Annotated in this window: 88 protein-coding genes, 2 tRNA genes and 2 pseudogenes; 57 read left to right on the top strand and 35 right to left on the bottom strand. The window is 73.7% G+C overall.

Annotation, left to right across the window (positions count from 1 at the left end):
* The first annotated feature begins 396 nt into the window (after positions 1–396).
* Together ACFV1W_RS15450 and pepN are read left to right on the top strand one after the other, a co-directional pair.
* Positions 397–2,073, top strand: a complete 1,677-nt coding sequence (locus tag ACFV1W_RS15450; RefSeq protein ID WP_380416704.1) for a PQQ-binding-like beta-propeller repeat protein — start codon at positions 397–399, stop codon at positions 2,071–2,073.
* Positions 2,074–2,217: 144 nt separating this feature from the next.
* Positions 2,218–4,800 (top strand): aminopeptidase N, encoded by a 2,583-nt coding sequence (gene pepN / locus ACFV1W_RS15445; RefSeq protein WP_380416702.1) that lies wholly within the window; start codon positions 2,218–2,220, stop codon positions 4,798–4,800.
* Positions 4,801–4,918: 118 nt separating this feature from the next.
* Here the strand turns inward: pepN and ACFV1W_RS15440 are convergent, their stop codons facing one another.
* The gene (locus tag ACFV1W_RS15440; protein WP_380416700.1) at positions 4,919–5,143 is read right to left on the bottom strand and encodes a hypothetical protein; all 225 of its coding nucleotides are present in this window, start codon (positions 5,141–5,143) and stop codon (positions 4,919–4,921) included.
* Positions 5,144–5,217: 74 nt separating this feature from the next.
* Positions 5,218–7,341 (bottom strand): 4-alpha-glucanotransferase, encoded by a 2,124-nt coding sequence (gene malQ, locus ACFV1W_RS15435; RefSeq protein WP_380416698.1) that lies wholly within the window; start codon positions 7,339–7,341, stop codon positions 5,218–5,220.
* 449 nt (positions 7,342–7,790) lie between these two features.
* Here malQ and ACFV1W_RS15430 point away from each other — a divergent pair, with 449 nt between their 5' ends.
* Positions 7,791–11,717, top strand: a complete 3,927-nt coding sequence (locus tag ACFV1W_RS15430; protein WP_380416696.1) for a beta-N-acetylglucosaminidase domain-containing protein — start codon at positions 7,791–7,793, stop codon at positions 11,715–11,717.
* 326 nt (positions 11,718–12,043) lie between these two features.
* Here the strand turns inward: ACFV1W_RS15430 and ACFV1W_RS15425 are convergent.
* Positions 12,044–12,547, bottom strand: a pseudogene (locus ACFV1W_RS15425) (HNH endonuclease); the annotation flags it as partial.
* A 523-nt stretch (positions 12,548–13,070) separates the two neighbouring features.
* On the opposite strand from ACFV1W_RS15425, the gene ACFV1W_RS15420 reads away from it, so the two are divergent.
* From ACFV1W_RS15420 to ACFV1W_RS15380, 9 genes are all read left to right on the top strand, one after another.
* On the top strand, positions 13,071–14,240 hold the full coding sequence (locus tag ACFV1W_RS15420; protein ID WP_380416694.1) for a mechanosensitive ion channel family protein: 1,170 nt from the start codon (positions 13,071–13,073) through the stop codon (positions 14,238–14,240).
* Positions 14,241–14,483: 243 nt separating this feature from the next.
* Positions 14,484–15,674: an ROK family protein gene (locus ACFV1W_RS15415; RefSeq protein ID WP_380416693.1), complete on the top strand. Its 1,191-nt coding sequence runs from the start codon at positions 14,484–14,486 to the stop codon at positions 15,672–15,674.
* A gap of 97 nt (positions 15,675–15,771) precedes the next feature.
* Complete coding sequence (locus ACFV1W_RS15410) at positions 15,772–17,127, top strand: ABC transporter substrate-binding protein (protein ID WP_380416691.1); 1,356 nt, start codon at positions 15,772–15,774, stop codon at positions 17,125–17,127.
* Between the two features lie 23 nt (positions 17,128–17,150).
* Positions 17,151–18,155: a carbohydrate ABC transporter permease gene (locus tag ACFV1W_RS15405; RefSeq protein WP_380416688.1), complete on the top strand. Its 1,005-nt coding sequence runs from the start codon at positions 17,151–17,153 to the stop codon at positions 18,153–18,155.
* Between the two features lie 31 nt (positions 18,156–18,186).
* Complete coding sequence (locus ACFV1W_RS15400; protein ID WP_380416686.1) at positions 18,187–19,092, top strand: carbohydrate ABC transporter permease; 906 nt, start codon at positions 18,187–18,189, stop codon at positions 19,090–19,092.
* Positions 19,092–20,405, top strand: a complete 1,314-nt coding sequence (locus ACFV1W_RS15395) for a 6-phospho-beta-glucosidase (RefSeq protein WP_380416684.1) — start codon at positions 19,092–19,094, stop codon at positions 20,403–20,405. Before ACFV1W_RS15400 ends, ACFV1W_RS15395 begins: the two co-directional genes overlap by 1 nt.
* 107 nt (positions 20,406–20,512) lie before the next feature.
* Complete coding sequence (locus ACFV1W_RS15390; RefSeq protein WP_380416711.1) at positions 20,513–21,532, top strand: N-acetylglucosamine kinase; 1,020 nt, start codon at positions 20,513–20,515, stop codon at positions 21,530–21,532.
* A gap of 129 nt (positions 21,533–21,661) precedes the next feature.
* A complete protein-coding gene (locus tag ACFV1W_RS15385) occupies positions 21,662–22,300 on the top strand; it encodes a hypothetical protein (RefSeq protein WP_380416682.1) in 639 nt (212 codons plus the stop codon).
* 393 nt (positions 22,301–22,693) lie between these two features.
* On the top strand, positions 22,694–23,803 hold the full coding sequence (locus tag ACFV1W_RS15380) for a hypothetical protein (protein ID WP_380416680.1): 1,110 nt from the start codon (positions 22,694–22,696) through the stop codon (positions 23,801–23,803).
* Positions 23,804–23,980: 177 nt separating this feature from the next.
* Here ACFV1W_RS15380 and ACFV1W_RS15375 read toward each other — a convergent pair whose 3' ends face one another.
* Both ACFV1W_RS15375 and ACFV1W_RS15370 read right to left on the bottom strand, forming a co-directional pair.
* Positions 23,981–24,637, bottom strand: a complete 657-nt coding sequence (locus ACFV1W_RS15375; protein ID WP_380416678.1) for a response regulator — start codon at positions 24,635–24,637, stop codon at positions 23,981–23,983.
* A complete protein-coding gene (locus ACFV1W_RS15370) occupies positions 24,634–25,842 on the bottom strand; it encodes a sensor histidine kinase (RefSeq protein WP_380416676.1) in 1,209 nt (402 codons plus the stop codon). Before ACFV1W_RS15370 ends, ACFV1W_RS15375 begins: the two co-directional genes overlap by 4 nt.
* Before the next feature lie 134 nt (positions 25,843–25,976).
* On the opposite strand from ACFV1W_RS15370, the gene ACFV1W_RS15365 reads away from it, so the two are divergent.
* A complete protein-coding gene (locus tag ACFV1W_RS15365) occupies positions 25,977–26,888 on the top strand; it encodes an ABC transporter ATP-binding protein (RefSeq protein WP_380416674.1) in 912 nt (303 codons plus the stop codon).
* A complete protein-coding gene (locus ACFV1W_RS15360; RefSeq protein WP_380416672.1) occupies positions 26,885–27,745 on the top strand; it encodes an ABC transporter permease in 861 nt (286 codons plus the stop codon). Before ACFV1W_RS15365 ends, ACFV1W_RS15360 begins: the two co-directional genes overlap by 4 nt.
* A 40-nt stretch (positions 27,746–27,785) precedes the next feature.
* Here ACFV1W_RS15360 and ACFV1W_RS15355 read toward each other — a convergent pair whose 3' ends face one another.
* Positions 27,786–28,547: a tyrosine-protein phosphatase gene (locus tag ACFV1W_RS15355; RefSeq protein ID WP_380416670.1), complete on the bottom strand. Its 762-nt coding sequence runs from the start codon at positions 28,545–28,547 to the stop codon at positions 27,786–27,788.
* Between the two features lie 226 nt (positions 28,548–28,773).
* On the opposite strand from ACFV1W_RS15355, the gene ACFV1W_RS15350 reads away from it, so the two are divergent.
* The 7 genes from ACFV1W_RS15350 (at position 28,774) to ACFV1W_RS15320 (ending at position 42,314) form a co-directional block, all read left to right on the top strand.
* The gene (locus ACFV1W_RS15350) at positions 28,774–29,889 is read left to right on the top strand and encodes a PucR family transcriptional regulator (RefSeq protein ID WP_380416668.1); all 1,116 of its coding nucleotides are present in this window, start codon (positions 28,774–28,776) and stop codon (positions 29,887–29,889) included.
* Between the two features lie 206 nt (positions 29,890–30,095).
* Positions 30,096–30,866 carry a hypothetical protein gene (locus ACFV1W_RS15345; RefSeq protein WP_380416666.1) on the top strand — a complete coding sequence of 257 codons (771 nt, stop codon included), beginning with the start codon at positions 30,096–30,098 and terminating at the stop codon, positions 30,864–30,866.
* Between the two features lie 64 nt (positions 30,867–30,930).
* Positions 30,931–32,952 carry a flotillin family protein gene (locus tag ACFV1W_RS15340; RefSeq protein WP_380416663.1) on the top strand — a complete coding sequence of 674 codons (2,022 nt, stop codon included), beginning with the start codon at positions 30,931–30,933 and terminating at the stop codon, positions 32,950–32,952.
* Positions 32,953–32,981: 29 nt separating this feature from the next.
* Positions 32,982–37,688, top strand: coding sequence for a DNA repair ATPase (locus ACFV1W_RS15335; RefSeq protein ID WP_380416661.1), 4,707 nt, complete (start codon positions 32,982–32,984; stop codon positions 37,686–37,688).
* Positions 37,689–37,757: 69 nt separating this feature from the next.
* A complete protein-coding gene (locus ACFV1W_RS15330; RefSeq protein WP_380416659.1) occupies positions 37,758–38,546 on the top strand; it encodes an ABC transporter ATP-binding protein in 789 nt (262 codons plus the stop codon).
* Positions 38,540–41,104 carry an FtsX-like permease family protein gene (locus ACFV1W_RS15325; RefSeq protein WP_380416656.1) on the top strand — a complete coding sequence of 855 codons (2,565 nt, stop codon included), beginning with the start codon at positions 38,540–38,542 and terminating at the stop codon, positions 41,102–41,104. Before ACFV1W_RS15330 ends, ACFV1W_RS15325 begins: the two co-directional genes overlap by 7 nt.
* Before the next feature lie 355 nt (positions 41,105–41,459).
* Positions 41,460–42,314 (top strand): methyltransferase domain-containing protein, encoded by an 855-nt coding sequence (locus ACFV1W_RS15320; protein ID WP_380416655.1) that lies wholly within the window; start codon positions 41,460–41,462, stop codon positions 42,312–42,314.
* A 147-nt stretch (positions 42,315–42,461) separates the two neighbouring features.
* On the opposite strand, the gene ACFV1W_RS15315 is transcribed toward ACFV1W_RS15320, so the two are convergent.
* The 6 genes from ACFV1W_RS15315 to ACFV1W_RS15290 form a co-directional block, all read right to left on the bottom strand.
* Positions 42,462–44,123, bottom strand: coding sequence for an FAD-dependent oxidoreductase (locus ACFV1W_RS15315; RefSeq protein ID WP_380416653.1), 1,662 nt, complete (start codon positions 44,121–44,123; stop codon positions 42,462–42,464).
* Between the two features lie 58 nt (positions 44,124–44,181).
* A complete protein-coding gene (locus ACFV1W_RS15310; protein WP_380416650.1) occupies positions 44,182–45,096 on the bottom strand; it encodes a diiron oxygenase in 915 nt (304 codons plus the stop codon).
* A 235-nt stretch (positions 45,097–45,331) separates the two neighbouring features.
* Positions 45,332–46,588 carry an RNA polymerase sigma factor gene (locus tag ACFV1W_RS15305; RefSeq protein WP_380416648.1) on the bottom strand — a complete coding sequence of 419 codons (1,257 nt, stop codon included), beginning with the start codon at positions 46,586–46,588 and terminating at the stop codon, positions 45,332–45,334.
* Positions 46,585–46,947 carry a YciI family protein gene (locus ACFV1W_RS15300; protein WP_380416645.1) on the bottom strand — a complete coding sequence of 121 codons (363 nt, stop codon included), beginning with the start codon at positions 46,945–46,947 and terminating at the stop codon, positions 46,585–46,587. Before ACFV1W_RS15300 ends, ACFV1W_RS15305 begins: the two co-directional genes overlap by 4 nt.
* A gap of 119 nt (positions 46,948–47,066) precedes the next feature.
* Positions 47,067–48,053, bottom strand: coding sequence for an RNA ligase family protein (locus ACFV1W_RS15295; protein WP_380416643.1), 987 nt, complete (start codon positions 48,051–48,053; stop codon positions 47,067–47,069).
* Between the two features lie 53 nt (positions 48,054–48,106).
* Entirely contained in the window at positions 48,107–48,697 is a 591-nt protein-coding gene (locus tag ACFV1W_RS15290) for a TetR/AcrR family transcriptional regulator (RefSeq protein ID WP_380416641.1), read from the bottom strand.
* A gap of 150 nt (positions 48,698–48,847) precedes the next feature.
* Between ACFV1W_RS15290 and ACFV1W_RS15285 the strand changes: the two genes are divergently transcribed.
* The gene (locus tag ACFV1W_RS15285; RefSeq protein WP_380416638.1) at positions 48,848–50,254 is read left to right on the top strand and encodes an amidase; all 1,407 of its coding nucleotides are present in this window, start codon (positions 48,848–48,850) and stop codon (positions 50,252–50,254) included.
* An 82-nt stretch (positions 50,255–50,336) separates the two neighbouring features.
* Here the strand turns inward: ACFV1W_RS15285 and ACFV1W_RS15280 are convergent, their stop codons facing one another.
* On the bottom strand, positions 50,337–52,904 hold the full coding sequence (locus tag ACFV1W_RS15280; RefSeq protein WP_380416636.1) for an FtsX-like permease family protein: 2,568 nt from the start codon (positions 52,902–52,904) through the stop codon (positions 50,337–50,339).
* A gap of 4 nt (positions 52,905–52,908) precedes the next feature.
* Positions 52,909–53,646, bottom strand: a complete 738-nt coding sequence (locus ACFV1W_RS15275; protein WP_380416633.1) for an ABC transporter ATP-binding protein — start codon at positions 53,644–53,646, stop codon at positions 52,909–52,911.
* A 194-nt stretch (positions 53,647–53,840) separates the two neighbouring features.
* On the opposite strand from ACFV1W_RS15275, the gene ACFV1W_RS15270 reads away from it, so the two are divergent.
* On the top strand, positions 53,841–55,133 hold the full coding sequence (locus tag ACFV1W_RS15270; protein ID WP_380416631.1) for a sensor histidine kinase: 1,293 nt from the start codon (positions 53,841–53,843) through the stop codon (positions 55,131–55,133).
* The gene (locus tag ACFV1W_RS15265; RefSeq protein WP_380416629.1) at positions 55,121–55,783 is read left to right on the top strand and encodes a LuxR C-terminal-related transcriptional regulator; all 663 of its coding nucleotides are present in this window, start codon (positions 55,121–55,123) and stop codon (positions 55,781–55,783) included. Before ACFV1W_RS15270 ends, ACFV1W_RS15265 begins: the two co-directional genes overlap by 13 nt.
* A gap of 310 nt (positions 55,784–56,093) precedes the next feature.
* On the opposite strand, the gene ACFV1W_RS15260 is transcribed toward ACFV1W_RS15265, so the two are convergent.
* On the bottom strand, positions 56,094–56,819 hold the full coding sequence (locus tag ACFV1W_RS15260) for a flavodoxin family protein (protein WP_380416627.1): 726 nt from the start codon (positions 56,817–56,819) through the stop codon (positions 56,094–56,096).
* 132 nt (positions 56,820–56,951) lie between these two features.
* Here ACFV1W_RS15260 and ACFV1W_RS15255 point away from each other — a divergent pair, with 132 nt between their 5' ends.
* Positions 56,952–57,884, top strand: a complete 933-nt coding sequence (locus ACFV1W_RS15255) for a LysR family transcriptional regulator (RefSeq protein WP_380416624.1) — start codon at positions 56,952–56,954, stop codon at positions 57,882–57,884.
* Positions 57,885–57,939: 55 nt separating this feature from the next.
* Entirely contained in the window at positions 57,940–58,152 is a 213-nt protein-coding gene (locus tag ACFV1W_RS15250) for a cold-shock protein (RefSeq protein WP_380416622.1), read from the top strand.
* Between the two features lie 55 nt (positions 58,153–58,207).
* On the opposite strand, the gene ACFV1W_RS15245 is transcribed toward ACFV1W_RS15250, so the two are convergent.
* Positions 58,208–60,283, bottom strand: a complete 2,076-nt coding sequence (locus ACFV1W_RS15245) for a serine/threonine-protein kinase (protein WP_380416709.1) — start codon at positions 60,281–60,283, stop codon at positions 58,208–58,210.
* 319 nt (positions 60,284–60,602) lie between these two features.
* Positions 60,603–60,686: transfer RNA gene (locus ACFV1W_RS15240), tRNA-Leu, on the bottom strand.
* Between the two features lie 171 nt (positions 60,687–60,857).
* Here ACFV1W_RS15240 and ACFV1W_RS15235 point away from each other — a divergent pair.
* From ACFV1W_RS15235 to ACFV1W_RS15215, 5 genes are all read left to right on the top strand, one after another.
* Complete coding sequence (locus tag ACFV1W_RS15235; protein WP_380416619.1) at positions 60,858–61,388, top strand: YcxB family protein; 531 nt, start codon at positions 60,858–60,860, stop codon at positions 61,386–61,388.
* Positions 61,389–61,533: 145 nt separating this feature from the next.
* The gene (locus tag ACFV1W_RS15230; RefSeq protein ID WP_380416616.1) at positions 61,534–62,430 is read left to right on the top strand and encodes a LysR family transcriptional regulator; all 897 of its coding nucleotides are present in this window, start codon (positions 61,534–61,536) and stop codon (positions 62,428–62,430) included.
* 126 nt (positions 62,431–62,556) lie between these two features.
* Positions 62,557–62,739, top strand: coding sequence for a 4-oxalocrotonate tautomerase DmpI (gene dmpI, locus ACFV1W_RS15225; protein ID WP_030287947.1), 183 nt, complete (start codon positions 62,557–62,559; stop codon positions 62,737–62,739).
* A 361-nt stretch (positions 62,740–63,100) separates the two neighbouring features.
* Positions 63,101–63,283: a hypothetical protein gene (locus ACFV1W_RS15220; protein WP_380416614.1), complete on the top strand. Its 183-nt coding sequence runs from the start codon at positions 63,101–63,103 to the stop codon at positions 63,281–63,283.
* A 40-nt stretch (positions 63,284–63,323) separates the two neighbouring features.
* Positions 63,324–64,898 carry an AMP-binding protein gene (locus ACFV1W_RS15215; protein WP_380416611.1) on the top strand — a complete coding sequence of 525 codons (1,575 nt, stop codon included), beginning with the start codon at positions 63,324–63,326 and terminating at the stop codon, positions 64,896–64,898.
* A gap of 275 nt (positions 64,899–65,173) precedes the next feature.
* Here ACFV1W_RS15215 and ACFV1W_RS15210 read toward each other — a convergent pair whose 3' ends face one another.
* Complete coding sequence (locus ACFV1W_RS15210; RefSeq protein ID WP_380416608.1) at positions 65,174–66,133, bottom strand: GlxA family transcriptional regulator; 960 nt, start codon at positions 66,131–66,133, stop codon at positions 65,174–65,176.
* A 71-nt stretch (positions 66,134–66,204) separates the two neighbouring features.
* Here ACFV1W_RS15210 and ACFV1W_RS15205 point away from each other — a divergent pair, with 71 nt between their 5' ends.
* On the top strand, positions 66,205–66,816 hold the full coding sequence (locus ACFV1W_RS15205; protein ID WP_380416605.1) for an isochorismatase family protein: 612 nt from the start codon (positions 66,205–66,207) through the stop codon (positions 66,814–66,816).
* Here ACFV1W_RS15205 and ACFV1W_RS15200 read toward each other — a convergent pair.
* Complete coding sequence (locus ACFV1W_RS15200; protein WP_380416602.1) at positions 66,806–67,327, bottom strand: hypothetical protein; 522 nt, start codon at positions 67,325–67,327, stop codon at positions 66,806–66,808. The two genes, ACFV1W_RS15205 and ACFV1W_RS15200, sit on opposite strands and share 11 nt — an antisense overlap.
* A gap of 219 nt (positions 67,328–67,546) precedes the next feature.
* On the opposite strand from ACFV1W_RS15200, the gene ACFV1W_RS15195 reads away from it, so the two are divergent.
* The gene (locus ACFV1W_RS15195; protein WP_380416599.1) at positions 67,547–68,476 is read left to right on the top strand and encodes a sigma-70 family RNA polymerase sigma factor; all 930 of its coding nucleotides are present in this window, start codon (positions 67,547–67,549) and stop codon (positions 68,474–68,476) included.
* Positions 68,477–68,601: 125 nt separating this feature from the next.
* Here ACFV1W_RS15195 and ACFV1W_RS15190 read toward each other — a convergent pair whose 3' ends face one another.
* Both ACFV1W_RS15190 and ACFV1W_RS15185 read right to left on the bottom strand, forming a co-directional pair.
* Entirely contained in the window at positions 68,602–69,168 is a 567-nt protein-coding gene (locus ACFV1W_RS15190; protein ID WP_380416597.1) for a DinB family protein, read from the bottom strand.
* A gap of 38 nt (positions 69,169–69,206) precedes the next feature.
* Positions 69,207–69,782, bottom strand: coding sequence for a nucleosidase (locus ACFV1W_RS15185; protein ID WP_380416594.1), 576 nt, complete (start codon positions 69,780–69,782; stop codon positions 69,207–69,209).
* 520 nt (positions 69,783–70,302) lie between these two features.
* On the opposite strand from ACFV1W_RS15185, the gene ACFV1W_RS15180 reads away from it, so the two are divergent.
* The 10 genes from ACFV1W_RS15180 (at position 70,303) to ACFV1W_RS15135 (ending at position 83,589) form a co-directional block, all read left to right on the top strand.
* A complete protein-coding gene (locus tag ACFV1W_RS15180) occupies positions 70,303–71,616 on the top strand; it encodes a hypothetical protein (RefSeq protein ID WP_380416592.1) in 1,314 nt (437 codons plus the stop codon).
* Positions 71,617–71,631: 15 nt separating this feature from the next.
* Positions 71,632–72,618, top strand: a complete 987-nt coding sequence (locus tag ACFV1W_RS15175; protein WP_380416590.1) for a glutamate ABC transporter substrate-binding protein — start codon at positions 71,632–71,634, stop codon at positions 72,616–72,618.
* Between the two features lie 242 nt (positions 72,619–72,860).
* On the top strand, positions 72,861–74,249 hold the full coding sequence (locus ACFV1W_RS15170) for a hypothetical protein (protein WP_380416587.1): 1,389 nt from the start codon (positions 72,861–72,863) through the stop codon (positions 74,247–74,249).
* Between the two features lie 5 nt (positions 74,250–74,254).
* Entirely contained in the window at positions 74,255–76,804 is a 2,550-nt protein-coding gene (locus ACFV1W_RS15165; protein ID WP_380416584.1) for a tetratricopeptide repeat protein, read from the top strand.
* Positions 76,805–76,807: 3 nt separating this feature from the next.
* Entirely contained in the window at positions 76,808–78,136 is a 1,329-nt protein-coding gene (locus ACFV1W_RS15160; RefSeq protein WP_380416582.1) for a PP2C family serine/threonine-protein phosphatase, read from the top strand.
* 110 nt (positions 78,137–78,246) lie between these two features.
* Entirely contained in the window at positions 78,247–79,602 is a 1,356-nt protein-coding gene (locus ACFV1W_RS15155; RefSeq protein WP_380416579.1) for a VWA domain-containing protein, read from the top strand.
* 84 nt (positions 79,603–79,686) lie between these two features.
* Entirely contained in the window at positions 79,687–80,868 is a 1,182-nt protein-coding gene (locus ACFV1W_RS15150; protein WP_380416577.1) for an FHA domain-containing protein, read from the top strand.
* A 156-nt stretch (positions 80,869–81,024) separates the two neighbouring features.
* Positions 81,025–81,942: an ABC transporter ATP-binding protein gene (locus ACFV1W_RS15145; protein WP_380416575.1), complete on the top strand. Its 918-nt coding sequence runs from the start codon at positions 81,025–81,027 to the stop codon at positions 81,940–81,942.
* Positions 81,939–83,084 (top strand): ABC transporter permease, encoded by a 1,146-nt coding sequence (locus ACFV1W_RS15140; RefSeq protein WP_380416574.1) that lies wholly within the window; start codon positions 81,939–81,941, stop codon positions 83,082–83,084. The genes ACFV1W_RS15145 and ACFV1W_RS15140 overlap by 4 nt, the downstream gene beginning before the upstream one ends.
* A 100-nt stretch (positions 83,085–83,184) precedes the next feature.
* On the top strand, positions 83,185–83,589 hold the full coding sequence (locus ACFV1W_RS15135) for a globin (protein ID WP_380416572.1): 405 nt from the start codon (positions 83,185–83,187) through the stop codon (positions 83,587–83,589).
* A gap of 8 nt (positions 83,590–83,597) precedes the next feature.
* On the opposite strand, the gene ACFV1W_RS15130 is transcribed toward ACFV1W_RS15135, so the two are convergent.
* From ACFV1W_RS15130 to ACFV1W_RS15110, 5 genes are all read right to left on the bottom strand, one after another.
* Positions 83,598–84,290: a hypothetical protein gene (locus ACFV1W_RS15130; protein ID WP_380416570.1), complete on the bottom strand. Its 693-nt coding sequence runs from the start codon at positions 84,288–84,290 to the stop codon at positions 83,598–83,600.
* Positions 84,291–84,337: 47 nt separating this feature from the next.
* The gene (locus tag ACFV1W_RS15125; protein WP_030289101.1) at positions 84,338–84,781 is read right to left on the bottom strand and encodes a thioesterase family protein; all 444 of its coding nucleotides are present in this window, start codon (positions 84,779–84,781) and stop codon (positions 84,338–84,340) included.
* A gap of 126 nt (positions 84,782–84,907) precedes the next feature.
* Positions 84,908–86,572, bottom strand: a complete 1,665-nt coding sequence (gene ettA / locus ACFV1W_RS15120; RefSeq protein WP_380416568.1) for an energy-dependent translational throttle protein EttA — start codon at positions 86,570–86,572, stop codon at positions 84,908–84,910.
* A 288-nt stretch (positions 86,573–86,860) separates the two neighbouring features.
* Entirely contained in the window at positions 86,861–88,288 is a 1,428-nt protein-coding gene (locus ACFV1W_RS15115; RefSeq protein WP_380416567.1) for a Cys-Gln thioester bond-forming surface protein, read from the bottom strand.
* Between the two features lie 353 nt (positions 88,289–88,641).
* A complete protein-coding gene (locus ACFV1W_RS15110; RefSeq protein ID WP_380416565.1) occupies positions 88,642–89,226 on the bottom strand; it encodes a single-stranded DNA-binding protein in 585 nt (194 codons plus the stop codon).
* 646 nt (positions 89,227–89,872) lie between these two features.
* On the opposite strand from ACFV1W_RS15110, the gene ACFV1W_RS15105 reads away from it, so the two are divergent.
* A tRNA-Arg gene (locus tag ACFV1W_RS15105) sits at positions 89,873–89,948 on the top strand.
* A gap of 339 nt (positions 89,949–90,287) precedes the next feature.
* Here the strand turns inward: ACFV1W_RS15105 and ACFV1W_RS15100 are convergent.
* Positions 90,288–90,896, bottom strand: coding sequence for a TetR/AcrR family transcriptional regulator (locus tag ACFV1W_RS15100; protein ID WP_380416564.1), 609 nt, complete (start codon positions 90,894–90,896; stop codon positions 90,288–90,290).
* Between the two features lie 76 nt (positions 90,897–90,972).
* Here ACFV1W_RS15100 and ACFV1W_RS15095 point away from each other — a divergent pair, with 76 nt between their 5' ends.
* On the top strand, positions 90,973–91,524 hold the full coding sequence (locus ACFV1W_RS15095; RefSeq protein WP_380416562.1) for a GNAT family N-acetyltransferase: 552 nt from the start codon (positions 90,973–90,975) through the stop codon (positions 91,522–91,524).
* Between the two features lie 172 nt (positions 91,525–91,696).
* Here the strand turns inward: ACFV1W_RS15095 and ACFV1W_RS15090 are convergent, their stop codons facing one another.
* A complete protein-coding gene (locus ACFV1W_RS15090) occupies positions 91,697–93,184 on the bottom strand; it encodes an MFS transporter (protein ID WP_380416707.1) in 1,488 nt (495 codons plus the stop codon).
* Between the two features lie 73 nt (positions 93,185–93,257).
* Positions 93,258–93,392: pseudogene (locus tag ACFV1W_RS15085) on the bottom strand (hypothetical protein); the annotation flags it as partial.
* An 83-nt stretch (positions 93,393–93,475) separates the two neighbouring features.
* Here ACFV1W_RS15085 and ACFV1W_RS15080 point away from each other — a divergent pair.
* The 3 genes from ACFV1W_RS15080 (at position 93,476) to ACFV1W_RS15070 (ending at position 95,797) form a co-directional block, all read left to right on the top strand.
* The gene (locus tag ACFV1W_RS15080; RefSeq protein ID WP_380416560.1) at positions 93,476–94,165 is read left to right on the top strand and encodes a TetR/AcrR family transcriptional regulator; all 690 of its coding nucleotides are present in this window, start codon (positions 93,476–93,478) and stop codon (positions 94,163–94,165) included.
* Between the two features lie 34 nt (positions 94,166–94,199).
* Positions 94,200–95,009, top strand: a complete 810-nt coding sequence (locus ACFV1W_RS15075) for an enoyl-CoA hydratase/isomerase family protein (protein ID WP_380416558.1) — start codon at positions 94,200–94,202, stop codon at positions 95,007–95,009.
* Positions 95,010–95,194: 185 nt separating this feature from the next.
* Positions 95,195–95,797: a hypothetical protein gene (locus ACFV1W_RS15070; RefSeq protein ID WP_380416556.1), complete on the top strand. Its 603-nt coding sequence runs from the start codon at positions 95,195–95,197 to the stop codon at positions 95,795–95,797.
* Between the two features lie 25 nt (positions 95,798–95,822).
* Here the strand turns inward: ACFV1W_RS15070 and ACFV1W_RS15065 are convergent, their stop codons facing one another.
* Positions 95,823–97,049 carry an acyl-CoA dehydrogenase family protein gene (locus tag ACFV1W_RS15065; RefSeq protein ID WP_030289122.1) on the bottom strand — a complete coding sequence of 409 codons (1,227 nt, stop codon included), beginning with the start codon at positions 97,047–97,049 and terminating at the stop codon, positions 95,823–95,825.
* Positions 97,050–97,188: 139 nt separating this feature from the next.
* On the opposite strand from ACFV1W_RS15065, the gene ACFV1W_RS15060 reads away from it, so the two are divergent.
* Entirely contained in the window at positions 97,189–97,824 is a 636-nt protein-coding gene (locus ACFV1W_RS15060) for a TetR family transcriptional regulator (protein WP_380416553.1), read from the top strand.
* Positions 97,825–98,023: 199 nt separating this feature from the next.
* The gene (locus tag ACFV1W_RS15055; RefSeq protein WP_380416552.1) at positions 98,024–99,526 is read left to right on the top strand and encodes a cellulase family glycosylhydrolase; all 1,503 of its coding nucleotides are present in this window, start codon (positions 98,024–98,026) and stop codon (positions 99,524–99,526) included.
* Positions 99,527–99,529: 3 nt separating this feature from the next.
* On the opposite strand, the gene ACFV1W_RS15050 is transcribed toward ACFV1W_RS15055, so the two are convergent.
* Positions 99,530–101,554: a M3 family metallopeptidase gene (locus tag ACFV1W_RS15050; RefSeq protein WP_380416550.1), complete on the bottom strand. Its 2,025-nt coding sequence runs from the start codon at positions 101,552–101,554 to the stop codon at positions 99,530–99,532.
* A gap of 175 nt (positions 101,555–101,729) precedes the next feature.
* Between ACFV1W_RS15050 and ACFV1W_RS15045 the strand changes: the two genes are divergently transcribed.
* Positions 101,730–103,442, top strand: a complete 1,713-nt coding sequence (locus tag ACFV1W_RS15045) for a bifunctional 3'-5' exonuclease/DNA polymerase (protein WP_380416548.1) — start codon at positions 101,730–101,732, stop codon at positions 103,440–103,442.
* A 2-nt stretch (positions 103,443–103,444) separates the two neighbouring features.
* Here the strand turns inward: ACFV1W_RS15045 and dhaM are convergent, their stop codons facing one another.
* Complete coding sequence (gene dhaM, locus ACFV1W_RS15040; RefSeq protein WP_380416545.1) at positions 103,445–103,840, bottom strand: dihydroxyacetone kinase phosphoryl donor subunit DhaM; 396 nt, start codon at positions 103,838–103,840, stop codon at positions 103,445–103,447.
* Positions 103,841–103,988: 148 nt separating this feature from the next.
* Here dhaM and dhaK point away from each other — a divergent pair, with 148 nt between their 5' ends.
* The 4 genes from dhaK (at position 103,989) to ACFV1W_RS15020 (ending at position 108,520) form a co-directional block, all read left to right on the top strand.
* Positions 103,989–104,984: a dihydroxyacetone kinase subunit DhaK gene (gene dhaK / locus ACFV1W_RS15035; protein ID WP_380416543.1), complete on the top strand. Its 996-nt coding sequence runs from the start codon at positions 103,989–103,991 to the stop codon at positions 104,982–104,984.
* A gap of 19 nt (positions 104,985–105,003) precedes the next feature.
* Positions 105,004–105,651, top strand: coding sequence for a dihydroxyacetone kinase subunit DhaL (dhaL, locus tag ACFV1W_RS15030; protein ID WP_380416541.1), 648 nt, complete (start codon positions 105,004–105,006; stop codon positions 105,649–105,651).
* A 325-nt stretch (positions 105,652–105,976) separates the two neighbouring features.
* Positions 105,977–106,195 (top strand): heavy-metal-associated domain-containing protein, encoded by a 219-nt coding sequence (locus tag ACFV1W_RS15025; protein ID WP_380416538.1) that lies wholly within the window; start codon positions 105,977–105,979, stop codon positions 106,193–106,195.
* Positions 106,196–106,261: 66 nt separating this feature from the next.
* Complete coding sequence (locus ACFV1W_RS15020) at positions 106,262–108,520, top strand: heavy metal translocating P-type ATPase (protein ID WP_380416536.1); 2,259 nt, start codon at positions 106,262–106,264, stop codon at positions 108,518–108,520.
* Positions 108,521–108,619: 99 nt separating this feature from the next.
* On the opposite strand, the gene ACFV1W_RS15015 is transcribed toward ACFV1W_RS15020, so the two are convergent.
* From ACFV1W_RS15015 to ACFV1W_RS15005, 3 genes are all read right to left on the bottom strand, one after another.
* On the bottom strand, positions 108,620–109,339 hold the full coding sequence (locus ACFV1W_RS15015; protein WP_380416533.1) for an SDR family NAD(P)-dependent oxidoreductase: 720 nt from the start codon (positions 109,337–109,339) through the stop codon (positions 108,620–108,622).
* Between the two features lie 536 nt (positions 109,340–109,875).
* Positions 109,876–111,165, bottom strand: a complete 1,290-nt coding sequence (locus ACFV1W_RS15010; RefSeq protein ID WP_030289141.1) for a citrate synthase — start codon at positions 111,163–111,165, stop codon at positions 109,876–109,878.
* A gap of 225 nt (positions 111,166–111,390) precedes the next feature.
* Positions 111,391–113,706, bottom strand: coding sequence for an ATP-dependent RecD-like DNA helicase (locus ACFV1W_RS15005; RefSeq protein ID WP_380416530.1), 2,316 nt, complete (start codon positions 113,704–113,706; stop codon positions 111,391–111,393).
* Positions 113,707–113,878: 172 nt separating this feature from the next.
* Here ACFV1W_RS15005 and ACFV1W_RS15000 point away from each other — a divergent pair, with 172 nt between their 5' ends.
* Positions 113,879–114,670, top strand: a complete 792-nt coding sequence (locus tag ACFV1W_RS15000) for a VOC family protein (RefSeq protein ID WP_380416528.1) — start codon at positions 113,879–113,881, stop codon at positions 114,668–114,670.
* Between the two features lie 99 nt (positions 114,671–114,769).
* On the top strand, positions 114,770–115,237 hold the full coding sequence (locus tag ACFV1W_RS14995) for a GNAT family N-acetyltransferase (RefSeq protein WP_380416526.1): 468 nt from the start codon (positions 114,770–114,772) through the stop codon (positions 115,235–115,237).
* Positions 115,238–115,343: the final 106 nt, after the last annotated feature.

Raw genomic sequence — 115,343 nt, 5'->3', positions numbered from 1 at the left:
CAGCGCGTCCCTCTCGCCTGGGTCGGGTGTGGGGGGAGGGGGTGGTGGGCGTGGGGGGCGTCGCCCGTGCCCCCGTGGAGGGGGTGGGTGCGTGGGGGCGGGGTGGGTGGAGGGTGAAGGTGTTGCGTGGTCAGGGAGTGTCGGGGTGGGGCGGGTGGTCCTGGCAACGGCTGAAATCCCACTCGCCACTAGCATGGTGCCGAATCTCACCCGTCCCACCGGACCGTGGACGGTACCGGCAGGGGGACGCTTCCAGACATGACGGGGAATCAGATGGCAGGGGATCACCCTACGCCGGGTGCGGGCGACGCAGCCGGCAGCGGCCCGCAGGACAACCGGGGCGTTTCGTTCGGGCGCCCGGCAGGCGGCGTGGATCCCGCCGCCGTCGCGGACCAGATGACACAGCTCGACGGCTCGGCGATCCCGGGTCAGGCCGCGCCCGTCGGCCCGCCGCCGCCGGCCCAGCCGCCCGCGCCGCCGGCCCAGCCGCCGACGGGTGGTGCCGACTACGCGGCGTACGCGCCGACCGCGGCCGGCGGATTCCCCGCGCAGACGCCGGCCGGTGCGCCGATCGGTCCGTACGACCCGGTGCCCGGCGGCGGTTACGGCGCGCCGGACCCCTCCCAGGGCTACAACACCGGCGGGTACGACTACCAGCAGCAGGCCGGGTACAGCTACCCGGGCATGCCGGTACCGGCGGCGCCCAAGCAGCGCAACCCCGTGATGCTGTGGGGCGGGATCATCGGCGGTGTGCTGGCGATCGCCATCGTGATCGGGCTGGTCGTCCTGCTCAAGGGCGACCCCAAGCCCAACCCGGGCCCCGGTCCGGTGGCCGACTCGGGCAACTCCAGCACCAGCACCTCCGCCGGCGGAACCAGCGGGACGACCGGGAACACCACGCCCGACCCGTCCAACGCCACGTACAAGGTCGCCTGGAGCGCCGCCAAGGACCCCAACGCGGACTCGTCCTCGCAGCTGCTCGGTGTCTGGGGCGCCACCTCGGGCTCCGACTCGTTCGCCGTGCGCGCGGACACCACCGGCATCCGGGCGTACAACCTGGCGGACGGCAAGCAGGCCTGGAACATCCCGGTGCCGTCCGGCAGCAAGGAGCTGTGCACCGCCTCCCGCTCGCGCAACGCCAAGAACATCATCGCGGTCTCCTTCAACACCGGTGACTACGACTGTTCCACCATCGGTGCCGTCGACATCGCCCAGGGCAAGCTGCTCTGGAGCGTCAAGGCCACCTCGGACAAGATGTCCAACCCGGCCCTGAGCGTCACCGACAAGGTGGTCGCCGTCGGTTCCCTCGGCGCGCTGAACATCGACAACGGACAGTCCGTCTGGCAGTTCAAGGGGCGCGGCAAGGACTGCACCGTGTACGGCGCCGCGGCCGGCTCCGTGATCGCGGCCAGCGACCGCTGCTACGACAGCGGCCTCCAGAAGTCGGTGCTGCAGGTCGTCAACGCCGAGACCGGCAATCCCGTCAGCCAGGCGATCCCGCTCAACGGCCAGATCGAGCGCATCGACGCGGTCATCAGCACCCAGCCGCTGGTGGTCCTGATGTCCGGCGGCACGAACGGCGACTACATCCTGCCGTTCGACGACAGCTACAAGCCCGGAAACCCGATGTCGACCAAGGAGGCCGGCTCGGACAGCCTGCGCCTGTCCGGCCAGTCCGACCCCATCAGCAACAACGTGGTCGTCGGCAAGACGCTGTACGTCCAGATCGACGGCAGCAAGTCGGGCGTCAACGCGTACGACCTGGGCACCGGCAAGCGCATCTGGTCCGTCAGCTCCCCGTCGTCCACCAACGACATGCGGCTGGTCCCCGGCACCACCAAGGACGGCAAGGTCCGGGCCATCGTCAGCCAGGGCTACGACAAGCCGGCCAAGCTGGTCGCGCTGTCGCCGACCGACGGCTCGATGAGCGACATCGGCACCATGTCGATGCCGAACGGCCTGGACATCGGGATGAGCACGGCCCAGTACTTCATTCCCGACGACAACAGCCAGGTGATCGCCTACCGTCGCACCAGCGGCTACGCGCCGCCACTGACGAAGTGGTCGAAGTAACGTCGGGAGACTGGCTTCCCCAGCAAGGGCGGGGCGGGTCCGGGCCAATGGTCCCGGGACCGCCCCGCCTTCGGCTTATCCGGTCGGGGCACCCCTCGGGCATGCGAGGATTCGGTCCATCAGCCTGACGAAGGAGTGCAGCGAGTGCCCGGCACCAACCTGACCCGCGAAGAGGCCCGCACCCGGGCCGACCTCATCCGGGTGGACGCGTACGACATCGAGCTCGACCTCGGCTCGGCCCGCGAGGGCGGCGGCACCTTCCGGTCCACGACCGTGGTCCGGTTCACCGCCACGACCCCCGGCGCCGACAGCTTCATCGACCTCGTCGCCCCCGGCGTCGAGGAGATCACCCTCAACGGCACGGCGCTCGACCCGGCGAGCTTCGCCGACAGCCGCATCCCGCTGCCCGGCCTGGCGGCCGAGAACGAGCTGCGGGTGGTCGCCGACTGCGCGTACAGCAACACCGGTGAGGGCCTGCACCGGTTCGTCGACCCGGTTGACGGCGAGACCTACCTGTACACCCAGTTCGAGGTGCCGGACGCCCGGCGGGTCTTCGCGAACTTCGAACAGCCGGACCTGAAGGCCACGTTCGCCTTCACCGTGACCGCCCCGACCGGCTGGGTCGTGGTCTCCAACTCGCCCACCCCCGAGCCGGTCGGCGAAGGCGCCACCCAGGTCTGGAAGTTCGAGCCGACCGGCCGGATCTCCAGCTACATCACCGCGCTCGTCGCCGGCCCGTACGTGGGGGTCTTCGACACCTACGAGAAGGGCGAGCAGCGGGTGCCGCTGGGCGTCTACTGCCGCCCCTCGATGCGCGAGTACCTGGACGCCGAGGCGATCTTCGAGGTCACCAAGCAGGGCTTCGACTACTTCCAGGAGAAGTTCGACTACCCGTACCCGTTCGCCAAGTACGACCAGCTCTTCGTCCCGGAGTTCAACGCCGGCGCGATGGAGAACGCGGGCGCCGTCACCCTGCGCGACCAGTACGTGTTCCGTTCCAAGGTCACCGATGCCGCGTACGAGGCGCGCGCCGCGACGATCCTGCACGAGCTCGCCCACATGTGGTTCGGCGACCTCGTCACCATGGAGTGGTGGAACGACCTCTGGCTCAACGAGTCCTTCGCGACCTTCGCCGAGGCCGTCTGCCAGGCGGAGGCCCCCGGCTCCAAGTGGCCGCAGTCCTGGACCACCTTCGCCAACCAGATGAAGACCTGGGCCTACCGGCAGGACCAGCTGCCGTCCACCCACCCGATCATGGCGGACATCAACGACCTGGAGGACGTCCAGGTCAACTTCGACGGCATCACCTACGCCAAGGGCGCCTCGGTGCTCAAGCAGCTGGTGGCGTACGTCGGCCAGGACGCCTTCTTCGAGGGCGTGCGCGCCTACTTCAAGCGCCACGCGTGGGGCAACACGCGGCTGAGCGACCTGCTCGGCGCCCTGGAGGAGGCCAGCGGGCGCGACCTCAAGGCCTGGTCCAAGGCCTGGCTGGAGACGGCCGGGATCAACGTGCTGCGCCCCTCCCTGGTGGTGAACACGGACGGTGACATCGAGTCGTTCGCGGTCCTGCAGGAGGCGCCCGCGCTGCCCGCCGGCGCCAAGGGTGAGGCCGTGCTCCGGCCGCACCGGATCGCGATCGGCCTGTACGAGCTGGTCGACGGCTCGCTGGTGCGCACGGACCGGATCGAGCTGGACCTCGACGGTGCCCGCACCGAGGTGCCGGAGCTGGTCGGGCGCCACCGGCCGGCCGTCGTGCTGCTGAACGACGACGACCTGTCGTACGCCAAGATCCGGCTCGACGAGGACTCGCTGGCCGTCGTCACCGAGAACCTCGGCGGCTTCACCGAGTCGCTGCCGCGCGCCCTGTGCTGGGCCTCCGCCTGGGACATGACCCGCGACGGCGAGCTGGCCGCCCGTGACTACCTGTCGCTGGCGCTGTCCGGCATCGGGCGGGAGACCGACATCGGCGTCGTGCAGTCCGTGCAGCGCCAGGTCAAGCTGGCCCTGGACGCCTACACCGACCCGGACTGGCGCGAGCAGGGCCTCGCCCGCTGGGCCACCGCCTCCGAGGAGCACCTGCGCGCCGCCGAGCCCGGCAGCGACCACCAGCTGGCCTGGGCCCGCACCCTCGCCGCGGTCGCCCGCACGGACGGTCAGCTGGACCTGCTGGCCGGGCTGCTGGACGGCTCGGTGGAGATCAAGGGCCTGGCCGTGGACACCGAGCTGCGCTGGACACTGCTGTCCCGGCTCTCCGCCACCGGCCGCGCCGACGAGGCCGCGGTCGTCGCGGAGCTGGAGCGGGACAACACCGCGGCCGGCCAGGAGCACGCGGCCACCTGCCGCGCCTCCCGCCCGACCGCGGAGGCGAAGGCGCAGGCCTGGGCCTCGGTGGTGGAGTCCGACAAGCTGACCAACTATGTGCAGGAGGCCGTGATCGCCGGCTTCCAGCAGTCGGACCAGCGGGAGCTGCTGGCGCCGTACGCGGAGAAGTACTTCGCCGTGGTGAAGCACATCTGGGAGACCCGCAGCCACGAGATCTCGCAGCAGATCATCGTCGGGCTGTACCCGGCGCTCCAGGTCTCCGAGGCGACGCTGGCCGCCACGGACGCCTGGCTGGCCTCGGCCGAGCCGGCGCCGGCGCTGCGGCGCCAGGTGGTCGAGGCCCGGGCCGGGGTCGAGCGGGCGCTCAAGGCTCAGGTGGTCGACAAGGCGGCCGGGGCGCGGTGACTGCTCCGTTGAGTGCCTGAAGGCCCGAAGGTCCGAAGCCTGAATGCCTGAAACCCCGAAGGGGCGCCGGACGGATCGTCCGGCGCCCCTTCGGGGTTGTGCGGGTCCTGGTGGACGTCTACTTCTTCTTCTTGCCGTACGGCATGGCCGCCAGGCCCGCGATGATCGCGAACGCGGCGAGCGGGATCAGCACGTACAGGCCGATGGTCTGGCCGACGCTCAGCCCGGTACCCGGGTCGTCACCGTCGTCCCTGGTGAGGGCCATGGCGGGCGACGACAGCAGCATCATCAGCGTGACCGTTGCGGTGACCGCGGCGGCTCGCAAAGCGTTCCTCTTGTCCACGTTTCCAACTTACCCGCCGCTTACCGGAGGGCGCGCGTCGGGGTGGGGCCGGTGGTTCCGGTTGCGGGTTCCGGTTAGCTGTTCCGGGGGTTGGGCGGGGCCAGGAGGTGGGCGAGCAGGCGGGCGGCGGGGGTGGTGGCGAGGCGGTCGAGGGTGACCGGGTCGCCCGCGCCGTCGGCGACCGGGAGGCGCCAGTTCGGGTACTGGTCCCAGGTACCGGGCAGGTTCTGCGGGCGCGGGTCGCCGACCAGGTCCGGCAGCCAGACGCCGACCAGCTCCGCCGGGGTGGAGCGGAGGAAGCGGTAGAGCGCCGGCATCGACAGCGGTTCGTCGGGGCCGAGCAGGCCTCGGCTCACCAGCTCGGCCCGCCAGTCGGCCAGCTCGGCGGCGGCCTCCTGCTGCTCCTCGGGGAGGGGGCGGGCCAGCAGGCCGAGGCGGTGGCGCAGCTCGACGTGCTCGCCGGAGAGGCGCGCGGCGGTGCTCGGCAGGTCGTGGGTGGTGAGGGTGGCCAGGCAGCCGGGGCGCCAGCGGTCGGGGGGCAGGATGCCTCCGCCGGCCTGCCAGTCCCGCTCGAACCAGAGCACGGAGGTGCCGAGGATGCCCCGGGCCGCCAGCTCCTCGCGCACGCCCGGCTCGACCGTGCCCAGGTCCTCGCCGATCACCGCCGTACCGGCCCGGTGGGCCTCCAGGGCCAGCACGCCGAGCATCGCCTCGGCGTCGTAGCGGACGTAGGCGCCCTCGGTGGGCGGGTGGCCGTTCGGGACCCACCAGAGGCGGAAGAGGCCCATCACGTGGTCGATGCGCAGAGCGCCCGCGTGGCGTGTTGCCGCCCGCAGGAGTTCCGCGTACGGGGCGTAGCCGGCCGCGGCCAGGGCGTCCGGGCGCCAGGGCGGCAGGCCCCAGTCCTGGCCGTGGGCGTTGAAGGCGTCCGGCGGGGCACCCGTCGAGATGCCGCCGGCCAGCACGTCCTGGAGCGCCCAGGCGTCGGCGCCGTCCGGGTGGACGCCGACCGCGAGGTCGTGGATCAGACCGACCGGCATGCCGGCCTCGCGCGCGGCGCGCTGGGTGTCGGCGAGCTGCTGGTCGACCTGCCAGGCGAGCCAGCGGTGGAACTCGACCTGGGTTTCGAGTTCCTTGGCCGCCCGCTCGATCTGTGGGCCGTTCGGGTGACGCAGGCCCTTGGGCCAGTGGTGCCTGTCGGGGCCGTGCGCCTCGGCCAGGGCGTTCCACAGCGCGTGCCGGCGCAGCCACTCGCCCTCGCGGTGCTGGAACGCCTCGTAGGCCGCCTGGCGGCCGGGGCCGCGGGGGACCTCGTGGAGGAGTCGGAGGGCCTCGCGCTTGAGCGCCCAGACGGCGTCGCGGTCGACCAGGCCGTCGTGGGCGAGGACTTCGTCGCGGAGGCGGGCGGCGCGGCGGGAGAGGTCGTCCGCCTCTGTCCGCTGTTCTCCCGTCAGGTAGGCGTACTCGGGGACGGCCTCGACCCGGAGGTGCACCGGGTCGGCGAAGCGGCGGGACGACGGACGGTACGGGGACGGGTCGGAGGGCGTTCCGGGAAGGGCTTGGTGCAGCGGGTTGATCTGCACGAAGCCCGCGCCGAGGCCGGCGCCGGCCCACTGGACGAGCTCCGCGAGGTCCCCGAGGTCGCCCATGCCCCAGGAGCGGTCGGAGAGCACGGAGTACGACTGGGCGAGGAAACCCCAGCTGCGGCCGGGGAGTTGGGGCAGCCGCTGCGGGGCGACGATCAGCGGCGCCTGCTCCCTCCTGCTGTTGCTCTCCGCCGTGAGGGTGTGTCGCCCGAGCGGCAGGTCGGCGGGCAGCCAGTGCGAATGGCCGCACGGCAGCTCCCAACTGCCGCCGCCCTCCAGCTCCACGTGCAGCCGGGCGTCGGCCGGCACGTCCAGCGCGGTGCGCCGCCCCTGCCGGACCACCACGCAGGGCGGCAGCAACTTCCCGCGCTGCTCGGCACGCTGACGCTCCAGCGCCTCCCGCACCTCCTCCGGCGTCTCCGCCGCCACCCCCAGTGCCCCCAGCACCGCCACCAGCGTCCGCGCCCCCACCACCTGGCCGCCCGCCCCGGGGTAGCGGGTATCCACCCCGTACGCCTGGGCCAGCGCCAGCAGTTCGGCGGGCGGTGGCGGCGCGTCCTGCACCGGTACCTTCAGCCCGTCGGCTCCGTCACTGTCGTGGTAAGCGGCCACTCGCGGCTCCTGCGATGTCTCGGCAACGCCCGGTCAGGACTCCCAAGTCCTACCCGTGTGACGACCCGATGACGCTGCGCGACACGGTGGCGGCCCCACGGGCCTACGCCGGAGGGTCGCTGGAGTGGTAGAGCCGCACCGGAACACCCTACTGACGGACGGAGTAGCCACGCCTGTGACGGCACCGCCGCGAACCACCAGTGGTCCGTTCCGAACCTGCGGACGGCCGTGCCGCCCGCTCCTCCGCGTTCCTGACGTCCGCGTCCTGAGCTGCTGATTCCCGGGCCCGTTCCGCCACCCGGCGGGGCGGGCCCGAGGTGGTGCCGGGGTGGGCCGGGCAGTGGGATGTATTCGGGCAAAGTGGTCATAGCCGCCGGTGACATTGACACCGGGTTGGGTAGCTGGTGGGGTTGCTCGCGTTGTGGTCCAGGCCTGGCGAGGAGGCCCCTGTGCAAGCCCGTGTGTCCGTTGTGGCCGGGCGGCGGCTGCGGCAGCAGTTGGAGCAGACTCCGGCGCTGCGCGAAGTGCTGCACCATCCGGCGGCGCTGGCGGCGCGGCGGGCGACGGCACGGACGTGCCGTCAGCTGGCGCCGCGGACCGCGGACCGGATGATCGCCGATCTGAAGGGGACGGAGCCGCTGTTGGCATCGGTGCGGGCGGAGCGGGCGGCCGGGCGGCCGGGGCGGCGGGCGATGCAGATCGCGGCCGGGGTGGTGACCGCGGCGGTGGTCGGCGGGCTGCTGGCCGGGCCGCTGCCTTCGACGGCGTACGCAGCGACGCCCGGGGCGGACGTGGTGAGCACTGCGCCGCAGACACCGCTGGGCAGCGTGACCGACCCGCAGGTGTTCCCGCACCCGCAGGAGCAGACGGTGGCGGGCAGGGCGGTCACCGTGCCGGCCGCCGTGACGCTGGTGACCGCGCCCAAGGTGGACCGGGGCGCGGTGGACGCCGTCCGCGAGGTGCTGGCCGTCGCCGGGGCCACCGACGTGACCCCGCAGGCGGACGGCGGGACGCCGGCGGCCGGCTCGCTGGTGGTGTACGTCGGCGGCCCCGCCGAGGGCGCCGAGGGCGAGGTGGACCGGACACTGCGCCAGCTGACCGCCGCGGCCGGCGGGAAGGACGGCTCCGCGCCGTCCACCGCGGGCATGCCGCCCGGCGGCTACGTGCTGTCGGCCGGTCAGCTGCCCGCCCAGGGCGGCGGGACGTACGGCGCGGTGGTGCTGGCGGGCGTGGACGCGGCCGGCACCTTCTACGCCGCGCAGAGCCTGCGCCAGCTGCTCGCCGCCGTACCGGCCGGGCAGGGCCAGGGGCCGGGCGCGGCCGGGCTGGGCCTGCCCGGGGTCACGCTGCGGGACTGGCCGAGCGGCGCAGCGGTGCGGGGCACCGCGGAGGCGTTCTACGGCACCCCGTGGACCGCCGAGCAGCGGCTCGACCAGGTGGACTTCCTGGGCCGCTCCAAGCAGAACTTCTACCTCTACGCCCCGGGTGACGACCCGTTCCGGCTCAGCCGCTGGCGCGACGCCTACCCCGCCGACCAGCAGTCCGACCTGCGCGAGCTCGGCGACCGGGCCCGGCTGAACCACGTCACCCTCGGCTACGCGATCGACCCCGGGCAGTCCCTCTGCTTCACCGACGACGACGACGTCGACGCGCTGGTGAAGAAGCTGGACGGGCTGCGCAAGCTCGGCTTCACCGCGTTCCAGCTGCAGTTCCTGGACGTCAGCTACGACGAGTGGCACTGCGGCGACGACCGCGACGAGTACGGCACCGGACCGGCCGCCGCGGCCAAGGCGCAGGCCGCGCTGGTGAAGAAGGTGCAGGACCGGCTGATCGCGAAGAACCCGGGCCTGGCGCCGCTGTCCGTCGTCCCGACCGAGTACCACAAGCAGGGCTCCTCTCCGTACCGCAAGGCACTGGCCGACGCGCTGCCGGCCGGGGTGCAGGTGGCCTGGAGCGGCGGCGCGGTGATCCCGGAGAAAATCACCGGCGCCCAGACCTCCGACACCGGCAGCCTGTACGGGCACCCGCTGGTCACCATGGACAACTACCCGGTCAACGACGCCAGCCCGGACCGGCTCTTCCTCGGCGCCTACACCGGCCGCGACCCCGAGGTGGCGACCCGCTCGGCGGTGCTGCTGACCGGCGCGATGCAGCAGCCGGTGGCCTCCCGGATAGCGCTCGCCACGGCCGGCGACTTCGCCTGGAACCCGGCCGGCTACAAGCCCGACGACTCCTGGCGGGCCGCGGTGCGCTCGCTGGCCGGGCCGACCGGCGCCGCCGCCACGCCCGCCGGGTCGGCGCTGTCCGCCGTCACCGCGCTGGCCGGCAACAGCACCTCCTCGCCGCTGGCCAAGCAGGAGTCCGGCTACCTGCAGCCGCTGCTGGACCAGTTCTGGGCCAACGCCGAGCCCACCTCCGGCGCGGCCCCCGACCCCAACAAGCTGATAGCGGCGGCGGCGCCGCTGCGGGACGCCTTCACCGCGATGGCGGGCGCCCAGCAGACCCTGGCCGGCACCCAGGCCACCGCCCAGCTGGCCGCCGAGGCCGGCCCCTGGCTCGGCCCGCTGCGCGACTACGGGCTGGCCGGGCAGGCCGCGCTGGACATGCTGCTGGCCCAGCACGGCGGCGACGGCGCGGCGGCCTGGAAGGCCCGCGTCCGGCTCAACCAGCTGCGCGCGCAGCTCGCCCAGGCCCCGGCGACCGTCGGCGCGGGCGTGCTCGGCCCGTTCCTGGACCGTGCCGTGCGCGCCGCCGACAACTGGTCCGGCGTGGTCAGCGGCGGAGTAGTCCCGACCGCGAGCATGGGCACCGCCCACGACCACATGCCGGCGCTGATGGTCGACGGCCAGGCCGACACCTTCTACTGGAGCTCCGCTCCCCCGCAGGCCGGCGACTCGGTCGGCGTCGACCTCGGCGCGGGCCGGCCGATCAGCGGCGTCACCGTGCTGATGGGCGGCTGGGGCGACGGACCGGACGCCCAGAACGCCGTGGACGACTACATCCGCGACGGCGTGCTGGAGTACAGCACCGGCGAGGGCGGCTGGAAGCAGCTCGCCGTGGTGAGGAACCAGAAGACGGTCAGCGCCCAGCTGCCGGCCGGCACCGTGGTACGGGCGGTTCGGCTGCGGGCCACCTCCGCGCAGAAGACCGCCGTCGCGGTGCGCGAGTTCACCGTGACCGCCCCGGACGAGTCCCCGGCCAGCGTCTCCGGCGGGCCTGCCGCGTTGCCCGGCTCCTCGGCCGCGGCCGTGCTGGACGGCAACCCGGACACCGCGTACCGCGCCGCCAAGGCGCCCACCGCGCTGGACGAGCCGCTCGTCGTCGAGCTGGGCAGCGCCCGCCCGCTGGACCGGCTCACCGTGCTGACCGACCCGAACGTGCGGGCCACCGCCACGGTCGCGGTGCGCCGTGCCGACGGCAGCTGGGTGGACATCGGCACCGTGCAGCCCGGCTACAACGAGCTGCCGGCCGGCGGACAGGCCGCCGACGCGTTCCGGCTGACCTGGAAGCCCGGCGGCGACCCGCCGGTGGTCAACCAGGTGATCCCCTGGTACGCGGACGCCCCGGCGGCCCGGCTGAGCCTCGCCGACCCGGCCCTGGACGTGGTCACCGGCGCCGCCGCGCCCGCCAAGACCCAGGCCACCGTCGAGGCCGGCCGCCCCGAGGGCACCACCGGCGAGCTGCGCACCGAGGTGCCGGCCGCCGCCAAGGGCCTGACCGTGACCCCGTCCGGCGCGGTGACCGTGCCGCGCGGCGGCCGGGTGGGCGTGCCGCTGCTGGTCACCGCCGCGCAGGGGACGCCCTCCGGGACGTACCAGGTGCCGGTGTCGTTCGTGGCGGGCGGCACCACCGTGAAGCAGGTGCTGCAGGTGCACGTGGTACCGCCGACCGGCGGGCCGGACCTGGCGGTGGGCGCGCAGGCGAGCTCCTCGGGCGACGAGACGCCGAACTTCCCCGCCTCGGCCGTCGCCGACGGCGACCCGAAGTCCCGCTGGTCCTCGCCGGCGAAGGACGACGCCTGGGTGCAGCTGGCGCTGCCGCAGGCGGCCCACCTGGGGGCGGCGGTGCTGCACTGGCAGTCCGCGTACGCCTCCTCGTACAGGATCCAGGTCTCGGCGGACGGCAGCAGCTGGACGGACGCGGCGACGGTGGACAACGGCAAGGGCGGCGACGAGACGGTGCGCTTCGACGCGCCGAACGTGCGGTACGTCCGGATGCAGGGCGTGGCGCGGGCCACCAAGTTCGGCTACTCGCTGTACGGCATCGAGCTGTACGCCGTCACGGCTCCGGCCGCCCCGCCGCAGCCGCCGGCCAACCCGCCGGGGCAGCCGGGGCAGACGGGGGCGCCGGTCGCGCCGCCGACGACGAAGCCGTAGCGGACAGCGGTGGCCGGGGCGTAGCCGTAGCCGCACCGCGCCGCGGCCGTCCCGAGCCGTAGCCGCCTCGAACAGGGGGACATGCGGCGGGCCGCCGGCCCCCCTTCGTGGGGGGCACGGCGGCCCATGAGGCGCGTACCGACGGTGTGACGGGCGGGCCCTTTGTGTCGCTTCGGTCAGGCGGAGAGCGGTTCGGGCTGCTCGCCGCGGCGGACGGGGGCGGGGTGAGCCGGGTGGACGGCGTGCGCCCGGCCGATCGGGACGGAGTGGGTCGGCTCGGTATGGTCGTGGTGCTCGTACTCGCCCCACTGGGGGGCGCGCAGCTGGTCACCGCCGCCGTACGGCTCCAGGTAGGGCCGCCAGCGCGGGTCCTTGATCCCGGTGCCGATGATCCGCCAGGCGAGGCCGCTGGGCGGTGCGGGTGGTCGTTTCATCCGCCAGCCGAGTTCGGTCAGGTGGCGGTCGGCCTTGGTGTGGTTGCAGCGGCGGCAGGCCGCCACCACGTTGTCCCACCGGTGCTGGCCGCCCCGGCTGCGCGGGATGACGTGGTCGACGCTGGTGGCGGCGGCCCCGCAGTAGACGCAGCGGCCGTGGTCCCGGGCGAACAGCGCCCGGCGGGTGAGCGGGACGGGCCCGCAGAACGGGACCCGGACGAACCGGGTCAGACGGACGACGGACGGCGCCGGTAGGGCGCTGGTGGCGCTGTGCAGAGTGACTCCCGTGTCCTCCAGGCTGACCGCCTTGTGGTTGAGGACCAGGATGAGTGCGCGGCGCATCGATACGACGCCGAGTGGCTCGTAGGACGCGTTGAGGACCAGGACATGCGGCACGGATGCCTCCTTGGACGCCTGCGGCGCGTGGCTCGCGCCGGGACGAGCGGTTGGATCCCGCAACGAGTGCGCGATCTCCCCCAGTGTCGCCTTACGGCTTCGTGCGGCGCCACCACTCCTGTGTAACGGACCTGACGTGAACTCCGGGTGTGGTGTCTGTCATAGCCGGTATGCCCGGGGGAAGGTCCGGTTGCACCCGGGTGCCGCCGGGACGGGGGCGGTGGCCGGGCGGGGAGCGCGGCTCGGCCGGACGGAGCAGCCCGCTGGGCCGTACGGCGGCGGGACGGCGGCCGTTCGGGGTGGTGGGGCCGGTGGTGCGGGGCGGTGCGCGCGTGGTGCGCGGTGGTGCCGGGCGGGTGCCCGGGGGGAGCGCACCGGGGCGTTGACGGGGCGTCCGGAGTGGGCCGTACGCCCTGTGCGCGGTCCGGACAGGTGTCCGGCGCCGGATAGGCTAGCCTGCACGGTCCGTGGGCCGCTTGCGCGGCGCGGGCCGGTCACGCCCCCTGCAAGGAAGGTCCCGCACGTGTTCCGCTCCGGTGCCACCGGTCCGATCGACGCGTCCTCGGCGCTCTCCACCCCGACGCCGGTGCCCTCCCCCACCGCGTCCCCCACCGCGCCGGAGCTGCCGCAGCTGCGGATCCCCACCAGCGCGCAGGAGGTCACCGACACCACCAAGCAGGCGGCCAGCTGGTTCGACACCCACTGGCAGAGCTGGCTGGCGGGCGGCCTGCAGATCGTCCTGATCATCGTGCTGGCGCTGGTGCTGCGGGTCGTGGTGAGCAAGCTGATCACCCAGCTGATAGCGCGGATGGCGCGCAGTCACGACCAGCACGAGGAGAGCCTGCTCGGCGGGCTGCTGGCCAACCACGGGGTGGTGAACCCGGAGCGGCGCCAGCAGCGCTCGGAGGCGATCGGCTCGGTGCTGCGCAGCGTGGCGTCCTTCACCATCCTGGGCACGGCGGCGCTGATGGTGCTCTCCGCGCTGGGGATGAACCTGGCGCCGCTGCTGGCGAGCGCCGGCGTGGCCGGTGTGGCGATCGGTTTCGGCGCCCGCAACCTGGTGACGGACTTCCTCTCCGGGGTCTTCATGATCATGGAGGACCAGTACGGCGTGGGCGACGAGATCGACACCGGGGTGGCCACCGGCACGGTGCTGGAGGTCGGGCTGCGGGTGACCAAGCTGCGCGGGGCCAACGGCGAGATCTGGTACATCCGCAACGGCGAGGTGAAGCGGATCGCCAACATGAGCCAGGGCTGGGCGACCGCCTCGGTGGACGTGCAGGTCGGGTACAAGGAGGACCTGCAGCGGGTCGAGGACCTGATCCAGGAGACCGCCGAGGGGCTGGCCAAGGAGGCGCCGTACGACGAACTGGTCTGGGCGCCGGTGTCGATCCTGGGCGTGGAGTCGGTGGCGGCGGACTCGGTGGTGGTGCGGGTCGAGGCCCGGACCGCGCCGGGCAAGGCACCGGTGGTCTCCCGGGCGCTGCGCCAGCGACTGAAGACGGCCTTCGACCGGGCCGGGATCAAGGTCAAGGAGGAGACCCCGGCGGTGGCCACCGGGGTGTCGATCACCGCGGCCGAGCCCGCCCCGCCCTCCGCCCTGTCCGACCCGACCTCGCCCCGCTACCGGGCGACCGAACCGATCCCGCTGCCCAAGCCCCCGACGGACGACCCGACGATCGTGAAGCCGTAGCGGTCCGGTCGACCGCGCCCGTCGGCCGAGAGCCCCGCTCCCACTCCGGTGGGGCGGGGCTCTCGGCTTTCCCCGGGGCGGTCCGGTGTCCCGGTGGCGGTCCGGCCCCCGGTAACGCTTCGGCATCCGGGGCTTCACCGGGCATTGACACCCTGCTGACGGGGACCGTACGGTCCTGTGCCAAGCGACTGGAAAGTTTCCTAACAGTCCACGTCGACCGGTGGGAAGGGGAGGATTCCGGGCATGACCAAGAGCACCGCCAAGGCTCCCCTCGCCGGCACCCCCAGCCTGCTGCGCGCCATCAACGACCGCGCCGCCCTCGACCTGCTGCTGGAGAACGGGCCGCTGTCCCGCACCCAGATCGGCGCACTGACCGGGCTGTCCAAGCCGACCGCCTCGCAGTTGCTGTCCCGGCTGGAGGCGGCCGGGCTGGTCCTGCCGGTCGGTACCACCGAGGGCGGCCCGGGCCCCAACGCGCAGCTGTACCAGGTGAATCCGGCTGCGGGGTACGTCGCCGGACTGGACGTCACCAACAGCGGGATCAGAGTCGCCGTCGCCGACATCACCGGCGGCACGCTGGCCGAGCACAGCGTGTCCACCAGAGGCGTCCCGGCCGCCGGGACCGTGCCGGCGGTGGCCGCCGCCGTCACCGAGGCGGTCCGCGCCGCCGGGCTGCCCCCGGGGAGCCTGCGCACCGCGGCGATCGGCGTCGGCGGCGCCCCCGACCCGGTCACCGGCAAGCTGCACTACGCCTCCCACCTGCCCGGCTGGCACTCGCCCCGGCTGCTGGCCGAGCTCACCGAGGCGATCGGCGCGCCGGTGTCGATCGAGAACGACGTGAACCTGGCCGCGGTCGCCGAGCAGGCCTCCGGCGCGGCGGCCGGCTTCGAGGACTTCGTCCTGCTCTGGGCCGGCGCCGGCGTCGGTGCCGCGATCGTGCTGGCCGGGCGGCTGCACCGCGGCTTCACCGGCGGCGCCGGTGAGGTCGGCTACATGCCGGTGCCCGGTTCACCGGTCGAGTGGGACGCCCGCCGCCGCAAGTTCGGCGGCTTCCAGGCCAAGGTCGGCGCACCCGCCGTCCGGGCCCTGGCGCGCGAGCACGGGCTCGGCGCGCCCACCGCGGAGGAGTCGATCGCCAAGGCCCTGGAGACCCCGGGCGCCGGTGACGCGTTCCTCACCGAACTGGCCGCACGGCTCGCCGTCGGGCTGTCCGTGATCGTCGCCGTGGTCGACCCCCAGCTGGTGGTCCTCTCCGGCGCGGTGCCGAGTGCCGGCGGCGAGCGCCTGCGCGCGCTCGTCGAGGACGAACTGGCCCGGATCTGCCTCGCCCGTCCGGAGATCCGCAGCAGTGCCCTGCCCGGCTCGCCCGTCCTGCTCGGCGCCCTTCAGCGCGCCCTGGCGGACGCCCGTGAGGCGGTCTTCTCCACCCACTGACGCTCCCGCTCCCGCCCCCTGCACCCACCTCTCCCCGATCCCTACGCGGGCCACGAGGCAATGACGCCTGCCCGCGCACCCCCAGGAGGACCTCGAAGTGCACGCCACCACCTCCCGCAGAGGCCGCCGCACGATCGCCGCCGTCGCGGGCAGCGCCGTCCTGGCCCTGTTCGCCTCCGCCTGCACCGGTTCCAGCGAGTCGGGCGGCAACGACGACTCCGCCAGCGGCAAGGACGTCACCATCACCTTCTGGCACGGCTGGAGCCAGGACAGCGAGGTGAAGGCGATCAACGACACCATCGCCGCCTTCGAGAAGGCCCACCCCAACATCCACGTCAAGCCGGTGGGCAACGTCGCGGACGACAAGGTCAACCAGGCCCTGCGGGCCGGCGGCGACGACGCGCCGGACGTGGTGTCCTCCTTCACCACCAACAACGTCGGCATGTTCTGCTCGACCAGGGCCTTCATCGATCTCAAGCCCCTGCTGCAGAGGAGCGGCATCGACCCGGCCAGGACCTTCCCGGCCGCGATGCTCAACTACACGCGGTTCCAGGGCAACCAGTGCTCGCTGCCGCTGCTCGGCGACGCCTACGGGCTGTACTACAACAGGAAGGCCTTCGCCGCGGCCGGCATCACCGCCCCGCCGAAGACCTTCAGCGAGTTCGCCGACGACGCCAGGAAGCTCACCGTCGCCGACGGCGACTCGTACAAGCAGCTCGGCTTCATGCCGCTGTACCACGGCTACGAGTCCACCACCGAGCACTTCCTGGGCCAGTACGGCGCCACCTACTTCGGCGCCGACGGCAAGTCGAACCTCGCCTCCGACCCCAAGGTCGCGGCGATGCTCGGCTGGCAGAAGGGCCTGGTCGACCAGCTCGGCGGCTACGCCAAGCTGGACAGGTACCGCGCCACCTTCGGCGAGGAGTTCAGCGCCAAGAACCCGTTCCAGACCGGCCAGGTGGCGATGGCCATCGACGGCGAGTGGCGCACCGCCTCGCTCGCCGAGAACAAGCCCGACTTCGACTGGGCCACCGCGCCGTTCCCAGTCCCGGACGACCAGGCCGACACCTACGGCCGCGGCTACCAGACCGGCACCATCGTCGGCATCGCCAGCACCAGCAAGAAGCAGGCGGCGGCCTGGGAGTTCGTCAAGTTCCTGACCACCGACACCGACGCGGTGGTCGACTTCGCCAACGCGATCCACAACGTGCCCAGCACCTTCGACGCGCTCAACTCGCCGAAGCTGGTCGGCGACGCCAACTTCAAGACCTTCCTGGACGTCGCCAAGAACCCCGACTCGGGCACCACGCCCGCGAGCGTCAACGGCGGCGGCTACATCGTCTCGCTGCAGAACCTCGGCTACGACATCGAGTCCGGCAAGCAGCCGGACGTCCAGGCGGGTCTCGCCGCCACGGCCAAGCAGATCGACACCGACATCGCCCAGGCGAAGTAGCGGAACGGTCCACGGAGCTCCCCATGTCACTCGCGTTCGGCACCCGCAAGGGCACTGGGACCGGGGCGACCGACCCGGCGGCGCCGTCCACGCAGCACCTGCTGCGCCGGAAGCGCCGCCGGGAGGCGGCCCGCACCCTCGCCTTCCTCTCCCCCTGGCTCATCGGGTTCGGCGTCTTCTTCGTCTACCCGCTGGTCTCCACCGCCTACTTCTCCTTCACCCAGTACAACGGCTTCGGCAGCCCGACCTTCAACGGCCTGAAGAACTGGGACTACGTCCTCGACGAGCTGCCGGCCTTCTGGCAGGGCCTGCGCAACACCGTCTGGCTGGTCGTGATCATGGTCAGCCTGCGGGTCGCCTTCGGCCTCGGCATCGGCCTGCTCATCACCAAGGTCAGGACCGGCGCCGGGTTCTTCCGCACCGCCTTCTACCTGCCCTACCTGGCCCCGCCGGTGGCCGCCACGGTGGCCTTCGCCTTCCTGCTCAACCCCGGCACCGGCCCGCTCAACCACCTGCTCGGCGAGCTCGGCCTGCCGCAGCCCGGCTGGTTCGCCGACCCGGACTGGTCCAAGCCCGCGCTCACCCTGCTCGCCATGTGGGGCATCGGCGACCTGATGGTCATCTTCATGGCCGCGCTGCTGGACGTCCCCAAGGAGCAGTACGAGGCGGCCGAACTGGACGGCGCCGGACCGTTCCAGAGGTTCCGGTACGTCACGCTGCCGAACATCTCGCCGATCATCATGTTCGCGGTGGTCACCGGGGTCATCCAGACCATGCAGTACTACACCCAGGCGATCGTCGCCGGGAAGGTCGCCAGCGGCATCGCGGGCAACTCCGGCCAGCCGTTCGAGCCGGGCTTCCCCCAGGGCTCCACCTGGACCCTGCCGCAGATGGTCTACAACCTCGGCTTCCAGCGCTTCAACTACGGCGCGGCCTGCGTCGTCGCCCTGGTGCTGTTCGCCATCTCGATGGCCGTCACCTCGATCCTGCTCCGCCGCAGGTCCGGCTTCATGTCGAGCGACGACTGAGCGACGACCAGCGGCCCCTGAGGACTCCACCATGACTCTCAGCTCCACCCCCACGCTCACCGAGGCGACGGCGGCCTCCCGCACCGGAACCGCCGCCGCCCGGGCCGCCCGGCGCCGGGCGCTGCTCAACTGGGTGGCCGTGCACTCGCTGGCCATCGCCGCCGCGCTGTTCTTCCTGCTGCCCTTCGTCTTCGTCTTCCTCACCTCGGTGATGAACGACCAGCAGGCGCTCACCACCGACTACTGGCCCACCTCCTGGAACTGGGGCAACTACGGCAAGGTCTGGGACACCCCCGGCTTCCTCACCTGGTGGCGCAACACCCTGGTGTACGCCGGCGCCGGCACCCTGCTCACCGTCGTCTCCAGCCTGCCCGTCGCCTACGCGCTCGCCAAGTTCCGCTTCCGCGGCCGCAACCTGGCGCTGATGGCGGTCATCGCGATGATGATGCTGCCCCCGCAGGTCACCGTCATCCCGATGTACCTGTTCTGGGCCAAGCAGATGGGCCTGGGCGGCTCGCTCTGGCCGCTGATCATCCCGATGGCCTTCGGCGACGCGTTCTCGATCTTCCTGTTGCGCCAGTTCCTGATGACCGTCCCCAAGGAGTACATCGAGGCCGCCCGGATCGACGGCTGCGGCGACCTGCGCACCCTGCTGCGGGTCGTCCTGCCGATGGCCAAGCCGGCCATCGCCGCCGTCGCCCTGTTCCAGTTCTTCTACTGCTGGAACGACTACTTCGGCCCGCAGATCTACGCCAGCAACAACCACCAGGCCTGGACGCTCAGTTACGGCCTGGAGTCGTTCAAGGCCGCCCACCACACCAACTGGAACCTCACCATGGCCGCCACCCTGCTGGTGATGGCCCCGGTGATCGTCCTCTTCTTCTTCGCTCAGAAGGCCTTCATCGAAGGCGTGACACTGACAGGGGTCAAGGGCTGATGGCCGCCACACTCAAGTCCGGCAGTTCCGCGCTCAAGCTGGCCGTCGTCGGCGGCGGTTCGACGTACACCCCCGAACTGATCGACGGCTTCGCCCGGCTGCGCGACACCCTGCCGATCGGCGAACTGGTGCTGATCGACCCGGCCGCCGAGCGGCTGGAGCTGATCGGCGGGCTCGCCCGGCGGATCTTCGCCAAGCAGGGGCACCCCGCGGCGGTGTCGGTGACCACCGACCTGACGGCGGGCGTCGCGGACGCCGACGCCGTCCTGCTCCAACTGCGGGTCGGCGGACAGGCCGCGCGCAACCGGGACGAGACCTGGCCGCTGGAGTGCGGCTGCGTCGGCCAGGAGACCACCGGCGCGGGCGGGCTCGCCAAGGCGCTGCGCACCGTCCCGGTCGTCCTCGACATCGCCGAGCGGGTCCGGCGGACCAACCCGGACGCCTGGATCGTCGACTTCACCAACCCGGTCGGCATCGTCACCCGCGCCCTGCAGAGCGCCGGCCACAGGGCCGTCGGGCTGTGCAACGTCGCGATCGGCTTCCAGCGCAGGTTCGCCGCCCACCTGGGGGTGGACCCGGAGCTGGTCCGGCTCGACCACGTCGGGCTCAACCACCTCACCTGGGAGCGCGGGGCGACCCTGCTGGACGCGCCGGGCGCCACCGGCGGCCGGGAGGTGCTGCCCACCCTGCTCGGTGACTTCGGCAAGGAGATCGCCGAGGACCTCCACCTGCCGCAGGCCTTCGTCCAGCGGCTCGGCGCGGTGCCCTCGTACTACCTGCGGTACTTCTACCAGCACGACGCGGTGGTCGAGGAGCTCCGGGCCCAGGGCTCGCGGGCCGCGCAGGTCGCCGAGATCGAGCGGCAGCTGCTGGAGCTGTACGCCGATCCCGCGCTGGACACCAAGCCCGAACTGCTCGGCGAGCGCGGCGGCGCCTTCTACTCGGAGGCCGCCGTCCAGCTGATCTCGGCGCTGCTGGGCACCGGCGGCGGGACGTCCGTCCAGGTGGTCAACACCCGCAACGACGGGGTGCTGCCCTTCCTGCCCGACGACGCCGTCATCGAGGTCCCGGCCGAGGTGGACGCCGACGGTGTCCGGCCGCTGCCGCAGCGGCCGGTCGAGCCGCTGTTCGCCGGGCTGATCGCCGCCGTCACCTCGTACGAGCACCTCGCGCTCGACGCCGCCCTGCACGGCGGACGCGACCGGGTCTTCGACGCCCTGCTCGCCCACCCGCTGGTCGGCCAGATCGAACTCGCCGACCAGCTCACGGACCGGCTGCTCGCCCACAACCGCGAGCACCTCGCCTGGGCCTGAACGCCCCCGTGCCCGGCCCGCCGGGACGGCGGGCCGGGCACCGCGAGGAGACCGACCACCCCCGGCCGGGGCTCCACGGCCGGGCCACGTACGAGCCCGGGGACCAGATGACCCACCAGCCCGAACCACTCCTGTCCGGCGTCCTCGCCATCGACGCGGGCAACTCCAAGACCGACGTCGCCCTGATCGGCGCCGACGGCACCGTCCTCGGCACCGCCCGCGGCGGTGGCTTCGCACCCCAGAGGATCGGCGGCGCCGCGGCCGTGGCCGGCCTCGCCCCCCTCGTCGAACAGGCCGCCGCGGCCGCCGGTCTGGCCGGCACCGCCGGAGTGCTCACCAGCCACGTCAGCGCCTGCCTGGCCAACGCCGACCTGCCGATCGAGGAGGAGACGCTTCGCGCCGCCCTCGAATCGCACCCCTGGGGCGTCAGCAACACCGTCGTCAACGACACCTTCGGCCTGCTGCGGGCCGGCACCGACGGCCCGCGCGGGGTCGCGGTGGTCTGCGGCGCCGGGATCAACTGCGTCGGACTGCTGCCGGACGGGCGCACCGCCCGCTTCCCGGCGCTCGGCGAACTCACCGGCGACTGGGGCGGCGGCTCCGGACTCGCCGTCAGCAGCATGTGGCACGCCGTCCGCGCCGAGGACGGGCGGGGCGGGCCCACCGCGCTGGCCCGGGCCATAGCCGAACACTTCGGACTGCCCAGCGCCGGGGCCGTCGCCGAGGCCGTCCACCTCGGGCACCTGCCGGCCTCGCGGTTGCACGAGATCGTCCGGGTGCTGTTCGCGGTCGCGGTCGAGGGGGACGCCGTCGCCCTGGAGCTCATCGACCGGCAGGCCGACGAGATCGTCCGGCTCGCCGTGGTCGCGCTCGGACGGCTGGAACTGCTGGACTCGCCGACCCCGGTGGTGCTCGGCGGCGGGGTGCTCGCCTCCCGGCAGCCCCTGCTGCTCGACAACCTGACCGCGCGTCTGGCGCAGGCCGCGCCGCTGGCCGAACCCCGGGTGGTCGTCGCACCGCCGGTGCTGGGCGCGGCGCTGCTCGGGCTCGACCACCTGGGCGCGGGCGGGGCGGCGCAGGCGCGGGTGCGCGAGGAGTACGAGGCGCAACGGACGGTCGCGGCCTGACCGTTCTCCCCGCCCCAGACCTCCCGCCCCCGCCGGATCCGCACATCCGGTGGGGGCGGGAACCTTTCGGCGCGCGCCCGGCCTGTACCCCGGTGCCGGTTGCCGCCGCCGCCCGGGGAGACTTGTGCCATGGCCGTGCCCCGCATCCTCCTCGCCGCCGCCGTGCTGACCGCGACCGCCCTGGCCGGTCTCACCGGCTGCACCCCCGCGGACTCCCGCCCGACGGTCACCGCCGCCTCCTCCGCAGCGGCCCTCGTCGACGACGGCGCGGACGACCCGCTGGACGACGACCTCGACTTCGGTGACGACCGCGCCGACGACGGCGCCTACACCGCCGGGTCCGTCGCCGCCCCCGCGGACCCGGCCGACCCGGCCGACCCCGGGGGCCCCGCCGCCTCCGCGCCGGAGTGCACGGCGCCCGCGGCCGTCCCCGGCCACCAGGTGATGATCGTGGTCGCCGCCGGCCCGGCCGAACTCACCGCCCAGCCCGCCCGCCACACCTGCACCCCGCCCCGCTACGAGGCCACCGGCACCCCCGTGCACTACGGCTTCGCCGCGGCCGGCGTCACCGCGACGCTGGTCGACCGCGCGAACGGGGAGGCGGCGAAGCCCGTCCAGCTGGACGAACTGGTCACCCATCTCAACGACTGCCTCGCCGAACGCGACCCGGCCGACCCGTACGGCTGCCACGGCAACGCCTACGACGTCGTCCTGGACCCGCACGGCCGGATCGCGCGGATCGCCGAGGTCGGAGTGCCGACACCGTAGGGCACTCGGCCGAGGGTGGGAAGGGGGCCGGGGTGGGCGGTTCGTGCAGGTCGTGGGGAGGGCAATACGGTGTAAAAGCCTCCTTGCAACTGTTGAGATTCGCCGTCGCTACGCGCATCAACGCGCCGCCAGCTGGGGGCTTTTGACTTTCGATACCTTTTTCGGGGACGCGCTTGGGGCTGGTCTTACTCTCGGCGTCGTTGACCCGGTTTCGGCGGCGGTGCTTTGCTTCCGGCCGTCGGCGGTGAACCGGTCCCCATCCCCGCTCCACCGGTCGTTCATGACGAACGGTCGGTGGCACCCGGCTCGCCGGCCGTCGCCCCTCCCCCTTGTCCCCCACGGTGTCGCCGCGCCCTACCGGTGTGCGGTCGGCATGAGAGAGGAACCCTCACGATGGGCATGTCCCCCACCTCCCGCCGGGCGCGAGTCCGGGCCCTGACCGGGCTCAGCGCGCTGGCGCTGGCCGCCACCGGTTTCGCCGCCGCCCCGGCCGCCCAGGCCGACCAGCCGGGCAGCGAGTTCGCCGGACAGAGCCACCCCTACCGGCACGGCACCGTTCCCACCAAGGAGGCGGCCGAGCACGCCAACGCCAACTCCGCCGCGGCGACGCGCACTTCGAACCTGCGCTACGGCGGCGGGGTCGACGGCATCGGCGTCACCACCGGCGCACCGAAGGTGTACGTGATCTTCTGGGGCTCCCAGTGGGGCAGCGCGGGCACCGACGCCAACGGCTACACCACCCTGACCGGTGACCCGTCGGGCGAGGCCGTCCGCGCCCAGCAGCTGTTCAAGGGCCTCGGCACCAACAACGAGACCTGGTCCGGCGTCATGACCCAGTACTGCGAGGGCGTCGCCAAGGGCGCCACCAGCTGCGGGTCCACCGCCGCACACGTCGGCTACCCGACCGGCGGCGCGCTGGCCGGCGTCTGGGTCGACAACTCCGCCGCCGCCCCCGGCCAGGCCACCGGCAACCAGATCGCCAACGAGGCGATCAAGGCCGCCGGGCACTTCGGCAACACCACCTCGGCGGCCAACCGCAACGTCCAGTACGTGGTGCTCTCGCCGACCGGCACCCACCCGGACGGCTTCAACACGTCGAGCGGCAACTTCTGCGCCTGGCACGACTGGAACGGCGACACCACGCTGAGCGGCGGCGCGGCCGCCTCCCCGTACGGTGACGTGGCGTTCAGCAACGACCCGTACGTGACCGACATGGGCACCTCCTGCGGCCAGAACTACGTCAACAGCGGCAGCGCGGGCCTGCTGGACGGCGTGACCATGGTGTTCGGCCACGAGTACGCGGAGACCGTCACCGACCAGAACCCGGCCGGCGGCTGGACCGACTCGACCGGCTACGAGAACGCCGACAAGTGCGCCTGGAAGGGCGTCGGCGGCACCGGCGGCTCGCAGAACGTCGCGTTCGCGACGGGGTCGTTCGCGATGCAGGGCACCTGGTCGAACGCGGTCAGCGGCTGCCAGATCTCGCACGCGATCGTCCCCTGAGCAGTGCCCCCCCGGGCAGCGTGGGGCGGCCCGGGGAGCGGGTGATCCGGCACGTCCGGCGGATCCGAGCGGCCTGAGGGGTCACGTGCCCTGAGGATCCAATGCCGGGGGAAGCGCCGGGGTGGGCTGTGTGGGCCCGCCCCGGCGCTTCGTGCCGTCCACGGCCCCCTCGGCGGGTTACGACGGCGAGACGAGGCCGAACTCGTAGGCGTGGATGACCAGGTGGACCCGGTCGCGGGCGTCCAGCTTGGTGAACAGCCGGGCGACGTGCGCCTTGGCGGTGGCCACGCTGATGGTGAGCTCCTCGGCGATCTCCGTGTTGGACAGGCCGCGGCCGACCAGGGTGAGCACCTCGCGCTCGCGCTCGGTGATGCCCTCGACGGACTTCCGGGGCCGGGCTGAGGTGTCCGGCCGGGCGGCGAACTCGCCGATCAGACGGCGGGTGATGCCGGGGGCGAGCAGGGCGTCGCCGGCGGCGACCACCCGGACGCCGTCCAGGATGGTCTCCAGAGCGAGGTCCTTGACCAGGAAGCCGCTGGCGCCGGCGCGCAGCGCGCCGTACACGTAGTCGTCGTCGTCGAAGGTGGTGAGGACGAGCACGTGGGTGGGCAGTTCGGGGTCGGCGAGGATCCGGCGGGTCGCCTCGATGCCGTCCATGCCGGGCATCCGGATGTCCATCACGGCGACGTCCGGGCGCAGCCGGGTGACCAGTTCGACGGCCTCGGCACCGTTGCCGGCCTCGCCGACCACCTCCAGGTCGGGGGCGTCGGCGATCAGCACGCGCAGGCCGGTGCGGATGAGCGGCTGGTCGTCGACCAGGACGACGCGGATCACGGTCCCACCTCCAGGGCGGCTGTTGCGGACGCTTCGGTCGGGCTGGGCAGCGGCAGGCGGGCGGCGACCCGGAAGCCGCCGCCGGGGCGCGGGCCGGCGCTGAACTCGCCGTGCAGCAGGGCGACCCGCTCGCGCATGCCGGCCAGGCCGTAGCCGGTGCCGGGGGCGTGGGCGGAGGGGCCGGCGCCCAGGTCGACGACGGTGACGGCGACCTGCTCCGCGCCGTAGTCGACGGTGACGTGGCAGTCACGGGTGCCGGAGTGCTTGACCACGTTGGTGACCGCCTCCTGGACGATCCGGAAGGCGGCGAGGTCCACCTCGGGCGGCAGTACCCGGGCTTCGCCGCTGCGGGTGAGCGCGACCCGTACCCCGGCGCCCGCGGTCCTCTTCACCAGTCGGTCCAATTCGCCCAGGCCCGGGGCGACTTCGAGCGGCGCGGACTCGCCCTCGCCCTGCCGCAGCGCGCCCAGCATCCGGCGCAGCCCGGCCAGCGTCTCCCGGCTGGTGGCCTCGATGGCCTCCAGCGCGCTGCGGGTCTCGGCGGGCTGGGTGTCCATGACGCGGCTGCCCATGCCCGCCTGGATCGCGATGATGCCGATGTTGTGGGCCACCATGTCGTGCAACTCGCGGGCGATGCGCAGGCGTTCGGCGGTGACGGCCTGCTCGGAGGCGCGGCCGCGCAGCGCCTCGGCGTGGGAGCGGCTCTGCCGGACGGTGTTGCCGATCAGCCAGGCGATCAGGACGGTCGCGGCGAGGCCGGCGTAGGCGTACGGGTTCACGGGGTAGCCGTTGACAGAGCCCCAGGCGAACAGCCCGGCGAGCAGGGCCAGGGGCATCCCCGCCGCGATCGTGGACACCGGGCGGGAGCGGGTGACCACGCAGTAGGCGACCACCGCCTCGGCGATCAGGAACTGCACCGGTGCCGCGGGCGGGACCGCCCACATCCCGAGCGCGTAGACGCCGCCCGCCAGCGCGACCGCGACGGCCGCCAGCGGCAGCGGGACCAGCAGGAACGCCACCAGGGTGGTGACCACGGCGGTGACCACCAGGGGCATGTCCTCGGTGTTGCCGTGGTAGTCGAAGAGGTGGTGCAACTCGTTGTCCCGGGTGAAGAACCGGAACACCACGATGGTCGTCCAGAACGCCGCCACCCACACGCCTGCGGGCAGGCGCCTGAGCAGGGGCGTGCGGGGTTCGGTGATCACGACGCGATGGTAGCGGCGGGCCGTGCGCAGGCGCATTGGCCCGCGGGCGTAATCCCGGGGGCGGGGGCGTCCGCTCCCGGTTGTGTCCCGCCGCCCGATGTCCGACCACGGCCCTGAGCGGCACCGTTGTCCCCGTGATCGAGATCGAGCGACTGACCAAGCGGTACGGCGCCACCACGGCCGTCGACCAGTTGACCTTCACCGTCCGGCCGGGCACCGTCACCGGCTTCCTCGGCCCCAACGGCGCGGGCAAGTCCACCACGCTGCGGATGATCCTGGGCCTCAACACCCCCACCGAGGGGAGCGTCACCGTGGACGGCGTGCCCTTCGCCGGCCGGCCGCGCGGGCTGCGGCACGTCGGCGCCCTGCTGGACGCGGGCGACGTCCACGGCGGGCGCAGCGCCCGGGCCCACCTGTCGGCGCTCGCCCGCAGCAACCGGATCCCGCTCGGGCGGGTCGACGAGGTGCTGGCCGAGGTCGGGCTCGGCAAGGCCGCCGGGCGGCGGATCGGCGGCTGCTCGCTGGGCATGAAGCAGCGGCTCGGCATCGCCGGTGCGCTGCTCGGCGATCCGCCCGTGCTGCTCTTCGACGAGCCGCTGAACGGGCTGGACCCGGAGGGCGTGCTGTGGGTGCGCGGGCTGTTCCGGCGGCTCGCGGACGAGGGGCGGACGGTGTTCGTCTCCAGCCACATGATGGCGGAGATGGAGCACACCGCCGACCGTCTGGTGGTGATCGGCCGCGGCCGGCTGATCGCCGACGAGAGCCTCGCCGACTTCTCGGTCCGCAACGCGGAGTCCAGCGTGGCCGTGCGGACGCCGCAACTCTCCCTGCTGGCCGACGCCCTGCGCGCCGAGGGCGCCGAAGTCGGCCAGGTGGAGCCGCAGTTCGCGGTGGTCACCGGAATGCCCGCCGAGCGGATCGGTGAACTCGCCCGGCGCCACGGCGTGGTGCTGCACGAGCTCGCCTCCCGGACGTCGTCCCTGGAGTCGGCGTTCATGTCCCTGACCGCCGACAGCGTCGAGTACCTGGCTGGAGAGGCCCGATGAGCACCATGACCCTGACCCGTACGGAGAGCGCCCGCTCGGTGGACCCGGCGCCCAGGTTCACCGACCTGCTCGCCGCCGAGTGGATCAAACTGCGCTCGCTGCGGTCGACGTACTGGGTGCTCGCACTGGCCTCGCTGGTGGCGATCGGGATCAACCTGAACGCCGTCCACTCCGACCTGACGTACATCGACCACCCGCCGCCGCCGATGCCCGGTTTCCCGCCGTACTGGTACGACCCGCTCTTCCACGGCCTGAGCAGCATCGCCTCCGACCTGATGACGATCGCCGCCGGCAGCCTCGGGGCGATCACGGTGTTCGGCGAGTACACCACCGGCATGATCCGCACCACCTTCGCCGCGGTGCCGGACCGGCGCGGTGTCATCGCCGCCAAGGTGGTGCTGGTCGGCGGGATCACCGCGCTGGCCGGGGCGGTGGTGTCGACGGCGTCCTTCTTCGGCATCAACGCGATGCTGGCCTCGCGGCACGTCGGGATCTCCATCACCGACCACGGCTGCGTGCGGGCCGTTCTCGCCTACGCGGCGGTCGTGCCGGTCTGCGCGCTGATCGGGATGGCACTCGGGGCGGTCCTGCGGCACGCCACCGCCTCGATCGTGTCGCTGGTGATCCTGCTGTTCATCCTGCCGCTGATGTTCGGCGGGGACCGCTACCGGTGGCTCAAGGAGATCGGCACCCACCTGCCGCTGGCGACCGTCCACCGGCTCACCATCAGGCCGGAGTCCACGACCACCATGGGGAGGTGGGCGCCGAGCGTGCTGGACTCCTGGATCACCATGGGGGTGTGGGCGGCCGTCGCGGTGGTGGTGACGGTGGTCGTGGTCCGGCGGCGGGACGTGTGAACGGGGCCGTCGGGGCCGGGGAGTCGGAAGTCCGCCGCCGTCAGGCTCCCGGCACCGCGGCCTTGGTGCGGAAGGCGGTGAGGGTGGTGGCCGGGATGCCGCAGGCGGGGAGGAAGGATGCGGCGCCGCCGTGGCGGGTCCGGACGTGGGTGAGGAAGACGGACATGGCCTCGGCGGGGGCCTGGAGGAGGGGCGCCGGGATGGTGAGACGGCGGCCCGCCGAGTCGGTGACGCGGGTGGACCCGTGGCCGTTGAGCGCGGTGCGGTGGCGCTCGGCGAGGTTGGCGAAGATCTGCGGGAGGGCGTCGGCGGTGCGGGCGTAGTCGTCGACGATCCGCTCGGCGGGGACGCCGAGGAGGTCGAGCAGCAGGGCGGTGAGCAGGCCGGTGCGGTCCTTGCCCGCGGCGCAGTGGAGCAGGACGGCGCCGGGGCGGATGGTGGCTTCGACGGCGGCGGCGACGGCCTCGGGGGCGGACTCGGCGAGCAGCAGGTAGAACTCGCCGAGGTCCGCGGCGGTGGTCATGGTCGCCATGTGGGCGGTGAGGACGTCGGTGGCGGGGTTGACCGGGGCGGCGACGACGGCTATCCCGGCGGCCTCGGCGGCGGCCCAGTCGGCGGACCTGGTCTCGCGGGGGTCGCGCAGGTCGACGATGGTGCGGATGTCACAGGAGCGCAGCTGGGCAACGACGGCCTCGTCGGCGGCGGGGTAGGGCTGCGCGGAGCGGTACAGCACGCCGGGGCGGATCCGGCGTCCCTCGGGGTCGCTGAGGACGGCGGGGTCGCGGAAGTTGACCAGGGACATGCGAGGGCCTTTCGGGTGGAGCCGCACGGCGAGCGGAGGAGACGTCTAGACGTCTAACCCGTCACCGGGGTGCCGGGCAAGCCGCAGCCTGCGGGGGCACCTCTCCATCCCACCTCCGTCGGCGGGCCACGGCGGGCCGGGACCTGGCGCGCAAGGGCGCGGCCGCCAGGGCCCTGATAGGGTTCACCGCCCGAAAATCAGGCCGCACGGGGGTTGGCAAGGCACGGTGACCGAGACGAACGAGTACGACGTACCCACCGAGCTGGCCGAGGTGTACCTCGTCCTGCTCGCCGACGTCTCCCGCACCGGACGCCTGCTGCGCCGGGAGGAGCTGGAGGGGCTGCGCCGGCTCGGCGAGCAGTGCGCCGAGGCCGGCTACGGGCTGCGCGAGGTGGTCTCGCACTGCCTGGCCGCGGTGCGGCGGGCCTGGCAGACGCTGCCCGGGACGACGGCCGCGACCAGCGTCGGCGAGCTACGCCGGACGGGCGACGCGGTGCTGGCCGCCACCGACGCCGCACTGGCCGCGCTCGGCGAGGGGCACGAGCGCTCGCAGCGCCTGGCGATCCGTCAGGAGGAGGCGGCCAGGCGGGAGTTCATCGACGACCTGTTGCACGGCCGCAGCGACCTCGGCCTGCTCGCCGAGCGCGCGGAGCGGTTCGGGCTGCGGCTGGCGGGCGCGTACACGGTGGCGGCGGCGGTCGGCGACGAGCCGTTCACGGACGTCCATCCGATGGTGCACCGGGTGGAGCGGGAGCTGGCCGGGCGGTTCGGCGAGCGGGACGTGTTGCTGGCCGGCAAGGACGGCCGGCTGGTGTGCATCGCCCCGGACTCCGAGCGGGCCGTGCTGGATGCCTTCGCGGACCTGACGCTGCGCCCCGGCCCCGGCTACCGCCCGGTTCTGCGGGTGGCGACCGGGCGCCGGCACTCGGGCGCGAGCGGCGTGCTGCGCAGCTACGAGGAGGCGCTGGACGCGCTGGACTACGCGCAGCGGCTCGGCCTCCCGGCCTGCCGGCTGAAGGCCGAGGACCTGCTGGTCTTCCCGGTGCTGATGCGGGACCGGGCGGCGATGGCCGATCTGGTGCGCAGCGTGCTCGGCCCGCTGACCGAGGCGCGCGGCGGCGCCCGTCCGCTGCTGGACACCATCGTGGTGCAGGCGGAGGCGGCGTACGTGAACGCGGAGGCGGCGCGCCGGCTGGGGCTGAGCGTGCGCACGCTCGGATACCGGCTGGAGCGGATCAAGTCGCTCACGGGGTACGACCCGGCGGACGCGCTGCAGCGCTTCACTCTGGAGACGGCGGCCATGGGGGCGCGGCTGCTGAACTGGCCGGAGCAGCCGCTGTAGGAGGCGTACCGGAAGGGTCGGCAAACGCCGGATGACCCGCCCGGGGCCGTCCTGTTTCCCGACTGTTGCAGTGTCACGGGGAACGCGCGTACCAGGGTGTCAAAAGGCCGTAAAGATTGCCGGATCCTGGCAATGTGCGGGCGCCTCCCCCGCTGCCATGATCTCTCCGGCGCCGATGCGCGGCGCCGTCGGAAGGGCGGGGGGGCATGGCCGGGACGGGGGACTTCTTCGCGGCCGCGCTGGCCTTTCCGACGGCGTTGTTCAGCTTCGCGCTGGTGGTGGTCGTCGGGTACTGGCTGCTGATGCTGATCGGCGGTCTGGGGTTCGACGCCCTGCACGGGGGGCACGGCGTCGGGCACCACCTGGGTGCCGGGCACGCCGGGCACGCCGGCCCGGTGGGTCACGTCGGACACGGTGTCGGGGGGCACGGTGTCGGGGGGAGCGTGGCCCACGGGGCGCCCGGCGGGCACGGTGCCGGCGGGGGGAGTGCCCACGGTCCCGAGCACGCGATCGGCCACCACGGGGGCGTGCTGGACGCGCTGGGGCTGGGCGGGGTGCCCGCGACGGTGGCGGTTTCGCTGCTGGTCGCGCTCGCCTGGTTCATCAGCCTGGCCGGCACCGTCCTCACCTCGGGGGCACCGGCGCGCGGCGGCGTGTTCGCCGTCGCGCTGGTCGCCTCCTGGGCGGGCACCCGGTCGCTCGTCCGGCCGCTGCGGCGGCTCTTCCCGGAGGACCGGCCGGTCACCCGGGCCGACTTCGTGGGCCGGGTCTGCGTGATCCGCACCGGCCGGGTGACCGCCGACTTCGGGCAGGCCGAGGTGACCGCCGAGGACGGCTCCACCGCGACCGTCCAGGTCCGCACCCCGGGCGCGGAGCCGGGGCTGACGGCCGGGCGCACCGCGCTGATCTACGACTACGACCCCGACGGCGAGCACTTCCTGGTCGCGCCGTTCGACCCGTCCCCGCCGGGCATGTGACGTCCCATCGGTTCCGTCAGTTCACACACCGCTTCGCACCACCATCTCGTCAAAGGACTCCGTGATGGACACCATCGCCGTGGGTTTCGGCGTACTCGTCGCCGTCGTGCTGCTCATCCTGCTCGCCGTCCTGCTCTTCGTGGGCCGCCTGTTCCAGAAGGTCGAGCAGGGCAAGGCCCTGATCGTCTCCCGGACCAAGAAGGTGGACGTCACCTTCACCGGCGCGATCGTCCTGCCGATCCTGCACAAGGCCGAGCTGATGGACATCACGGCGAAGACGGTGGAGATCCACCGGGCCGGCCGGGACGGCCTGATCTGCCGGGACAACATCCGGGCGGACATCCGGATCTCCTTCTTCGTCCGGGTGAACAAGACCGTCGAGGACGTCGTCAAGGTGGCGCAGTCGATCGGCACCGCCCGGGCCAGCGACCCGCAGGCGATCCAGGACTTCTTCGCGGCCAAGTTCGCCGAGGCGCTCAAGACCGTCGGCAAGCAGCTGGACTTCACCGACCTGTACACCCACCGGCACGAGTTCCGGGACCAGATCATCGCGGTCATCGGCACCGACCTCAACGGCTACACCCTTGAGGACGCGGCCATCGACCACCTCGAACAGACCCCGATGAGCCAGCTGGACGGCGACAACATCCTGGACGCCCAGGGCATCCGCAAGATCACCGAGCTGACCGCGATCGAGCACGTGCGCACCAACGAGTACCAGCGCAACGAGGAGAAGGAGATCACCCGGCAGAACGTGGACGCCCGGGAGACCGTCCTGGAGCTCGAACGCCGCCAGGCCGACGCCGAGATCCGCCAGCGCCGCGAGATCGAGACCCTGCGGGCCAAGGAGGACGCGGTGATCGCCCGGGTGCAGGAGGAGGAGCGGCTCAACGCCCAGACCGCCTTCCTGCGCACCGAGGAGTTGCTCGGCGTGCAGCGGGAGAACCAGGCCCGTGAGGTCGCGGTGGCGCAGAAGAACCGCGAGCGGGTGATCGCGGTGGAGAACGAGCGGATCGAGAAGGACCGCCTGCTGGAGGTCGTCGGCCGCGAGCGGGAGACCGAACTCGCCGTGATGGCCAAGACGAAGGAGGTCGAATCCCGCCGCCGGGAGGTCGCCGACGTGGTCCGCGAGCGGGTCGCGGTCGAGCGCACCGTCGCCGAGCAGGAGGAGGCCGTCAAGACGCTGCGGGCCACCGAGGAGGCCGAGCGGATGCGCAAGGCCGTCGTCATCCAGGCCGAGGCGGAGGCGCAGGAGAAGCTCGTCAAGGACATCAAGGCCGCCGAGGCCGCCGAGCAGGCCGCCTCGCACAAGGCCCGCGAGTCGCTGGTGCTGGCCGAGGCCCGGCAGCAGGCCGCCGAGCTGGACGCGGCCGCCAAGGTCAAGCTGGCCGAGGGCGTCCGGGCGGAGGCCGCCGCCGAGGGCCTGGCCCGGGTGCAGGTGCGGGAGCAGGAGGCCGCGGCGGTGGAGAAGGTCGGCCGCGCCGAGGCCGCCGTGCAGGCCGAGAAGGCCAAGGCGGCAGCTCTGGAGGTCGGCGCCAGGCTGAAGGCGGAGGCCGAGGGCCTGACCGAGAAGGCCGCGGCGATGGCCAAGCTGGACGAGGCCTCGCGCGGGCACGAGGAGTACCGGCTGCGGCTGGCCGCCGAGAAGGACGTCCGCCTCGCCGGGCTGGAGGCGCAGCGGCAGATCGCCGAGGCGCAGGCCGCGCTGGTCGCGACCGGCCTGGAGAAGGCGAAGATCGACATCGTCGGCGGGGACTCGGCGTTCTTCGAGAAGCTGGTGCAGTCGGTGACGGCCGGCAAGAGCGTCGACGCCTTCGTCGGCCACTCGCAGACCGCCCAGGCCCTGGCCGGGCCGTGGCTGGACGGGCGGGCCAGCTTCACCGAGGACCTCACCCGGGTGCTGTCCTCGGTGTCCACCGCGGACGTGCAGAACCTGACGGTGTCCGCGCTGCTGCTCAAGCTGATCGGCGGCGGCGGGGAGCAGGCCGGTCAGCTGCGGCAACTGCTGGACGCGGCGAAGAGGTTGGGGATCGCGGAGACGCCGATCGGGGCGCTGTCCGCCGCCTCCGTGAACGGCTCCAGGTAACGACCCGCAGAGCACCCGAGGAACTGACCGTGGACACCCCCGCCACCCGGCTCGACGCCGGCACCTACGAGGTCCTGCGCGACCGGCTCGCCCGGGCCGCCGCCGAACTCGCCGACCGCGCCCAGGCGTTGAACGCCCGCCGGGTCGAGGAGTTCGGCGGCGGGGAGTTGCGGCTCACCGGCACCGGGCGGCTCACCACCGCCCGGCCCTGCCTGCCGCAGGACCTCACCGCCGCCGGCGGGATGCTGCTGCTCGGCACCCGGCCCGCCGAGGCCACGGACGCCGACGACACCGGGGACGTCCTCGGCCTCCACCACCCCGACCTGACCCCCGCCCCCGCCGAGGGCACCCTGCTGGACGACCCGCGGCTGCGCCAGGACCTCGCCGACCTGCGCCGCTACTTCCGCGATGCCCGGCTGGAGCGGCTGCGCCCGGTCGGCGGCCGGCTGCTCGCCGTCTTCCGCACCGGCCCGGCCGCCGCCGACGTGCGGGTACTGCGCTGGCGCCTCGACGACGACCGGGCCGACTACCAGGACGGGCGCGGCGAGCGCGACCACGCCCCCGCCGAGGGCCAGCAGCTCGACTGGACGCCCCTCACCCGGGACGACCAGCTGACCGCCGAGCCCGGGACCGCGCCGCGCGCCGACCTCGCCGGGGAACTCCACCTCGGCGTGGACGGCGGCCGGCTCACCCTCACCGCCCCCGACGGCCGCGAGCTCCACCACGAGCCGCTCGCCGAGGCCCTGCAGACCCTCGCCGACGCCCAGATCGCCCACGCCCGGCTCGCCACCCTGCTGCTGGTGCGGGTGCGCCCGTACCAGGAGGAGACCCTCCGGCACCTGGTGGTCCACCTGCCCACCGGCCGGGTCACCCGGATCGACGCCCTCGGCCAGGCCTGCCTGCGGCTGCCCGCCGACCAGGGCGTGGCCTTCCCCGGCGGCTGCCACCTCGCCGACGGCACCGCGCGCGTCTTCGACCAGCCGGTGGACGGCCTGGTGTACGAGCGCACCCTCCTCTCCCCCAACGGCGAGGACGTGCTGTACGAGTTCCGCTCCGCCGCCGACGGGCACGCGCTGCTCCAGCCGTACAACTCCGTCCGCCAGGAGGCCGCCGCCCCGCTCGCCTGCCAGGGCTACGCGCTGCTCGACGACGGCACCCTCGTCGCCCTGCGCCCGGCCGAGGACGGGCCCACCCGGCTGCACCCCGTGCAGCTGTGGCAGAGCCCGTTCACCAGCGAGCGCCACGCCGCCCAACAGCCGCCCGGAACGGGCCCGTTGGCCAGGATCGGCAATGCCGACCTGGTCCGCGGCCTGGCCGACTGCCTGGCCCTGGCCCGGCTGGCCGCGGCCGGCGCCGACACCCCGGCCGGGCACCGGGCCGTGCTCGCCGCCTGCACCCGCACCGCCGACCGGCACCACTGGCTCGGCCAGGACGGCCTCGGCGACCTCGCCGCGCCGCTGGCCGAGATCCGCGACACCGCCCGACAGGTGATCGCCGAGTACGAGGCGATCGCCCAGCTCACCGCGCACGCCGCGGCCCGCACCGAGGAGACCGCCGAGCACGTCGAGGGCCTGCTGCGCACCGCGCGCGGCGAGACCCTCGCCGACGCCGCCGAGTGGGTCGACCGGCTGGCCGCACTGCGCCGCGCCCAGGGCCGGGTCGAGGCGCTGCGCGATCTGCCGCGGGTGGACGGGCAGCGGATCGACGCGCTCGCCGAGCACCTCGCCGCCGGGCTGGCCGAGGCCGCCGACCGGGCGGTGGTCCAGCTCGCCGAACCCGCCGCCTTCGAGCCCCACCGGCGCCGGGCCGGTGAACTGGCCGAGAACTGCGCGGCCATCGCCACCGCCGCCGAGGCAGACCCGCTGGCGGAGTGGCTGAGCGAGCAGAGCGAGGCCCTGCAGACCGTCTCGGAGCTGGTCGGCACCCTGGACCTGGCCGACGCCACCACCCGCACCGCGATCCTGGACCGGCTCGCCGACGTGCTCGGGCTGCTCAACCGGGCCCGCACCACCCTGACCGTCCGCCGCCGGGAGCTGCGCACCCGCGAGGCCGCCGCCGAGTTCGCCGCCGAGACCGCGCTGCTCGCCCAGGCCGTCACCGCCGCCCTCGCCGCCGCCGACACCCCCGAGGCCTGCGACGACCGGCTCGGTCGGCTCCTGCTGCGGGTCGAGCAGCTGGAGACCCGCTTCGCCGACGCCGACCCGGCGCTCGGCGAACAGCTCGCCGAGCAGCGCACCGGGATCCACCACGCGCTCACCGCCCGCCGCCAGCACCTGCTGGAGGAGCGGGCCCGCCGGGCCGACCGGTTGGCCGCCTCCGCCGAGCGCGTCCTCGACACCCTGCACCGTCGCCTCGCCGCCCTCGGCACCGCCGCCGAGATCGACGCCGCCCTGGCCGCCGACCCGACCGCCGTCAAACTCCGCGACCTGGCCCGGCAGTTGTCCGAACTCGGCGACCGGGTCCGGGCCGAGGAACTGACCGGACGGCTGCGCGCCGCCCGCGGCCGTGCCCACCGCGCCCTGCGCGACCGCGCCGAACTCGCCGGGGACGGCCCCGGCACCCTGCGCCTGGGCCGCCACCTGTTCGCGGTCACCACCCAGCGCCCCGAACTCACCCTGCTGCCCTGGCGCGGCCGCCCCGCCTTCACCCTCACCGGCACCGCCTACCGCTCCCCCGTCGCCGACCCGGCCTTCGCCGCCACCGAGCGGTACTGGGACCGGCCGCTGCCCTCCGAGACATCCGCGCTCTACCGCGCCGAGTACCTGGCCGCGAGCCTGCTGCTGGCCGCCTCGCCGGAGGCGCTCGCCGAGGAGACCGACCTGCTGGAGTACGTCCGCCGGGCCGCCGAACGGCGCCCGGACGAGGGCTACCAGCGCGGGGTGCACGACCACGACGCCGCTCTGGTGCTCCGCGCCCTGCTCCGACTCGACGCCGAGGCCGGCCTGTTGCGCCACCCGGCCGCCGCCCGGGCGGCGGCCCAGCTGTACTGGGCGCACGGTACGGACGAGCGGCAGCGGCTGGTCTGGCACACCCGGGCCCGCTCGCTCGGCCTCGCCCGCCGGGCGCACGGGCCGGTGCCGGCGCTGTCCGCGCTGTCCGCACTGGCCGCCGAACTGTCGGACGCCGTCGCCGGGTTCGTGCCGTACGCGGCTGGCGCCGGGGACTACCTGGTGGCCGAACTCGCCGTCGCCGCACCGGCCTTCGCCCACTCGACGGGCGCGGCCGCGCTGCTGGAGAAGTTCCACGCCGCACCCGAGTCCGCCGGGCTGACGGAGGCCCTGGCCGCGCTTCCCGAGGAGCCCTCACTGCTCCCCGTGCGGCGCCAACTGGCCGACGCCTGGCTGGAGTCGTCCGCCCCCGACGCCGACCCGGGCGACCTCGCCGAGGCCGCCGCCGTCCTGCTCTGCCCCTCACTGCCGCGCCGCCCCGCCGAGGGCGCCGTCGCCACCCGGCTGACCGGGCTGCTCGGCGACCACCCCCGGATCTCCGGCGGCGCCCTGGACCTCCGGCTGGACGAACTGCTCGCGCGAGTCCGCGAGTTCGAGTCCGTCGAGGTGCCCGGACACCGCGCCTACCAGCGGCTGCGCGGCGAGCTGCTGGCCGCCGAGCACGCCAGGCTGCGGCTCAACCAGTACCGCCCCGCACCGCTCAACGGCTTCGTCCGCAACCGTCTGATCGACCAGGTGTACCTGCCGCTCATCGGCGACAACCTCGCCAAGCAGCTGGGCACCGTCGACTCCGGCGGGCCGGTCGACCGCAGCGGCCTGCTGCTGCTCGTCTCGCCGCCCGGCTACGGCAAGACCACCCTGGTCGAGTACCTCGCCGAGCGGCTCGGGCTGCTGCTGGTCCCGGTCAGCGGCCCGGCGCTCGGTCACCACGCCACCTCGCTGGACCCGGCCGACGCCCCCGACGCCACCGCCCGCCGCGAGCTGGAGAAGCTCAACTTCGCCCTGCACGCTGGCGACAACGTGCTGCTCCACCTGGACGACGTCCAGCACACCTCGCCCGAGTTCCTGCAGCGCTTCATCCCGCTGTGCGACGCCCAGCGCCGGATCGACGGCGTCTGGGACGGCGAGGCCCGCGAGTGGGACCTGCGCGGCAGGCGCTTCGCCGTGGTGATGGCCGCCAACCCCTACACCGAGTCCGGCCGCCTCTTCCGGCTGCCCGACATGCTCGCCAACCGGGCCGACGTCTGGAACCTCGGTGACGCCGTCGCCGGACGCGAGGACCTCTTCGCGCTCAGCTTCGTCGAGAACGCCCTGCCCGCCAATCCCCATCTCGCCCCGCTCGCCACCGCCGAGCGCGCCGACCTGGACACCCTGCTCGCCCGGGCCGCGGGCACCCCCGGCGGCACCCTGTCCGTCGCCTGGCCGGCCGCCGAGGTGGAGCGGATGACCGCCGTCCTGGCCGGGCTGCTCCACCTGCGCGGCACCGTCCTGGCCGTCAACCGGGCCTACCTGGCCTCCGCCGCCCAGGACGACCGCGCCCGCACCGAGCCGCCGTTCCTGCTCCAGGGCTCCTACCGCAACATGGCCAGGCTCGCCCAGCGCCTCGACCCCGCGCTCACCCGCCCGGAGCTGGACGCCCTGCTCGCCGACCACTACCGGGCCGAGGCCCAGCCGCTGGGCGCCGACGCCGAGGCCCAGCTGCTGAAGCTGGCCGAGCTGTGCGGCACCCTGACGCCGGAGCAGGCGCAGCGGTGGGCGGAGCTGAAGCGAATGTGGCGCGGGGTGTAGCTGGCTACACCCCCGGAACTGAACCCGTGATCATGGCGCCGCATTCGGCCGGCGCGATGAAATATGATCATGAACGCCGCGCGCTTCGCCGTTGAACTCCGCTCCGTCCGCTTGACCTATCGGCGCGGGCCCGAACCCGTCGTCGGCCTGGACGACGTGAGCGTCGGGTTCCCCTTCGCCACCTTCACCGCCGTCATGGGCCCCTCCGGGTCCGGCAAGTCGACCCTGCTGCGGTCGGCCGCCGGGCTGGAGGCGATCGACGGCGGCGAGATACGGGTCGACGGCACCGTCCTCGGCGGGCTGCGCGACAAGGAGCTGACCGTCCTGCGCCGGGAGCGGATCGGCTTCGTCTTCCAGTCCTTCAACCTGCTGCCCGCCCTGACCGCGGCCCAGAACGTGGCGCTCCCGGCCAAGCTGTCGGGCCGCCGCCCCGCGCCGGCCGAGGTGACCGCCGCTCTGGCCGCCGTCGGCCTGGCCGACCGGGCCGGGCACCGGCCGGGCGAGCTGTCCGGCGGTCAGCAGCAGCGGGTCGCCATCGCCCGGGCGCTGATCACCCGCCCGGCGGTGCTGCTCGCCGACGAACCTACCGGCGCGCTGGACACCAGGAGCGGCCGCGAGGTCCTCGCCCTGCTGCGCGGGATGGCCGACGACCCCGGCCGGGCCGTGGTCATGGTCACCCACGACCCCGTCGCCGCCTCCTACGCCGACCAGGTGCTCTTCCTCCGGGACGGCCGGCTGGCCGGCTCGCTGGAGCGGCCCACCGCCGAGCAGGTCGCCGCCCGGATGACCGCGCTGGAAGCCCAGAGGCCGGAGGCTCACTCGGCGGAGGCTCACGCGTCGGAGGCCGTGGCGTGCTGACCCTCGCCCTCGCCTCCGTCCGGCTCCGCTGGGCCTCGTTCGTCGGCAGCTTCGTCGCGCTGGCCTGCGGCGTCGCCCTGATGGCCACGTCCATCCTGGTCATCGCCGCCACCGTCGACGTCCCCGACCAGGGCCGCCAGCGCTTCTCCGAGGCCCCGGTCCTGGTGACCGCCGACCTGAACGTGGACTTCAAGCCCTCGACCGACGGCGACGTCCAGCCGACTCCGGTCCCCGCCCAGCCGGGCCTGCCGGCCGGACTGATCGCCGCCGTGGCCGCGACCGGCCGTACCGTCGAGGACCGCACCTTCTACGCCCAGCTCCCCGACGGCCCGCGGGACCAGGTCGGACGCGCCTGGTCCAGCGCGGCCCTGGGCGGCTACCGGCTCACCGCCGGCGCCGCCCCCGCCGCCGACGACCAGGTCGTCATCGGCGGCGGCCGCCCGGAGCAGGTCGGACAGCGCGTCCGGTACGTCACCGCCGGCGGCGTGCACAGCGCGACGGTCTCCGGCGTCACCGAGGCCGAGCCGTTCGAGCACGCCGTCTTCTTCACCGACGCCCAGGCCGCCCGGTACTGCCCAGCCGTCGGCGCGCTGGCCGCCTTCGGCCCCGCCGACGCGGTGCGCCGGGCCGTGGACGCGGCCGGCGGCGCGAGCGTCGCCCGGGTGCTCACCGGCACCGAGCGCGGCCAGGCGGACCCGCACCACACCGAGGTCAGCGCCCGGCTGGACGCCGTGCAGACCCCGCTCGGCCTGTCCGCCGCGGTCTCCGGCGGCACCGCCGTGTTCGTGGTGGGCGGCACCTTCGCGCTGTCGATCGCCCAGCGCCGCCGCGAACTCGCCCTGCTGCGGCTGATCGGCGCCACCCGCCGGCAGCTGCGCACCCTGGTCAACCGGGAGGCCCTGGTGGTCGGCGTGCTGGCCTCCGCCGCCGGGTGCGCGCTCGGCGCGGCCGGGGCGGCGCCGGCCGGCCACTGGCTGGTCGACCACGACCTGGTGCCGGCGGAGTTCACCGTCCCGGTCACCTGGTGGGGGCTGCTCGTCGCGGGCACGATCGGGCTGCTGACCGCGATCACCGGCGTGGTGTTCTCCTCGGTGAAGGCCGGGCTGATCAGCCCCGGCGAGGCGCTCTCGGAGGCGGACGCCGAGCGGACCTCGCGCCTCGCGCTGGCCTTCCGCTGGGTGAGCGGCCTGCTGGTGCTCGGCGGCGGCATCGCGGCCCTCGTGCTGACGGCGCGCAGCTGGCCGGACACCGCGGCCAACGTCGCCGACTCGCTCGCCCTGCTGCTGGCGATCGTCGCCGGCTGCGTACTGCTGGCGGCCGTGCTGGCCGGACCGGCGATCCGACTGCTGACCGCGCTGCCCGGGCTGGTGGCCCGACTGCGCGGCCGCGCCGCCGAGGACGGCGGCGGCATCGTCTGGGCCACCGCCCGGCAGAGCTCGCTGAGCGCCTTCCGGCGCACCGCCGCTACCACCACCCCGGTGGTGCTGATCATCGCGTTCGCCGGGTGCCTGCTCGGCAGCATCGACACCATCAACCGCTCGCAGGTCACCGAGGTCCGCCACCAGCTGTCCGCCTCCGACCTGGTCGTCACCCCGGCCGGCACCCCCGGCCTGAGCGCTGCCGTGACGGAGCGGGTCCGCTCCGTCCCCGGGGTGCAGGCGCTGGTGATCACCCCGACCGCCCTGCTGGCCGTCGACCCGACCGGTCAGGCCCTGGTGTCCTTCCGCGCCGCGACGGCGGACCCCACCGCGCTGGCCGAGGTCGACCGGCTCCCGGTCGTCGCCGGCTCGCTCGCCGACCTCGGTCCCGACTCGATCGTGCTCAGCCGCACCTGGCCCGGCTCACCCGCGGTCGGCGGGCGGGTGTCCGTCCGGCTGGCCGACGGCACCCCGCGGGACCTGCGGGTCGCCGCCCTGCTCGGCACCGGTGCCGAAGCCGTCCAGGCCTGGGTGACCGGCCCGAACGCCGTCACCGGCGGTGTCGGCGGCCCGGCCCTGGCCGGTCGGATCGACCTGCGGCTGCTGCCCGGCACCGACCGCGCGCAGGCCACCGCCGCGCTGCGGACGGCCGTGGACGGGCTGGGCGCCCGGCTCACCACCCCCGAGGAGGTCTGGTCCGCCGCCACCGACAGCACCGAGCGGGATTCCTGGAACGCCCTGCTGATGATCCTCGGCCTGGCGATCTGCTACGCCGCCATCACGCTGGCCAACTCCCTGGTGATGACGGTCACCGACCGCCGGCAGGAGCTCTCCCTGCTGCGCCTCGCCGGCGCCACCAAGGGCCAGGTGCTGCGCACCGTCACCCTCGAAACCCTGATGTGCGTCGCGGCCGGCACCCTCCTGGGTGTCCTCGGCACCGCGATCAGCGTGGGCGGCTCCTGGGCCGCCCTGACCAACCTGGTCGGGCCGACCCCCGCGGTCATCCCCTGGACGGTCATGGCCGCCCTCGCCGCCACCTGCGCGGTGATCGCCCTGACGGCGGCGGTGCTCCCGGCAGCCCTGACCCTGCGCGACCGCGACGGCCAGGCCATCCTCCGCGGCGCGGCGGGCGCGGCCTGAGCCGGTAGCGGTACCGCGAGTGCCGGTGGCCCCGAGGGGGTTGCCGGCACTTCACGTTCCGGGGTGCGATTACGCCTGCCTGCGCAGTCCGGCCGTCCAGCACCAGGTCCGCGAGACGCAGGTCCGCGAGACGTTCCGGCAGGTCCGGTGGCAGGTCCGGCAGGTCCGGCTCGATCGGGTGGGGGACCGAACAGGGCGCGGGCCCGGCGGGGGAACGGAGCAGTTGGTGTCCGCCGGGCGCCGGGACCCCCTGATCGGCTGATCACCTGGTCCGACGAGCCCACCATCCCTCCCGGCGGCGCAGCCCCCGTGGCGCCGCCGGGAGGGGCCGCCGGAGCGCGGCTAGCGTGTCCGCATGGGCGCTCAGGAACTCGACCTCGCCGCGCTGCGCCGGGTGTACGGACGCACCGGCAGCCGGTGGTTCTACACCCGGGTGGCGCGCAACGCCCGGCACTGGGGGTGGACCGAGCCCGGGCAGTCGAAGTGGCGACTGTGGCGGGCGCAGCGGCAGTTGGAGGACGTGCTCGGCCGCAAGCTGGCCCTGCCCGCCGAATCGCGGGTGCTGGACGCGGGCTGCGGAGCCGGGGTGGTGGCCCGGGCGATGGCGACCCGGTTCGGGCTGCTGGTCACCGGGGTCGACGTGCTGGACTTCCACCTCGCCGAGGCCCGTCGGCTGAGCGCCCGCGCCGCCCTGGACGGCCGGACCGTCTTCCGCTGGGGCGACTACCACGAACTGCCCTTCCAGGACGATGAGTTCGACGGGACCTACTCGATGGAGACGCTCGTCCACTCCTACCACCCCGCCCGCGCCCTGGCCGAGTTCCACCGGGTGCTGCGCCCGGGCGGCCGACTGGTGCTGCTCGGCCCGATGAGCACCGGGCCGCTGGAGGAACTGCCGCCATCTGCAAGGGCGTTGCTCGAACCGTACCTGGACTCGATGGCGATGACCGGCGCCCGGCTCTACCACGCGGGCAACCTGCCGCAGCTGCTCGCCGCGGCCGGCTTCGAGGTCGAGGAGGCCCTGGACGCGACGCCGTACTACACGCCCACCACCGAGGCGGTGCACGCGTACTTCCGGCTGCCCTGGGAGGTGCTGCGCCGCTTCGGCGACCCGGCGCGATGGCTCAACCTCCGCTCCACGGTGGAGATGTACGACGTGCGCGAGTACGTCGCCTGGTACGTTCACACGGCCGTCAAGCCGGCGAGGTGACCGCCGCCGTGGACGAGCGGTGCTGCCGGCCGGGCGGGGGACGGTGCGGCTGACGTCCGAACTGTCGCGCCGGGTCACGGCCACGTCAACCGGAAGGCCCGCCCGTCCACCCGCGCGGGCCCCGGATGCCGGGTCCGGGAGCGCGCCTCAGCGCCGTCGGCCCGCCGCCAGCAGCTCCTCCACCGTCGCCAGCTTCACCCGCGGCCGGCCCTGCGCCGCTCCTCGCTCGCGCTCCGCCCGGTCCACCGCGCGCAGCTCCCTCAGCCCCATCGCGTCCGGCCGGCGCCGCCGTACGAGCCGTTCGAACTCCGCGCGCCCCGAAGGCGGCTCGGGCAGCGCCCGGGCCACCGCGTCGTCCAGCAGCGCGTCCACCGTCTCCCGGGCGCAGGCCCGGTTGGCGCCGATCCCGCCGGACGGCCCGCGCTTGGCCCAGCCCACCACGTACGCGCCCGGCAGCGCCCGTCCGGTGGCCGGGTCGACGACCCGGCCACCGCGCTGCGCGACCGTCCCGGTCCGCTCGTCGAACGGCAGCCCCGGCAGCGGTACGCCCCGGTGCCCGATCGAGCGCACCACCAGCCCGGCTCGCAGGGTGTCCCCCTCCCCCGCCACCCCGAGCGGCTCGCCGTCCGCCGTCAGCGTGGTCCGCTCGACGGTCAGCCCAGAGAGCCGGCCGTCCTCACCGGTCAGCTCGACCGGCGCCGAGAGGAAGCGCAGCACGATCCGCCGCCCCGGTCCGGGCTCCGCGCCCCCGTCGTGGCGCACCAGCGGCAGGCCCGCGAGCAGCCCGGCCCGGGAGTCCGGCGCGGCCGCCTCGATCGTGGCCCGCACCTCCGGGTGGTCCTCGACCACCAGCTCGACACCGGGCAGCCGGGCCAGTGCCAGGAACTCCGGCCTGGTCCAGGCCGCCTGCTCGGGCCCGCGCCGGGCCAGCAGCACGACCTCCCGGACCCTGCTGCGGCGCAGCGCCGCCAGGGCGTGGTCGGCGATGTCGGTGGCGGCGAGCCGGTCGGGGTCGGTGAGCAGGACGCGGGCGATGTCCACCGCGACGTTGCCGTTGCCGACCACCACCACCCGCTCGGCGGACAGCTCCACCGCGTCGGCCGGCACCGTCGGGTCGGCGTTGTACCAGCGGACGAAGGAGGTCGCCGGCAGGCTGCCCGGCAGGTCCTCGCCGGGCACTCCGAGGCGCCGGTCGGCGGCCGCGCCGACCGCGTACACCACCGCGTGGTGGTGCGCGGCCAGCTCCTCGTGGGTGACGTCGGTGCCGACGTCCAGATTGAGGTGCATCCGCAGCCGGGGGTCGTGGAAGACGCTCGCGAAGCTCTCCGCCATCCGCTTGGTGGACTGGTGGTCGGGCGCGACGCCGTGCCGCAGCAGGCCGCCGGTGACCGGCAGCCGGTCGATCATGGTGAGTTCGGCGCTGGTGCAGCGCAGCAGCTCCTGCGCGGTGTACCCGGCGGAGGGGCCGGTGCCGACCACGGCGATCCGCAGCGTGCCGAGTTCGCCGGGCAGGCTGCGCGGGAAGCTGGGCACACCCCAGGCGTGGTCGTTGGGGTGGTCGCGGAACCAGTCCCGGTTGAGTTCGCCGAAGACGACGTCCGGCCCGCGCAGCCGGTCGACCGGGAACACCGCGTCCACCGGGCAGGCGTCCGCGCAGGCGCCGCAGTCGATGCACGCCTGCGGGTCGATGTACAGCATGTCGGTGCTGCCGAACTCCGGTTCGTCCGGGGTCGGGTGGATGCAGTTGACCGGGCAGACGGAGACGCACGAGGCGTCGTTGCAGCAGGTACGGGTGATCGCGTAGGCCATGGCCGGGGTGGGCTCCTAGCTGGTCGGTCGGCTCCGGGGTCGTCGCCCCGGTTCGCCGTCAGAGCATGTGCACGCGGCGGTAGACGGCCGCCGAGCGGCTGGTGAGCAGCCCGGCCCCGGCGAGGAACGCCATCAGGTGCCGGGAGCTGTTGCGCATCATCGCCTTGCGGTGCTCGCTCCCCTTCACCTCCGCGAGCGCCCGCGCGACGTCCAGCCCGGCGGCCTTGTACACGCCCGGGTGGACCATGCTGCTGACGATGACGTACGCGCCGATCGCGATGCCGGTGGCCGAGGTGCGGCGGCGCGCGGGGCCCGCGTGGCGCATCCGCTCGCGGATCTCCTGCCGGGCGAACTTCATGTGCCGTGACTCCTCGACCACGTGGATCCGGGAGGTGCCGCGGACGATCTCCAGGACGTTCTCCCCGCGCATCCAGTCGCGCTGCATCACGTCCAGCACCTCCTCGGCCACCAGGATGCCGCCGTAGGCGAGTTCACCCTTGGCGAGCGCCTTGAAGGCGCGCCCCGCCTGGGCGATCACCGTGTTGGGCCGGTAGGCGGGGACGCCCATCTTCTGGCAGGCGCGGGCGAACATGATCGAGTGGCGGCACTCGTCGGCGATCTCGGTGAGCGCGAACTGGAACTCGGCGTTGGCGGGGTTCTTGAGGTACTGGTCGCGCAGCACCATCTGCTGGAGGATCATCTCGAACCAGATGCCGGTGTTCATGATCGAGCAGACCTCGTGCCGGGTGAGGGTGACCCGCTGCCACTCCGTCATCTCGCCCCAGAGCCGGGTGCCGTAGAGGGTGCTCCACTCGGGGTTGAGGCCGTAGTGCTCCTCCGGGAGGGGGGCCTCCCAGTCGATCTCGGCCATGGGGTCGAAGGAGAGGGTGGCGGCCGACTCCAGCAGCCGCTTCGAGACGTCGTCGTCGGCCGCCGTGTGGCCGTGCTCGGTCGCCTGCCGGGTGAGAGCCATGGCTGCCTCCAGGTGCCTGCTCCTGCGGGTTCCCGCGCGCCAGCTTATTAGACGGACAGTACAATAAGAGGCGGGTGGCGAGAACCCCCCGTGCAGGGGCGAACCGGCGCGGGAGCGGGCGGTGCGCGCCCCCTCCGGGCGCTTCGGGCACGGCGAACGGCGAACGGCGGGGCCGCGTTCCGGCCCCGCCCGGGCGGGCGCGCGCGGGGGTTCGGTCGCGCCGACTTCCGGGCCGTCAGGCCCCTGCCAGGAGTTGGCGGGCGCGGTCCGTGAGGTAGCGGCGCTCCGGGGCGCTGGTGGCGCGGGAGGCGGCCCGGCGGTAGGCGCGGGCGGCGGCTTCGGGGTCCGTGCCGAGGCGGGCGAGGAGGTGGGCCCGGGTGGCGAGGAGGCGGTGGTGGCGGGCGAGGCGTTCGTCGGCGGCCAGGTCGTCGAGGAGGGCCAGGCCGGCGGCCGGCCCGTGGACCACCGCTACCGCGACGGCCCGGTTGAGGGCGGCCATCGGGTTGGCGTCGAAGCGCAGCAGCAGGTCGTACAGGGCCAGGATCTGCGGCCAGTCGGTGGCCCGGGCCGCCCCCGCCTCGCTGTGGACGGCGGCGATCGCGGCCTGGACCTGGTACGGCCCGGCGGTGCCCCGCGGCAGCACGGAGGCCAGCAACTCCAGCCCCTCGGCGATCAGTTCGCCGTCCCAGCGACCCCGGTCCTGCTCCTCCAGCGGTACGAGCTCGCCGTACGGCCCGGTGCGGGCAGCCCGGCGGGCGTCGGTGAGCAGCATCAGGGCGAGCAGGCCGGCCGTTTCGGCGTCGCCGGGGGTGAGGCGCAGCAGCAGCCGGGTCAGCCGGACCGCCTCGGCGGCCAGCCTCGGTGCGGTCAACTCCTCGCCGCCGCTGGCCGCGTAACCCTCGTTGAAGATCAGGTACAGCACGTGCCGCACCTCGCGCAGCCTCTCGGCCCCGCTCTCGCCCTCCGGGAGCGCCAGCCCGCCGCCCGTGGTCCTGAGCGTCTGCTTGGCCCGGCTGATCCGCTGCCCCATGGTCGCCTCCGGCACCAGGAAGGCGGCGGCGACCTGCGCCGTGCTCAGGCCGCCGACCGCCCGCAGGGTCAGGGCGATCCGGCTCGGCACGGACAGCGCCGGGTGGCAGCACAGGAAGAGCAGGGCGAGCGAGTCGTCCGCGGCCGGGGCGGCGGCGTCGGCGGCCGGGGCCAGCAGTGCCGACCGGGGCGTGGCCAGCGCGATCGCCTCCTCCCTCCGGCGCCGGGCCGCGTCGCCGCGCACCTGGTCGATCAGCCGCCGGCCCGCGACGGTGACCAGCCAGGCGAGCGGGTTCGCCGGCAGCCCGTCCGCCGGCCACTGCACGGCGGCGGCGAGCAGCGCGTCCTGCACGGCGTCCTCGCAGGCGTCGAAGGATCCGCCGTGGCGTCGTACGAGCACGCCGAGGACCTGCGGCGCCAGTTCGCGCAGCAGGCCCTCGACGGCGGCAGCGGGGACGATCACCCGTTCGCCGGCGACTCGTGCAGGACCGGCCACAGCTCCACCGGCTCCAGGTCGGCGAACGGCATGTCGGCGGCGATCTGCTGGGCGCGCTCCAGGCTCTCGCAGTCCAGGAGGTAGAAGCTCGCCAGGTACTCCTTGGTCTCCAGGTACGGCCCGTCGGTGACCACCGGCACCCCCTCGGCGCGCCGCACCAGCTGTACGGCGGCCGCGTCCGCGAGCCCGTAGGCGCCGACGAGTTCGCCGGTGTCGCGGTACCTGGTGTTGAACGCCTCCTGCCTGGCGATCGCCTCGGGCCAGGCCTCGGCGGGGAAGGAGTCCCACTTGGCCTGGTTGCCGTAGATCATCGCGACGTACTTCACGGTCGTTCCCCTCGTCGTCCCGCACGCCCCTTCGGCGTGCCGTCACCACTCAGTCGGAGCGGTGGCAGGGGACTTCGACATCGGCCGGAAGGTTTTTTCCGGCCGGGGCCGGCGCGGCGTCACCGTCGGTCCGCCGCGTCGAAGCGGGCGAGGGAGAGGGCCGCGGGTCCGAGGGCGTGCACGAGCGCCCTCAGGGTGGAGGGCTCCAGTCCGCCGAGGGCCTCGGAGAGTTCGTCGGCCACGTCGTGGGCGATCTCCGCCGCCACCGCGCCCGCCGCCACGCGCGGCCCGAGTTTGCCGACGGCTGCCGCGGCGCGGGTGGGGGTGAGGAAGGCGCAGGCCTGGACGAGGAGCCAGGCGGGGACGCCGGCGGCGCCCTCCGGCGGGGGGAGGCAGGGCCGGGCGCCGTCGTAGCGGTCGTCCTCGGCGAAGGCCTTCTGCTTGACCTTGACGACGGGCCTGGCGGCGCCCGGCTCGTGCCATTCGCCGGCCGGTTTGAGCACGTACCCCTCGGCGAGGTTGTCGGCCAGTTCCGGCAGTCCGTACAGCGCGGGGACCCGGCTCGGGAAGGCGGCCGGGAGCTCCTGGAGGGCGTTCAGGCTGCCGTGCCCGAGCAGGGGCACGCAGGTGAGGCCGGCGGCGGACGCGGCGGCGCGGAGTTCGCGGTCGGGGATCCAGCACCGCCCCTCCGCCGTCTCCACCGTCGCGTCGAAGGGCAGCCAGCGAAGCCCGGGGGCGTACCAGACGCCGGTCTGCACGGGCTCGGCTCCGGCGACGACGGGCACGTCGGGGTGCGGGTAGCGGCCGCCGGCGAGTTCGCCGTAGACGGTGACGACGGCGGATTCACCCCGGGCCGCCCGTAGCACCGCCGCGAAGCGCCCGGCGGCGACGAGGAGTTGCGGCCAGATCCGGCTCACGCCGAAGAAGGCGTCGAGTTCCTCGTCGCCCAGCAGGCCGCGCCGCTTGGCGGGCCGCACCGAGGGGCCTTCGCAGACGACGGCGAAGTGCGCGCCGTGCACCTTCTCCGCCGCGATCCACTCGCGGCTCCCGGGCGCGCCGGGGCGCCCCCGGGCGGGGATCTTCGGGTACGGCTTCAGCTCGGCCACGAACCGATCCTCGCCGTAACGCCGCTCCGTGGCAACGGAATTCGAGGGGGTTCTCAGCGCCCGGCGCCGGCCGCCCACACTCCGGCGAGGTGCGCGTGCAGCAGCTCCTCCGCCTCGGCCGCCGTCCGGTGGCCGAGGAGCACGTGTGCGGTGAGCCCGTCGGCGAGGGCGAGCAGGGTACGGGCTTCGCGCCGGGCGTCGACGGCGTCCGAGGCTTCCGCGACGAGCCGTGCGAGCAGCCCTTCGAGGTCGGCGTAGCTGGCCCGAAGGGCTGTCGCCAGGGGCGGGTTGACGGCGGCGGCGGCGAGGAAGGCGAGCCAGATCCGCGCTTCGGCCCGGTGTTCGTCGCGCAGCAGGGCGACCTCGCCGACCACGTGTCCGACGGTGCTGGCGGCGGACTGGGCGGGGCTGGCGACGACCCGGCCGTGGGCGCGTTCGGTGACGCGGGCGCCGATGTGGCCGAGGGCGAACCGCAGCATCTCCTCCTTGGTGCGGAAGCAGCGCTGGACGGCGCCCATGGAGACGTCCGCCCTGGTGGCGACGTCCCGCAGGGTGACGCCTTCGAGGCCCTGGGCGTCGATCAGCGCGCACACGGCGTCGGCGATCCGTCGGCGCCGGTCCGCGTGGTCGACCTGTTTCGGCATCCCGCTCCCCGCTCTTCCCGTCCGCACCCGAACGTCCGGCCCGACCGTCCGCGTCCGCATCCGCATCCGAATTAATTCGATGCAAGCGTATCGGATCCCCCGCTAAGGTTCCGATGCAACCGCATCGGAACCGACCCCCGAGGAGCCCCCGTGTGGAAACTTTCCGCGAGCGCCATCGCCGCCGCCGTCCGTAGCGGCGAGGCGTCCGCCCGCGAGGTCGTGGACGCCCACCTCGCCCGGATCGCCGACGTCAATCCCCGGGTGAACGCCGTCACCCGGCTCCTCGCCGACCGCGCCCGCGCCGCCGCCCGGGAGACCGACCGGGCCCGCGCGGCCGGCGAGCGGCTCGGCCCGCTCGCCGGGGTGCCGTTCACGGTCAAGGAGTGCATCCGCGTCGAGGGCGTCCCGACCACCTTCGGCACGCCGCGCTTCCGCGAGCTGACCGCCCCCGCCGACGCCGTCCCGGTGGCCCGGCTGCGCGCCGCCGGGGCGATCCCGATCGGTCACAGCAACATGCCGACCCTGATCCTGGCCGGGATGCACACCCGCAGCGAGCTGTACGGCGACACCCGCAACCCGTGGGACGCCGCGCGCACCCCCGGAGGCTCCAGCGGCGGGGAGGGCGTGGCGGTGGCCACCGGCATGTCCGCGCTGGGGCTCGGCAACGACTCCGGCGGCTCGGTCCGCGTCCCGGCCTCCTTCTGCGGGGTCGCCGCGCTCAAGCCGACGACCGGCCGGTTCGCCGCCGACCAGCGGACACTGGGCCCGGACGACCCGGGACCGGCCTCCCAACTCCTGGTCACGGACGGCCCGTTGGCCCGCACGGTGGCGGACCTCCGGCTCGCCTACGAGACCCTGGCCGGGCCGGACCCGCGCGATCCGCGCGCCGTCCCGGCCCCGCTGTACGGCGAGCCCCCGGACGGCCCGCCGAGGGTCGCCGTGGTCGCCGACCCTGGCGGCCACGGCGTCCACCCATCCGTCCGCCGCGCCGTCGGGGCCGCCGCCGAAGCCCTGCGCGACGCCGGGTACCAGGTGGACGAGGTCCCCGACGTCCCCCGGCTGGACGAGGCGCTGAAGGCCTACCAACAGCTCACCAACACCGAATTCGCCCCCAGCTGGCCTGCCGTACGACAGCTGCTGGGCGAGGGCGGCGACCGCTACATCGAGCTGACCATGCGCCACAGCCCGCCCGTCGACGCTGCTGGGCTGATCGCGCTCACGGGCAGCTGGATGAACATCCGCCGCTCCTGGGCGGAGTTCCTGGACGCCTACCCGCTGCTGCTCGGTCCGGTCTTCACCGAGCCGCCGGTGGAACCGGGCCTGGAGTCCCGGGACGAGGCCGGGCGGGCCCGGGTCGCCTCGGCCATGCGCCTCTGCTCGGTCACCAGCTTCGTCGGTGTCCCGGCCGTCGCCGTCCCGACCGGTCTGGACCCCGAAGGCCTTCCCACCGGCGTGCAGTTGGTGGGGCGCCCGTTCCGCGAGGACCTCTGCCTGGCCGCCGCCCAGCACGTCGAGGACCGGCTCGGCACCCTCACCCCGATCGACCCCTGGGGGTGACGAAGCGGCCCGGTCACCGCCGGCGGGCCCGTGGCGCGTCCGCTCGCGCCGCGGGTCCACAGGTCCACGGGCCGGCCGGGCGCTACTCCCGCAGGCCGATGCCCTCCACCGGGCGGGTCCGCAGCGCGAACCGGGTGGGCACCAGGACCGCGCTCAGTCCGATGAGCGCGGTCACCGCGACGATCCCCAGGTACATCAGCACCGGGAAGTGCGGCACCGGCGACCCGGTCAGCCCCAGGCTCACCGTGACCAGGGGCAGCAGCGGCACCGCGGTACCCACCACCACCGCGATGACCACCACCATCCCCGCCTCCACCCGCATCATCCGCACCACCTGTTCCCTCGGCGCACCCACCAGCCGCAGCAGCGAGAACTCCCGCATCCGGCCGAGGGTCGCCAGTACGAGGGAGTTGGCCACCGCGATGGCGAGGTAGCCGAAGACCAGCGCCAGCGGCAGCGCGCTGGTCAGCACCGAGGACATCGCCCGCTCCTGCTGCGCGGCCGAAAGGCCGCCCCCGTCCAGCACCTTGAGACCCGGGTACCGGACGGCCAGGCCGCGCAGCGCCTGGCCGACCTGGCCCCTGTCGGCGCCCGCGGCGGTCCTGACGAACACCGCGTCCTCCAGCTGGCGGGAACTGTGCGCCAGCACCGTGTCCTGCGGGAGCGTCACGTCGCCGAAGCCCAGGCCCCGGTCGTAGACCGCGACCACCACGGGCCTGATCTCGGCGCCGTCCGGGAGGTTCAGCCGGACGCGGTCGCCGACGTGGGCGCCCAGGGTGCTGGCCGCACCGCCGCTGATCGCCACCACGTCGCCGCGGAGGCCGTCCAGGGAACCCTTGGTGACGCCCAGGTCCATGGTCCGCGCCACCTTGTCCGGAGTGACCCCCTGGGCCTGGTACTCGAAGATCTCCGGCGAGTCGAGCACCTTCCGGGAACCGTTCACCTGGACCCGGATCACCCCCGTGACGGCGGCCACCCCCGGCAGCGCCGAGGCGTCCTCGACCACGGCGAGGGGCGGCCCGCCCGGCCCGCCCTGCACCGTGAACTCGGCCACGATGCCCGCCTCAGCCTGCTCCTGGGCCGCCGTCGCGGTCGTCGTCGGGATGCACAGCTGCACCAGGGCGAAGCCGATCGCCAGGGTGAGCGGGCCGATGCCGGCCGCCAGCCGGTGGGCGTCGGCCCGGATGTCGGCCACCGCGAGGTAGCCGTGCGGCCCGGTGCGCCGGCGGACCGGGCCGGCCATCAGCCGGCTCGCCAGGCTCACCACCGGCGGAGCCAGCACCAGCACGGCGATGATCATGACGAGCCCGCCCGTGCCCGCCCCGGCCACCGCGAAGACGCTGCCGAAGAACAGCGGCAGCAGCGAGCCCGCGGCGCCGAGCAGGAACAGCAGGACGCCGAAGAAGATCCGGCCGCGCCCGAGCTTCGCCGGTTCGGTCCGGGCGTCGCCCATCGCCTCCACCGGCCGGATCGCCACCGCCTTGCGGGCGACCCCGACCGCGGCCACCTCCGCCGCGAGCACCGAGGCCAGGACGGCGACCAGCGCCGGCACCGGACCGGCGGAGGACGCGAAGTCCTCGGGCACCATGCCGATCACGCTCAGTGCGCCCATCAGCACCTCGGCCACCAGGATGCCCGGCACGCACCCGATCACCGAGGCCACCAGGGAGACGATCAGGACCTCGGCCGCCATCATCTTGTACACCTGGCGCGGGGTGGCCGCGACCGCCCGCAACAGGGCCAGCTCACGGCGGCGCTGGTGCACGCCGAGCGCGAGGGTGCTGGCCACCACGATCATCGCGATCAGCACCACCGTCGCACCGAGCGAGCCCGCCAGCTCGACCAGGCTGGTCCGGGCCGAGGCCACGTCGTGGAACTCCACCTGGCTGCGGTCCTCGCCCAGATAGGTGTCGGCGCCCGCCCCGGCCAGCGCCCTGTCGATCCGGTCCGCCACCTCGCCCGGGTCGGAGCCCGGCGCGACCAGCACCCCGACCGCGTCGATCCGGCCGGGGTGGCCGTAGAGCACCGTCGCCTCGGCGTCTGTGAAGAACACCGCAGGCGAGCGCGGCACCCCGCCCCCTTTCAGCGAGGCCACCCCGGTGACGGTGTACTCCCGCGCCTCCCGCGTGGTCGCCAGGCGCACCCGCTCGCCGGGCGACGCCCCGACCCGGTCGGCCAGCCGCGCGTCCAGCACCACCTCGCCCGCCCGCTGCGGAGCCCGTCCGCGCTCCAGCGCGAAGGGGCCCAGCACCGAACTGGACCACCCGTGCCCGCTCGACGGCTGCTCGCCGCCGCCGGCGTTCAGCCCACCGTCCTCGTCCACCACCTGGGCGGGGAAGCCGACGTCCGGAACCGCACGCCGCACACCCTCGACCCCGGCCACCTTGTCGGTCACGTCGCTGTTCAGCGGCGCCGGCACGGGCAGCGGCTTCTTCTTGGTCTTGCCGTCGGTGACCTCGAACGACTGCTTGCCCCCGACCACCACCGGCGCCCCGGCGTAGCGCTGGGTGGCGACCCCCGGACCCAGTCCGGACTGCAGCAGCGCCCCGAACGCGGTGATCAGCATCGAGGCCCCGGCCAGCGCCACGAATGCCCCGACGAACCCCGCCCTGCGCTCCCGCAGGGTCATGAGGACGAGCTTGAACACCATCGGCTCACCACTCTTCGAGGCGGGCCATCCGAGCGGCCACCCGGTCGGCGGTCGGCGCCGCCATCTCCTCGGCGAAGGCGCCGTCCGCCAGGAACACCACCCGCTGCGCGAAGGAGGCGGCGACCGGGTCGTGGGTCACCATCACGACGGTGTTGCCGTCCCGGTCCACGACCTCCCGCAGCAGCGACAGCACCTGACGGCCGGTCCGGCTGTCGAGCGCGCCGGTCGGCTCGTCGGCGAAGATCACCTCGGGCTCGGCGATCAGGGCCCGGGCGATCGCCACCCGCTGCTGCTGGCCGCCGGACAGCTGAGCCGGCCGGTGCTGCAGCCGCTCCGACAGCCCGACCCGCCGCGCCACCCGTTCCAGCCGACCCGGCTCGGGCGCGACCCCGGCGAGCAGCAGCGGCAGCGTGATGTTCTCCGCCACCGTGAGCGCCCCCAACAGGTTGTACGCCTGGAAGATGAAGCCGACCCGCTCCCGGCGCAGCATGGTCAACTGAGCCTCGTCCAGTGCGGTCAGGTCCGTGCCGGCCAGCCGCACCGAGCCCGAGCTCGGACGGTCCAGTCCTGCCGCGCAGTGCAGGAAGGTGCTCTTCCCCGCGCCCGACGGGCCCATGACCGCGGTGAACGAGCCCCGGTCGAAGGAGATGCTCAGATCGCGCAGCGCGGTGACCTCACCGGCTCCCCGGCCGTACGTCTTCCCGACCGACCGCAGCTCCACCGCCCACTGGCCGTGCACCACAGCGCCCACCTTCCCGCCCTCTCGCCAACACGTCCAACTCACGCTAGGAGCAAGGCCTCTGCGGACACCACGGTGTTCGCTGGAGTTCGAAGGTGCAGCTGACTGCCCCCCTCCGGTGCGGCCGGCGGACGAGCCTCGGGGATCACCTCGCGGTGATAGCGTGGGCGAAAACGGGCAACGGGGGCTTGGCGACGATGGATGGCGTTACCCAGCGGCCGCGCCGCGGGTTGCCCCCGGCCATCACCCGGCGGGGCTTCGTCCGGCGGTTCTTCCTGGCGCTGCGGTACCTCCTGGAAGTCGGCGGCACCGCGGTGGTGGCACTCCTCGACTGCTACGCCCTCCTCACGGTGTTCGTGCTGAGCCTGGTCGGCCCCGGGCTGTACCTGCTGCCGCTCTCGCTGGCCCGGCTCCGGCGGGTCGCCGACGCCCACCGTCGGCGCGCGGGGCGGTGGTTGGACTGCGACATCCCGTCCTCCTACCGGGCGGCCGAGGGCGGGCTGCTGGTCCGCGCGCAGGCGATGCTCACCGACCGGGCCACCGGCACCGACCTGCTGTGGCTGCTGCTGCACGCCGCGCTGGGCACGCTCGGCGCCGCGTTGGCCGTCGGCCTGTGCGTGGGGGCGGCCAGTTGGCTGACCGTTCCGCTGTGGTGGCAGATCGTGCCCGAGCCCGCCCAGTTCCTCGTCTGGAACATCGATTCGTGGGGATCGGCGCTGGGAGCCTGCACCGTGGGCCTGGCCTACGGAGCACTGGCCGGCTGGCTGCTCCCCTGGTGCGCCCAGCTGCACGCCCTGACGACCCGGACGCTGCTCGGGCCGCGCGAGCGCCGGACCTCCCTCGCCGAGCGCGTGGAGGAGCTGACCGTCACCCGGGCCGAGGCCCTGGAGGCGCACGCCGCCGAACTGCGGCGCATCGAGCGGGACCTGCACGACGGTGCGCAGGCCGGACTGGTGTCGGTGTCGCTGCGGCTGGCCCTGATGAAGCGGATGCTCCGGGACGACCCCGAGAAGCTACCCGAAATGATCGACCAAGCCCGCGACCTGGCCGACCAGGCGGCACGGTCGCTGCGGGACGCGGTGCGCTCCATCTATCCGCCGGTGCTCGCCGACCACGGCCTGGCCGAGGCGACCCGCTCGCTGGTGGCGGCCTGCCAGATCCCCACCAGGCTGGACCTGGCGTACGGCCCGCGGGGCGGTCGGGCGCCCGCCGCGGTGGAGGCCGCGGCCTACTACGTCATCTCCGAGGCGCTGACGAACGTCGCCAAGCACAGCGGGGCCGAGAGCAGCGAGGTGCGGCTGCGCACCACCGGGAGCAGGATCCACATCTGCGTCCGGGACGACGGGCGGGGCGGGGCGGCCACGACCGGCTCCGGCAGCGGGATCCGCGGCATCAAGCGCCGCGTCGCGGCCTTCGACGGCGTGACCGAGCTGCACAGTCCGCCCGGCGGGCCGACCGTACTTCGAGTGGAGCTGCCGTGCGGATCGTGATCGCCGAGGACAACGTCCTGCTGCGGGAGGGCCTTTCGCTGTTGTTGACCAGCGTGGGCCACGAGGTCTGCGCGACCGTGGAGGACGGCGACAGCCTGCTGCCCGCTCTGCTGGAGCACCGCCCCGACGTCGCCGTGCTGGACGTCCGGCTTCCCCCGACCTACCGGGACGAGGGGCTGCGCAGTGCGGTGTCCGCCCGGGAACAGTTGCCGGACCTGCCGGTCCTGGTGCTCTCCCAGTACGTCGAACACGCCTACGCCGCCCGGTTGCTGGCCAACGGCGCCTCCGGGGTCGGTTACCTGCTCAAGGACCGGGTCAGCCGGGTCGAGGAGTTCCTGCTGGCCCTGGACCGGGTCGCGGGCGGCGGGGTGGCCATGGACCCCGAGGTGATCTCCCAGCTGATGGTGCGCCGGGTGCGCGACGACCCGCTGGAGGTGCTGAGTCCCCGCGAGCGGGAGGTCCTCTCACTGATGGCGGAGGGGCACGGCAACGGCGCCATCGCCGAGCTGCTGTTCATCGCGGAGACCTCGGTGAACAAGCACATCGGCAACATCTTCGCCAAGCTCGGGCTGCCGGCCACGGACGGTGGACACCGGCGGGTGCGCGCCGTGCTCACGTACCTGAACTCGACTGCGGCCCAGCACGATTGAACGGTCGGCGCGGTGGGTCGGGTGCAGAGAACTGCACCCGCGAACGGCAGGGGACCCGACTGCGCGCGCCACCGGCCCCGGAATAGCCTCGCCGTGCGGCGGAGGTGATCCGCCGCCCTCCCCACCTCCGCACGGCGAACAGGAGAAGCGATGTCCGGATGGCAGCCCCCGAAGGAACGACCGCTCTGGCCCTGGGTGTTGCTGGCCGTCGTCGTGGTGGGCGTCTGCGTCAACCTGACGCTCAGCCTGGCGTGACGCCCGCGGTGGCCCGGGGTGCCAGGCGGCACCACGGGCCACCAGGCCGCCGGCGTCAGCGCCCCGCCGGTGCCGCCTGCTCCTCCCGGAGCGAGGCGGAGAGGGCGCGGGCCTCGTGCTCGGTCATCCGCGGGGTCCCGTACGGCACGGCGTTGACCCAGCGCTGGGTCAGCCGGGCGATCCGCTCGCCGTAGCGCTGCGCGGTGAGCAGGTCGCCGCGCGATCCGGCCTGCTCGGGGCCCAGGTCGGCGTGGCTCTGGCTCATCAGGCCCAGCCAGGAGCCGAGCCGGTTCAGGTCGTCGCGGCTGCCGCCGCTCCAGTTGTTGCCCGGCATGTCGCCCACGCCGATCCACTGCATGCCCAACTGCGCGGCGAACACCGACAGCTGCTGGAGGACGGCCAGCTTGTCGCCGCTCTGCGAGGCGGACATGGTGAAGCCGCCGGCCAGCTTGTCCTTCCACCCCTGGGTGACGAACGGCGTGAACGCGGCCTCCATGAAGGCCTTGAACACCGCCGACACGCTGCCCATCAGCGTCGGGGAGCCGAACACGACCGCGTCGGAGCGGGCCAGCAGCGCCAGCACCTCCGGGTCGTGCCAGCGGCCCGCGTTGACGTCCTCGGCCCGGAGCTCGGCGAGGTGCACCTCGGCCCCGGGCACCAGCCGGGCCCCCTCGGCGAGGTGCTCCGCGAGCACCCGGGTGTGCCCGTGCACCGAGTGGTAGACCACCGCCACGATGACCGTCGGCGTGTCCTGCTCACGGTCAACGTCCTTGAACCTCATGTCGATTCACTGCTTCCGTTGCTGGGGAACTCCTGCTCACCACCCATCTCAGCCTGGGCGCGGCGGGGCATCAACGCCGAACACCGGCGCGCAGCGATCGGCCGCACCGATCGATCGCGGTAGCCTGGCGCCGTGGACAGGATCGAACTGGAAGCGTTCGTCGCGGTCGCCGAAGAGCTCCACTTCGGCCGGGCCGCCGCCCGTCTCCACCGGGGGCAGCCCACCGTCAGCGACGCCGTCCGACGGCTGGAGACCACCCTCGGCGGGCGGCTGTTCCACCGCACCAGCCGCCGGGTGTCCCTCACCGACCTCGGCGCCGAACTGCTGCCCGACGCCCACGCCGCCCTCGCCCAGTTGCGCCGCTTCCAGCAGCGCGGGCGCGCCCTGGCCGCCGGCGAGCGGACCGGCACCACGCTCGTCGTCGGCCACGCCGAGTACACCGGCCACCAGCTGCTGCTGCGCTGCCTGCCGCGACTGCGCGAGCGCTTCCCCGACGTGACGATCGTGCCCGAGCCGATGCCGACCACCGCCGTCCTCACCGCCCTGCGGGCGGGGACGATCGGCCTGGGCATCGGCTGGGCGGGCGACGGCGTCACCGGCGTCCGCGCGCGGGTGCTGTCCACCGAGCGGTTCGTGGCGCTCGTCCCCGAGGCCCACCCCCTGGCCGGACGCGCCGAACTGAGCGCCGCCGAACTCTCCGCGGCCGCGCTGCTCACCTGGCCGCACCAGATCAACAGCGGCCTCTGCGACCGCCTGCTGTCCGCCTTCCGGATCGGCGGGGCCGACCTGCGCATCATCCGCACCGCCGACAGCGTCCACGCCATCGCCGCGCACGTCGCCGCGGGCAGCGGCATCGGCATCACCGTCGGGTCCGCCCTCGACCACCGGCCCCCCGGCCTGCGCGTCATCCCGCTCACCGGCCCCTCCACCACCGCCGACCAGGTCGTCCTCACCCCCGTCGACCCCTCGGAACCCGCCGCCGCCCTGCGCGACCTCCTCCTGCACGCCTCGGCGGACGCCGCTGCGACGCCCACAGCGACGGTCGCTACTCTTCGTGTCGAGTGAGAGCCTCTGCGTGAGAGGATCGCGGCACAGTGCGATCCGATCCCGAGGAGTGGACATGGCCGAGCGCCAGCGCGGCACCGTGAAGTGGTTCAACGACGAGAAGGGCTACGGCTTCATCACCCCGGAGTCCGGCCCCGACCTGTTCGTGCACTTCAGGGCGATCGAGGGGGGCGGCTTCAAGTCCCTCGTGGAGGGCCAGAGGGTCTCCTTCGAAGCCGTCCAGGGCCAGAAGGGCATGCAGGCCGACAAGGTCCAGGTGGAGGAGTAGCAGCCGGCGGGCCCGTGCGTGCCCGGGCAGCCGAGGCCGTCCGGGCGCGCCGGGCCTACTCGGACCGGAGCCCGGCCAGGGTGCTCCGCACCTGCTGGGCCACGGCCGGGGGCAGCGTGCCGTACTTCAGCGACTCGCCCGTCGCCTGGCCCGGTCCGCTGACCGCGTAGGACGCCAGGCTCGCCATCACGGAGGCGGAGCCCCCGCCGCGCTCGCAGAAGCCGAGGTAGCCGAATCCGACCACGGGATATCCGCCCTTCACCGGCTTCTGGTAGTCGAGCTTGACCGACACCCGGCTGTCCGAGGTCTCCACCGTGCCGGTCGCGGCCATCGTCTCGGCGGCCTGGACGCTCGGCGCCACGTCGGAGTCACCGGTCCGCACCCGGGCTGTGGGGAGGTTCCCGACGTCCTTCAGCGGGACGACGCCGATCGACCCGGGTGCGCCGGCGACGGCGCCGGGGATGCTCGCCTCGGTCGTACCGGGCGCGGCCTTCATGGCGGGATCCCAGTGCGCGCCCACCTCGTACGGCCAGCCGCCGGCCTTGCTGAGGTACTGCTGGAAGACGTAGCCGGACCACGACATGGCCGCCGGGACCCGGATGCCGATCGGTGAACTCGGCAGCACCGCGGCCGGGTTGAGCGCCCTGATCGCAGGGTCGTTCCAGGTCTCGATCTGGTGCTGGAAGATCTTGGAGAGTGTCGGGGCGTCGAACACCAGGTCCGTCACCCCGGGCACGTTGAAGACGACCGCGACAGGGGCCACGGTGACCGGGAGTTGGGACATCCGGCCGTCGGTGCAGTGCTTGCCGTACTGGAACGCCTGCTCGTCGGTCACCGCGGTGTCGAAGCCGGCGCCGTCGACCTCGGCGTTGGCGAAGGCGCTGGCGTTGGCGTACTTGAACGGATCGTCGGTGTTGCCGGACGGGGGCTTGTAGGTGAGCTTGTCGTCCGGGCAGGCCTTGCCGAAGTCCGCGGTCCACTGCTGGACCAGGGCGGCCTCCATGCCGTCCGCACCGACCGTGGCCTTGCCCGCCGGGGCGCAGCCGACCCCAGCGGGGAGCGCGGACGGCCCGGTCCGCCGCTGCTGGTCCTGCCAGGCGACGTAGCCGAGCGTGGCCGCCGCGGCGACCACCACGGCGGCCACCGAGGAGCCGATCATCAGGGCCTTCCGCCGACGGGGCCGGCCGGGGGCGGCGGTCGGCGGGTACGGAGCGACGGCAGGCGGCCCGGGTGGCGGCGCGGGTGCGGCGGGGACGACCGGGTTGGGGGCCGTCGGCGTGGCGACGGCCGGCGGCACGGCCGGAGCCACCGGCCCCGTCCGCAGCTGGACCGTCCGTTCCCGGGCCCCCTCCGCGATCATCCTCAACAGCCCGTCCACGGTGGGCCGTTGTGCCGGATCCTTGGCCAGGCATCCGATGACCAGCGGGTACAGCTCCGGCGCCATCCCCGCGAGGTCCGGCTCCTCGTAGACGACCCGGAAGCCCACCGCGTGCGAGGAGTCCGCGCCGAACGGACCGCGCCCGGTGGCGGCGAACGCGAGCACCGAACCGAGGGCGAAGACATCGGTGGCCGTCGTCGCGCTGCCGTCCCGGAACTGCTCGGGCGCCATGAACGGCGGCGTGCCGACGGCGACCCCGGTGCTGGTGAGCTGGGTCTCGCCCGCACTGCGGGCGATGCCGAAGTCGATGACGCGCGGGCCGTCCTCGGCGAGCAGGACGTTGCCGGGCTTGAGGTCACGGTGCACCAGCCCGACGCGGTGGATCTCGCGCAGGGCCTCGGCCAGCCCGGCCGCGAGGCGGCGCACCTCCGGCGGGGCCAACGGGCCCTGGCCGGCGACCCGTTCCCCGAGGGACGGACCGGGGACGAACAGGGTGACGAGCCAGGGCGCCGGGGCGTCGGCGTCCGCGTCGAGGACGGGCGCGGTGAACGCGCCGCTGACCTTGCGCGCCGCCGTGACCTCCAGCCTGAACCGGGCCCGGAACTCCGCGTCCGCGGCCAGCTCGGGCCGGATCACCTTGACCGCCACCTGCCGGCCGGACACCGACCGGGCCCGGTAGACCACGCCCATCCCGCCCGCGCCGAGCCTGCCCTCCAGGAGGTACCCGCCGATCTCCCGCGGATCGTGCTCCATCAAGCTCACGTGCCGATTCCCCCCAGGCGTGTACGGCCGACCGGCCCAGCCTAATGGGGCCCCGGTTCGAGCCCGGTCAGCCGGCCACGTCAGCCGCTCATCCCCGGCACCACAGGCCGGACCCATACGCGATCACCACCGCGTGGGCCCGGTTCTGCGCGTAGCGCCGCCCGCGGCAACGGGAAGCCGCTCGAGTGCGAAGCCGCCGGCCCCGGCGCCGAGTGCGGCGGTGACGTAGCCGTCGTTCCCGGAGAAACTCTGCCGCTGACCGGGAAAACAGAACGGCCGGTCGATCCGAGGATCAACCGGCCGTTCGCTGTGCGCGAGGGGGGAGTTGAACCCCCACGCCCTTTCGGGCACTGGAACCTGAATCCAGCGCGTCTGCCTATTCCGCCACCCGCGCATCTGGGTGATGGGTTAACTATAGACCACCCGGAGGGGTGCCTCCGACCGCCTCGAACGACCACCTCGAACAACCGCCTCGGAACGGCCGGCCCCTCACCCGCCCCTGTTTGCCGCGGACGACACATGGCCGCCATGATGTGCCGCCACTACGAAGCAGGAGCACACGAGCATGGACATCCAGGTCACCTACGAGGCCACCACCGAGGACATCGTCGCCTCGGTGACGGCGAACGCGTCCGCCCGGCCCTGGCTGCGGTGGGCCATCGTCGGACTGTGGCTGCTGGTGGCCGTGGCCTGTGCGGCCGTGGGCAGCACCTGGTTCGCGATAGCCGCGTTCTTCTTCGGGTTCGTGCAGGTGGTGAACATCACCGCGGGCGGCAGGCGGATGGGGTTGAAGGTCGCCCCGCGCTACGTCGGGCCGACGACCGTCAGGCTCACCGACGACGGCCTCCGGCTGACCACCCCGGCCACGGACCGCCGCATTCCCTGGTCCGCGGTCAACAAGGTCGCGCACAACCCCGTGGCGTGGACCGTGCTCTCGCAGAAGGTGGGCACCCCGCCGCAGTCGGCGACGGTGCTCAAGGCCCCGTTCACCGAGGCGGAGCGCGCCGAGTTCGACGCGTTCCTGGCACGCCTGCCCAAGGTGAGCCACAAGGGCCGGAGCGCGAGCGAGCAGCTCGTCCGGCCGGCTGCAGGCTGAGCGGGATCAGCCGCGCGGGACCGGCCGAGGCGCGACGGCTGGGCGGGAACAGCCGAACCGGCACCGTGGCGGGAGAACCCCCGGAAGCGGGCCCCGCTCCGGCCTGCGACCATGAGCCGGTCGACCCACCGAGCAGGGGAACCGCATGGAGCTACGGCAGCTGCGCTGCTTCGTCGCCGTCGCCGAGGAGCTGCACTTCGGCCGGGCCGCCGAGCGGCTGCTGCTCGGGCAGCCCGCCGTGAGCCAGCAGGTCCGGCGGCTGGAGCGGGAGTTGAAGGTCGAGCTGTTCGACCGGTCGCCCCGGCACGTGCGGCTGACGCCGGCGGGTGAGCGGTTCCTGCCCGCGGCCAGGGACGTCCTGGCGGCCGAGGACGCCGCACGGGCGCTGGCCGCCGATCTGGCCGCGCCCGCGGTGCTGCGGCTGGGCACCGTCAGCGGGTTGGGCGAGCGGCTCGACCTGATCCTGGACACCTACCAGCGGCAGGCGCCCGGGGTGCGCGTCGAACTGCATTCCGTGCCGGTGCGGGAGCGGCTGGCGCGGCTGGCGGACGGGCGGCTCGACGCCGCCTTCGTGCGCGGGGCGATCGCCGAGAACAGTCCCGAGCTGCGCTTCCTGCCGGTCTGGGAGGACGAGTTGGTGCTGGCGCTGCCCGCCCGGCACGCGCTGGCGGAGCAACCCGAGGTGGACCTCGCGGACCTCGCCACCCTGCCGCTCCGGCTCACCGACCGCCGCAACAACCCGGCCCTGGTGGACCTGGTGACGGGCGCCTGCGCACGGGCCGGCTTCCGGCCAGTCCTCGGCCCGGCGCACGGCGCCCTCCAGGACACCCTGGCCTCGATCGGCACCGGGACCCCGATGTGGACGGTGGTGTACGCCGCCAACGCCCGGATGACGAACTTCCCCCGGGTGGCCTTCCGGCCCTCTCGGATCCCGCTGGCCCTGCCGACCTCGCTCGCCGTACGGCGGTCCGCCCCGCTCCCCCGGCTGCTCCTGGCGGCCTGCCGCGGAACGCTTCCGACCTGGGACGATCAGGATTCGTGATCACTGTCAGAGCGATTCGGGTCTGGGTGCGGCGGCCCTGATCGGGTGGACTGTTCTCAGCCGGGGAGACCGGCGGAAGAGCCGGACGCAAGAGCCCGGCCGGAGAAACCCGTTCAGGAGCCGAAGATGCCGATCGTCACCATCCAGCAGGGCCCGCGCAACGTCGAGCAGAAGCGCGAGCTGGTCAAGAAGGTCACCGAGGCGTTCGTGGAGGCGCTGGAAGTCCCCGCCGAGAGCGTGTACGTGTGGATCCAGGAGTACCAGCCGGAGAACTGGGGCGCGGCCGGCAAGCTCACCGCCGACCGGTAGTCGCCGGGGCGTCGGGCGGGCCCGCCGAGAGGATCCGGCGGGCCCGCCCCCGGAAACCGGCTGCAGCCGCGCCTCCCGCCGCACAGTCTGCCGACCACCGGCGCCAACTGCCGCGCCGATACGGTGACTTGGGAGAACACTCCGTGCAGTTCGGCAACCGGCCGCACACCTTCCACGCCTCCACCCCCCGCGAGACCCGCTGCCGCCCGTCCACCGGATCGGGTCCTCGACCAGCCCGCGGTCGCGACTCGACACCTTTCTCGCCAACTCCGACCGCTTCGACCTCGACCCGCGCACCGGGCCGATCTCCGCCCCGCCCGACGGCCCGCCGACCACGGGCGAACTGCGCCTCGACGGCGAAATGCCCGCCCCGGTCGAGATCCACCACAGCCGGGGTTGCCACAGCGCCCTGATCCCCGAACTCCCGGGCCGGCAGGGCCATGTGATCGTCACCGCGCCCGACGAACACCGGGACGCCGTCGCCGATCCGGCCCTCCACCCTCCGGCCGACTTCCCCTCAGTCCTACGACCTGACATGGCCTGAACTCGACAACACCGGGCGGCGGTGGAGTTAGCCTGACGACATGGTTGCAAACTACAAGGAAGAAGTGGCCATGACCGACCAGGAGTTCGTCAGCGCACCCGCCTTGATCCTCCGGTCGCTGGTGTCCGACCCGCACCGGCGGGCCATCACCACCGCCGACCGCGCCGAGATCACCGCCGGCGACTTCGCCGCCACCACCTACCGGCTCGCCCACGAGCTCCTGGCCCGGGGCGTGGGCCGCGGCGACACGGTCACCCTGCTCACCGGCAACACCCCCGAGGCGCTCAGCGCCCGCTACGCGGCCGGCCTGGCGGGCGCCCGGGTGGTCAGCCTGTACGACGGGATGAGCGCCCCGGTGCTGGCCGAGATCACGGCCAGCGTGGACACCACGGTCCTGCTGGTGGACGCCGAACGGCACGCGGACGCCGCCGAGTTGCTGCCGCTGATCGACGTCCCGACCGTCCTCACCCTCGGCCCCGGCCCCGAGTCGGGCCACATCGGCGAGGACGTGGTCGCCGCCTCCGCCCACCGCAGCGCCGAGGAACCCGCCGTACGCATCGGCCCCGACGACGACCTCGGCATCCGCCACACCGGCGGCACCACCGGCATCCCCAAGGGCATCCTGAGCCTGCACGGCCCCTACCGCGACATGTTCGAGGCCGCCCTCGTCGGCCGGCCCGGCGACGAGCCGCCGCGCCTGCTCGCCGCCACCTCGCTCGCCCACCTCGCCGGCGTGCTCTCGGACGTGACGCTCCAGCGCGGCGGCTCCGTCGTCCTCCAGCGCTCCTTCGACCCCGGCGAGGTGCTGGCCGCGATCGAACGCGAGCGCATCACCGACCTGTGGGTGCTGCCCCCGCTGATCTACCAGCTGCTCGACCACCCGGCCCTCGCCCGCACCGACCTGTCCAGCCTGCGCCGGCTCGACTACGGCGGCTGCGCCGCCTCCCCGACCCGCATCCGCGAGGCCCTCAAGGTGTTCGGGCCCGTCCTGGTCAGCCTCTACGGCATGTCGGAGGCGCAGAAGATCGCCTTCCTCACCCCCGCCGAGCACGCACGGTTCGGCGACGACGGTCCGCTGCCCGTCGGCCGCCCCTTCCCCGACGTGGAGGTGGAGATCCGCGCCGCCGACGGCACCGTGCTGCCGGCCGGCGAGCAGGGCGAGGTGCACGTCCGCTCGGCCACCCTGATGGCCGGGTACTGGAAGCAGCCCGAGCTCACCGCCCAGGTGCTGCGGGACGGCTGGCTGGACACCGGGGACATCGGCTACTTCGACGCGGACGGCTACCTCTACCTCGCCGACCGCCTCAAGGACCTGATCATCGTCGTCGGCGGCCACGTCTACCCGACCGAGGTCGAGGACCTGCTGCTCACCCACCCGGCGATCGCCCAGTGCGCCGTCTTCGGCGTGCGCGACACCCAGGACGCCGAGCACGTCCACGTCGCCGTCGTCCCCGCCCCGGGGCAGCAGCCCCGGCTGGAGGAGGTGCGCGCCTTCGTCACCGCCAACAAGGGCCGCATCTACGCCCCCGAGGCCCTGCACCTGGTGGACGCCATCCCGCTGACGTCCGTCGGCAAGCCGGACAAGAAGCGCCTGCGCGAGGCCGTCGCGGGCTGAACCCGCCGGGGGCGCTCCCCGAAACCCCACGGGACCCCGCACGGATCCCCACCCGGTTTCACCCTCAGGCGGGGTTTGGCTCAATGAACCACCGGCCCGGTGCCGAGTAGCCAAGAGGGGTGGCGGCGCTGAGGGCCGCCGCCCCTCCCCCGCCGCCTCCCCCGCCGCCATGGCGGCGGGACGGAAGCCGCCGCCCCGCACCACCACCGCGCACCCCTTGGCGCTCGGGTGCTCGACCTGCTCGCCCGTCTCGACGCCGCCGACTCCGACGCGCCCTACCCCTCCTCCCGCCCCCGGAAGGTCCTGCGGTACTCCCGCGGTGCCACGCCCACCCGTTTGAGGAACACCGGTCGCAGCGACACCGCCGAGGCGAAGCCGCAGCGGGTGGCGACGGTGTCGACCGGCAGATCCGTCTCCTCCAGGAGGCGTTGGACGGTGAGGATGCGCTGGTCGAGGAGCCAGCGCAGCGGGGTCGTGCCGGTGGTCGCGGTGAAGCGGCGGGCGAAGGTCCGTTCGGACATCAGGGCCGCGGCGGCCATCCGGCGGACGGTCCAGGGGGTGTCGAGGGCGGCGAGGATCTCGGCGCGGACGCGGGCGAGCGGGTCGTCCTCGTCGACCGGGGGCACCGGGCTGGGGATGAACTGGGCCTGGCCGCCCGCCCGGAAGGGGGCGGTGACCATGGCGCGGGCGATGGCGGCGGCGGCCTGCTGACCGTGGGCGGTGCGGACGAGGTGGAGGCAGAGGTCGATGCCCGCCGCGACTCCGGCCGAGGTCCACACCCCGTCGCCGCCGGTGAACAGCACTTCGGGGCGGACGGTCACCGCAGGATGGCGGCGGGCGAGTTCGGGGGCGAGGGCCCAGTGGGTGGTGGCCTCGCGGCTGTCGAGCAGCCCGGCCTCGGCGAGGACGAAGGCGCCAGCGCAGAGCGAGGCGACGGGGACGCCGGCGGAGGAGACGGCCCGCAGGGCGTCCAGGACTTCCGCGGGCCGCCGGGCGGCCGGGTCCTCGACGCCCGGGACCACCACCAGGTCGCAGGCCGCCAGCACCGCGAGCCCGAGGTCGGGGACGCGTTCCAGCCCGCCGCCCAGCCGCACCCGGGCCCCGGCCGGGCCGCAGACCCGCAGGTCGAAGGCGGGCACGCCGGGCCGGGTGGCCCGGTTCGCCCACACCTCGCCGATCACCGCGTAGTCGAAGGCCCGCACGCCGTCGAAGATCAGGCAGCCCACAGTTCGCATGGCGGGAACCTATCGATGATCGGCATTCCTGCCCATCACCCCGCCCCGCCGGCGGCCCGCACGATGGACCCATGACGAACACCGACGCCTTCGACGCCCCGCTCACCCTCGACCCCGACGCCGTCCTGCTCCTCATCGACGTCCAACGGGGCTTCGAGGACCGGGACTTCTGGGGCCCGCGCGACAACCCGGAGGCCGAGCAGCGGATGGCCGAGCTGATCACCGCCTGGCAGGCGACCGGCCGCCCGGTCGTCACCGTGCAGCACGCCTCCCGGGTCGGGCCGCTGGTCGAGGGCACGCCCGGTCACGCGCTCAAGGACTTCGTCGCCGGGATCGTCCCCGACCTGCACATCACCAAGACCGTGAACAGCGCCTTCTACGGCACCCCCGAGCTGCACGCCTGGCTCCGGGAGCGCGGCAGCCGGCAGCTGGTGATCACCGGGATCATCACCAACGTGTGCAACGAGACCACCGCCCGGATGGCCGGCAACCTCGGTTACGACGTGATCTTCCCGACCGACGCCATGCACTCCTTCGACATGACCGGCCCCGACGGCACCACCGTGCCCGCCGCCGAGCTGGCCCGCGCCACCGCGACCACCCTGCACGCGATGCGCTTCGCCAAGGTCGTCACCACGCGGACGGTCCTCGACGCCGCGGAGAAGACCGCGGTCAGGGCCTGAAGATCGGCTCGTAGGCGTTGCCCTCTACCGCGTTGAGCAGGACGTACGACGGGCCGAGGCCGACCACGACCTCCCGGAGCCGCGCCAACGCCTCCGCGGCGGTGGGCACTTCGAGGCCGATCGCGGCGGCGGCCGCGTCCCGGTCGGCGAGCAGGTCGGGCTCGTCGGCGAGGTGGTCCTCGGCCGCCTCCGCGCTCTCCTCCTCGGTCAGCCGCACGCAGTCCCGCCACCACGGCACCGCGAGCACCAGCCGGACCATCTCCTCCAGCCCGACCGCCAGTAGCGCAGCCCCGCCCTCGGAGTCCGCGTACAGGACGGGCCGCTCGTCGCCGCCCTCTCCGCACAGGAAGAAGGTGCCGCCCGCGCCGCACTTGGCCACCTCCTCCAGGCGCTCCCCGGAGGCGAGCACGACCTCCTCCACGTGCGAGTAGGCGTCGAGGGAGAAGTCCCCCGGCCAGAGCAGGTAGTCGACGGTGGCGGGGGTCGCCCGGAGGCGCTCGAGGAACGACATGGCGGTCACCCTACGGCGCCGCAACGACAACTCAGGCCGCTGGCCTCCTGTTCGCCCCGAGCGGAGAGTTGATCTTCCGCCCCCAACAGCACCCACTGGCAAGGAAAGAGAATGTGAGCCAGAACGGACAGGACGGCTCGGCCACTGCGTGGCTCCGAGCCGAGGACCGTAGAGGCCGCCCTGATGCCGGGGGCATCCCGGGAGAGATCTGGTGACACTGTGAACGAGACGGTCGATGAACGATCCAGCCGGACCGCGCTGTTCGAGGAGCACCGCCCGCACCTGCGCGCGGTCGCGTACCGGATGCTCGGCTCGATCAGCGAGGCCGAGGACGCGCTCCAGGACGCCTGGCTGCGCTACGACCGCACCGACACCAGCGGGGTGGGCAACCTCGGCGGCTGGCTGACCACGGTGGTCTCCCGGGTGTGCCTGAACCAGCTGCGCGACCGCGCCGCGCGCCGCGAGGAGCCGCTGCAGCAGGCCGGACCGGACGGCGCGAGCGGCCCCGAGCGTATCCCGGACCCGCTGCTGCGGCGCGAGGGGGTGGTCGACCCGGAGCAGGAGGTGATGCTCGCGGACTCGGTCGGCCTGGCCCTGATGGTCGTGATGGAGTCGCTGTCACCCGCCGAGCGGGTCGCCTTCGTGCTGCACGACCTGTTCGCGGTGCCGTTCGAGGAGATCGCCCCGCTGATCGAGAAGACCGCGGCCGCGACCCGCCAACTGGCCAGCCGGGCCCGCCGCAAGGTGCAGGGGCAGGCGCCCGCGCCCGACCCCGACGTGGGCCGCCAGCGCGTCGCGGTGGACGCCTTCTTCGCCGCCGCCCGCAACGGCGACCTGGACGCCCTGCTCGCGGTGCTCGACCCGGACGTGGTGCTGCGCTCGGACGGCGGGGTCGGCCGGGCCCGGCACACCGTGGTGCTCAGCGGCGCCGCGACGGTGGCGGGGCAGGCCGTCCTGTGGGGCAAGCTGTCGCCGTTCGCCCGCCCGGCACTGGTCAACGGCACCGCGGGCGCGGTGGTCATCGGCGACAACGGCCGGGCGCTGTCGATCATGGCGTTCACCGTCGTGGCCGGCACGGTCGCCGCGATCGACGTGATCGTCGACCCGGAGCGGCTGGCCTCCTTCGACCTCTCGGCCTTCGGGGACTGAGCGTCGCCGGCAGGGGCGGCCGGATCCCCGGCCGCCCCTGCCGTAATCGGCGCCCAGCCGCCCCTGCCGTAACCAGCGCGCCCAGCCGCACCCGATGCCCTGCCGCGCGCGGACACCTGCCGCACTCAGCGCCCGACGGCCCCGTCCAGCTGCTCGCGGATGATGTCCGCGTGCCCGGCGTGCCGCCCGGTCTCCTCGATCATGTGCACCAGCACCCAGCGCAGCGACGGCCCCTCGGCGGCGTCCGGGCGCAGCGATCGCGCACCGGGGCGGTCGAGGTCCGGGGCGGCCTGGGCCACCGCGTTCGCCCGGGCGATCGCGTTCCGGTAGGCGGCGACCGCCGCGGCCACCGTGACGTCGGCCGGAACGGCCACCTCGCTGTCGAGGGGCTCCGCCTCCCCCAGCCCGCCGTAGGCCCACTCGAACCAGTTGTGCTCGACCACGGTCAGGTGCCGCACCAGCCACAGCAGGCTGGTGCCGGAGGAGACGCCGGGGCGCCGGGCGTCCTCGTCGCCGAGGCCGTCGACCTTGGCGATCACGGCCTCGCGCAGGTAGTCGAGGAAGGCCAGCAGGGTGGTCCGCTCGTCGGCGTTCATCGTCGGCGGGCGGCTGTCGGAGAGCTTGCTCGGCGCGGCGCCAAGGGGCGCGGGGTTCTGGGTCGCGGTGTCCGCGGTCGCGGTGTTCTCGGTCACCGCGTCACCCTAGCCACCCGCATCGATCCGACGAAATGTCACCAGCCCTGCGCGTGCGCCCAGTCCGCGAGGTGCCGGGCGCAGTCGTCGACCGACTCCCGCCAGGTGTGCCCCGCGCCGTCCCCGGCCTCGTCGCTGACGTACTTGACCAGCCGCACCGGCACCCCGGCCCGGTGGGCGACGGCGGCGACGGCGTAGCCCTCCATGTCGACCAGGTCGGCGTGCTCGGCGAGCCGCTCCTTGGCCGCCGGGGAGTCGACGAACAGGTCGCCGGTGGCCAGCACCGGGCCGTCGCCGCGGCCGACGACCAGCGGGGCGCCGTAGCTGCGGCCGGTCAGGGCGCGCAGGACCTCACTGTTCAGGTCGTGCTGGATCACCTGGACGACGTGGTGGATGCCCTCCCAGCCGGGGCGCAGCGCGCCAGCGGTGCCCAGGTTGATCACCTCGGAGGGCTGCTCGCCCCGGGCGAGCACGGTGGCCAGGGCCGCGGTGGCGTTGACCTTCCCGATCCCGGTGAGCAGCACGGGCAGCCGGTCGTCGAGGTGGGCGGCCTCCTCGCGGACCGCGACGACGAGCAGCGGACGGTCGGGCGAGATCGTTCCAAGCAGACGCATGGGGCCCATGGTACGGAGGGGCCGGGTGCCCCAGCCGCGATCAGCGGGCGCGGAACCGTGGCGCGCGACGGTGACCGGAGCCGTGGCACGGAACCGTGCGGGGCGCCGCCCGCGTCGCACCGGTCGCCGCCCTCCGCACGGTCGGCCCCGGCCCGGGTACCGGCCGGGTAAGAGCCGGTGCGAACGGTACGAGCCGTACTGGAGCGTGCAGGAACCGTGCACGACATGCTCAAGATCGGCGCAAGTCGGGTGTGGCCGGAGGGAGTCACGGCCATACTGCTGCCATCGGTCGGGCCCCGGGTGTCGGGCCCGACCCCAGGGGAGGATGAGGCGGGTGGCAACACCAGTAGGCAACGGCGCACCGGGCGCCGCGCTCCCGGCACGGCCGAGCGCGCCACCGGCCGTACCGGGGGCGGCGCCGATGAGAGCGGGGCGGGGCGCGGCCCCGCCCGGCTCCCCCGTTCCCGGAGCGGCCGGTTCGCCGACGAGGCGCCCCGGGCCGGGCGGACCCGAACGCGGCGTGCGCGCCCGGCTGGCGCAGGCCACCCGCACGCCCCCGGGCCGGCTGCGGCTGGCCGGGGTGGTGCTCGCCGTGCTCACGGTGGCCTTCGGCGGGCTCACCGCCTGGCAGTTGGAGACCAGGGCGTCGGCCGCCGACCGGGTGGTCTCGTACAGCCAGCCGCTGAGCCGGGACGCGGCCGAGATCCACCGCTCGCTGGCCGACGCCGCCACCACCGCGGCCTCCGGCTTCCTGCTGGCCGGCGCCGAGCCCAAGGACGTCCGGGCCCGCTACGAACAGGACCTCGCCCAGGCCGCCAGGCTGATCTCCCAGGCCGCCGCCCGGACCACCGCGACCTCCCCGGCCCAGGACTCACTCTCCCGACTGAACCAGCAACTCCCGGTGTACGCCGGTCTGGTGGAATCCGCGCGGGCCGACAACCGGCAGGGCATCCCGCTCGGCGGCGCCTACCTGCGGTACGCCTCCGAGCAGATGCAGACCACCCTGCTGCCGGCCGCCGCCGAGCTGAACACCATCGAGACCGGCGAGCTGGCGGACGACTACGCAGAGGCCCGGTCTGTGCCGTGGGGCGCGTACGGCCTGGCGGTGCTGACCCTGGCCGCGCTCGGGTGGGTGCAGTTGACCCTGTTCCGCCGCACCAACCGGGTGTTCAACATCGGCCTGCTGGGCGCCACCGCCGCCGTGCTGGCGGGCACGCTCTGGCTCGCCGTGGCCGGGGCGACCACCGGTTCGGCCCTGGAGAAGAGCGACCACGAGGGCGCGACCCCGCTGCGGGCGCTCAACTCGGCCCGGGTGGACGTGCTGAGCGCCCGGTTGGCGGAGAACCTGAACCTGGTCGCGCGCGGCTCCACCGCCACGTACAACGGGCAGTACGCGGACGCCACCAAGCGCCTGGCCGGAATCGCCGGCAAGTCGACCCCGATGCGGCGGCGCAGCGGCTCGCTGCCGAACGCGCTGGCCCTCGCGCCGAGCGCCGCCGACCAGGCCCTGGCCACCGCCGCCGACCAGTACGACCTCTGGCAGGACCGCTACCAGGACGCGGTGAAGGCCGAGGTCGGCGACGCCGACTACCAGGGCGCCCTGAACAGGACGGTGTCGGCCACCGACACCACCGGCACCGCCGACGCCGCCTTCAACGGCACCGACCGGGCGCTCGCCCAGGCCGCCGACATCGAACAGGTCCGGTTCAAGGCAGCCGCCGACGGCACCGCCGGGGACCTCCGCCTGGCGGCCGGCGCCGCCGCGGTGCTCGGCCTGGTGGCCGCGGCCGCCGCGCTGCGCGGCCTGGGCCGACGACTCGCCGAGTACCGGTAAGGGGGAACGGAACAGATGCGCAGCAGAACCGTACCGACCAGGAGCGCCGCCGCGCTGGCGGTGCTGGCCGCCTGCGCGGCCGTGCTCGGCGGGGGCGGCCCCTCCGGCGCCGCGCCGACCGGCGCGCCGCAGGCCGTCCAGTCGGCCCAGCAGGCCCAGGAGCGGCAGGCCCAGGAGCAGCAGGCCCGGTCCGACACCTGCGACATCTACGCCAGCGTGCCGCCGAGTTCGGCGGACGGCCCGGCGCTGAAGGCCATCAAAGCCAGGCGCAGCCTGGTGATCGGCGTGGACCAGAACAGTTACCGCTGGGGCGCCCGCAACCCGAACACCGGTCAGATCGAGGGCTTCGACATCGACCTGGCCCGGGCGATCGGCACCGCCATCATGGGCGACCCGGAGAAGGTGGTGCTCAAGCCGGTGGCCACCGCCGACCGCGTCGACGCGGTGCAGAAGGGCCGGGTCGACCTGATCGTCCGCACCATGACCGTCAACTGCAAGCGGATGGAGGACGTCGCCTTCTCCAAGCCGTACTTCAGCATCACCCAGCGGGTGCTGGTCCCGAAGACCTCCCCGGCGAAGAACCTCGACGAGGCGATCGGCGGCAAGAACGTCTGCGTCGCCAAGGGCTCGACGGCCGCCGACGTCTTCGACCCCGCCAAGAACGGGGCCAAGAAGGACGCGAACGCGCACCTGACGGTCGTGGAGAACCAACTCGACTGCCTGGTCCTGATGCAGCTCGGCAGCATCGACGCCACCATGACCGACGACGGCCTGGCGGCCGGTCAGGCGGCCCAGGACCAGACCGTGCGGATCGTGGACGGCGACGTGCAGCCGGAGGTGATCGGCGTCGCCATGCTGAAGAGCAGCCCGGACCTCACCGCGCGGGTCAACCAGGTGCTGGCCGACTACCACGCCGGCGGCGAGTGGGGGCGCAGCTACGACCGCTGGCTGAAGCCGTACATGCTCAACGACGCCGAGCACTACTGGCCGGTCCCGCACTGAGGACCGGCCTGGGGGCGGCACCGGAGGACCGGCCCGGGCCGGTACCGGGACGGACGGGTACGGACCGGTGCGGACGCGGGGTGTTGACGGCGTCTTGACGCCCCGCGCCCGCACCGCTCGGACACCCACCGGCTAGGGTTCGGGACGATCACCACGGGGAGACCGGTGGTGGACACGGGGGTTGTCGCGGAACCGCCCGTCGCACGCGACGGCGGCCCGCGCGAGGAAGGAAGGACACCGCGGTGGCGGCATCGGCTGGCCCGGTACTGAGCCGGGAGGAGGTGGACCGCGCGCTGGCGCGCCTCGGCGCGGAGCGGGACGCGGTCGAGTCGGCGCTGCTCGCCCTGCAGGACCACCCGGGCCTGCGGCTGCTGGACGGCGCCGAACTGACCGGACGGACCCTGGAGCGCTGGTCGGTCGCCGGCAAGGGCCTGCCGCTGCTCTGGGCGCTGTTCGACCGCTACTCCGAGGCGCTCGCCTCGGCCCGCGCGGTCCGGGCCCGCAAGGCCAAGCCCGGCAACCCCGAACTCGCCGAGCTCAGCGAGCTGCTGACCGGGGACGCGGTGACCGTCCCGGGCGGCGCGCTGCCGGACGGCCCCCAACTGCTGGGCGCGCCCGCCAGACTGGTCGAGCGGGTCAGCCTGGACGCGCTGATGGCCAGGATGAACTCCTGGTACGCCACCGTGCTGGAGGTGGTCAGCGCCGCCGACGCGGTCTGGTCGGCGCTGCCGGCCCGGATCGACCTGCTGCTGGCCGAGCTGCACCGGGTGCAGACCCTGGCCGCCTCGCTCGGCGTGCGCGCCGGCGGCCACCCGCTGGGCGACGACCTGGCCGGGTTGGCCCGGGACCTCACCGAGCTGCGCACCGAGGTCCGCGAGGACCCGCTGGCGCTGTGGCGCCCGGCCCGGGTGCCCGCCCAGCGCGGCACGGTGCCCGAGGGCGAGGCGTTCGCCACCCCCTCCGGGGTGGTGGACACCGAGCGCTTCGACCGGGCCGGGCGGGCGCTGGACGGCGTCCGGCTGGAACTGGAGGACCTGCTGCGGCTGCGCGACGACGCCGAGGAGCGCCTGCAGGGCGTCGGCGACCTGCTCCAGCGGGCCGACGCCACCCTGGCCGAGGCCCGCAGGGCGCGCGGCGAGGTGCTGGCGAAGATAGCCTCCAGCGACGTCCCGGCCGTGCCCGGCCCGGCCTCGGCGCTGCGCGAACGGATCGTCACCGCGCTGGAGCTGCGCCAGGGCGGGCAGTGGGGCCGACTGGCGCCGCTGCTGGACGCGCTGGAGGACGCCGCCGCCAAGGAGCTGGCCCGGGCCCGGCAGTCGCTCACCGAGGTCACCCAGCCGCTGGCCGTCCGGGCCGAGCTGCGCGGCCGGCTGGACGCCTACAAGGCGATGGCGGCCCGGATGCGGGTCGCCGAGGACCCGGAGGTGATCGAGCGGTACGAGAAGGCGCGCTGGCTGCTGTGGAGCGCGCCCTGCGACCTGCGGGCGGCAGCCGCCGCGGTGGCCCGCTTCCAGCAGTCGCTGCGCCCGGCCCGGGCCGAGGCCACCGAGGGCGGGCAGGCACACGAGGGCTCACAGGCACACGAGGCGGCCGGCCCGACGCCGGTCGACGGACAGGTACAGGGGGGCTGAGGTTGATGGGCGAGGCGTGCGTACGGCCGGACTGCTCCGGCGGGGGCAGGATCGACGCCGACGGCTACTGCGACGAGTGCGGGCTGGCCCCGGCGGGGACCTCGACGGTGGCCCCCGCGGCCACCGGCGGAACGACCGCGCCCCCGCCGGCCGCCGCCGGCCCCGGCTCCCCGTGCCCGCGGGACTGTACGGGCGCCATCGACGCGGACGGCTACTGCGACGAGTGCGGGCTGACCCCGCCCGGCGCCGACACCGGCGTCACCCAGCCCTACGTCCCGTCCGCCCGGGTCGCCCCGGACTCCGCCCGCAGCGGCTCGGTCCGCTCGCTGTCGGCCCGCACCGGCTCCGCCCGCTCCATGTCCGGCCGCTCCCGCTCGCACCGCTCCACCCGTACCGGCAGCAGCCGCTCGGTCTCGGTGCGCTCCACCCGCGGCAGCGTCAGCGCGGGCACCCGCAACCGGCTGGGCGCCGGTCTGGTCAACGTGCCGACGGTCGCGACGGCCGACCCCGCGCAGGCGGTGCTGGCCAATCCCGAGGTGCCCGAGCGCAAGCGGTTCTGCTCCAAGTGCGAGGCCCCGGTGGGCCGGGAGAAGAACGGCCTGCCGGGTCGCCCGGACGGCTTCTGCACCAAGTGCGGCACGCCGTACTCCTTCACGCCCAAGCTGCGCCGCGGCGACCTGGTCGGCGGCCAGTACGAGGTGGTCGGCTGCCTGGCGCACGGCGGGCTCGGCTGGATCTACCTGGCGGTGGACCGGCGGGTCAACGACAAGTGGGTGGTGCTCAAGGGCCTGCTGGACACCGGGGACGAGGACGCGCTCGCCGCGGCCGTCGCCGAGCGGCGCTTCCTCGCCGAGGTGGACCACCCGAACATCGTCCGGATCATCAACTTCGCCGAGCACCCGGACCTGCGCACCGGCTCCACCGACGGCTACATCGTGATGGAGTTCGTCGGCGGCAAGTCGCTCAAGGACATCGCCAACGACCGCCGCACCCCGGACGGCCGGCGCGAGCCGCTGCCGGTCGAGCAGGCGATCGCCTACGCCCTGGAGGCGCTGCCCGCGCTGGGCTACCTGCACGGCCGGGGCCTGGTCTACTGCGACTTCAAGATCGACAACGTGATCCAGAGCGGCGACACGCTCAAGGTCATCGACATGGGCGCGGTCCGCCGCTTCGACGACGACGGCCCGATCTACGGCACCATCGGCTACCAGGCCCCTGAGATCGCCACCGACGGCCCCTCCCCGGCCTCGGACCTCTACACCGTGGCGCGCACCCTCGCCGTGCTCACCTTCGACTTCCAGGGCTACAGCACCACCTACCGCGACTCGCTGCCCGGCCCCGAGGACGTCGAGGTCTTCGCCAGGTACGAGTCGTACTACCGCTTCCTGGTCCGCGCCACCGACCCGGACCCGGCCCGCCGATTCTCCTCCGCCGAGGAGATGGCCGACCAGCTCACCGGCGTGCTGCGGGAGGTCCTGGCCCTCCAGGACGAACGGCCCCGGCCCGCGCTGTCCACCCTGTTCGGCCCCGAACTGCGTGTGGTGGACACCGAGTTGGTGCTGCCCACCGCCCAGCCCGGGCAGCTCCGGGTGGCCGTGCTGGACCCGTCGGCCGCCGCGCTCGCCCTGCCCGTGCCCCGGGTCGACCCTGGCGACCCCAACGCGGGCTTCCTCGCCGCCCTGCTCGCCACCGACCCCGAGGAGGCGCTCGCCGCGCTCGGCGGCGCCCCCGCCGTCTCGATCGAGAGCCGGCTGCGCGAGCTGCGCGCCCTGCTCGAACTCGGCCGCCACGGCCAGGCCCTGAAGGCGCTCGCCGAGCTGGAGCGCGACCATCCGGACGACTGGCGGGTGGTCTGGTACCGCGGCCTGGTCGCCCTGGTCGGGGCCGGGGCGGAAGGGCCCGGCGCCGGCCCGGAGGAGAACGGACGGGTCTCCGGCCTGCGGGCCGCCGCGGAGGCCTTCGACGCGGTCTACGACGCCTTCCCCGGCGAGGCCGCGCCCAAGCTCGCCCTGGCCGTCTGCGCCGAACTGCTCGGCGACGGCGGCGACGCGGCCGAGTTCTACCGGCTGGTGTGGACCACCGACCACGCCTACCTGAGCGCCGCCTTCGGCCTCGCCCGGGTCCGCCTCGCCGAGGACGACCGGCCCGGCGCGGTGCGCGTGCTGGAGTCCGTCCCGGCCACCTCCAGCCAGTACACCGCCGCCCGGATCGCCGCCGTCCGCGCCCGGCTGCGCGAACGGGCCGCCACCGACCCGCTCGCCGCCGACCTCGCCGCCGGCTCCGACCAGCTGACCGCGCTCCGGCTGGACGACCGCCGCCGCGAGGAGCTCTCCGTCGAGGTGCTCGGCGCGGCCCTCGACTGGGTCGGCGCCGGCTCGGCCGGGGCGCAGCAGGGCGCCGACCTGGTGGTACTGGGACGTCCCGCGGTGGAGCGGGAACTGCGCTTCGCCCTGGAACAGTCCTACCGGGTACTCGCCCGGTTGGCCGACCGGGCCGAGACCAGGATCGAGATGGTGGAACGGGCCAACCGGGCCCGCCCCAGGACGTGGGTGTAGCCGATGCCGCAGCAGACCGAGTGCCCGAGCTGTTCCGAGCCGATGGAGCCCGACGACGCCTTCTGCGGGCGCTGCGGGACCGGCCGGGACGGCCGGACGGCCCCGGGCGCGATGCCCGCCGGCTGGGCCGCCGCCCGCGGTGAGGCCGTCCCGCCGCAGCGCGGGCCGGTCTGTGTGAACTGCGGGCAGCCGCAGGTCACCGAGGACGGCTACTGCGAGGGCTGCGGCAGCGCCCAGCCGCGCCCGCGCGACCACATGGAGAAGGCGCTGGCGGGCGTCGCCGGGGTCAGCGACCGCGGCGTGCGCCACCACCGCAACGAGGACTCCTTCACCGTCGCCGCCAGCTCGCTGCCCGGCGGGGAGCCGGTCGTGGTCGCCGTGGTGTGCGACGGCGTCTCCTCCTCCGACCGGCCGGACGAGGCCTCGGAGACCGCCGTCGACGCCGCCTCGGAGTCCCTGCTGACCTCGCTGGAAGCCGGCCGGGACCCGGAGGAGGCGATGCGCGCGGCCGTCGCCGACGCCGCCAGGGCCGTCGCCGACCTCGCCACCGACGGCGCCGGGCCCGCCCGCCCCGACCTCAACGCGCCCGCCTGCACCTTCGTCAGCGCCATAGCGGCGGGCGGCCGGATCACCGTCGGCTGGGTCGGCGACACCCGGGCGTACTGGATCCCGGACGACCGCACCACCGCCGTCCCCTTCCGGCTCACCCAGGACGACTCCTGGGCGGCCCGGATGGTCGAGGCGGGGCTGATGGGTGAGGCCGAGGCGTACGCCGACCCGCGCGCCCACGCGATCACCGGCTGGCTCGGCGCCGACGCCGAGGAGGTCGTGCCGCACACCCTCGACTTCACCCCGCACGTCCCCGGGGTGCTGCTGATCTGCACCGACGGGCTGTGGAACTACGCCGAGGCGGCCACCGACCTGGCGTACTTCGTCCGGCCGGACGCCCGAACCGAGCCGCTCGCGGCTGCCCAGACCCTGGTGAAGTTCGCGGTCGCGGCCGGCGGGCACGACAACATCACCGTCGCGGTGCTGCCGATCGACCCGCCGACGGCCTCGGCCGAGGAGGTCGAGGAGACGCCGACCGCGCTGGACCTGAAGGTGATCACCCCGGCCGCCACCGAGGGCGCCCCCGAGGACGACCCGGACTACGAGCCGACCCTGCCGGACCTCCCGGTGATCGGCTCCCGCGCCGCCCCGCTGCCCTCGGTCCCCACCGCTCCGGCCGTACCGCCGGCGCCGCCCGCGGCCCCGACGGCTCCCCCGGCGCCGCCCGTCGCCCCGCCCGTCCCGCCGCAGCCGCCGCAGCCGCCGCACCCGCCGACGGCCTGACCGGCCGTCCGCGACCGGCCCGGCACCCGACGGCCCTCGGCCGCCGGGCCGCCGGGCCGCCCCACCGACCCGATCGCATCCACCCCTCACCCGACGGGAGCCACCGCCCCATGGCAACACTGGCGAAGCCGAACCTGCCCAGGTTCGACGTGGAGATCTTCCAGAACGAGTACCTGGCCGACGGCGCCCGCGAGGTGAACGCCATCGTCACCGTCACCTCCACCGGCGGGGGCACCTCCGGCGGACGCCCGCTCGGGCTGGCCGACTCCGGTCCCCGGCGCGGCGACGCCGACGCGGCCGTGGTGATCCTGGTCGACTGCTCGGGCTCGATGGACTACCCCAAGACCAAGATCAACGGCGCCCGGGAGGCCACCGCCGCCGCCATCGACGCCCTGCGCGACGGCACCGCCTTCGCCGTGGTGGCCGGCACCCACGAGGCCCGGGACATCTACCCCGGCGACGGCACCCTGGCGACCGCCTCGCCGGGCACCCGGGAGCAGGCCAAGGAATCGCTGCGCCGCCTCACCGCGGCCGGCGGCACCGCGATGGGCACCTGGCTGGCCAAGGCCGACAAGCTCTTCCTCACCCGCCGCGACATCGCCATCCGGCACGCCATCCTGCTCACCGACGGCAACAACGAGCACGAGTCGGCGGAGGACCTGGCCCGCAACATCGAGCGGGTCACCGGTCACTTCACCGCGGACTGCCGCGGCGTCGGCACCGACTGGCGGATCGACGAGCTGCGCAAGATCTCCTCGGCGCTGCTCGGCACCACCGACATCGTCGCCGAGCCCTCCGGCCTCGCCGAGGACTTCCGCTCGATGATGACCGGCGCGATGGGCAAGCAGGTCGCCGACGTCGCCCTGCGGATCTGGACCCCGGCCAACGCCACGGTGAAGTTCGTCAAGCAGGTCGCCCCCGCGGTCGAGGACCTCACCGGACGCCGCGCCGAGGCCGGCCCGCGGGCGGGCGACTACCCGACCGGCTCCTGGGGCGACGAGAGCCGCGACTACCACGTCTGCGTCGAGGTCCCGGCCGCCTCGGTCGGCAACGAGATGCTCGCCGCCCGGGTCAGCCTGGTGCTGCCCCCACAGGTCGGCGGCGGCACCCCCGAGGTGCTCAGCCAGGGCCTGGTCAAGGCCGTCTGGACGGACGACCTGGCCTCCTCCACCCGGATCAGCCCGCAGGTCGCCCACTACACCGGACAGGCCGAGCTCGCCTCCTCGATCCAGGAGGGCCTGGAGGCCCACCGCGCCGGAGACGTCGACACCGCCACCGCCAAGCTGGGCGCCGCCGTCCGGATCGCCCACGCGACCGGGAACGACGGCACCTACAAGCTGCTGCAGAAGGTGGTGGACGTGGTCGACCCGAAGGAGGGTACGGTTCGGTTCCGTAAGAACGTGAGCGAGGCCGACTCGATGACCCTTGAGACCCGGTCGACCAAGACGGTACGTGTGAAGAAGTGACCGCGAAGTGACCGCTGAAGACGTGACCGGGCCGGCCGCCCGGCGCGACACCGCGCCGCACCGGCCCGAAACGAGGGGGACCTGATGCCGATCTGCCCGAGGGGCCACGAGTCGCAGGCCGAGGACTGGTGCGACTTCTGCGGCTTCCCGATGACTCCGCCGGTCCCGACGCCCGGCGCCCACGAGGGCTACCCGGGAGCGCCCGGCGCACCCGCCGGGCACCCGCCCCACGGCGGTGCGCCCTTCGGTGCTCCGGCCCCGCAACCGGGAGCGGTCCCGCCGCCGCCCCCGCCGGGGGCGTTCCCCCCGCCCGGCTCCTACCCGCCGCCGGGCGGCGCGTTCCCGCCGCCCGGGGCCGTGCCGCCCCCGGCGTCGCCGCCGGGCCTCACCGAGGGCCTGACCGTCTGCCCGATCTGCCGCAGCCCGCAGACCGGCCGGTTCTGCGAGGAGTGCGGCTACGACTACGAGCTGTCCACCCCCTCGCGCCGCCAGGCGCCGGCCGGCGGTGCGCCAGCGCCCGCTCCCGGCCCGGCCCAGCCCCCGCCGCTGAACATCCCGGCGGCCTACGGCGGCACCGCGCAGCCCCCGCAGGCCCCGCCCGTCCAGCCGCCGGCCCCCGAGTACCCGCACACCTACGGCTACCCTCCCTCCTCGCCCGCCAACGGGCAGGAGGGGCACATGCCGGAGGGCGCCTTCCCGGAGGCCCCGGTGCGCGAGGACTCCGGCCCGGTGTACGCCCAGCCGGCCGGTCCCGGCCCGAACAACCGCGGCGGCGACTTCGGCACGTCCTTCCACCTGGCCCCGCCGCAGCCCCAGCCGGGGGCCCAGCCGGAGCCGCTCCCGGCCGAGCCGGTCCGGGCCAACTGGATCGCGGTGGTCTCGGCCGACCGCGACTACTTCACCGACATGATGGCCCGCAGCGGCCCCGAGGCGGCCGGCCTGTTCTTCCCGCCGTACTGCCCCGAGCGCCGCATCCCGCTGACCGGCCGGGGCCAGCTGCGGATCGGCCGGCGCAGCCAGCACCGGGGCACCGTCCCGGAGATCGACCTGTCGGTGCCGCCGGAGGATCCGGGCGCCTCGCACCAGCACGCACTGCTCGCCGAACAGGCGGACGGCAGCTGGGTGCTGGTGGACCAGGACTCCACCAACGGCACCACCGTGAACGGCGGTGCGGAGCCGATCTCCCCGCACACCGCCGTACCGCTGAACGACGGCGACCGGATCCACATCGGAGCCTGGACGACGATCACGGTGCACCGCGCCTGACCTGCGCTTTGAGGCCTCGTCAGGAGCAACTCGGGCCGGGCCGGGCGGAATTCCGATATTCCGCCCGGCCCGGTTTTTCACGCCTTCCTCAGGAAATCCGCAAATCCCGCTCCCGGGTGTGCACAAGACGCCCCGAAACCCCTATTCTCTGGCCTCATGACTGCTGCTATATCCGCTGACGGCATCCGCCAGCGGTACGGGGATGTGCAGGCCGTCGACGGGGTGTCGTTCACCGTCGAGGCCGGCGAGTTCTACGGGATCCTGGGCCCCAACGGGGCCGGGAAGACCACCACCATGGAGATCCTGGAAGGGGTCCGCAAGCCCGACGAGGGCCGGGTCGAGCTGCTGGGGATGGCCCCCTGGCCGCGGAATCCGAAACTGCTGCCGCGGATCGGCGTGCAGTTCCAGGCCTCCGCCTTCTTCCGGAAACTGACGGCCCGGGAGACCATCCGCACCTTCGCGTCGTTCTACGGGGTCGGTCCCAAGCGGGCCGATGCGATGCTGGAGCGGGTCGGCCTCGCCGACAAGGCCGAGACCCTCACCGACCAGATGTCCGGCGGCCAGGCCCAGCGCCTGTCGATCGCCTGCGCGCTGGCCCACGACCCGGAGCTCGTCTTCCTGGACGAGCCCACCACCGGCCTCGACCCGCAGGCCCGCCGCAACCTCTGGGACCTCCTGCGGGACATCAACAACGAGGGCCGCACCGTAGTCCTGACCACCCACTACCTGGACGAGGCCGAGGTCCTCTGCGACCGGGTCTCGATCATGGACCACGGGAAGATACTGCACACCGGCGCCCCCGCGGCGCTGATCCGCGAGATCGACGACACCGTCCGGATCAGCGTGGCCTCCGGCCAGCTTCCGGTCGAGCGGGCCCGCGAGCTGCTGGGCGCGGCCGGCGCCGACGTCGCCACCCTGGAGGACGACACCGTCTCGCTCTCCGTCTCCACCCGCCTCCCGGCCCCGGTGCTCAGCGTGCTGGCCGAGCAGAACGCGCTGCGCGGCCTCGAAGTGCGCGGCGCCACCCTGGAGGACGTCTTCCTCCAGCTGACCGGACGGGAGTTCCGCGCATGACCGCAACCACCTCCACCGAGCCGAAGGTCCCCGCCCCGCGCGGCGGTTCGGCCGGCGCCGCCGACGGGCGGGAGCGGGTCAGCGCGTTCTGGAGCCTGTCCCGCGCGATGCTGCTCGGGATGAAGCGCGACCGCACCGCGACCTTCTTCATCCTGCTCTTCCCGCTGGTCTTCCTGGTCTTCTTCGGCAGCGTGACCAAGGGCTCCAACACCCCGCACGCCAAGGTCGCCCAGGTCGGCGCGGTGAAGTTGTTCGACTCGATGCAGGGCGAGGCCCGGACCGGGCTGGACAAGGTCCTCACCATCACCCGCACCGACGACGCGGCCGCCACGCTGGACAAGGTCCGCAAGGGCGACTACGACGCGATGATCACGCAGGGCCCGGACGGCAGGATCGAGCTGCGCTACAGCGCCGCCGACCAGGTCCGCGCCGGCGCGCTGCAGGGCATCGTCGACTCGGTCGTCCAGGAGGCCAACCAGGCGGCCAGCGAGAAGCCGCCGGCCTTCGTCGTGGAGGCCCAGCAGGTCGAGGACAAGTCGCTCAAGCCGATCCAGTTCCTCACCCCGGGCCTGCTCGGCTGGGCCATCGCCACCGGCGCGGTCTTCGGCGCCGCGCTCACCCTGGTCAACTGGCGCAAGTCCAAGGTGCTGCGCCGACTGCGGCTGGCCCCGATCAGCGCCGGCACGGTCGTCAGCTCCCGGATCCTGGTCTCGCTGCTGACCGCCTTCCTCCAGACCACCGTCTTCCTGGTGGTCGCCACGAGCTTCTTCGGACTCAAGCTCACCGGCAACTGGTGGCTGGTCCTCCCGCTGGTGGCCTGCGCGACGCTCGCCTTCATGTCCATCGGCCTGCTGGCCGGTTCGGTCGCCAAGACCGAGGAGGCGGCCAACGGCATCTCGCAGATCATCGTGCTGCCGATGTCCTTCCTGTCCGGCTCGTTCTTCCCGATGGACGGCGCTCCGGGCTGGTTGCAGACCGTCTCCAAGGTCATGCCGCTGCACTACCTGGTCGAGACCGCCCAGTCGGTGCTGACCCGCGGCGGCGGGGTCATGGACGCCCTGCCCACCATGGGCGGTCTGCTGCTCTTCGCGGCCGTCCTCACCGGCATCGCCTGGAAGCTGTTCAGGTGGGAGGACGCCTGACCGTCGCCCGCTGACCGCCTCCACCGGTCACCGAACCCCGCGGGGTCGTACGCCGCTGGTCCCGGTGTACGACCCCGTCGGCGTCTGCGACCATGGTCGGGTGACAGAAATCGGACGAGGAACGTTCAGCGAGGAGACCTTCTTCGAGCAGGTCGGCGGCGAGCCCACCTTCCGGCTCCTGACCCGCCGCTTCTACGAGGGCGTCGCCCAGGACGAGTTGCTGCGGCCGATGTACCCCGAGGAGGACCTCGGCCCGGCCGAGGAGCGGATGGCGCTGTTCCTGATGCAGTACTGGGGCGGCCCGCGCACCTACAGCGACCGGCGCGGCCACCCGCGGCTGCGGATGCGGCACGCGCCGTTCAAGGTCGACAAGGCGGCGCACGACGCGTGGCTGACGCACATGCGCGCGGCCGTGGCCAGCCTGGAGCTGCCCGCCGAGCACGAGCGGCAGCTGCTGGACTACCTGACCTACGCCGCCGCCTCGATGATCAACACCCCGGGCTGAGCGGCCTCCTACCGCAGGGGGCTGAGCCCCAGCCCCGCGCCCGGCGCGGCCGCGGTCCGCACGACCACCGAGCCCGCCGGCGCGCTCAGCCGCAGCCAGCCGCCCGCCCGGTGCACCGAGAGCGGGGCGCCGGGCTTCAGGAAGCCGATCACGTACGCGGCGTGCACCGCGCGCAGCGGCAGCTGCGGCAGCACCCCGACCGGCCGGGACCAGATCTCGTCCGCCAGCTGGTCCAGCACCGCGCGGGTGCGGTGGTGCGCCGGGACGGCCTCGCAGCGCTCGCGGAACTCCCGCACCCCGGCCATCAGTTCCGGGTACACCTCGGCCACCGGCGGGGCGCCGACCGGCCGCCAGCCCGCCCGCGGCGGCAGCAGCCCGGCCCAGGCCGGGCCGGTGACCGGCCCGGGCAGTGCGACGGCGCCCGCCTCGGCGTCCACGCCGTCCAGCAACTGCCCCGCCGAGACGGTCAGGTCGACCGGCTCGTCCAGGCCGCTCAGCCGGGCGGTGCGGAGCGCCAGCGCTCCCGAGCCGCCCAGCGGCAGGCGCCCGAAGACGGCCAGCACGCCGTCCTCCCCGGCCGGACCGACCGCCTGCAGCCGCACGGCCGCCGCCTTGTCGAAGCGCAGCAGGCGCAGCAGGAAGGCGGAGAGGTCGGCGGCCTCACCGGTGTCGGTCAGGACGAGGCGGGCGGTGACGGTCAACGCGGCTCAGCTCAATCGGTTCGGGGTCCTGGGACTTCCTGGGACTTTCAGACTGCCGCGACGGCCGGGGCCTCGTCCATGAACCGGGAGAGGAACTCCCGCTCCACCGGCGAGATCCGGCGCGGCCGGCCCTCGGCCAGGTCGTAGGGCACGACCACGGTGGAGGCCCGGACGTACACCGTCTCGGAGCCGTCCGGGTGGACGTCCTTGATGTCGTAGGAGACGGTCAGCGAGGCGCTGCCGATGTGCGTCACCCGGGTCTCGACGGTGACCGGCTCCGGCCGGTGCACCAGCGGGCGCTTGTAGTCGATCTCGTGGCGGGCCACCACCGAGCCGCCCGCGAACTCCCCGGCGCCGGCCTCGGCGGCCTGGGTGAACATGAAGTCGATCCGGGCCTCCTCCAGGTAGCGCAGGAAGACCACGTTGTTGACGTGTCCGAAGGCGTCCATGTCGGACCAGCGCAGCGGGCAGGCGTAGATGTGGCGAGCCACGGGTGTTCTCCTCGGTGTCCGGTCGCCCGCCGACGCCTTCTCGGCGACGGCCGGGGGTGACGGCTGGCCGCGGCCCGGCAGGCCGCCCCGGAGGGCAGTCTGCCGGGCCGTCGTGACAGCTGGATGTCAGCCTCGGGTCAGCTTCTTGTAGGTGGCCCGGTGCGGACGGGCGGCGTCGGCGCCCAGTCGCTCGATCTTGTTCTTCTCGTACGACTCGAAGTTGCCCTCGAACCAGAACCACTTGCTGTCACCCTCGTAGGCGAGGATGTGGGTGGCCACTCGGTCCAGGAACCAGCGGTCGTGGGAGATGACCACGGCGCAGCCGGGGAACTCCAGCAGGGCGTTCTCCAGCGAGGAGAGCGTCTCGACGTCGAGGTCGTTGGTGGGCTCGTCGAGGAGCAGCAGGTTGCCGCCCTGCTTGAGGGTGAGCGCCAGGTTCAGGCGGTTGCGCTCACCGCCGGAGAGCACGCCGGCCGGCTTCTGCTGGTCCGGGCCCTTGAAGCCGAAGGCGGACACGTAGGCGCGGGACGGCATCTCGACCTGGCCGACGTTGATCCAGTCCAGACCGTCGGAGACGACCTCCCAGAGGGTCTTCTTCGGGTCGATGTTGGAGCGGGTCTGGTCGACGTAGCTGATCTTGACGGTCTCGCCGACCTTGACCGTGCCGCTGTCCGGGGTCTCCAGGTCCTGGAGCATCTTGAACAGGGTGGTCTTGCCGGCGCCGTTCGGGCCGATGATGCCGACGATGCCGTTGCGCGGCAGGGTGAAGCTCAGGTCGTCGATCAGGACCTTCTCGCCGAAGGCCTTGTTGAGGTTCTCGACCTCGATGACGACGTTGCCCAGGCGCGGGCCCGGCGGGATCTGGATCTCCTCGAAGTCCAGCTTCCGCATCTTGTCGGCCTCGGCCGCCATCTCCTCGTAACGGGCGAGGCGGGCCTTGGACTTCGCCTGGCGGCCCTTGGCGTTGGAGCGGACCCACTCCAGCTCCTCCTTGAGCCGCTTGGCGCGCTTGGCGTCCTTCTGGCCCTCGACCTTGAGACGGGACTGCTTGGTCTCCAGGTAGGTGGAGTAGTTGCCCTCGTACGGGTAGGCGCGGCCGCGGTCGAGCTCCAGGATCCACTCGGCGACGTTGTCCAGGAAGTACCGGTCGTGGGTGACGGCCACGACGGTGCCCTTGTACTTCTCCAGGTGCTGCTCCAGCCAGTTCACCGACTCGGCGTCCAGGTGGTTGGTGGGCTCGTCGAGCAGCAGCAGGTCGGGGGCCTCCAGCAGCAGCTTGCAGAGCGCGACGCGGCGCTTCTCGCCACCGGAGAGCTTGGTGACCGGCCAGTCGCCGGGCGGGCAGCCCAGGGCGTCCATGGCCTGCTCCAGCTGGGCGTCCAGGTCCCAGGCCTCGGCGTGGTCGAGGTCCTCCTGGAGCTTGCCCATCTCCTCCAGCAGGGCGTCCGAGTAGTCGGTCGCCATCAGCTCGGCGATCTCGTTGAAGCGGTTGAGCTTCCCCTTGATCTCCTTGACGCCGTCCTCGACGTTCTCCAGGACGGTCTTGGACTCGTCCAGCGGCGGCTCCTGGAGGAGCATGCCGACGGTGAAGCCGGGCGAGAGGAAGGCGTCGCCGTTGGAGGGCTGCTCCAGGCCGGCCATCATCTTCAGCACGGTCGACTTACCGGCACCGTTGGGGCCCACGACGCCGATCTTCGCTCCGGGGAGGAAGCTGAGCGTCACGTCGTCAAGGATGACCTTGTCTCCGTGAGCCTTGCGCACCTTGCGCATCGTGTAGATGTATTCCGCCACGTGAGATCGCTCCGGCGTCGTCGGGAGTAATTCGGCTTGCAGCCTTCCATTGTGCCGCACCCGGCCGGGAGCCCCGAACCGCCCGGGTGGCCCCACGGGGGCCGGCCGGACGACGACGGACGCGCGCACGGCCGGTTCGCCGCCGGTCCGTTCCCGCCGGTGAGCCCCCGCCGGTGAGCCCCGCCCGTCTGCCGGAACGCCGACGGCCCGGCTCTCCCGCAGCGGGTGCGGGGGAGCCGGGCCGTGGCCGAGCGGCATCAGTCGGTGCCGCTAGTGGGTGCTACCGGTTCAGGCGGCGTTGCCACCGTGGCGGCCGCGGCGACGCAGGAAGAAGACCGCAGCGCCACCGGCGACGACCAGGGCGCCCGCGATGCCGGCCAGCAGCGGGGTGTTGCTGTTGGCACCGGTCTGGGCCAGGCCACCGGTGCCGGGGGCGGCGCTGGTGGTCGACGGGGCCGGCTGGGCGGCACCGGTGCTCGGGGTGCCCGAGGGGGTGGCGGTGGCGGTGCCGGTGGCGGCCGGGGTGGTCGGGGCCGAGCTCGGGGTCACGCCGACCTTGCAGTCCAGCACGCCGGTGAACTCGTTGGTGTAGCCGTTCGGGCCGGAGACCTTGATGTCGTACTTCGCCTTCTCGGCGACCTTGACGAGCACGCTCTCGGTCTTGCCGGGCTGCACGGTCACCTGCTGCTTGTCGACCGTGACGGTGGCGGCCTCGTCACCGCTGTTGGTGACGGAGACGGTCACGCCGTTCTTGGCGCACTCGACCTTGGCGCTGCTCTCGACCAGCGCGCCCTTGCCCTGCTTCCAGGTGACCTTGGCGGCGGCGTTGACGCTGAGCTTGTCGGAGCTGGCCAGGATCATGGTCTGGCTGTGGTTGCCGTCGGCGTCCACGTCGGTCATGAAGACCCGGCCGCTGGGCACGACGGTCGAGGCGTTCGCGTTGAGGGTGACCGCACCGTCCGGGGTGCCGCCGGGCACGTCCAGGAACAGCTGGGTGTCCTTGGCGATCGGACCGGTCAGGGTGGCGCCGACCGGCTTGCCGTCCTTGTCCACCAGCTTGGCCTTGTCGGCGGCGGGGCCGGCGACGGACAGCTTCACCTCGGCGGCGCTGGAGTTGAGGGTGAACGGGCCGATCTTGCCGCCGGACTTGCCGGAGACGGAGTCCGGGGTCAGGGTCAGCGAGGGCTTCGGCTCGGCGGCGATGCCCTTGTTGGCGTCGCTGATCAGGTAGTCGCGCAGCTTGGTGGCGTTCGACTTGTGCAGGGTCACGTCCTTGTTGTCCGAGAACTTCCAGATCGCGGCCTGGGTACCGGCGGCGGCGTCCTCGGCGGTCAGGCCGTCGACCTTGATGGCCGCGGCCAGCGCCGTCAGGTTGACGTGCGGGTAGGAGTTGTCCAGGATCCACCGGATCATGGGGGCCTTGGCGTTGGCACCGAGGGAGCTCGCCGCCCAGTCCGCCTCGTGGTACTGCGCACCGCTGTCGAGGTACACCGGGTTGTCGAAGTCGATGCAGTAGGTCTGCAGCAGACCGCCGTCGCTCGTCTTGAGGGTGAAGAGACCGGCGTCGACGGTGCCCTTGCCCGCGACATCGACCTTCTCGGCCACCATGCCCCTCTGGATCACGGCCTTGGTCACGCCCGAGGCCGGGGTGTCCGCCGCGGTCGCCGCACCGGCCGCGAACAGCCCTCCACCCAGCGCCAGACTGGTCGTGAGCATGACAGTGGTTATGCGGGACAGACTCCGCCCCTGCCTCTTGAACATCTGGGATCCCTCCGGAGCGGGCCGCGCCGAGTGGGCAGCCCGCCGACTTGCCGTGCCGCGCGTGCCCCCTGTGGCACTGCTGCGGTATGAACCAGACGAATCCTATTGAGCCTCAGAGGTCTCGAAACCCCCATGCGAAATCAGGACGATACCGTGTCTGTATCGTTATCAACCCCCTCGGGATCCACACAAGCTGACGTCCTGCCAGAATCTCCTCATGACTTTCCGTTATCCGGTCGAGATTGCGCGTGCGGGTACAACCGCCTTCTCGATCAACATATTTGTCGACAGGGAAGGTCGCCGACCGATCAGCTCCGCGTCGCCCGCTCTTCACCTCCCCGCTGCCCTTCGGACACGGCCTCCTGCTGCTCCGTCACCTCTCGCACACCGGTCGGCGACTCGGGCGAACGGGGCGCCGCGGCCACCGCCGAGGCCCGGCGCGACTCCAGCGCGTTGACGATCCAGCCGGGCACCGGCTCGCCCCCGCCGTCCGCCCCGGCGCCCCCGGCCGCCGCCGACGGCTGCCCGCGCACCCCCGCCGCCCACCGGAACGCCGCCGTGCCGCGAGTGAGATCGTGCCCGACCGACCGGGCGTTGATCTCGGCCCGGCTGTGCTTCACCTCTCCGTCCGTCCACTCGTGCACCCGGAGCCGGCCCGTCACCAGCACCGGATCACCCTTGGACAGCGAGCCGATCAGGTTGACCGCGAGCGCCCGCCAGGCCGTCACCCTCAGCCACTGCGCCTCGCCGTCCACCCAGCAGGCCCGCTCGCGGTCGTACCGCCGCTCGGTGACGCCGAGCCGGAAGTTCGCCATCGGCACCCCGCCGGAGGTTTCCCCGTAGCTCACCTCGGTCGCGACATTGCCGATCACCGTCACATACGTCTCGCTCATGGCGCACTCTCCGTTCTCGCCGATGCACCGTACGGAATCGAGCGGTGCGAGTTGAGAGTGCACCCGGAAGGAAATCCCGGCCACCGGGTTCCGAAATCGTGTGGACAACTCCTAGGCCGATCGGCAGGGTGAAAAAGAGCCGTCACTCGCAGGGGTGAATTTCGGCCTTCGTGCACCTCCACACCGACACTTCTTCGCGCTCATGACAACAAACCGGCAGATCGCGACCGCCGCAGGGGCGCGACCGCAGGCCCGCCGGGAGCCGTCCGCGCACGTCATCCGACCGGAGCAAGCCGGAATAGGACCCCCCACCCGCACCGTTGGCGGGACATTCTCCGTGTCGAATCCATAACGGCTGAGGAGGCAGCCCCGTAACGACTGCACAACGTCCGGCCCGGAACTGTCCCAGACCGCTGCACGCACGGTCTTCACCTGCGATTATCGGACCGCTCCACCGAACCGACACACCAACGACGGTGTCGTCACACCCGGCCCAGGAACTGGACACCCTTATCCTGTCCCCGACAGGGCGAGGGCCCACAACCCCCACCCCCACCCCTCAGGTACGGGGCCGGACAACGCGCGCCCCCAGCGCTCGTCGCCCGATCCCGGCCACGGTCACGCCCGCCAGGGCGGCGCCCGTCCCGCCCCCATAGCTCAGCGGATAGAGCACCCGCCTTCTAAGCGGTAGGTCGCAGGTTCGAATCCTGCTGGGGGCGCCACCCTGCAATTCCGCAGGCCACGCACCCGTGAACACTTTCCGTGCGCGCTTCGGACCTCCGGGTAATCCTGCACTCACCGCGCATAACCCGTGACAATGCGTGTCGTGGCCGCTGCGAAAGGCCGGCCGATCGGGAAAACCGGAATTCCGGGCGGATCCCCACCCCTGACCGAAACAGCCCCGGCCGGACCGGCCGTCGGCGATATCCGGAAAAAGTCGGACAGCCGGACAGCCAACGCCCCGGGCGGGCGCCCCGCCCGATCCGCCGGACGCGTCGAACCAGGTCGGACGCGTCGGACGGGCCGGACGCGTCGGACGGGCCGGACGCGTCGGACGGGCCCTAAGCGACCAGCCCCGCCAGGTAGGCGTCGAGCAGCGCGATCTGACGCTCGGCCGGGAACTCCGCCGGGGCGAACAGCGACTGCACCACCAGTCCCAGCACGAAGGCCTGGGCCCCCGCCGCGAGCCCGGCGGGATCCGCCTCGGCCGGGAGCTCGCCGAGCCGCTGGGCGTCCGCCACGTGCGCCGTGAGCGCCACCCGCGAGCGGGCGTAGCGCCCCGCGTGCGCGGCCGCCAGCTCCGGGTCGGCCAGGGCGACGTCCCAGGAACTGACCCAGATCCGGTTTCCGGCCTCGGTCGCCTCGTCCAGCGGCAGGACGTCGAGCAGTGCGGCCCGCAGCCGGGCCAGCCCGGCGGGCGGCGGGGTGCCGTCGACGGGCGCCAGCCGCCGGGGCCGGGCGGCGGAGCGCCGGTCGAGCTCCTCCAGGGCGTGGCTCAGCAGCGCCCGCTTGTTCGGGAAGTAGTGGGTCAACAGCCCAGTGGAGGCCCCCAGTTCGGCTGCCACCGCGCGCAGCGTGAGCCCCTCGAAGCCCCGGGTGGAGAGCACTCGCCACACCCCCTCGGAGACTTCCGAACGGCGGGCGTCATGGTCTCCACGGGGCGGCGTCATGGGAGCTATCGTACATACCAAACGTTTGTTATGAATGATCCCGACAGCCCGCCGCACCACCCGTGAAAGGCCGCCCGTGTTTTCCGTCCCCCTCGCCGAGAACGCCGAACTGCGCCCCCTCGAACCCTGGCAGGCCCCCGAGTTCCTGGCCCACATCGACCGCGCCCGGGCCCACACCGACCCGTGGATCCCGTGGGCCACCTTCTCCACCGACCTGGACTCGGCCCGCGCCACCCTGCAGCGCTACGCCGACCGCCAGGCCACCGATTCCGGCCGGATCTTCGGCATCTGGCTGGACGGCACGCTGGTCGGCGGCGTGATGTTCGTGCACTTCGACACCAAGACCGGCAACTGCGAGATCGGCGCCTGGACCGAGCCGGCCGGCGAGGGCAGCGGGCTGATCACCGCCGCCGTCCGGCTGTTGCTCGACTACGCCTTCACCACCCGTGGCATGCACCGCGCCGAGTGGTGGTGCTCGGCCGTCAACGCCCGCAGCCGGGCCGTGGCCGAGCGGGTCGGCATGCGGCGGGACGGCGTGCTGCGCGAGTGGATCCTGCACAACGGTGTCCGCCACGACAAGGAGATCTGGGCGATCCTGGCCTCGGAGTGGGCCGCCGCCCGGGCCTGACCGGCCGGGTTCCCGGCGCCCGACGAGCGGGGCCCGGTGGACTCCCCCGCAGTCCACCGGGCCCCGCCCCGTCGCACCCCGTTTTCGTCGCACCCCGTTTTCGCCGTACCTCTTTCGCCGAATCCGTTTCGCCCTATCCGTTTCGCGCGAATCCGTTTCGCCGACCGCTCGCTCAGGCCGCCGGCACCGGCTCCTCCGCCGAGGCTCCCGCCCCGGCCCCCGCCGTCTCCACCGAGCGCAGCCGCAGCGCCAGCAGCAGCACCAGGACCATCACCCCGCCCGCCGACAGGAAGACCACGTCCACGGCGTCCGTGAAGCTCCGCACCACCTGCTCCCGCGCCGGGCCGGTCGCCGTCCGTACCGCACCGAGCGTCCGACCGGGCTGGCCGGCCTCGAACACCCGGGACAGCACGGTGCCGAACACCGCCGCCCCGAGGGCGTTGCCGAGGGTCTGGAAGAACCTGATCCCGGTGGTGGCGACGCCGAGCTGGTGTCGCGGGGCGGTGTCCTGCACCAGGGTGATCAGCTGCCCGATCAGCTGACCGAACCCGGCGCCGAGCAGGGCGAGTTCGCCGCCCACCGCCCAGAGCGGGGTGTCCGGCCCGGTGAGCCCGAGCAGCCCCAGCGCGAGCACGGAGCAGCCCGCGCCGGCCGCCAGGAAGGTGCGCGCCCGGTGCCCGCGGGAGAGCAACCGGGTGGCCAGCAGTCCGGCCCCGGTCATGCCGGCCGCCATCGGCATCAGGTAGAGGCTGGCCGTCGTCGGGGCGATCCCCCGGGCGACCTGCAGGTAGATCATCACGTAGACGATCGCGCCCATCATGCCCATCCCGACCAGGCCCTGGACGGCGAAGCCGATCCGCACCACCGGGATCCGGAACAGCGAGAGCGGCAGCACCGGCTCGGCGGCGGTGGCCTGGCGCCACAGGAAGAGCCCGAGCGCGGCCAGGGTGGCGCCGGCCGCGCCGAGGATCACCGGGGAGGTCCAGCCGTAGTCCTTGCCGCCCCACTCGGTGACCAGCAGCAGCCCGGTGGCGAACGCGGCTGCCAGAGTGGCGCCGAGGAAGTCCAGGCCGCGCCGCTCGGCGGTCTGCGGCAGCTTGAGCGCCAGGGCGAAGCCGGCCAGCACGAGCAGCCCGAACGGCAGGTTGACGTAGAAGATCCAGCGCCAGCCGAGGTGATCGGTGAACAGCGCCCCGACCAGCGGGCCGATCGCCATGCCGAGGCCCGCGACGATCCCGCCCATCGCGCCGCCCTTGCCGCTGCTGCGCTCCTCCGGGTCCTGGAGCTGGGCCATCACGACCATGGTCACGCTCATCAGCCCGCCGCCGCCGAGGCCCTGGACGGCGCGGAAGGCGATCAGCTCGCCCATCGACTGCGCGGCGCCGCACAGCGCCGAGCCGAGCAGGAAGCTGCCGACCGCGCCGAGCAGGACGCGCTTGGCGCCGTACACGTCGCAGAGCTTGCCGTAGAGCGGGAGCAGCGCGGTGGCGGCCAGGGAGAAGGCGCTGACCAGCCAGGGCAACCGGTCGACGCCGTGCACCGGGTCGAGGTCGCGGACGATCGGCACGGTGGCGGCCGAGACGATGTTGGAGTCGAGCACGGCCAGCACGATCGTCAGCAGGCAGAGCAGCATGCCGAGCTTCCGCCGGGCGGCCGTCATCAGCACGGTTCCGTCCCGCTCGGGCGCCGTCCGGCCAGCAGGTGACCGCGCGGCGGAAGTCCGCGCGGCGGAGGTCTGTGCGGCGGAGATCTGTGCGGCGGAGGTCTGTGCGGCGGGTGTGCGGGCAGCGGATGCCATCGGGAAGTCCCCCCGGAGTCAGTGGAGTTGGCCCGGGCCGGTGCGGTCCGGCGGGCTCGGCACCCACCATGGCAGCATTATTGGACTGGGTCAATTCTTCATCTCGTCCAAGCTTTCGGTCTGGTCAACGTTTGATCCTGGTACAGTCCCCCCATGGCGACCCACCACGGCTTGGACCTCGGCCCCGACCGCGACCTCGACGCACTCCCGCTGCGCGAGCGCAAGAAGATCCAGACCGGCATCCGGATCTTCCGCGCGGCCATCGGCCTGTTCGCCGAGCGGGGCTTCGACCAGGTCTCGGTGGCCGAGATCGCGGCCGCCGCCGAGGTGTCCAAGATGACCGTCTTCAACTACTTCCCGACCAAGGAAGACCTGGTCATGGGGCCCATGGAGCAGCACCTCGACGAACCGGCCCGGGCGGTGCGCGACCGCGCGCCGGGCACCTCCGCGGTCGCGGCGCTGCGCGAGGACTTCCTGGCCGCGCTGGAGCGCAAGGACCCGGCCACCGGCCTGAACGACGACCAGGTCGTGCTGGACGTGATCCGGCTGGTCCACGCCACGCCGGCACTGAGCTCGCGGGCCACCGCGGGCTTCGGCCAGCAGGCCCAGATCCTGCTGGCCGAGGAGCTGTGCGCCCAGGACCCGGCCCACGACGAGCTGACCGCCCGGATCGCCGCCGCCCAGCTGCTGGCCGTCCGGCTGGCCCTGATCGGCGGCAACCACCGCCGGATGCTGGCCGGCGAGCGCGCGGACGCCGCGCTGCCCGCCGCACTGGAGGAGGCCCGCCGCGCCTTCGCCTCCGTCGAGCACGGCCTCGGGGACTACTGCACCGACCGGGCCTGAGAGAGTGGGCGCACCAGACCGACCGGAGGTGCGCATGGACCAGCCGCTGCTCACGCGGGACCGCTCCGCCCTGCCCGTACAGGCCGAGGGCCTCAACGCCTACGTCGGCGAGGACGGCGTCGCGGTCCTGGAGTTCGCCCGACCGCACCGCCGCAACGCGGTGACCCTGGCGATCTGGCAGGCGCTGCCCAAGGTCCTGGACCAGCTGGCCGAGCAGGGGGACGTGCGCGCCCTGCTGCTGACCGGCGCCGGGAACACCTTCAGCGCGGGCGCGGACATCACCGAACTCGCCGAGGTGTACGGCGATCCGCAGCGCGCGGACGCCTACCACGCGGTCAACCTGGCCGCCGAGGAGGCGCTCGCGGCCTTCCCGCACCCGACCCTCGCCGTGGTGCACGGTGCCTGCGTGGGCGGTGGCTGCCAGCTGGCCGTCGCCTGCGACCTGCGCTTCGTCGCGGAGGACGCGCGGCTGGGGATCACCCCGGCCAAGCTCGGCGTGGTCTACCCGGCGGTGCCGACCCTGCGCCTGGCCCGGCTGGTCGGCCCGGCCCGGGCCAAGTACCTGCTGTTCTCCGGCGAGTTGGTGAGCGGCCGGGACGCGCTGCCGCTGGGCCTCGCGGAGCGGGTCCTGCCGGACGCCGAACTGGACGCCGCCGCCCTGGAGTTCGCCCGGCTGCTGACCAGTCGCTCGACCCAGACGATCGGCGCGGTCAAGGCCGCGCTGGCCGTCCCGTCGGAGCGGGCCGCCGAGGCACTGGCGCCCTGGGAGCGGCGCTCCCGGGAGGCCTCGGACGTGCACGAGGGACTGGCCGCCTTCCTGGACGGCCGCCCGCCGCGGTTCTGACGGGCGCGCCGAGGTTCTGACGGGCGCGCCGCGGCTCCGCCGGTGTCCGGGCGCGGAGGAGCGGCGGCGCCGGCGGCTCACGTACGATCATCCGACCAGCGAACCGGCGCACCAGCGCACCAGCGCACCGACCGCCCAACCACCCAGCCGCCGACCGTCCTTCCCGACCCGGAGCACGCACCCCGATGACCACCGAGGCCACGACCGCCCCCACCAGCCGGACGATCTGGGCCCGCCGGGTCACCGACGGCGTCGAGCCGAAGAACGTGATCATCGCGGTCTGCCTGCTGATCGGCGGCCTGCGCTACGGCTGGCCCGGCCTCGGCTGGGCCGCTTTCGCGGCGCTGTTCGCAGCCGTCATCCCGACCCTGTTCATCCAGCGCGGCATCCGCAAGGGCACCCTGGAGGACCGCCACGTCGGCCACCGCCGGCGCCGGTTGACCGTCATCCCGTTCATCATGGGCTCGGTCGCGGTCAGCTTCGCGGTGATGATCTGGGCCCACGCCCCGCGCGACCTCACCGCGATGGTGGCGGCGATGTTCGCCTCGCTGGTCCCGATCCTGGTGATCACCGTCTGGTGGAAGGTCTCCGTGCACACCGCCGTCGCCAGTGGCGCGGTGGCCTGCCTGGGCATCGCGCTCGGCCCGGGGTGGCTGCTGCTCTACCCGCTGGTCGCGGTGATCGGCTGGTCCCGGGTGGTGCTGCGGGACCACACCACCGCACAGACGATCGTCGGCGCGGTGGTGGGCGCCCTCACCGCCGGTCTCACCTTCTGGGCCGCCCGGTAGGACGGCCCCCCGGGACCGGCCCCGGCTACCGGATCGGCATCCCCGAGATCGCCCGCGCAATGACCAGCCGCTGGATCTCGCTGGTCCCCTCGAAGATCGAGTAGATCGCGCTGTCCCGGTGCATCCGCTCCACCGGGTACTCCCGGGTGAAGCCGTTGCCGCCGAGGATCTGCATCGCCTGCGCGGTGACGAACTTGGCCGTCTCGCCCGCGTACAGCTTGGACATCGAGCCCTCCGCCGAGGTGAACGGCTGGTTGTTGACCGCCATCCAGGACGCCCGCCACACCAGCAGCCGGGCCGCGTCGATCCGGGTCTTCATGTCGGCGAGCTGGAAGGCCACGCCCTGGTTGTCGATGATCGGACGGCCGAACTGCTCCCGGGTCCTGGCGTAGTCCAGCGCCACCTCGTACGCGGCCCGCGCGATGCCGATCGCCTGCGCCCCGACCGCCGGGCGGGAGGCCTCGAAGGTGGCCATCGCCGCGTTGCCCTTGCCGCCCGCGCGCTTGGCGCCCTCGCGGGCCCGGGCCAGCCGCTCGTCCAGCTTCTCCTTGCCGCCGAGCAGGCAGCTGCCGGGCACCCGGACGCCGTCGAGCACCACCTCGGCGGTGTGCGAGGCGCGGATGCCGTGCTTCTTGAACTTCTGGCCCTGGCTCAGCCCCGGGGTGCCCGGCGGGACGACGAACGAGGCGTGCCCGCGGGTGCCCAGCTCCGGGTCGACGCTGGCGACCACCACGTGCACGGCGGCGATCCCGCCGTTGGTGGCCCAGGTCTTGGTGCCGTTCAGCACCCACTCGTCCTTGGCCTCGTCGTAGACCGCCCGGGTGCGCAGCGCGCCCACGTCCGAGCCCGCGTCCGGCTCGGAGGAGCAGAAGGCGGCCACCTTGACGTCGTCCGGGGTGCCGAACATCTGCGGGGTCCAGGTGCCGATCTGCTCGTCGGTGCCGTTGGCGAGCACCGCGACGGCGGCCAGCGTGGTGCCGACGATGGACAGCCCGATGCCCGCGTCGCCCCAGAACAGCTCCTCCATGGCTATCGGGATGCCGACACCGGAGGGGTCGAAGTACTGCTGGGCGTAGAAGTCGAGCGAGTAGATGCCCAGCTTGGCGGCCTCCTGGATGATCGGCCAGGGGGTCTCCTCGCGCTCGTCCCACTCCGCCGCGGCGGGGCGGATCACGTCGGCGGCGAAGCCGTGCAGCCAGTCGCGTACGGCGAGCTGGTCCGCGCCCGGGTCCAGCGAGAACGTGCTGCTCATGGTGCTGCCTCCGCAGAAGGTGTACGACGCAGGGATACGACCCACCGGGGTGTTACCCGGGGTAACATCGTCGGAGTCTGCTACTGATTGGTAACCGGTGTCAACGCCCAGGCCGCCCCAGAATCCCGAGGAGCAGCGCATGTCCCGAGAGCCCCGCCGCGAGCAGCTGCTCAACGCCGCCGACCGGGTCATCCAGCGCGAGGGGCCGAGCGCCAGCATGAACGCCATCGCCGCCGAGGCCGGCATCACCAAGCCGATCCTCTACCGGCACTTCGGCGACCGGAACGGCCTGATCAGGGCCCTGACCGCACGCCACACCAGCGGCCTGCTGGCCGCCGTCCGGGCCGCCCTGGCCGAGCCGCTAGAACGCCGCGACCGGGTCGAACACGTCCTGGACACCTACCTCGCCGGGATCGAGGCACGCCCCCAGGTCTACCGGCTGCTCACCCACCCCGAGCCGGGCGACCCGAGCGGCGCCGGCAACGCCCTCGCCCCCGCCCTGCGGCAGATCGCCGAGGAGATCACCCGCGCCGTGCAGAGCCAGGTCGACCTCGGCGCCGACCGCGACCTGCTCGCCGAGGCCTGGGGCCGGGGCATCACCGGCATGGTGCTGGCCGCCGGCGACTGGTGGCTGGAGACCAGACCCTGCTCGCGCACCCGCATGGTGCAGGCCCTGGCCGACCTGCTCTGGGGGCGCCTGGCCGCCGCCGCGGACCTGCCGACCGCCGTCCTGCCCGCCGCCCCGGCCGAACCGCCGAGCCCCGAAGCGGACTGACCCCCAGGGCGACCGCTCGCAGGCCGACCGCTCGCGGGCCGTCCCCTCCGGGCCGACTCCCCGCAGGCCGAACTCCCCTCGGGTGCACGACGCCGGGTGCACGACGCCCGGGTGCACGAGCCCGGTGCGCACGACCCTTGTGCCGCCCCCGGCGGCCCGGGCATCATCGGGGCCCCACCCCCGCCGTGCGAGGTCCCCGATGCGCCTGCGCCGCACCGCCGTCGCCCTGCTGCTCGCCGTCACCGCCGCCCTGACCGCCGCGCCCGCCCCGGCCTCCGCCGCGGCCCCCGGCGGCGGGCACCCGGCCCGCTTCCCCACCGGGACGGCCACCGGCCCGGACGGCCGCACCGCCCTCACCGACGCCCAGGGCCGCCGGCTCGGACTGCGCGGCTTCAACCTGGACAAGTACGCCGAGGCCACGCCCGCCGACCTCGACCCGATCGCCGCCCAGGGCTTCACCCTGATCCGGCTGCCGGTCTCCTGGACCAGGCTGGAACCCGATCGCGGCCGGCTCGACCCCACCGAGCTGCACCGGATCCAGCAACTCCTGGACCGGGCCGACCGCCTGGGCCTGCTCGTGCTGGTCGACTTCCACCAGGACGTCTACGGACCGGAGTTCGGCGGCGGCACCAACGGCATCCCGGTCTGGGCCACCCGCGACGACGGGCTGCCCTTCACCCCCGACCCGGACGACTGGTTCGCCGGCTACTTCCAGCCGGCCGTCCAGGCCGCCTTCCGCCACCTCTACGACGACCCCGACCTGCGCGTCTGGCAGGCCGACTTCTACACCCGGCTCGCCCGCGAACTGCGCGGTCACCGCTGCCTGTTGGGCTACGACCTGTTCAACGAGCCGTTCGGCCCGGTGGACGGCGACCCGAGCGACCCGACCGTGCTCGCCGCCGCCTCCGCCGCGCTGGAACAGGGCCGGCTCGCCGACATGTACCGCCGCCTGATCACCGCCGTGCGCCGGGCCGACTCCCGTGCCTGGCTGTTCGTCGAACCGACGGTCCTGGTCGGCCAGGGCGTACCGACGCAGCTGCCCGGCTTCACCGACCCCCGCCCGGGCGCGCCCCGGCTCGGCTACGCCCCGCACTTCTACGACACCGCGGTGGAGAACGGCGCCGACTGGGACCCCTCGGACGGCTTCCTCCAGCGGTACACCGCCGCGATCACCGGCTACCCCGCCGCCCACCGGCTGCCCGTCCTGGTCGGCGAGTGGGGCCCGCCGAACTCCCGCACCCCGGGCAACACCCGGCTGGTCCGCGGCCAGGTCGCCGCGATGGACGGCTTCGCCGAGGGCTGGACCATGTGGTACTGGTGCCGCGGCACCGGCGGCTACTGCGCGCTCGACCCCGCCGGGCACCCCGCTCCCGGCGACGAGCCCGCCTTCGGCCCGTACCCGGTGGCCGTCGCCGGGACCGGCGTCCGCACCGCGAGCGATGCCGGGAGCGGCGGCGGGAACAGCCCTGGGAAGACCACCGGCGACACCACCGTCCGCTGGACCGCCGACGGCAGCGGCCGCGCCAGCGAACTCGTCCTGCCGCCCGCGGGGTTCCCCCGCGGCGCCCGGGTCACCGTCTCCCCCGCCGGCGCCCGGGTCGAGGTCGAGCAGCCCACGGACGGGCGCGCGGGAACCGTGACGGTCCGACTCCCGCACACCCGCCCCGGCACCCCGGTGACGGTCGTCCTCGCACCGCGCTGACGATCAGGCCAGCCCGCGGCGCTCCAGCAGCGGCGCGGTCTCCGGCGCCCGCCCGACCACCGCGCGGAAGGACTCCAGCGGGTCCCGGCTGAACCCGCGCGCCAGCAGCTCGCGCCGGAACAGCTCGCCGCTGTCCCGCACTGAGCGCCCGTTGGTCTCGAACCACCGCACGGTGTCCGCGTCCAGCACCTCCGACCAGATGTACGCGTAGTACCCGGCGCTGTAACCGCTGGAGAAGACGTGCTGGAAGTACGGCGTGCGGTAGCGCGGCGGGATCGCCGGGACGACGATCCCGGCCTCCGCCAGCGCCCGCGCCTCGAACTCCTCGGCGTCCTCGACCCGGTGGCCCTCCGGCAGGGTGTGCCAGGCCCAGTCCAGAAGCGTCGCCGCCAGGTACTCCACCGTCCGGAAGCCCTGCCCGAAGCCCTCGGCCGCGGTCATCCGCTCGACCAGCTCGGCCGGCAGCGGCTCCCCGGTCTCGTGGTGGCGGGCGTAGTTGGCCAGCACCTCCGGCCGGACCATCCACATCTCGTTGACCTGCGAGGGGAACTCCACGAAGTCCCGCGGCACCGCGGTGCCCGCGAACAGCGGGTACCGCACGTCCGAGAACAGCCCGTGCAGCGCGTGCCCGAACTCGTGGAACATGGTGCGCACCTCGTCCCAGCTCAGCAGCGCCGGCTCGCCCGGCGCCGGGCGCGGGACGTTGAGGTTGTTCAGCACCACCGGCCGCCGCCCGGTCAGCCCGGCCTGGCTCACCAGCTCGTCCATCCAGGCGCCGCCGCGCTTGGACGCCCGGGCGTGGAAGTCGCCGATGAACAGGCCCAGCGGGGTGCCGTCCTCCTCGAACACCTCGAAGACCCGGGCGTCCGGGTGGTGGGCCGTCAGCTCCGGCCGCTCGGTGAAGCCCAGCCCGTAGGCGAGCCCCGCGGCGAAGAACACGCCGTCCTTCAGCACCCGCTCCAGCTCGAAGTACGGGCGCAGCGCCGCCGCGTCCACCTGGTACGAGGCCTGCCGGACCTTCTCCGAGTAGTACGCCCAGTCGTGCGCGGCGAGCTCCCCGATGCCGTCCGCGGCCGCCACCTTGGCCAGCTCGTCGGCCTCCCGGCGGGCGTTCGCCACGGCCGGCTCCACCAGCCGGGCCAGCAGCCCGGACACCGCCTCGACGGTGCCGGCCGTCTCGTCCGCCACCACGTACGCGGCGTGGCTCGGGTAGCCCAGCAGGACGGCACGCTCGGCGCGCAGCTCGGCCAGCCGGATCGCCAGCGGGCCGTTCTCCCCGGTGCCCCGGGCGAGCGAGGCGGCCAGCAGCCGCTCGCGCACCGAACGGTCGGTGAGCTGGGCCAGTTCGGGCTGGGTGGAGGTGTTCTTCAGGCTCAGCACGTACCGGCCCTCGTGGCCGAGCACCCGGGCGTTCTCCGCTGCGGCGGCGATCGCGCCCTCGGACAGCCCGGCCAGCTCCTCGGCCGAGTCCACGACCAGCGCGGCGGCGCGGGTGGCGGCGTTCACGTTCTGCTGGAACGTGGTGCCCAGCGCGGCCAGTTCGGCGTTCAGCTCGCGCAGCCGGGCCTGCTCGGCCGCACCCAGCCGGGCGCCGGAGCGGACGAACGCGGTGTACCAGCGCTCCAGCAGCCGCAGCGACTCCGGGTCCAGCCCCAGGGAGGCCCGGTCCGCGTACAGCGCCTCGATCCGGGCGAACAGCTTCCGGTCCAGGTGGATGGCGTCGTGGTGGGCCGCGAGCAGCGGGCTGACCTTCGCCTCCACCTCGTCCAGCAGATCGGTGGTGTCGGAGGAGGACTGGTTGCGGAAGACCGCGTCCACCCGGCGCAGCAGCTCGCCGGAGCGCTCCAGGGCCACCAGGGTGTTCTCGAAGGTCGGCGCGGCCCCGCCGTCGGTGATCGCCGCGATCTCGGCCAGCTGCTCGGCCATCCCGCGCTCGTAGGCGGGCAGGTAGTGCTCCTCCCGGATCTCGGCGTAGGGAGGCAGTTCGTAGACCAGCGGGCTGGCGGCGAAGAACGGGTTCTCGGTCATTTCGCCGACCCTACGCGGTGTCATCCCGCGTGCCCATAGACCCCTGGGCATCGTTGTCAGACCCACCCGCTACCGTCGACGGCGCAGACCCGCGGGCCGCACACCAGCGCCCCGTCCGCACACCCGATCGTCGAACCGTCCGCAACGGACCCGCACCGGAGAGGAGACGCCCGCCGTGGCCCCCAGAACCGCCCTCGTGCCCGATCCGCACGGCCCCGGCGGCCGCCTCCAGCCGCTCGACGACGCCGGCGGCCCGCTCGGCCCGCCGGAGGCCGTCCGGGACCTCGCCGCCGCCGTCGCCGCCCGGGAGGCCGCGGAGAGCCCCCGCTGGGTCTGGGCCGCCGCCGACTCCGGGTACGCCCCGCTGCTGCCCCGGCTGCCCGACCGGCTCGCCCGCTGCCACGACCTGCGGCTGGTCGAGGCCCTGTTGCTGGGCCACGAAGGCCGCTTCGGCGCGCCACGCTCGCTCGGCGCCGCCTGGTCCCGGCTGCGCGGCCTGCCCGTCCCGGACGACCTGCCCGAACCGGGCCTGGCCGACGCGGACGACGGCCAGGACACTCTGTTCGCCCCCGACCGGCTCCAACTTCCTCCCGGCGCCGACCCGTTGAAGGCCGTCGTCGCCGTGCACGCCGAACAGCAGCGGCGGATCGCCGCCATCGACGACCCGGCCGTCCGGCAGCGCTTCCGGCTGCTGGTCGCCGCCGAGTCGGCCGGCGCCCTGGTGGCCGCCGAGATGGCCCACGACGGCCTGCCCTGGCGCTCCGACGTCCACGACCGGCTGCTCACCGACCTGCTCGGCCCCCGCCCCGCCGTCCCCGGCACCCAGCCCAGGCTGCTCGCCGACCTCGCCGTCGAACTCCACCGGGCCCTCGGTGCCAAACCGTTCAACCCCGACTCGCACACCCAGGTGCTGCGCGCCTTCGCCGAGGCCGGCATCCAGCTCGGCTCGACCCGCTCCTGGGAGCTCAAGAACATCGACCACCCGGCCGCCCGGCTGCTGGTCCGCTACCAGGAGCTCTCCCGGATCCACGTCGCCCACGGCTGGGCCTGGCAGGACGCCTGGGCCCGCGGCGGCCGGTTCCGGCCCGAGTACGTGGTCGGCGGCGTGGTGTCCGGCCGCTGGGCCAGCCGCGGCGGCGGCGCCCTGCAGATCCCGCGCATCCTGCGCCGCGCCGTGGTCGCCGATCCGGGGTGGCTGCTGGTGGTCGCCGACGCCGCCCAGCTGGAGCCGCGGGTGCTCGCCGCGCTCTCCGGGGACGCCGGGCTGGCCCGCACCGCCGCCGGCGGCGACCTGTACGAGGCACTCGCCGCCCAGGCCTTCCAGGGGGACCGCGACAAGGCCAAGCTCGGCCTGCTCGGCGCCATGTACGGGCAGACCAGCGGCGACATCGGCCCGCTGCTGAACACCCTGCGCCACCGCTACCCCGCCGCGATGGGCTACGTCGAGGCCGCCGCCCGCACCGGCGAGGACGGCGGCGTGGTCGCCTCCCGGCTCGGCCGGGTCTGCCCGCCCGCGTCCGCCGCCTTCCTCGACCTGACCGAGGCCGGCACCTCCGGCGAGACCGGCGGCCGCACCGCCCGCGCCCGGGGCCGGTTCACCCGCAACTTCGTCATCCAGGCCAGCGCCGCCGACTGGGCGCTGGCCCTGCTGGCGGCACTGCGCCGACGGCTGAACGAGCTCCCGGTGGCCGTCCCGGCGGACCGCCCCCACCTGGTGTTCTTCCAGCACGACGAGGTGATCGTGCACACCCCCGCCAACCTGGCCGAGGAGGTGGCCGCGATCGTCGCCGGGGCCGCCGACGAGGCCCGGCGGCTGGTCTTCGGCGACACCCCGGTGCGCTTCCCGCTCAGCACGGCCGTGGTGGACTGCTACGCGGACGCCAAGTAGCCCTACCGGAGCTTGCGGAAGGCCCACGCCTCCTCGGCCGCTGCGGCCACCTCGGCCAGCGCCGCCCCGGTCGAGGCGGTGACGGCGGCGGCCACCGCGCCCTCCACGAACGGCGCGTCCACCAGCTTCACGCCCGGCCTCGGCTCGTCCTCCAGCACGGTCACGGCGGTGAGCACCGAGCTGCCGAGGTCCGGCAGCACGACCACGCCCGCCCCGAGGTCCGCCTCCGCGATCGCCCCGGCGATCAGCTCGTAGCTGGTGCCGAGCCCGCCGTCCTCCGTCCCGGCCGCGGCCACCACCCGCACGCCGCCCGAGGCGAGTTCGCCGAGCAGTTCGCGCAGCCCGGCGGCCAGCCCCGCGCTGTGCGAGACCAGAACAATGCCCACGTGTTCGCTCATGCTCGCGACCCTACGGCCCCGTCCCGCTGCTCCGGGAGGGTGATCGGAACCGCGCGTGTCGCACCCCGTGCCCGCGCCCCCCGTCTGGCGTAGCGTCGGCTCCAGGCCGTTGCGTCCGCACCGAGGTCGTCCAAGGGAGCGAAGAGCGTTGAAGAAGCTGATCAACACCCCGGAGAGCGTCCTGGAGGACGCCCTGGCCGGGGTCGCCGCCGCCCACCCCGAGCTGACGGTGGACATCCCCAACCGGGTGATCACCCGGACCGCCCGCCCGGCCGGCCCCAAGGTCGCGCTGATCTCCGGCGGCGGATCCGGCCACGAGCCGCTGCACGGCGGCTTCGTCGGCCCCGGCATGCTGGACGCCGCCTGCCCCGGCGAGGTGTTCACCTCCCCCGTCCCGGACCAGATGCTGGCCGCCGCCAAGGCGGTGGAGAACGGCGCCGGAGTGGTCTTCGTCGTGAAGAACTACACCGGCGACGTGATGAACTTCGAGCTCGCCGCCGAACTGGCCGCCGAGGAGGGCCTGGAGGTCCGCACCGTCCTGGTCAACGACGACGTCGCGGTCGAGGACTCCACCTGGACGGCCGGCCGCCGGGGCACCGGCGCGACCGTCCTGGTCGAGAAGACGGCCGGCGCGCTGGCCGAACGCGGGGCCGGCCTGGACGAGGTGGCCGCCCTGGGCGAGCGGGTCAACGCCGCCTCCCGCTCCTTCGCCGTCGCGCTCACCGCGGCCACGGTCCCGGCCGCGGGCAAGCCCGGCTTCGACCTGCCCGAGGACGAGATCGAGGTCGGCGTCGGCATCCACGGCGAGCCCGGCCGCCGCCGCGAGAAGCTCCGCCCGGCCCGCGAGCTGGCTGCCGAGGTGGTCGAGACCGTCCTCACCGACCACCACCTGACCCCGGGCGACGAGGTGATCGCCCTGCTCAACGGCCTCGGCGCGACCCCGCTGATGGAGCTGTACGTGGTCTACGGCGAGGTCGCCGCCCGGCTCGCCGAGCGCGGCATCACGGTGGCCCGCAGCCTGGTCGGCAACTACGTCACCAGCCTCGACATGGCGGGCTTCTCACTCACCCTCACCAAGGCCGACGCCCAGCTGCTGGACCTCTGGGACGCCCCGGTCGACACCCCCGCCCTCAAGCGGGCCTGAAGCCCTCGAAGGAGACCCGATGGACTTCGACACCCCGCTGTTCGATTCGACGCTGGCCGAGGCCTGGATCCGCGCGGCCGCCGCGGCCGTCGAGAAGGAACAGGACCGGCTCACCGAGCTGGACTCCGCGATCGGCGACGGCGACCACGGCAGCAACCTCCGGCGCGGCTTCGACGCCGCCCGGACCGCCCTGGACGGCTTCCAGCCGGCCGGCCCCGGTGCCGGTGCCGTCCTCACCAGGACCGGTACCACCCTGGTCTCCAAGGTCGGCGGCGCCTCCGGCCCGCTCTACGGCAAGGCCTTCCGCGCCGTCGGGGCCGCCCTGCCCGAGCCGGCCGGCCCGGCCGCACTGGCCGAGGCGCTGGCCGCCGGGCTGGACGCGATCCGCATCCTCGGCAAGGCCGAGCCCGGAGACAAGACCATCGTGGACGCCTGGACCCCGGCCGTCGCCGCCCTCCGCGCCGCGGCCGCCGCCGGCGCCCCGCTCGCCGAGGCCACCGCGGCGGCCGCCGAAGCCGCCGAGCAGGGCGCCCTCGACACCGTCCCCCTCCGGGCCCGCAAGGGCCGCGCCTCCTACCTCGGCGAACGCAGCACCGGCCACCAGGACCCGGGCGCCACCTCCACCGCCCTCCTCTTCCGCGCCCTGGCCGACGTCACGCGCCGCTGAGCCGGGCACCGCCCCGCGCCCTGCCGGGTCGCGGGGCGGTGCGCGTCGGAGCCCCGGGCGCAGAACCGGGGTCGACACCGAGCAGCCGGCCGGCGCACGACCGGGCTGCTCGTGGTCTCCTTGGGTGGACTGCTCCGGCCGCGGCTGCTGGTCCGGCGGGAGCCGACCGTGCCGATCCCGGCGCAGTCGCCCTCCTCCCCGGTCCGAGCGCCCCCGTCGCCTACGATGCGATCCACTTCACCACCACCCCTCTGGAATACCCTGGAGGGGTATGGTGTTGGGAGAGTAAGAGAGCCAGCACCGCACCGACCTCCCGGAGGCCCCGATGTCCAGCACCATCACCTACACCGTGTCCGGCATGAGCTGCGGCCACTGCGAGAAGGCGATCAGCGAGGAGCTCTCCACGCTGGCCGGTGTCACCGAGGTCGCCGCAGACGCCCAGGCGGGTACGGTGACGGTCTCCTCCGCCGCCCCGCTGGAGGAGGAGCAGATCCGCGCCGCGATCGACGAGGCCGGCTACGAGCTGGTCGGCCGCGCCGCCTGAGCCGCCCCGCTACGGCGGGGGCGGTGACACCGCCCCCGCCGTACGCACCACCGAGGAGCCACCCGCATGACCACCTCCGCCCCCGGCCTCGACGCACGGGACCGGGTCGAGCTGTCCATCGGCGGAATGACCTGCGCCTCCTGCGCGGCCCGGATCGAGAAGAAGCTCAACCGGATGGACGGCGTCGAGGCCACCGTCAACTACGCCACCGAGAAGGCCCGGGTCGACTACGGCCCCGGCGTCACGGTCGAGGAACTGATCGCCACGGTCGAGCGCACCGGCTACACCGCCGAACTCCCGCCGCCCCCGGCCCCCGTGGCCGAGCCGACCGCCGCCGAGCCCGAGCGGCCCACCGACCCCCTGCGCGACCGCCTGCTGGTCAGCGCCGTGCTCAGCGTCCCGGTGGTCCTGCTCTCGATGGTCCCGGCCCTGCAGTTCACCAACTGGCAGTGGCTGGCCTTCGCCCTCACCGGCCCGGTCGTCGTCCACGGCGGCCTGCCCTTCCACCGCGCCGCCTGGACCAACCTCCGGCACGGCGCCGCGACCATGGACACCCTGGTCTCGCTCGGCACCCTGGCCGCCTTCGGCTGGTCCTGCTGGGCACTGTTCCGTGGACACGCCGGCGTGCCCGGGATGCGGCACGACTTCTCCTTCTCGGTCGGCGACACCGACGCCTCCGGCACCCTCTACCTGGAGACCGCCGCCGGCGTCACCGTGCTGATCCTGCTCGGCCGTTACCTGGAAGCCCGCTCCAAGCGCCGGGCCGGCGCCGCCCTGCACGCCCTCCTCGACCTCGGCGCCAAGGACGTCGCCGTGCTCCAGGGCGGCCGGGAGGTACGGCTGCCGGTGGACCGGCTCGCCGTCGGCATGCACTTCGTGGTGCGCCCGGGCGAGAAGGTCGCCACCGACGGCACGGTGGTCGAGGGCAGCTCCGCGGTGGACGCCTCGATGCTCACCGGCGAGTCCGTCCCGGTCGAGGTCACCGTCGGCGACACCGTCGCCGGCGCCACCGTCAACGCGGGCGGCCGGCTGGTCGTCGAGGCGACCCGGGTCGGCGCGCAGACCCAGCTGGCCCGGATGGCCAGGCTGGTCGAGGAGGCCCAGAACGGCAAGGCCGCCGCCCAGCGCCTCGCCGACCGGATCTCCGCCGTCTTCGTCCCGCTGGTCGTCCTGACCGCCCTCGCCACCCTGGTCGGCCGGCTGCTGGCCACCAGCAGCCCCACCGGCTCGTTCACCGCCGCGGTGGCCGTACTGATCATCGCCTGCCCGTGCGCCCTGGGCCTGGCCACCCCGACCGCGCTCATGGTCGGCACCGGCCGCGGCGCCCAGCTCGGCATCCTGATCAAGGGCCCGGAGGTGCTGGAGACCACCCGGCGGGTGGACACCGTCCTGCTCGACAAGACCGGCACCGTCACCACCGGCCGGATGGCGCTGCTCGCCGTGCACACCGCCGAGGGCGTCACCGAGACCGAGGCCCTGCGCCTGGCCGGGGCGGTGGAGCACGCCTCCGAGCACCCGGTCGGCCGGGCGATCGCCGAGGCCGCCGCCGACCGCCTCGGCGGGCTGCCGCCGGTCGACGGCTTCCGCAGCGTGCCCGGCCGGGGCGTTGAGGGCGTCGTGGACGGCCGTACGGTCACCGCCGGGCGGGAGGCCCTGCCGCCCGACGCCGTCCGGCACCTGCCGGCCTCCCTGGCCCGCGCCAAGGCCGCCGCCGAGGCGTCCGGTCGCACCGCGGTCGCGGTCGGCTGGGACGGCGAGGCCCGGGCGGTCCTGGAGGTCGCCGACGCGGTCAAGCCGACCAGCGCCGAGGCCGTCACCCGGCTGCGCGCCCTGGGCCTGCGCCCGGTGCTGCTGACCGGCGACAACCCGGCGGTGGCCGAAGCGGTCGCGGCCGAGGTCGGCATCGACCCCCGCGACGTCATCGCCGGGGTCCTGCCCGAGGAGAAGGTCGACACGGTCAAGCGGCTGCAGGCCGAGGGCAGGGTCGTCGCGATGGTCGGCGACGGCGTCAACGACGCGGCCGCACTCGCCCAGGCCGACCTGGGCCTGGCCATGGGCACCGGCACCGACGCCGCGATCGAGGCCGGCGACCTCACCCTGGTCCGCGGCGACCTGCGCTCCGCGGCCGACGCCATCCGCCTCTCCCGCCGCACCCTCAGCACCATCCGGGGCAACCTCTGCTGGGCGTTCGGCTACAACGTGGCGGCGGTCCCGCTGGCCGCCGCCGGACTGCTCAACCCGATGATCGCCGGGGCCGCGATGGCCTTCTCCTCGGTCTTCGTGGTCAGCAACAGCCTCCGGTTGCGCCGCTTCCGGCCCGCCTGAGCCCCTGACGGCCGAAGGGGCCCGCGACAGAGGGGCCCGGCAGCACGAGGGGCCCGGACCGCTGGAAGCGCCCACCCGGTCCGGGCCCCTCGTCACGACTCAACGCCCCAGCAGTTCCCCGCCGTTGCAGTGCAGGATCTCGCCGGTGATGAACCCGGCCTCGGGCGAGGCCAGGAACTGCACCGCCGCGGCGACCTCGCCGGTCTCGCCGATCCGGCCCAGCAGGGTGCGCGCCGCCCGGCGGCCGACCTCGGCCTCGTCCAGCCGCGGCCCGAAGAACTCGGTGCCGGCCACCGTGCCCGGCGCGACGATGTTCGCGGTGATGCCCGAGGTGCCCAACTGCGCGGCCAGGAAGTGGTTCCAGGCGTGCAGCGAGGCCTTCGCCGCACCGTACGAGCCGGCCCCGCGCAGGGCGGCGATGGAGCTGATGGTGACGACCCGGCCGGAGCCCGGGGTGAGCCGGTCCCGGATCGACTCGGTGAGCAGCACCACCGTCAGCACGTTGCGCTCGAAGTCACCGCGCCAGCGGGCCAGGACGGCGTGGGTGCCGCCGCCGACCACGGTCTCCCGGCTGCCGGCGTTGTTCACCAGGACGTCGATCCGCTCGGGCAGTTCGGCCAGCGCGGCCTCCACGGCGTCCGGGTCGGCAAGGTCGCACACCAGCGGGGTGGCGTTCGGCCCGAGATCGGCCGCGGCCTTCTCCAGGACCGCACGACGGCGACCGACGATCACCACCTGGTCGCCCGCTTCGGCGAACCGCCGCGCGATCTCGTACCCGATTCCCGTGCCACCGCCGGTGACGACGACGTTCCTGGCCATCTGCGCACTCCCTCCCCAGCTCCGCCGCCGCGCGACGAAGGGGCGCGGCGGTCCGTACCGGAATGCCACGATTCCTATCACGCTCGGTTGCCGTTACTGCGGGGAGGGTGACGTCGCACGCGAGGGAAGGTGTGATATGAGCGCGGAACCGGGCGCCTACGGAGCGTGGCGAGAGGCAGCTCACACCCCCCGGGCGTAACTTCTCGCACCCTGATACGTCTTAGGTTGGTAGTGCGGCAGTTTTTCCGCTGGGCGGGCGCGGCTAACGGCAACGCGTCCGCACTTCCAGCGGCTGTCGCCGACGGGGCTCCGGCGGGCCCCGGGACGGTCGTCGTTCTTTCGACGGCCTTCGCGCACGGCGCCGGGGTGTGGCGGGTCAGGGACGCTTTGAGCGGCCGTCCCCGGCTGCAGTCGGCCCCGGAGTCGTGCGCCGTACGGTTCCGCCCCCGCGCGGGCCCTTCCGGGCCCGGGGCGCGAGGACTCGAAGGGGCCCGGCCGCTCGGCGAGCGGCCGGGCCCCTTTCGGTGCCGCGTCGGTCAGCGCTGGTCGAGCTCGACGTAGTCGCGGATCGCGGTGCCCGTGTAGATCTGGCGCGGGCGGCCGATCCGGCTGGTCGGGTCGTTGATCATCTCGTGCCAGTGGGCGATCCAGCCCGGCAGCCGGCCGAGGGCGAACAGCACGGTGAACATGCTGGTCGGGAAGCCCATGGCGCGGTAGATCAGGCCGGTGTAGAAGTCCACGTTCGGGTACAGCTTGCGCGAGATGAAGAAGTCGTCCTTGAGGGCGTGCTCCTCCAGCTTGAGCGCGATCTCCAGCAGCTCGTCGCTCTTGCCGAGCTGGCCGAGGACCTCGTGCGCCAGCAGCTTGACCTGCGCGGCGCGCGGGTCGAAGGCCTTGTAGACGCGGTGGCCGAAGCCCATCAGCTTGACGCCGGCTTCCTTGTTCTTCACCTTCGTGATGAACGCGTCGACGTCGCCGCCGTCCTTCTGGATGCTCTCCAGCATCTCCAGCACGGCCTGGTTGGCACCGCCGTGCAGCGGGCCCCACAGGGCCGAGATGCCCGCCGAGATCGAGGCGAACAGGTTGGCGTGGCTGGAGCCCACCAGGCGCACGGTGGAGGTCGAGCAGTTCTGCTCGTGGTCCGCGTGCAGGATGAGCAGCTTGTCCAGCGCGTTGACGACGACCGGGTTGAGCTCGTAGTCCTCGGCGGGGACCGCGAAGGTCATCCGCAGGAAGTTCTCGACGTAGCTCAGGTCGTTGCGCGGGTAGACGAAGGGCTGGCCCATCGCCTTCTTGTACGCGTACGCGGCGATCGTCGGCAGCTTGGCCAGCAGGCGGACGGTCGACAGGTGGCGCTGGGCCGCGTCGAAGGGGTTGTGGCTCTCCGGGTAGAACGTGGAGAGCGCACCGACCACCGAGGACAGCATGGCCATCGGGTGGGCGTCCCGCGGGAAGCCCTGGAAGAAGCGCTTGACGTCCTCGTGCAGCAGCGTGTGCTGGGTGATCTCGCGGTTGAACTCCGCCAGCTGGTCCGCGTTGGGCAGCTCGCCGTTGATCAGGAGGTACGCGGTCTCGATGAAGCCGCCCTGTGCTGCGAGCTGCTCGATCGGGTAGCCGCGGTACCGCAGGATGCCGTTGTCGCCGTCCACGAAGGTGATCGCGGACTTGTACGCGGCGGTGTTACCGAAGCCGTTGTCCAGGGTGACCAGGCCGGTCTGCGGGAGCAGCTTCGAGATGTCGAAGCCGGAGTTGCCCGCAGTGCTCTCGACGACGGGGTATTCGTACTCGCCGTCCTGGTACCGCAGTACTACCGAGTTGTCGCTCACGTCTTCCTCACCGACGAAATGAATCCTCTTCCAAGGTGCCCTGACTGTCTCCACCATCCCCCATCCGGAGGACAGTCGCGCACCCGGGGTGGCCCGGAAGGGCCCGCCCCTACAAAACCTGCCGCCGCAGCCGGTACGAACCGGACAAGATCGGCACCACCCTAGGCTCTGCCGTAAATCTCTTCACGTCAAGAGAACATTAGAGGCAACCATCCTGTTGGATAATCATCCAGAAGCAAGTCGATGATCGAGCGCGGCATGCCTCCGACCTGCGCTGACTGCCCTCACGGCCTGCGCGATCGCCTTCCGTGACCCGACCAGCACGACGAGTTTCCTCGCCCTGGTCACGGCGGTGTAGAGCAGGTTCCGCTGGAGCATCGTCCAAGCGGACATCGTGACCGGAATCACCACGACCGGGTACTCACTGCCCTGCGAGCGGTGGATCGTCACCGCGTACGCGTGCGACAGCTCGTCCAGTTCGTCGAAGTCGTACGACACCTCCTCGTCCTCGTCGGTGAGCACCGTCAGCCGCTGGTCGTCCACGCTGAGGGCGGTCACCACTCCAACTGTGCCGTTGAAGACGCCGTTCCGCCCCTTGTCGTAGTTGTTGCGGATCTGGGTGACCTTGTCCCCCACCCGGAACGTCCGCCCGCCGAACCGCCGCTCCGCCAGCCCCTCGCGGGCCGGCGTCACCGCCCCCTGCAACAGCGTGTTCAGGTTCCCCGCCCCGGCCGGGCCGCGGTGCATCGGCGCCAGCACCTGCACGTCCCGGCGCGGGTCGAAGCCGAACTTCTGCGGGATCCGACGCGCCACCACGTCAACCGTCAGACCGGCCGCCCGCTCCGTGTCCTCCTCGACGAACAGGAAGAAGTCCGCCAGACCCTCTGTCAGCGGCGGTTTCCCCTCGTTGATCCGGTGCGCGTTGACCACCACTCCGGACTGCTGCGCCTGCCGGAAGATCCGGGTCAGCCGCACCGACGGAATCGGGCCGCCCTCCGCCAGCAAGTCCCTCAGCACCTCCCCGGCGCCCACCGAGGGCAGCTGGTCCACGTCCCCCACGAACAGCAGGTGGGCACCCGGCGGCACCGCCTTGACCAGCTTGTTCGCCAGGATCAGGTCCAGCATCGACGCCTCGTCCACCACCACCAGGTCCGCGTCCAGCGGCCGGTCCCGGTCGTACGCGGCGTCCCCGCCCGGCTTCAGCTCCAGCAGCCGGTGCACCGTCGAGGCCTCCGCCCCGGTCAGCTCCGCCAGCCGCTTCGCCGCCCGGCCGGTCGGTGCCGCGAGCACCACCTTCGCCTTCTTGGCCAGCGCCATCATCACGATCGACTTCACCGTGAACGACTTGCCGCAGCCCGGACCACCCGTCAGCACCGCCACCTTGCGGGTCAGCGCGAGCCGCACCGACTGCTGCTGCTCCGGCGCCAGCTCCGTCCCGGTCCGCTTCGCCAGCCACTCCAGCGCCACCGGCCAGTCCACCTCGGCGGACCACGGCAACCGGTCGGAGTCCGAACGCAGCAGCCGAAGCAGCTGGTTGGCCAGCGAGATCTCCGCCCGGTGGAACGGCACCAGGTAGACCGCGGTGATCGGCTCGCCCGCCTCACCCGGCACCGTCTCGCGCACCACGCCCTCGGCCGCGACCAGCTCCGCCAGACAGTCGATCACCAGCCCCACGTCCACCTGCAACAGCTTCACGCCGTCCGCGATCAGCCGCTCCTCCGGCAGGTAGCAGTGCCCCTGGTCGCTGCTCTGCGACAGCGCGTACTGCAGCCCCGCCTTCACCCGCTCCGGGCTGTCGTGCGGGATGCCCACCGCCTGGGCGATCCGGTCCGCCGTCAGGAAGCCGATGCCCCAGACGTCCGACGCCAGCTTGTACGGCTCGTTCTTCACCACCCCGATCGAGGCGTCGCCGTACTGCTTGTAGATCCGCACCGCCAGCGAGGTCGACACCCCGACCCCCTGGAGGAAGACCATCACCTCCTTGATGGCCTTCTGCTCCTCCCAGGCCGCGGCGATCTTCCTGGTGCGCTTGGGCCCCAGCCCGGGCACCTCGATCAGCCGGCCCGGCTCGTTCTCGATCACCTCCAGGGTGTCCACCCCGAAGCGCTCCACGATCCGCTCGGCGAACCGCGGTCCGATCCCCTTGATCAGCCCCGAGCCCAGGTACCGCTGGATGCCCTGCACCGTGGCCGGCAGCACCGTCGTGTAGTTCTCCACCATGAACTGCCGCCCGTACTGCGGGTGCGAGCCCCACCGGCCGTGCAGCCGCAGCGACTCGCCCACCTGCGCCCCGAGCAGCGCGCCCACCACCGTCAGCAGGTCGTTCCCGCCCCGGCCGGTGTCCACCCGGGCCACCGTGTAGCCGGTCTCCTCGTTGGCATAGGTGATCCGCTCCAGCACGCCGTCGACCTGCGCGAGCTGGCGCGGAACCTGCTGCCCCGACTGCGCCTGCTTGCCCACCGGAGCCCCCCTTCGACCGGTACGGGTGGACCATTCCGTTACGCACCGTACCGCCCCGCACGGACAGACCCGAAGGCCCATCGGAGCCCGCGCACCCGCCCGCTCCCCCGCCCGTCCCGACCGCACCCTCGCTCACCCTCCGTGCACCGACGGCCACCCGCCGTGCAGCGTCCCCACCGAGGTGCCAGGCTGTAGGGAAACCCGGGGCCGTCGACCGCGCCCGCACGGGACCCGTCCGAGGAGCACTGCCGCCATGCTCAACACCGACTTCCGACCCGGTTCCCCGGTCTGGCTCGACCTGAGCAGCCCCCACACCCGGGCCTCCGTCGACTTCTACACCGCCCTGTTCGGCTGGACCTTCGACTCGGCCGGTCCCGAGGCCGGCGGCTACGGCTTCTTCCAGCTCGACGGCCGCACCGTCGCCGCGCTCGGCCCGCTCGCCGACGAGACCGCGCTGCCCGGATGGACGCTGTACTTCGCCACGGCCGACGCCGACCGGACCACCGACCTCGTCCAACAGGCGGGCGGGAGCGTGCGGTTCGCCCCCTTCGACGTCTTCACCGCGGGCCGGATGGCCGGCTTCAGCGACCCGACCGGCGCCGACTTCGCCGTCTGGCAGCCGCACGACACCCGCGGACTGGACCTCGTCAACGAGGAGGTCAGCCTCTGCTGGGCCGAGTGCTACAGCGTCGACGCCGAACGGGCCAAGGCCTTCTACCGCGCGGTCTTCGGCTGGCAGGAACAGGACGTCCCGTTCGGCGAAGCGCTCTACACCGTGCTCACCCCGGCAGGCGGCGGCAGCGATGACGCCCACGGCGGCATCATGCAACTCGGCCCCGAGCACACCGCGCGCGGCACCGGCTCGCACTGGCTCCCCTACTTCGAGGTCCCCAACGTGGACGCCAGCCTCGCCATCGCCGAGCAGCTCGGCGCCACGGTCCGGCTCCCGGCGACGGACGTGCACGGCGTCGGCCGCCTCGCCCAGCTGGTCGACCCGCACGGTGCCGTCTTCGCCGTCATCACCAGTAGGGCGTCCGGGGCGTGACCTGGCGTCGACCCAGAAGGGCCGTAAAAGGCTGTAAAGGGGTGCTACGGGCGTAGACAAGGACGGTCCGGCCCGAGAGGGTCCCCTTATGCTCCGATCATGACTGAAACGGCTGTTCTGACGATCCGACGGGCCACCGAAGCCGACCTGCCGGCGATCGTCGCCATGCTCGCCGACGACCCGCTGGGCGCCACCCGCGAGACCCCCGACGACCTCACCCCGTACCGCACCGCCTTCGCCCGCATCGACGGGGACCCGCACCAGCACCTGGTCGTCGCAGAACGCGCCGGCCGCACCGTCGGCACCCTGCAACTCACCCTCGTTCCCGGCCTCTCCCGCAAGGGCTCCACCCGCGCGATCATCGAGGCCGTCCGCGTCCACGCCGACGAGCGGGGCAGCGGGCTCGGCACCGAGCTGATCCGGTGGGCCGTCCGGCACGCCCGCGGACTCGGTGCCGACCTCGTCCAGCTCACCTCCGACGCCACGCGCACGGACGCGCACCGCTTCTACGAGCGGCTGGGCTTCGTGCCCTCGCATCTCGGCTTCAAAATGACGCTTTCGGACTGAGAACAGGGCCCGGAAATGCGAAAAGCCCCTGATCCGATGGATCAGGGGCTTTTCTGAATGATTGTTCGGCGGCGTCCTACTCTCCCACAGGGTCCCCCCTGCAGTA

It is taken from the genome of Kitasatospora sp. NPDC059648 (genome assembly GCF_042734825.1).
GTDB lineage: Bacteria > Actinomycetota > Actinomycetes > Streptomycetales > Streptomycetaceae > Kitasatospora.
This window is presented reverse-complemented; position numbering and strand designations above follow the sequence as displayed.

Excerpts from the sequence above, each read along its gene's own strand:
- ACFV1W_RS15450 (WP_380416704.1), top strand. The coding sequence starts at position 397 with ATGACACAGCTCGACGGCTCGGCGATCCCGGGTCAGGCCGCGCCCGTC.
- ACFV1W_RS15415 (WP_380416693.1), top strand. The coding sequence starts at position 14,484 with ATGACCAAGAGCACCGCCAAGGCTCCCCTCGCCGGCACCCCCAGCCTG.
- ACFV1W_RS15405 (WP_380416688.1), top strand. The coding sequence starts at position 17,151 with ATGTCACTCGCGTTCGGCACCCGCAAGGGCACTGGGACCGGGGCGACC.
- ACFV1W_RS15400 (WP_380416686.1), top strand. The coding sequence starts at position 18,187 with ATGACTCTCAGCTCCACCCCCACGCTCACCGAGGCGACGGCGGCCTCC.
- ACFV1W_RS15395 (WP_380416684.1), top strand. The coding sequence starts at position 19,092 with ATGGCCGCCACACTCAAGTCCGGCAGTTCCGCGCTCAAGCTGGCCGTC.
- ACFV1W_RS15390 (WP_380416711.1), top strand. The coding sequence starts at position 20,513 with ATGACCCACCAGCCCGAACCACTCCTGTCCGGCGTCCTCGCCATCGAC.
- ACFV1W_RS15385 (WP_380416682.1), top strand. The coding sequence starts at position 21,662 with ATGGCCGTGCCCCGCATCCTCCTCGCCGCCGCCGTGCTGACCGCGACC.
- ACFV1W_RS15380 (WP_380416680.1), top strand. The coding sequence starts at position 22,694 with ATGGGCATGTCCCCCACCTCCCGCCGGGCGCGAGTCCGGGCCCTGACC.
- ACFV1W_RS15360 (WP_380416672.1), top strand. The coding sequence starts at position 26,885 with ATGAGCACCATGACCCTGACCCGTACGGAGAGCGCCCGCTCGGTGGAC.
- ACFV1W_RS15355 (WP_380416670.1), bottom strand. The coding sequence starts at position 28,547 with ATGTCCCTGGTCAACTTCCGCGACCCCGCCGTCCTCAGCGACCCCGAG.
- ACFV1W_RS15345 (WP_380416666.1), top strand. The coding sequence starts at position 30,096 with ATGGCCGGGACGGGGGACTTCTTCGCGGCCGCGCTGGCCTTTCCGACG.
- ACFV1W_RS15340 (WP_380416663.1), top strand. The coding sequence starts at position 30,931 with ATGGACACCATCGCCGTGGGTTTCGGCGTACTCGTCGCCGTCGTGCTG.
- ACFV1W_RS15330 (WP_380416659.1), top strand. The coding sequence starts at position 37,758 with ATGAACGCCGCGCGCTTCGCCGTTGAACTCCGCTCCGTCCGCTTGACC.
- ACFV1W_RS15320 (WP_380416655.1), top strand. The coding sequence starts at position 41,460 with ATGGGCGCTCAGGAACTCGACCTCGCCGCGCTGCGCCGGGTGTACGGA.
- ACFV1W_RS15315 (WP_380416653.1), bottom strand. The coding sequence starts at position 44,123 with ATGGCCTACGCGATCACCCGTACCTGCTGCAACGACGCCTCGTGCGTC.
- ACFV1W_RS15310 (WP_380416650.1), bottom strand. The coding sequence starts at position 45,096 with ATGGCTCTCACCCGGCAGGCGACCGAGCACGGCCACACGGCGGCCGAC.
- ACFV1W_RS15290 (WP_380416641.1), bottom strand. The coding sequence starts at position 48,697 with ATGCCGAAACAGGTCGACCACGCGGACCGGCGCCGACGGATCGCCGAC.
- ACFV1W_RS15280 (WP_380416636.1), bottom strand. The coding sequence starts at position 52,904 with ATGGTGTTCAAGCTCGTCCTCATGACCCTGCGGGAGCGCAGGGCGGGG.
- ACFV1W_RS15270 (WP_380416631.1), top strand. The coding sequence starts at position 53,841 with ATGGATGGCGTTACCCAGCGGCCGCGCCGCGGGTTGCCCCCGGCCATC.
- ACFV1W_RS15260 (WP_380416627.1), bottom strand. The coding sequence starts at position 56,819 with ATGAGGTTCAAGGACGTTGACCGTGAGCAGGACACGCCGACGGTCATC.
- ACFV1W_RS15250 (WP_380416622.1), top strand. The coding sequence starts at position 57,940 with ATGGCCGAGCGCCAGCGCGGCACCGTGAAGTGGTTCAACGACGAGAAG.
- ACFV1W_RS15245 (WP_380416709.1), bottom strand. The coding sequence starts at position 60,283 with ATGGAGCACGATCCGCGGGAGATCGGCGGGTACCTCCTGGAGGGCAGG.
- ACFV1W_RS15235 (WP_380416619.1), top strand. The coding sequence starts at position 60,858 with ATGGACATCCAGGTCACCTACGAGGCCACCACCGAGGACATCGTCGCC.
- ACFV1W_RS15230 (WP_380416616.1), top strand. The coding sequence starts at position 61,534 with ATGGAGCTACGGCAGCTGCGCTGCTTCGTCGCCGTCGCCGAGGAGCTG.
- dmpI (WP_030287947.1), top strand. The coding sequence starts at position 62,557 with ATGCCGATCGTCACCATCCAGCAGGGCCCGCGCAACGTCGAGCAGAAG.
- ACFV1W_RS15220 (WP_380416614.1), top strand. The coding sequence starts at position 63,101 with ATGCCCGCCCCGGTCGAGATCCACCACAGCCGGGGTTGCCACAGCGCC.
- ACFV1W_RS15215 (WP_380416611.1), top strand. The coding sequence starts at position 63,324 with ATGGTTGCAAACTACAAGGAAGAAGTGGCCATGACCGACCAGGAGTTC.
- ACFV1W_RS15210 (WP_380416608.1), bottom strand. The coding sequence starts at position 66,133 with ATGCGAACTGTGGGCTGCCTGATCTTCGACGGCGTGCGGGCCTTCGAC.
- ACFV1W_RS15205 (WP_380416605.1), top strand. The coding sequence starts at position 66,205 with ATGACGAACACCGACGCCTTCGACGCCCCGCTCACCCTCGACCCCGAC.
- ACFV1W_RS15200 (WP_380416602.1), bottom strand. The coding sequence starts at position 67,327 with ATGTCGTTCCTCGAGCGCCTCCGGGCGACCCCCGCCACCGTCGACTAC.
- ACFV1W_RS15185 (WP_380416594.1), bottom strand. The coding sequence starts at position 69,782 with ATGCGTCTGCTTGGAACGATCTCGCCCGACCGTCCGCTGCTCGTCGTC.
- ACFV1W_RS15175 (WP_380416590.1), top strand. The coding sequence starts at position 71,632 with ATGCGCAGCAGAACCGTACCGACCAGGAGCGCCGCCGCGCTGGCGGTG.
- ACFV1W_RS15165 (WP_380416584.1), top strand. The coding sequence starts at position 74,255 with ATGGGCGAGGCGTGCGTACGGCCGGACTGCTCCGGCGGGGGCAGGATC.
- ACFV1W_RS15160 (WP_380416582.1), top strand. The coding sequence starts at position 76,808 with ATGCCGCAGCAGACCGAGTGCCCGAGCTGTTCCGAGCCGATGGAGCCC.
- ACFV1W_RS15155 (WP_380416579.1), top strand. The coding sequence starts at position 78,247 with ATGGCAACACTGGCGAAGCCGAACCTGCCCAGGTTCGACGTGGAGATC.
- ACFV1W_RS15150 (WP_380416577.1), top strand. The coding sequence starts at position 79,687 with ATGCCGATCTGCCCGAGGGGCCACGAGTCGCAGGCCGAGGACTGGTGC.
- ACFV1W_RS15145 (WP_380416575.1), top strand. The coding sequence starts at position 81,025 with ATGACTGCTGCTATATCCGCTGACGGCATCCGCCAGCGGTACGGGGAT.
- ACFV1W_RS15140 (WP_380416574.1), top strand. The coding sequence starts at position 81,939 with ATGACCGCAACCACCTCCACCGAGCCGAAGGTCCCCGCCCCGCGCGGC.
- ACFV1W_RS15115 (WP_380416567.1), bottom strand. The coding sequence starts at position 88,288 with ATGCTCACGACCAGTCTGGCGCTGGGTGGAGGGCTGTTCGCGGCCGGT.
- ACFV1W_RS15110 (WP_380416565.1), bottom strand. The coding sequence starts at position 89,226 with ATGAGCGAGACGTATGTGACGGTGATCGGCAATGTCGCGACCGAGGTG.
- ACFV1W_RS15100 (WP_380416564.1), bottom strand. The coding sequence starts at position 90,896 with ATGACGCCGCCCCGTGGAGACCATGACGCCCGCCGTTCGGAAGTCTCC.
- ACFV1W_RS15090 (WP_380416707.1), bottom strand. The coding sequence starts at position 93,184 with ATGACGGCCGCCCGGCGGAAGCTCGGCATGCTGCTCTGCCTGCTGACG.
- ACFV1W_RS15080 (WP_380416560.1), top strand. The coding sequence starts at position 93,476 with ATGGCGACCCACCACGGCTTGGACCTCGGCCCCGACCGCGACCTCGAC.
- ACFV1W_RS15075 (WP_380416558.1), top strand. The coding sequence starts at position 94,200 with ATGGACCAGCCGCTGCTCACGCGGGACCGCTCCGCCCTGCCCGTACAG.
- ACFV1W_RS15070 (WP_380416556.1), top strand. The coding sequence starts at position 95,195 with ATGACCACCGAGGCCACGACCGCCCCCACCAGCCGGACGATCTGGGCC.
- ACFV1W_RS15065 (WP_030289122.1), bottom strand. The coding sequence starts at position 97,049 with ATGAGCAGCACGTTCTCGCTGGACCCGGGCGCGGACCAGCTCGCCGTA.
- ACFV1W_RS15060 (WP_380416553.1), top strand. The coding sequence starts at position 97,189 with ATGTCCCGAGAGCCCCGCCGCGAGCAGCTGCTCAACGCCGCCGACCGG.
- ACFV1W_RS15055 (WP_380416552.1), top strand. The coding sequence starts at position 98,024 with ATGCGCCTGCGCCGCACCGCCGTCGCCCTGCTGCTCGCCGTCACCGCC.
- ACFV1W_RS15050 (WP_380416550.1), bottom strand. The coding sequence starts at position 101,554 with ATGACCGAGAACCCGTTCTTCGCCGCCAGCCCGCTGGTCTACGAACTG.
- dhaM (WP_380416545.1), bottom strand. The coding sequence starts at position 103,840 with ATGAGCGAACACGTGGGCATTGTTCTGGTCTCGCACAGCGCGGGGCTG.
- dhaL (WP_380416541.1), top strand. The coding sequence starts at position 105,004 with ATGGACTTCGACACCCCGCTGTTCGATTCGACGCTGGCCGAGGCCTGG.
- ACFV1W_RS15025 (WP_380416538.1), top strand. The coding sequence starts at position 105,977 with ATGTCCAGCACCATCACCTACACCGTGTCCGGCATGAGCTGCGGCCAC.
- ACFV1W_RS15020 (WP_380416536.1), top strand. The coding sequence starts at position 106,262 with ATGACCACCTCCGCCCCCGGCCTCGACGCACGGGACCGGGTCGAGCTG.
- ACFV1W_RS15015 (WP_380416533.1), bottom strand. The coding sequence starts at position 109,339 with ATGGCCAGGAACGTCGTCGTCACCGGCGGTGGCACGGGAATCGGGTAC.
- ACFV1W_RS15005 (WP_380416530.1), bottom strand. The coding sequence starts at position 113,706 with ATGGGCCTTCGGGTCTGTCCGTGCGGGGCGGTACGGTGCGTAACGGAA.
- ACFV1W_RS15000 (WP_380416528.1), top strand. The coding sequence starts at position 113,879 with ATGCTCAACACCGACTTCCGACCCGGTTCCCCGGTCTGGCTCGACCTG.
- ACFV1W_RS14995 (WP_380416526.1), top strand. The coding sequence starts at position 114,770 with ATGACTGAAACGGCTGTTCTGACGATCCGACGGGCCACCGAAGCCGAC.